The organism is Microvirga sp. CF3016 (genome assembly GCF_036314085.1).
GTDB lineage: Bacteria > Pseudomonadota > Alphaproteobacteria > Rhizobiales > Beijerinckiaceae > Microvirga.
Window position 1 is genome coordinate 1 of the sequence record NZ_JAYGGM010000003.1, and the last position, 110,851, is coordinate 110,851.

The window sequence follows — 110,851 nt, forward strand, 5'->3', positions numbered from 1 at the left end:
TGTGGTTTTAATTGTGATGGATAATAAATTATTTAGAAACCTCCCGCAGCGGGGGAGACGGATTGAATTAAGCCCGGGGGCCGCCGCCCCCCCGGGGGCGCCGCCCCCCCACGGGCCTGTTTCAGAGGCGACCGTCAGGCCGCCTTCTTCTGATAATCCTTCACGTCCGAGAACTGGATCGCCTTGTAGCGGTCCACCTCGTATTGAAGGTTGAACATGTTCGGCGCCATGAAGACCGGCGCATCGTCGAGATCCCGCGCCATGGACGACAGATGGCTGTCGATGAACTTGTCGAGCTCTTTCGGATCGTCCGCCGTGATCCAGCGGCAGATGGAAAAGCGCGTCGGTTCGTAATCGATCGGCAGGCCGTATTCGGCGCCCAGGCGTTCTTTCAGCACGTCGAGCTGCAGCGCGCCGACCACGCCCACGATGGCTCCCGAGCCGTCCTGAGGCACGAAGAGCTGCACGACGCCCTCCTCGGCCATCTGCTGCAGCGCCTCGCGCAGCTTCTTCGCCTTCATGGCGTCCTGCAGCTTGATGCGGCGCAGGATTTCCGGCGCGAAGCTCGGCACGCCGCGGAAGATGATGTCCTCGCCCTCCGTCAGCGTATCGCCGATGCGCAGGGTGCCGTGGTTCGGGATGCCGACCACGTCGCCGGCCCAGGCCTCGTCCGCGATAGCCCGGTCCTGGGCGAAGAAGAACTGCGGCGCGTTCAGGCTCATGGGCTTGCCCGTGCGCACGAGCTTCACCTTCATGCCGCGCTGGAGCTTGCCCGAGCAGATGCGCATGAAGGCGATGCGGTCGCGGTGGTTCGGGTCCATGTTGGCCTGGATCTTGAACACGAAGCCTGTCATGCGGCCCTCGCCCGCTTCCACGAGACGCTTGTCCGCCTCCTGGCCGCGCGGTGGCGGGGCATAGCTTGCGAGCGCATCGATCAGGTCGCGCACGCCGAAATTGCGTAAGGCGCTGCCGAAGAACACGGGCGTGAGATGCCCCTCGCGAAACGCCTTCAGGTCGAAGGGCTTGCAGGCTTCCTGTGCCAGCATCACCTCTTCCTGCCAGGCCTCCGCCTCTTCCGGCGGCAGCAGACTCATGAGCTTCGGATCGTCCGGGCCGGAGACCGGCATCGGCTCCTCGTCCGTGTCGATGCGGCGCACGACGTTGCGATTGAGGTCGAAGGTGCCGGCGAAGCTCCTGCCCTGGCTGATCGGCCAAGTGACGGGCGCGGTGTCGAGCGCCAGCGTCTTCTCGATCTCGTCGAGCAGGTCGAAGGGATTGCGCGCCTCGCGGTCCATCTTGTTGATGAAGGTCACGATCGGGATGTCGCGCATCCGGCAGACCTCGAAGAGCTTGCGGGTGCGCGCCTCGATGCCCTTCGCCGCGTCGATCACCATGATGGCGGAATCGACGGCCGTGAGCGTCCGGTAGGTATCTTCCGAGAAGTCCTCGTGCCCCGGCGTGTCGAGCAGGTTGAAGACGCAGCCGCCGTATTCGAAGGTCATGACCGAGGTCACGACCGAGATGCCGCGCTCCTTCTCGATGCCCATCCAGTCGGACCGGGTGGAGACGCGGTTCTTCTTGGCCTTCACCTCGCCGGCGAGCTGGATCGCGCCTCCGAACAGCAGGAGCTTTTCGGTGAGCGTGGTCTTGCCCGCGTCCGGGTGGGAGATGATCGCAAAGGTTCGGCGGCGGCCCACGGGGGCCGGAAGATCGGTCATGGCTTTTACAAAGTTCTCAGGGAACGAAGGTGGGGACAGAACGCCGCAGCGGTCGGCCCTTTTGTTGCTCTCTTCTCAACCCATATGGGGGTTTCCCGTCAACAACGAAAGGAGGTGATCCAGTGTCTCATTGTCATACCCTACGGTCCCCGGTTGCCGTGACCTGGATCTTGGCCTCTGCCGAGATTGGTGCGTAACGCACGCGCATCGTGCGGAAAAGTGGTTTCCGGTTTTCCGCACCCAACGATGCGCCTTTAAGAAGGGGCATCGAATGGATCCCAAAAGTGGGGTCCACTTTTGGGTCCGATGCCTATGGCCGGCTCTAACGGGCCGTGGAACCGACAATGGAAAGGCCGCCCCCAGGGGCGGCCTTTCTTTTTGCTTCAACTGCTCCTTTACGCCCCGAGCAGCTTGCCCGTGCGCCTCGCCTCCGTGCCGGCGACCTTGGCAAGCCGCATGCCCTGGGTCACGAAGCGCACGGCGACTCGGGCGAACATCACGCCGTCGGACGGGGCCTTGGCCGGGGTCACGGCGCCCGTCAACGGATCGATGACCTCGGCGATCGTCTCGCCCGACTGCACCTTGGTGCCGACTTGCGTCCTGAACACCAGGATGCCACTGGCCGGTGCCTGGACCGGCTCGGAAGCCGCGAGCGGGGTTGCCCGGCACAGGGGCTCGGGGACGTTGGGCGCTTCGCCTTCGATGACACCGCGCAGCATCATGTAGTCGATCATGGCCGCCGCATCGGCTCGACCCGTCTCATGGGTCACGTCCTGCTCGCCGCGGAACTCGAGCGTCGTCGAATGGCAGGCGAAGGGGATCGGATGATCCGGGAACCGGTCGGCCAGCTCGGCCCAGGGGCGGCTGCAGGCCTCGTCGAAGGGCTCGTCGCCCGAGACATCGGCGATGAGGTACGCGTGGGCGCCGAGGAGGGCCGAAAGGGGCGCGAACTCCTCCGCCGAGCGGGTATGGGTGTAGAGGTGCACCACGGCCTCGGAATCGCAGTGCAGGTCGAGCACGACATCGGCCTCCTGGGCGAGCCCCAGCAGGGCCTTCTTCATGACCTCGGCGGCGTTCGACGGCTGCCAGGCTGCGAGCTCGGCCCGCAGGGCCTCCCGGATGAGGTGGACATTCGCCTCCCCGTTCTTCGCGAGCTTGCCCTCGATCCGCTCGACCACCTTGGGGACCAGGTGAGGATAGCCCCGGTTGAAATTCACGCCATCGGCGAGATGGAAGCGGCCGATATGGTCTCCCATGACCCTCTGCGTGAGACCAATGGGATTGGCGGACGGCACCAGGACGATTTCGCCCCTGATCCTGCCCTCGGCCTCAAGCGCCGTCAGGCGTTCGCGCAGGTGATGGGCGGCGATCATGCCGGGGATCTCGTCGGCATGGAGCGAGGCTTGGATGTAGATCCGGGGGCGGGCGCCCTCCGGGCCGAAGCGCTGGACCGTCAGCGACAGGTTCGCTCCGGGCGCGAGCGGGGAAAGGGCAATCTGTTCTGTTCTCATGACTCAACAATCGGTGGCAGGCATGGGGCGATCCGGCTCCCATGGTTCAGGCGGGTCCTGTCAGGTAGCCTGCCACCCCTGCGATTGGAAGACGAAACGCTGCGGGTCCGACACGATGGCGGCTAATCCCTCCAGGGCCGGCTCCGGATTGACGATGGCATAGACCGGCACCTTCCTGGCCCAATCGTCGTGCGGCGCCTTGCGGTCGAACGCCTCGCGGAAGTCGCCGGCCTGGAGGATGTCGACCATGCGGGGCGCGATGCCGCCGGCGATGAACACGCCGCCGGAGGATTCGAAGGTCAGCGCCAGATCGCCGGCGAAACGCCCCAGGAAGCGCGCGAAATGCGTCAGCGCATCCTTGGCCAGAGCATCGCCCTCGCGGGCCGCCGCCAGGACGTCGTTGGGGATCGTGAAGGGGCAATCCACGCAGCGATGGGCGGCGAGCGCCTTGGCGATGCGGAACAGGCCGGGGCCGGAGAGCACGACCTCGCCCGAGATCCGGCCGCCGACACGCTCCAGATGCGGCCAGATGGCGGTCTCCTCGTCGTTCGTCGGACCGAATTCCATGTGGCCCGCCTCGGTCGCGAGGATCGCCAGACGATCCTCGACGGGGACGAGCGCCCCCGCCCCGAGGCCGGTCCCGGGGCCGAGCACGACGCGCGCGCCGGGTCTCGGCGGTGGGAACATGCCGATGGGAGCAAGGTCGCCCTTGGCCTCGTCGAGCACCTCCACCGATGCGGCCACAGGGGTGTAATCGTTGACGAGGGTCACGCGCTCGAGGTTCAGCGCCTGGCCGATGGCTTGCGCATCGATCACCCAATGAGCGTTGGTCAGGCGGATCGCGGGAGCATCCACCCGGGTCGCCACCGCAATGATGGCCGAGCGGGGGGCCGCCCCTTCATAGGCTTCCAGTGCAATCCTGATCGCTCCGACCGGATCGGGCGTCTGCGCCGTCAGGGCCCTCGGCAGCAGCTGTACGGCCGCTCCGGGCGCGGGCAGCACGGCGAAACGGGCGTTGGTGCCGCCGATATCCCCGAGCAGAACAGGAAATGCGAACATCGAAACCTATCGTCCTTTCTGCCTCATCCGACACCCAAGGGCCGCGATCAGAACGCTTCCTCCCAACTCCGGCTCAAGCGCACGGCGGAGTTGATGAGACCGACCATGGAATAGGTCTGGGGGAAATTCCCCCACAGTTCCCCGGTCGTGAAATCCGCATCCTCGGAGAAGAGCCCGAATGAATTGCGCAAACTCAGGATATGCTCGAAGAGTTCCTTCGCCTCGTCCTTGCGCCCGATGGCGTTCAGGGCATCCACGTACCAGAAGCCGCAGATCATGAAAGCCGTATGCATGAGGCCGAAATCGTCTTCCACATCATAACGCAGGAGAAGATCGCCACGCCGCAACTTCGCACCCACGGCCTCGACGGTGGCGATAAAGCGCGGGTCATCCGGCTTCACGAAATCGAGTTCCGCCAGGAGCAGGAGCGTCGCGTCGAGATCCTCGCCGTCGAAGGACGACACGAAGGTGCCCTTCTCGGGATTGTAGGCGCGTTCGTTGATGACCTGGTGCATGCGCGCCGCATTCTCGCGCCAGAAGGCGGCCCGATCCTCGCGGCCCATGGCCTCGGCGATCTTGATGAGCCGGTCGCATGCGGCCCAGCACATCACGCTCGGGAAGGTATGGACGGCCGCCTTGGTGCGCAGTTCCCACGGACCGGCATCGGGCTGGTCGAAGACTTCGATCGCCCGGTGCCCCAGCTTCTCCAGATGGGCGAACAGGGCCCGGTTGCCGGTGCGGATCAGGCGCTTGTCGAGGAAGGCGTGAACGGAGGCCAGGACGACGCTGCCATAGGCGTCGTTCTGGATCTGGGTATAGGCCGCGTTGCCGACCCGCACGGGGCCCATGCCGCGGTAGCCTGCGAGGGCCGTCGCCTCGCGCTCCTCCAGGTCCGGCGAACGCGTGATGCTGAAGAGCGGCGGCATGTCCTTCTGGTCGGGGATGGCCTCCATGTCGTCGACGATGTTGGTGATGTAGGTGAGGTATTCCTCCATCGTCTTGGTGGTGCCGAGCCGGTTGAGGGCCTGGATGACGAAATAGGCGTCCCGTAGCCAGCAATAGCGGTAATCCCAGTTGCGCTTCGTGTGCGGCGCTTCCGGCACCGAGGTGGTGAGCGCCGCCACGATGGCGCCCGTTTCCTCGTAATTGCACAGCTTGAGCGTGATGGCGGCGCGGATCACCGCCTCCTGCCAGTCGAAGGGAATGGAGAGGGAGCGCACCCAGTCGCGCCAGAAGTCGACCGTGCTGTCGAGGAAGGCGCGGGCGGTGGAATCCGTCTCGGACCGAAGCGGCTCGTCCTCGCCGAAGAAGAACGACAGGGGCCGGTCCACCACGAAGGGCCGCTCGTCGTGGATATAGGAGACCGAAGCGTCCGTGGTGAGCCGCAGCGAATAGGCGGGCCCGACGAAGCGCAGATGATTGCTGCCGCGGGTCAGGTTCGGCGGGCAGCTGCCCCAGTCGTAGTGGGGCCGCAGCCGCACGCGGATGCGCGGGCGGCCCTTCACCGGCTGAACCCGGCGGATCAGCATCGGCGGGCGGAAGGTGCGGTCGTAATGCTTGAAGCGCGGCGCGAAGTCCGTGACCTCGAGAATGTTGCCGAAGGAATCTGTCATGCGCGAAACGAGAACCGCCGTGTTCTCGAGATAAGACTGCTCGCAAGAGACCATACCGACCATGTCGATGGCGAAGACACCCTTCTGGTCCACATCCGTCCGACCCTCGGGGCTGTCGAGCAGGGCGGAGAAGACGGGGTCGCCGTCGAAGCGAGGAAAGCAGCTCCAGACGATCTGCGCGCGGCGATCCACCAGGGCCGAGATCGTGCAATTGCCGATAACGGCAAGATCTAGCGAACTCATGTCAGCAATCATCCCCTTTGAAAGGCAGAATCCCTTCGAACGCCCACGTGGACAGGCAATGTCGCAAATCCGCAGGCGTTCCAAGGCGAACCTTGGCAATTGTTTCTCCCGCGCCGATGCGCACGGACAAGCCGCCATGCGCATTCACGGTCTTGAATCCGTTCTCGTCGGTCAGGTCGTCGCCGACGAAGATCGGACGCCGCCCCTTATAGGGAGCCTCCTGGAGAAATCTCTCGATCACTTTCCCCTTCCCCGCCGCCGAGGGGAGGATTTCTGCCACAGCTTTTCCGTGTTGAACACGGTAATCCGCACCCAGTGCTTCGACAGCGGCGTGGGCGGTGGCGAGGGCGAATTCTTTTTCATGGGGAGCCAATCGCCAGTGAATGGCGACCGAGCAGCCCTTGTCCTCGATCAGGACGCCCTCCTTGTCTGCAACGATCCGGCTCAGGCGCTCGACGGTGTGGCGCAGGGTCGGATGCTCGTCGGGATCGCACATGGAGAGCCGCCCGGCGATGCGGTGCTCGAGCCCATGCAGGCCCGCCATATCGAATTCGTGGGGCACGAAGCGCCCGTCGAGGAATTCGACGGGACGTCCGCTGATGATCGCGAGCGCACCACCCAACCGATCCTGCAGCCTGGTGAGGACATCCGGCAGGCCCGGGTCCACGGCGACCGCATCCGGGCGCTCGACGATGTCCACGAGGGTGCCGTCGAAATCGAGAAAGAGAGCATAATCGTCGTCCACGTCGGACATCGGGCTTTGCCCTGCAGGAGCTTCACGCATTGGCCGGTGCAAGCCTCCGCCCCTTCGCGATCAGCCGTCTGATCCGCTGCTGCTTGCGCAGCCGGGCGGCGGCGAGCAGCATCTGGCCCGCCCAACGGTAGACGTTGCGCTCCTTGACCTGATCGCGCATTAGCCGCATCCGCTCCCGCTGCTCGTTCTGCGCCATGGTCAGCGCGCGGTTGATGGCCTCGCCCATGGCGTGGGCATTATAAGGATTGACGATCAGCGCCTCGGACAATTCGCGGGAAGCGCCCGCGAAAGCCGAGAGGATGAGCACGCCCTGCTCGTCGTCCCGTGCCGCCACGAATTCCTTGGCCACGAGATTCATGCCGTCGTGCAGGCTCGACACAATGCACAGATCCGCGGCGCGGAAGAGTTCGAAGACCTGGTCGGGTTCATGATGGCGAATGAGGAGCTTGATGGGTTCATAACCGTTGCCGCCGTGTTTCTGGTTGATCTCGCGCGCCAAGGTTTCGGCCTCTTCCTGCAGCTGGCGGTAATTGGACAGCTTGCTTCTGGTAGGCGCTGCCACCTGAACGAAAGCAAAATTGCCCCGCCACTCCGGATGCTCCGTCAATAACGCGTCGATGGCCTGCATGCGGTCGAGAATGCCTTTGGTGTAGTCGAACCGCTCGATGCCGACGCCGATGCGCATGTCCGGGGACAACCCCAGACGCTCGCGGACGATCCTGCGGCATTCCTCCACGGGCTTCTGGCCTTCCATGGCGGTGGGCGGCCATTCGATGGAGATCGGATAGGGGCGGATCAGGGTTTCCTCGCCGCCGAAGAACACCGAGTCCTTCTCCCTGTCGATGCGGCTTTCCACGTAGGAATCAACCGAATCCAGGAAATTGTTGCAATGCGCCTGGGTGTGGAACCCGAGGATCGAGGAGCCCAGGAGCCCGTCGATGATCTCCTCGCGCCAGGGGCAGATGCCGAAGGTTTCCGCATTCGGCCATGGAATGTGCCAGAAGGTCACGATGGTCGCCCGGGGAAGCCTGTCGCGGATCATGCGAGGCAGCAGCGCGAAATGATAATCCTGTACGAGAATGATGGGATCTTCGCGCTTGGCCTCGGCCACGATCGCTTCGGCGAATTTCTCGTTGACCGACCGGTAGAGCTGCCAATCCGCCTCCCGGAAGATCGGCCGCACGAAGGCGATGTGGCAAAGCGGCCAGAGGCCCTCGTTCGCGGCGCCGTAATAATACCCGTCCTGCTCCTCCTCCGAAAGCCAGACGCGGCGCAGGGTATAGGAGGGATGATTCGGGGGCACAGGCACCCGGTCGTTGGCATCGACGGTCTCCCGGTCCGCCGTGCCGCTGCCGTGGGCGACCCAGGTTCCGCCGCAGGCGCGCACCACTGGCTCCAGGGCGGAGACGAGACCGCTTGCTGGGATCTGCAGGGAGATCTCGCCGGTGTCGGTCCGGTTATGGATGTACGGCTCGCGGTTCGAGACCACGATGACCTCGGAGCCCGACAGCTCGTTGGACAGGGCAGCCCTTAAGGTCTCCGGGCTCCAGTCCGTATGCGCCGCATCGATGGTCCGACGCGAAGCTTCCAGTTCCTGGAGGACATCGCGGATCTCCTGACCCAGCGGGATGATGTTCTCCTCCACGGGCGGATTGGCATTGCCGGTTCGGGCGCTCTCGAGAGCCTGCCGGATCGAGGCCAGCCACCGACGCATGATGATGGCCGCGATCATGGCAGCGAGCGCCGCAGCCCCGAAGGCGACGCCGGCCAGAGCCAGGAAAAGATAGTTTCTCGCCTCTCCCCCACGCTGATCGGCATAGCTCAGGTCATGCAAGACCACGAGGTGCCCCGGACGGCCTCCCGCATTCAGGGGAAATGAGCTGACCAGCACATTGTGATCCTGGTTCCTGACGACCGAAAAGCTTTCCGCGTCGGACCGGGACGCCTCGGCGCAGGAGAAGGAGGGCGGCATGTTGCTGGTGGGGAAGCGCAACTCCTGGCCATCGCAATAGCCGATGGCGAGAACGCGCTCGTCCGAGGCGATGCGCTCGAACAGGATGCCGGCCTGCTGGGTATCGTTCCGGGCCAGAAGTCCGCTGACCTGGTCCCGGACGGAATTGAACACGAGGCGGGATCGCAACTCGACATCGCGGCGCGACCATTGTTCCACGAAGGATGTAGCAAAGGGCAGCACGGCCAGGATGACGATGGCCGCGACGAGCATTGCGATACCGCCAAAGCGGAAGATGATCCTCAAAACGCTAAGTTCCTCAAGAGATTCGACACTGCCATCGAAACCGCCGGGCTGAGCCGAAAGGCGAGCCGTCCGGTCTCGGCTTCGATGAAAGGCCGCGGGAGAGTGCAGCCTTCGCCCCTGTTATGGGCTCGCGGGCGGAACTTTCCAGGCTTGAGCGGAACAAGGCGGAGCTTTGAGGTATGCTTCAAACGCAAACCGCGGCCGGTGCTGATAGCACCGGCCGCGGTCCGTGAGCGTCTCAAGGCAGGTGCGATCAGTGCTCGCGGAAGGCGCGGGCGATCTGTTCCTGCATGGGCTTAAAGAAATATTCGAACGGGGTGCGCTGGTTCACCTCGACGAAGACTTCGGCTTGCATGCCGGCGATGAGATGGATGTTCTCGAGCTTCTTGAGCTCGTCCTGGGGCAGCTCGACCCGGATTGTGTAGAAGGTCGCGCCGGTCTGCTGATCCCGCGACACGTCTGCCGAAATGCGGCTGACGGAGCCGTGCAGATCCGGAACCATGCGTGCGTTGGCGGCATGGACCTTCACCGTCGCCTTCTGGCCGATCTTCACCTGGTCGATCTCGTTGGGCAGCACCTTGGCTTCGAGCTCGAGCTTGTCGTTCACCGGAACGATGTTCATCACCGGTTCGGCCGGCGAGATCACGCCGCCGATCGTATGAACGTTCAGCTGGTGGACGAAGCCCTCACTGGGCGCGCGGATGTCGATGCGCTTCAGCTGGTCCTCGGCGGCCACGCGGCGTTCGGTGTATTCCGCGATCTTGCCCTGGATCTCACGCAGCTCCTGCATCGCCTCGGCGCGCATCTGCTCGTCGATCTGGATGATCTGGAACTGGGTCTCGGCAATGCGGCTCTCGGCCTGGGCGACGGACGCGATCAGCTGGCCACGCTGGCCCTCGATGCTGGCGGCGTCGCGCTCGAGCGCGTTCAGGCGGGTGATCGGAACGAGGTTGCGCTCGTAGAGATCGCGGACGCCCTTCAGCTCCGCCACGATCAGCTCGGCCTCGCGGGCCTTCGCCGTCTGCTGAGCCTTCAGCCCGACGATCTCGTCCTGGGACTGGGCGATGCGCTTCTTGAGCTGGTCCTTCTGCGCATCGCGGGAGGCACCACGTGCGGTGAACAGCGTGCGCTCGGACGACATGATCTTCTGGACGGCCGGCTCGTTCAGCCGGGTGGCGAATTCCTCGGGGGTCTTGACCTCGGGCGCGCCGTCGCGCTCCGCCTCCAGGCGAGCTTGGCGGCCGAGATATTCATCGAGCTGCTTGGACACGACCTGCAGGTTGGCGCGGGTCATGGTCTCGTCCAGGCGGATCAGGAGATCGCCCTGGGCGACCCGGTCGCCCTCCTTGACCTTCAGCTCGCCGACGATGCCGCCGGTCGAGTGCTGGACCTTCTTGACGCTGGTATCGACCACGAACTGACCGCCGGCGACGACGGCGCCGGACAGGGTCGAGGTGGCCGCCCACAGGCCGATCGTCCCGCCGAAGAGGGCGATCATGGCCACGCCGCCGATGGTCGACTGGCGCAGGATCCGCTGGTGGACCGAGGGTTTCTTGGGAGCTTGAATGACCAACATTTAACCAACCTCTCGCAGGTTCGCAGCCTGGGCGGCCGGTGCCTGCTGCGGCCGCACCGGGGCCGGTGCCGGCGTCGCATTGCGTTTCATGACGGACTGCAGGACCTCGTCGCGCGGTCCCATGGCCTTGATCCGGCCCTCTTCCATGATGGCGACCTGATCGACCTGGCCGAGAGCGGCCGGCCGGTGCGTGATGACGACGACGATGCCGCCGCGCTTGCGCACCGAGAGAATGGCCTGGTTCAGGGCCTCGTCGCCGGCGCCGTCCAGGCTGGCATTCGGCTCGTCGAGCACGACCAGGAACGGGTTGCCGTAGAGGGCGCGGGCAAGAGCCACGCGCTGGCGCTGGCCGCCCGACAGGGAGGCCCCTCCCTCGCCGATCCGGGTGTCGTAGCCCTCGGGCAGGTTGAGGATGAGCTCATGCGCACCGGCCGTCTGCGCCGCCGCGATGATGTGCTCCGGCTTGGGATCCGGCTGGAAGCGGGAGATGTTCTCGGCGATGGTGCCCTCGAACAGTTCCACGTCCTGCGGCAGATAGCCGATGTGACGGCCGAGCGCGTCCGGCTCCCACTGGTCGAGAGCCGCGCCGTCGAGCCGGATCTCGCCGCGCAAGGTCGGCCACACGCCCACGAGGGCACGGGCCAGGGTCGACTTGCCCGAGGCGCTGGGGCCGATGAGGCCGAGGCCCTGGCCGGCCTGGAGCTGGAGCGAGGCAGCCTGGACGATCGGCAGGGAGGCGCCGGGCGCCCCGATATAGACCTCCTCCACCGACAGGGCGGCCTTTGGAGCCGGCAGCGGCATGCGCTGGCCCTGTGCGGGCACGAGCGTCATGATGTGCTGCAGGCGGCGATAGGCCTGGCGGGACGCGGTGAAACCCTTCCAGTGGGCGACCGCGATTTCGATGGGAGCAAGGGCTCGGGACATGAGGATCGATCCGGCGATCATCAGGCCGCCCGACATCTGGCCCTGGATCACGTAATAGGCGCCCAGGCCCAGGATGGCCGACTGGAGCACCATGCGGAAGACCTTGGCGAAGGCGCTGATGCCGGCCGAGGACTCGCTGGCGACGAGGCCGTCGTTGACGTGGCGGACATGGACCTCGTCATAGCGCTTGGCCAGGAAGCCCAGCATGCCGTTGGCCCGGATGGTCTCCGCATTGCGGCGGCTGGTCTCGGCCATGGCATGGCGCTCGGCGCCGCTCTTGGTCACTTCGTAGGATGGCGCTTTGCTCTTGGCGTCGGTGTAGATGGTCAGGAGGATGATGACCACGCCGCCGACCACCGACATGACGCCGATGCCCGGATGGATCATGAAGCAGCCGATGAGGAAGATCGGCATGAAGGGCATGTCGAACAGGGCCGTCGGGCCCAGGCTCGACAGGAAGCCGCGGATCGTATCGAGATCCCGGATCGGCTGCATGCTCTCGGCCTGCTTGGCGCCCTTGAGCGGCATCGTGGCCACGAGATCGAACACCCGGTGCGAGAGCAGTTCGTCGAAGCGGGCGCCGATGCGGGCGAGCATCCGGCCGCGCAGCATGTCGAGGCCGCCCGAGAGGGCAAAGGCCGCAAGCGTGATAAGAGAAAGACCGATCAGCGTCGGGATGCTCCGGCTCGACAGCACTCGGTCATAGACCTGGAGCATGTAGATGGAGCCCGTCAGAGCCAGGAGGTTGACCACCGCCGAGAACACGGCAACCCCGGTAAAGGAGGGAAGGCAGGACTTCAGAGCGTCTTGGACCTCTGTGCTATCTTCCCGATTTCTCGATGCCTGCTTCATGTCTTCTTTCCATAGGCCGACCAGTCACCCGGCGCCGTCGTGATTGTAGAGCCGCTGTGTAAGGTTATACCTTATCACAGTGTTTGCCACCTGACGATGGCTGCGATGTCGGGCTGTGGCCCCACAAGAGTATCTCGTTATAGTTAGGCCTGGAAGACCAGGTTTCTCGCACTCTTATGGGTATCGAGTTGCCCCTAAGGTGATCGCATTCCGTTACGCCACCTTTTGTAACCCTATTATATGTAACTATGTCAACAAAAACTTCGGACCAGAGGTTCACAATATTGCGCTCCTCTCCAAACGGAGAGGGCATGCAGCGCAAGCACTTAACTCTAAAGATAACGCTTTGGTAAACTTTCAGGGTTAATGGTCTCTGACCTGGAAATGAGGTCGGAATATGGACATCAACATACGTTCTCAGGACCGCAGCGAAGCAGCGAAACAGTCCGGCCCATCGTCCGCCGGCGGGGTCCGGATCGATCCCATGGCCAGCGCAGCCCTGGAAGAGGCGATCAAAAGCGCGAAGCTCGGCCTGAAGCCCTCCTCCTCTGAGGCAACGCCGAATGAACCCGTCACGACTGGGCGCCGTGCCGCGCCTGTCAGGTTCCTGAGCCAGGCCGCCATGGCCCTCCTCCTCGTCGGAGCCGGCTGGTCGGCTGCTTACATGGGAACCCTCGCCAACAAGGATGCCATTCTGAAGCTTGAGGCCGAAACGGCTCGCACCCAGGAGATCCTCGCCCGGCTGAGCAGCGATCTGAACACCCTCCGGGAGACGGTCGTCGCGTTCAAGGACGTCGAGCACACGGCCTCCACGTCCTCGGCGTCCGAGCAGACGAAGCTCACCGAGACAGTCGAACGTCTCGCCATCAGCCTGCAGGAACCCGGCAGGAAGCTCTCCGCTCTTGAAGGTCGGCTCGACCGGATGGAGAGCCAGATCCTGGCCACCCTGGCCGGGCTGAACACGAAGCTGGCAACGCCGGCCGCGCCTCCGGCGACCGAGGCCGCGGCGCGGGAGGAGGCTCCTGCCCTCAAACCTGTGAAAAGCGAACCTGTCGACGGATGGGTGCTGCGCGAGGTCTATAACGGCGCGGCTCTGGTCGAGAATCGCAACCGCCGCCTCTACGAGGTCTTGCCGGGCGGCGTGCTTCCCGGCGTCGGTCGCATCGAAGGGATCGAGCGTCGCGGAACCCGCTGGGTCGTCGTTACCGACAAGGGGTTCATCGGCACCTACCGCTGAACCCTGGCGCATCGGATCGCATCCCAAAGTGGATTCCACGTGTGGGTCCGTTGCTCTAGTGAGGGATGATCCCTCTCAGGCCATAGACGAGCCCCGCGAACACCGCGAGGCTCGCGATGTACATGAAAACGAACCAGAGCAGACGTTTCGAACGCCGCGCCGGTGGATGGCGGGTTTGAACCTGCATCAGTGGTATCCGTAGCCGCCGCCGGAGATCTCTTCCGCCACCTTGCCGCGGAAGACATAATAGGCATAGGCCGTGTAGGCGAAGGTAATCGGCAGCACGATCGCGAAGCCTACCAGCGCGAAGAGCTGGGAACTCACGGTGTTCGCTGTGTCCCAGATCGTGAGGTTCGGCGGCACGATATAGGGGAAGAGGCTGATGCCGAGGCCGAGATAGCCGAGCAGGAACAGGCCAATCGCCAGGAAAAACGGCCGGTAATGGCGTCCCTCCTCCAGGTCGCGCAGAAGCCTGTAGGCCACATAGGCCGTGAGCACGGGAATCGGCGCGAGAAAGGCGATGTTGGGCCAAGAGAACCAGCGCGTTTCGATCTGCCTTCCCAGGAAGGGCACCCACACCGACACGATCGCCATCGCGACGATCGTGGCGAGGAGAAAGCGAACCGCGATGCGCCGCGCCCAGATTTCCAATTCGCCCGTGGTCTTCATCACGCACCAGGTCGCGCCGAGAAGCCCGTAGCCGAAGATCAGGCTGATGCCGGTCAGCACGCTGAACGGCGTCAGGAAATCAAAGGTGCCGCCGGTGAACTGGCGTCCGTCGGTGGCAAATCCCTGCACGAAGGCACCCAACACCATGCCCTGGAAGAAGGTCGCCACCAGCGAGCCGAGAAAGAAAGCGTTATCCCAGAGGAATTTCGACCGTTCGGCCTTGAAGCGGAACTCGAAGGCCACGCCGCGAAAGATCAGCGCGATCAGCATGAGGATGATGGGCACGTAGAGCGCCGGCATGAGCACCGCATAAGCGATGTGGAAGACCGCGAAGAGCCCGCCGCCGCCGAGGATGAGCCAGGTCTCGTTGCCGTCCCAGATCGGCGCGACCGAAAACATCATGCGGTCGCGCCAGTTCTCGCTGCCCGCGGCCTTGAAGAGAATGCCGACGCCGAGGTCGAACCCGTCGACGATCACGTACATGGCGACTGCCACGGCAATCAGCCCCGACCAGATCAGCGGCAGCCAGAAGGCCAGCCCCTCATATTCCGTTCCGAACCCGAACATGCTTCGCCCTCCTAACGCGCAGGCTGCGCCCGATGGCCCGGCCGCCCCTCCAGGCCTTCATCAGGCACCGAGAACGGACGCTTCGGCTTCTTGCCGAGATCGTCCCCACGGATATCTTCGACCGGATCGGGCCCGCGCCGCAGGAGCTTGGCGAGGTAGTAGGAGCCGAAGCCGAACACGAAGGCGTAGACGACGATGAAGGTCAGGAGCGATGCGGTCACCGCTCCGGCCGCGATGGGAGACACCGCATCGGCCGTGCGCAGATGTCCGTAGACCACCCAGGGCTGACGACCGATCTCCGCCGTGAACCAGCCGAAGAGCACGGCGCCGAAGCCCGAAGGCGTCATGATCATGGCGGCGGTGAGGAACGTCCGGTTGGTGAACAAGGTGCCCTTCCAGCGCAGATACAGGCTCCACAGGCCGATGCCGAGCATCGCAAAGCCTATGCCGACCATGATGCGGAAGGAGAAGAAGACTGGCCAGACGGGCGGACGATCCTGCGGGGAAACCTCCTTCAGCCCGGGCACGACGCCGTCGAAGGCATGCGTCAGAACCCAGCTTCCGATCTTCGGAATGCCGATTTCGTAGTGGTTGGTCTCCGCCACTTCGTCGGGAATGGCGAAGAGGCGAAGCGGCATGTTCGCCATCCGGTCCCAGTTGCCCTCGATGGCGGCGAGTTTCGTCGGCTGATATTTGAGCACGCCGAGGCCATGAAGATCGCCGATGACGATCTGGACCGGCACGAAGATGGTCGCGAACCACAGCGCCATGGACATGGAGCGCCGCGAGCCGGCGAGCTTCGCCTCCGGGGCATCGTGCGGATGGCGAAGGAGCATCCAAGCCGACATGCCGGCCACCGCGAACGCCGTCGTGAGATAGCAGCCCAACACCATATGCGCGTAACGCAAGGGGAAGGACGGATTGAACACGACCCTGAACCAGTCGACCGGCACCGCCTTGCCGTTCTCGATGGCAAACCCATCGGGTGTCTGCATCCAGGAATTGGCCGAGAGAATCCAGAAGGCGGAGATCAATGTGCCCAGAGCCACCATGCAGGTGGCGAAGAAATGCAGCCGGTCGCCGACCCTTTCCCAGCCGAAGAGCATGATGCCGAGGAAGGCTGCTTCCAGGAAGAAGGCCGTGATGACCTCATAGGCGATGACGGGGCCGAGCACGTTGCCGGTGAACTCGGAGAAGCGCGACCAGTTCGTGCCGAACTGATAGCTCATCACGATGCCGGACACGACTCCGAGGCCGAAGGAGACCGCGAACACCTTCACCCAAAAGCGAAAGAGATTGCGGTAGAGCGGATTGCCGGTGCGAAGCCAGTTGAACTCGAGGGCCGCGAGCCAGCTGGCGAGCCCGATGGTGAAAGCCGGAAAGATGATGTGGAAGGCGATCGTGAACGCGAACTGGATGCGCGAGAGCATCAGGGCATCGAATTCCATTTCCGCTTCCCCTCATCGACCTACCTGCCTGCTTTTAGGGCGCAGACAGGCAGGGACCAGAGGCCGGCGGCTCAATGCGCCCGCAATCCTGGACTATATTCCGCCGAAATCGGCCGCCATCCCGTGCTCAGGCGCTGCAGGGCTTCGAATTCGATCGGGTCATGGCTGCAGAAGATCTTGACGTTGCTGCGCTCGTCGTTGGCGAGGTCCCGCAGCCGTTCCTGATTGTGGAGGCGCAACGGCCGGTCCTCCTCCATCATCCGCTGATAGGCGAGAAGCCCCGGCGTGCAGGACGGGTCTTCATCCATCTCGTGCCGGTAGAAATAGGCGTCGCCCGCATTGAGCAGCCATCCGTCCGGCGTGTCGATGGCGATCCCCGCATGTCCCATGGTGTGCCCGGGCAGGGGGATCATCAGGATCTCGGGCGGCAAGCCGTCGAGATCACGCACCGAGCCGAATCCGAACCAGCGCTCCCCGGTGGGGTCGTAGAAACGCCAGTCACGCACCTCGTCCCATTGCTTGGAGCTGTAGCGGCGGCGATGGATGAAGCCTTGCCTCACCTCGGCTTCCTCCACCTCCGCGCGCAGAACGTGAACGGTGGCTTCCGGAAAATCCTCGAGGCCGCCGGCGTGGTCGAAATCGAGATGGGTGAGCACGATGTGGCGCACGTCGCGGGGCGAAAAGCCAAGGCACTTCACCTGCTCCAGGGCCGTATAGCGATGTTCCAGCTGGATCCGGTTCGTGTGGATGAAGAGCGGGCTGATCCGCCCATAGGGATCCTCCACATCCCTGGAGCCGAAACCGGTATCGACGAGAACGAGGCCGCTGTTGTCCGTCTCGACGAGCAGGCAATGGCAGATCAATCGTCCCGTCAGCCCGCGGCTGACGCCATCCCAAAGCCTTCCTCCGACGGGACACATGCAGCCGCAATTGAGATGATGGATGCGCATGGAGGGGCCTCGCTGGAATGAAGGTCGCGAAGCCCTAACGGGTCAGGCAGGAAAATGTTCGAACGGCAGGTCCTCTCCGGCAGGAGACCGCTTGCCCGTCACTTGCGGCAGGAGAAGGGTGGAAACGTGCTCGCCATTCCGGCATTCATGGCGGCCACCACCATCATGTTGGCGAGATCGAGCTCCTCTGCCGAGCGGGGGCAGACATCGCCCTTCGCCGTGCAGCCCGACGCCAGGAAAGCCTCATGGCGAGCAATGAACTCCTGGCCTAAACCCTTCGTGCCCCGATGGGCGAGAGCATCCGACCACGCCTTCCTGTAGCGGGCGCATTTCAGCTCAGGCCAGCTTTGAGGCTCGGTTCCCTGCGCTGCGGCCGGTGCCGTTTCGCCCGCGACGAAGCATGCCAAAATGGCCGCAATGGCGGCGAATGTCGTCGGACGTCCCATCACACCCTCGTCCCGTTCCGTGCGGGTGCGATGGACCATGGGAGCAGCCTCAGGTCAAGCCGCCCGGATGCTCGGCTCCGCGTTCTGAACGCGACGGATCAAACCCGGATCTCGGGCTGAGCCTTTCCGTGTTTTCCGGCCGACGACGCACGGCGCTTCTTCGCGGGTTTTTTCTGCGCCTGTTTCTCGACCTCGCGGGAGAGGCGCTGCTCCAGCAGCGCCAGGACGGCCGCTTCCTCGGGCTTGAGACTGGCGAGATCCTCGCGCAGCTCCGCCTCGATCTCTTCCTTGATGTCCAGCAACAGGCCTCCGTCGAGATACGCGTCGAACACCTCCGGGTGCACATAGCATTTGCGGCAGATGCTGGGCGTGTTGCCGAGGCGCGCGGAGACCTTCTCGATGGCGGCCCGGACGTTCTTCTTGGCTTTGGCGTCGCTGTCGAACTCCTCGAATTCGGCCAGGGCGAGGGCCGCCAGCACGGTGCCGGCCCAGGTTCGGAAATCCTTGGCCGTGATCTCGCTTCCGGTGATCTCCTTCAGATAGGCGTTCACGTCGGCCGAGGTGATCGATTGCTGCTCGCCGTTCTCGTCGAGATATTGGAACAGATCCTGTCCCGGCAGATCCTGGCAGGCCTTCACGATTCTGGCGATGCGCCGGTCCTTGACCTGCAGGCGCCAGGTCTTGCCGCTCTTGCCCTTGAACTGGAAGCGCAGCTCGCCGCCTTCCACCTTCACGTGCGGATCGCGCAGGGTGGTGAGGCCATAGCTCTTGTTCTGCTTGACGTAATCGGAGTTGCCGACGCGGATGAGCGTGTTCTCGAGCAGATGCACCACCGTGGCCAGCACCTTCTCGCGCGGCAGGCCGCGCAGGCTCATATGCTCGTCGATGGTCTTGCGGATCGCCGGCAGGCCCCTGGCAAATTCCAGCATATGCTCGTATTTCGTGCTCTCGCGAACCTCGCGGAAGGCCGGATGGTAGCGGTACTGTTTGCGGCCCTTGGCGTCGCGGCCCGTCGCCTGGATGTGGCCGTTGGCCTTCGTGCAGATCCACACATCCGTGTAGGCCGGCGGGATCGCCAGCGACCTGATGCGCTCGAGGGTCGCCTTGTCGTCGATCTTCCTGCCGTCAGGCCCGGTATAGGTGAAGCCCGTGCCGGATTTTTTGCGTCGGATGCCGGGCTCCTCGTCGGAGACATAGCGCAGGCCTGCCGTTTCGGCGGCATCGCGCGGATCGATGACATTCTCGGTGGTGGCGTTCGGGTCTGGCATGGGAGGCTTTCTGGAAGAGCAGGACGTCAACCGGTCCGCGCCATCCCGGGTTCCCTGTGCGGCCTCGCCCCCTGCGATTTGCGCCGATCATTGCGGATCTTGAAGACCAGAATGGTGGCGCTCAGGATGAGGCTGAGCACATTGAAGACCATCATGGGCCAGCTGCCGATCAGGAATCCGTAGGCCGACCACAGCACGAAGGCCGTCACCGTGACCATGTACATGTGCTTCGAGATGGCGCCCGTGTCCCGTTCGCGCCAAGCCTTGAGCACCTGAGGAACGAAGCTCGAGGTCGAGAGGATGCCCGCGATCGTCGCCAGGACGGTCGGCAGCCAATCCGTCATGTCAGTCGTCTCCCGTGTTTCAAGATGACGGCAACGGGTCTTGATCGAGGGAGTTCCCTTTTGCCCTCCACGGAGGTTAGAAGGGCGCAGCCGTTGCAACCGGATTGTCCCTTGTCTTCCTTGTCCCTGCCTGATGTCCAAGGCCGCAAGCTCGTCTTCGTGATCACCGAGGACTGGTTCTTCGCCTCTCATTTCCTGCCCATGGCCCGGGCTGCACGCGAGCTTGGGCTCGACGTCACGGTCGTGACCCGGGTGCGCTCGCACCGGGAGGTGATCGAGGCCACGGGCGCCAAAGTGATCCCGCTCGAAGCCGAGCGGCGCAGCCTGAATCCGATTACGGCGGGCCTGAAGACCGGAGATTTGGCAGCCATTCTCAGGTCCGAGAAAGCCGACCTTGTTCATTGCATTGCGTTGCGCGGCATTCTTACCGGCGGCTTCGCGGCCAGCATGGTCGGGGTCAAGCGGCGCATCTATGCCCTGACGGGTCTCGGCTTCCTCGGCGCTCGCACGGACCGCGTCGCCCGCCTAGCCCAGAAGGCCGTCCGCCTGCTCGTGCGCGGGCTTGAGACCGGCCAGACGCGCTATGTCTTCGAGAACACGGACGATCCCAAGCTCCTCGGCCTCGATCCTGCGGGCGAACGCGTCACCATTCTCGGGGGCGCCGGAATCGATCCGGATCGTCTTCAGCCCGCCCCGCTGCCCCCGCGGCCGCCGCTCAAGGTCGCCGTGGTGGCCCGCATGCTGTGGTCAAAGGGTGTCGACGTGGCCGTGGAGGCAGTCCGTCAGGCGAGGGCCCAGGGCGCGTCTGTCGAACTGTCGCTCTACGGCGCCCCCGACCCCTCGAACCCGAAGGCCATTCCGGAGGAAACCCTGAAGGCCTGGAGCGCCGAGCCCGGCATCTCCTGGCATGGGACCACGCGGGACGTGGCCGCGGTCTGGCGCGAGCATCATGTCGCCTGCCTGCCCTCGCGCGGTGGCGAAGGCCTGCCGCGAACGCTTCTCGAAGCCGCCGCCTGCGGCCGCGCCATCGTCACCACCGATGTCCCCGGCTGCCGCACCCTGGTGCGGGACGGGGTCGAGGGACGCCTCGTTCCGGCCGACGACGCGGCGAGCTTGGCCGATGTCCTTGTCGCCTTGTCCAAACAGCCCGACGAAGTGGCTCGCATGGGGGAGGCCGCGCGCGCGCGTGTTCTCAACGGATTCACGGAGCGGGACGTCATCGAGAGCGTCAAGCAGCTCTACCGCTCCATGCTGGCCTCATGATCTCCGACCCCGTCGCCTTCATCCGCTCCGAGACCAGGCTCCGCCCCGTGCCCCATGCGCCGGAGATCTCCCTGCACGTGGCCGACGAAGCGACGGAGCTCTGGCAGAGGACCGAGGAGGAACTGGGCGAGATCGGCCTGCCGCCACCCTTCTGGGCCTTTGCCTGGGCGGGCGGACAGGCGCTGGCCCGCTACATTCTCGACTATCCGGAAACGGTCCGCGGGCGCCGCGTCCTGGATTTTGCTTCGGGCTCGGGCCTTGTTGCGATCGCAGCCATGAAGGCGGGTGCCGCGGAGGTCACCGCCTGCGACATCGATCCCTTCGCCATTGCGGCCATCGGCCTCAACGCCAAGGCCAACGGCGTCTCTGCGATCATCCCGCTCCAGGCGGATATCGTTGGGCATGATCGCGGCTGGGATACGGTGCTCGCCGGGGACATCTGCTACGAGCGCGATCTCGCCCAACGGGTCACGGACTGGCTGTTCGCCTTGAGCCGGAGAGGTGCCACGGTCCTGATCGGCGACCCGGGGCGCAGCTATCTTCCCAAGGATCGCCTGGAGAACCTGGCTATCTACGAGGTGCCCGTGACCCGGACGCTCGAGGATTCGGACATCAAGAAATCCAGCGTCTGGCGCTTTGGACAATTCTGAGGCGCGGCTGTTTGCAAATCTGCATCGGTTTTTTGCAGGCTACCGTATCCATTTTTCACTTCATTATCGTAGCGTTATAACCTATATGAATGAAGTGGATTCGCGTCGGGCAGAGACGACGCGGAGACAGTCGGGGGGCTTGAAACTTTAGCAATTTAGCCGGGAGTGATCCGATGGCCCATACATTGTCTCTTCAGCACAGACTGCCCCGCGACGGCGCTCAGGCCCACGATTCCGAAGCCTCGGACAGAGCGGAACAGGCCATTGCCCGATCGGAGGCGATCTGCCGGGCCAAAGGGGCCCGTCTGACCCCGATCCGCCGCCGCGTGCTCGAAGTGCTCCACGGCTTCGACAGGCCCCTCGGCGCCTACGACCTCGTGGATCTGCTCGGCTCGCAGGGCCGGCGGATGGCGCCGATCACCGTCTATCGCGCCCTGGACTTCCTCATCGAGCAGGATCTGGTGCATCGGCTCGCGAGCCGGAACGCCTATATCGCCAGTTCCGGCTCCTCCCCGGAACCTCTGACGACTGCCTTTCTGATCTGCGAGGGTTGCGGGGATGTGAACGAAGTCACGTCTCCCGACGTAGCCGATACCGTGCTCAAGGTCCTGCAGGAGAAGGGCTATCAGCCGCGCACCAAGGTTCTGGAGATCACGGGACGCTGCGCCCGCTGCCAGGATGTTCACTGAACGGTGTTCCAGGCCCGATTAAGCCGCGCTTGACGAAGAAGGCTTTTGGCATCAGCTAAACGGCGGCAGCCCCGGAGCTGCCGTCGTGGATTGCAGCATGTCCTTCATCTCGCCTTCTGAGACCGCACCTGCCCCCGAAAGCCCTGCCGGACCTGCCCCGCGCCACCGCACCGTGGGCGTGCGCGTCGGGTCGGTGATGGTGGGCGGCGGCGCGCCGATCGTGGTTCAGTCGATGACCAACACGGATACGGCGGATGTGGATGCGACCGTGGCCCAGGTTGCGGCGCTGGCCCGCGCGGGCTCCGAGATCGTGCGCATCACTGTCGACCGCGACGAGGCGGCCGCAGCCGTGCCGAAGATCCGCGAGCGGCTCGACCGGCTGGGGGTCGAGGTGCCGCTGGTCGGCGATTTTCACTATATCGGCCACCAGCTCCTCGCCGACCATCCGGCCTGCGCCGAGGCACTCGCCAAGTACCGCATCAATCCCGGCAATGTGGGCTTCAAGGAAAAGAAGGACCGGCAGTTCGGGGCCATTGTCGAGCAGGCGATCCGGCACGACAAGGCGGTGCGGATCGGCGCCAACTGGGGTTCGCTCGATCAGGAGCTGCTGACGCACCTGATGAACGAGAATGCCGCCTCGGCGAATCCCCGCGACATGCGCTGGGTCACCCGCGAGGCCATGATCCAATCGGCCCTTTTGTCCGCCGCCCGCGCCGAGGAGATCGGCCTCGGGCGCGACCGGATCATCCTGTCGGCCAAGGTCTCGGCCGTTCAGGACTTGATCGCCGTCTATCAGGATCTTGCCCGCCGCTCCGATTACGCCATCCATCTCGGCCTCACCGAGGCGGGCATGGGGTCGAAGGGGATCGTAGCCTCGTCTGCTGCCATCGGCATCCTGCTCCAGCAGGGCATCGGCGACACGATCCGCTTCTCCCTGACCCCGGAGCCCGGCGGCGACCGGACCCTGGAGGTCAAGACCGCCCAGGAACTGCTCCAGACCATGGGCTTTCGCACCTTCGTGCCGCTGGTCGCCGCCTGTCCCGGCTGCGGACGGACCACCTCATCCGTGTTCCAGGAGCTGGCGCGGGACATCCAGACCTGGATCTCCACCTCCATGCCCGAATGGCGCCGGACCTATCCTGGGGTCGAGAACCTGAACGTGGCCGTCATGGGCTGCATCGTGAACGGGCCCGGCGAGTCGAAGCACGCCAATATCGGCATCTCGCTGCCCGGGACGGGCGAGCAGCCGGCGGCCCCGGTCTTCATCGACGGAAAGAAGGCCATGACCCTGCGTGGCCCGACCCTTGCCCAGGACTTCCAGAAGATCGTCCTCGACTACATCGACAAGAGCTACGGCCAGCCCGGGCGCGATGCTGCCGAATGAGGCGGCAAGCGTGACCATGGAACCTCCTGCGAAATTCCGTTTTTAAGCTCAGGCGCGATGTGGTAGAGAGCCGCCGCGCCGGCAATGACGGCCGCTGCGCTCTTTAGAGAATTGGGCGGAGAAGAAGCCGCCCTTCGTCGTTTATGAGAGTGATACAACCAGGGCCGTCCGCGGGCACGTCCGCAAAGAAAAGCACACATGGCAGAACAGCACGCCGTCGCCCCAGGACATGCCGATTCCGCAGTCCCTGAGGCCACCTTACCGGACAGCCATTCCAAGGCGAGCTTCTGGACCCTCACCCTTGGCGCCATCGGCGTCGTCTATGGCGATATCGGCACGAGCCCGCTTTACGCCATGCGCGAGACGGTGATGGCCGCCACGGGCGGTCACCACGGAACTCCCGTTCCCCTGACCCGGGAGCTCGTGATCAGCATCCTGTCGCTCCTGCTCTGGGCGCTGATCCTCACGGTATCGGTCAAGTACGTGATTCTGCTGCTTCGGGCTGACAACAAGGGTGAAGGCGGCTCGCTGACCCTGGTCGCTCTGGCGCAGCGCGCGCTCGGACGAAGAAGTCTTCCGATCCTCATGATGGGCATGGCGGGAGCGGCCCTCTTCTACGGCGACGCGGCGATCACACCAGCGATGTCCGTGCTTTCGGCCCTGGAAGGCCTGAAGCTCGTGGGGCCATCGCTCGAGGCCTATATCCTGCCGGGCGCAGTGGCGATTCTGGTCGCGCTCTTCGCCGTGCAGAGCCGCGGCACCGGCAAGGTCGCAGCCTTCTTCGGCCCGCTCACGCTTCTGTGGTTCATCAGCATGGCGGGCCTCGGCCTGCTTCACATCGCTGACGACTGGGAGGTCCTGTTCGCCTTCAATCCCTATTACGGCGTGTCCTTCCTGGTCACGCATCCGGGCACCGCCTTCGCGATCCTCGGCAGCGTCTGCCTTGCCGTGACGGGCGCCGAGGCGCTTTATGCGGATCTTGGTCATTTCGGCCGCAGGCCCATCCGCATGGCCTGGAGCACGGTGGTCTTCCCGGCTCTCGCCCTGAATTATCTCGGACAGGGCGCGCTCGTGCTGTCGAACCCCGAAGCCATCGCCAACCCATTCTTCCTGCTGGCTCCGCCATGGCTGCTCCTGCCCCTCGTGATCCTCGCCACGCTCGCGACCATCGTGGCGAGCCAAGCCGTGATCACCGGCGCCTATTCCCTGACCCGGCAGGCGGTGCAGCTCGGCATCCTGCCGCGCCTGGAGGTGCGCTTCACCTCGGAGACGCACCAGGGCCAGATCTACCTGCCACGCGTGAACTGGCTGCTGCTCGCCGCCGTGGTCAGCCTCGTGCTGCTCTTCGGCTCCTCCAGCAATCTCGCCAGCGCCTACGGCATCGCGGTCTTCGGCACCATGGTGGTCACCACCCTGCTCGCCTGCGTGGTCATGAGCCGGAGCTGGGGCTGGGGTCCGGTGAAGACCGGGATCATCATGATTCCGCTGCTCCTGATCGACCTCACCTTTCTATCCTCGAACCTGGTGAAGCTCCTCGACGGCGGCTATGTCCCGCTGGTCATCGCCGGCGTGTTCTTCGTGCTCATGTGGACCTGGGTGAAGGGAACGCGCATCCTGTTCGAGAAGACCCGCAAGATCGACGTGCCCTTCCTCGAGCTCGTACAGATGCTGGAGAAGAGCCCACCCCACCGGGTGAAGGGCACGGCCGTCTTCCTGACCAGCGACCCGGACACGGCGCCGGCGGCCCTCCTGCACAATCTCAAGCACAACAAGGTGCTGCACGAGAAGAATGTGATCCTGACGGTCAACAGCGCGGACGTTCCCCGCGTGGAGGACGAAGATCGGGTCGCCATCGAGCATGTGGGCGATTCGTTCTGGCGCATCCGCCTGAGCTACGGCTACATGGAAACGCCCAACATCCCGCGCGGCCTCGCGATCCTGCGCAAGCAGGGCTTCAAGTTCGACATCATGGCCACGTCGTTCTTCCTGTCGCGCCGCTCGATCCGCCCCGCCAGCCAGTCGGGCATGCCGCTCTGGCAGGATAAGCTGTTCATCGGTCTGGCAAAATCGGCGAGCGACGCCACGGACTTCTTCCAGATCCCGACCGGGCGCGTTGTGGAGGTGGGCACGCAGGTGACTGTGTAAGACGGTTGCTCTCATGGCCGGCCGATGTCAGTTTTGCCAGTCCATGACCGACATCACCCTGATCCGCCCAAGCCTGGACTGGCTCCCCTACTATGCTGATGCCCTGGAGCGGGGCTGGTCGCCCAACACCGACCAGGATGTGAGCCGCGAGCAGCTTCTGCAGCTGCGGCGCAACCCCGAGCGCTTTCTCCACGACCTCTACAACAGTCCCATGGTCCGGCTGCCGGACGGGCGCGAGGTGGCGCGTCTTCCGGCGCACGATTTCTGGATCAGCGACGGCGAATTCTGTGGCCGCATCGGGTTTCGCTTCCAGAGGGGAACGGAAGACCTGCCGACGATCATCTACGGTCACATCGGCTACACCGTAGTGCCTTGGAAGCAGCGGCGCGGCTACGCCACGCAGGCGCTGCGCATGATCCTGCCGGTCTGCCGATCGGAAGGCTTCTCGCGGGTGCTGATCACCTGCGACGACGACAACGAGGCCTCGCGGAAAGTCATTATCGCCAATGGCGGCGTCCCGGCCGGCGCTCTCCCGCACAACCGCCGCCCCGGCCACGTCAAGCTCGCGTTCTGGGTGCCGACCGTTTGAGACGAAGGCGCATGGGGTGGTGGCGCTGAAGAAATCGACCCGTCGTATTCAAATCTGCCGCTCGACGACGAAGCGCACGGCCTCGCGTAGGATCTGCGCCCGGGGTCCGAAGCCGTCGAGGGCGCTGTCCGCCTGATCGACCAGCTGCCGGCATTCGCGGCGGGCTCGGTCCATGCCGAGCAGATCGACGAGGGTCGCCTTGCCCTTCTCCTGGTCCTTGCCGGTGCGCTTGCCGAGCGCCTCTGCCGACGCCTCCCGGTCGAGGATGTCGTCGGCGACCTGGAAGGCCGCACCAAGGGCGCGCCCATATGCGACCAGCCGCCCGCGCGCCGCGGCGTCGGCCTGCCCCAGGATCGCCCCCGCCTCGACCGAGAACGTGAGGATCGCCCCGGTCTTCATCATCTGCAGCAGCCGCACGTCGGCCTCGCCCATCTCGACGGTCCCGTAGCGCCCCTCCGCCGTCAGGTCGAGCAGCTGGCCTCCGACCATGCCGCCGAGGCCCGAGGCGCGGGCTAGGCCGAGCACCAGAGCCGAACGGATGCCAGGGTCGTGTGCCGTAGCGGCATCGGCGAGAACCTCGAAGGCTAGCGTCTGGAGCGCGTCTCCGGCGAGAATGGCCGTGGCCTCGTCATAGGCCTTGTGCACGGTGGGACGCCCTCGGCGCAGGTCGTCATCGTCCATGGAGGGCAGGTCGTCATGGACCAGGGAATAGCAATGCAGAAGCTCGATGGCACAGCCGGCCCGCAAGGGCCCCTGCCCTTCCACGCCGAAGAGGCGGGCCGTCTCGATGGCCAGGAACGGCCGCAGGCGCTTGCCGCCGCCCAGGACCGCATGACGCATGGCGGCCATGAGACGGGGTGGCCGGGCAAGCTCGCCGGGAGCGGCATTGTCTGATAGCAAGGCTTCGAGACTTGCTTCGACAACCTTCGCGGCGTCAGAGAGCCGCGTCGTGAAAGTGCTGGTGGATGGCGCCATGACGAGCCTGAATACGGATGGGGCTGCCGCTCCGTCCGAGGGGAATGCGGGTGAACGATTGAGGCCGAAATGGACGCTGCGGTCGGGACGGCCGCGGGAGCCGATTACGGCCGCCCGCTTCTTCCGCCGCCTCGTTCAGTTCGGCCTCGGTCTCATTCTCTTATGGGTCGGCGCAGTCTTTTGGCTAGGTCTTTTATATTGGGCCGTGCCGCCGGTCTCGAGCCTGATGCTCGGCCGCTGGCTCACCCTGCAGCCTGTGGAGAGGACCTTCGTCCGCCTCGACGAGATCTCGCCCAACCTGCCGCTCGCCGTCATGACCGCCGAGGACAGCCGCTTCTGCGAGCACAACGGCGTCGACTGGGATGCCCTCTGGGACGTGGTGGAGGCCGCCGACGAGGACGGGCCGTCCCGGGGAGCCTCGACGATCCCCATGCAGGCGGCGAAGAACCTCTTCCTGTGGCCGAGCCGCTCTTATGTCCGCAAGGGTCTCGAGATCCCGGTCGCCCTGTATCTGGACCTGATCTGGTCGAAGCGGAAGATGATGGAAGTCTATCTCAACGTCGCCGAATGGGGCGACGGCATCTTCGGCGCCGAGGCGGCCGCCCAGAAGTACTTCCGCAAGTCGGCCAAGAGCCTGACCCGCCAGGAGGCGGCCCTCATGGCACGAGCCCTGCCCAATCCCCTGGTCCGCAACCCCGCTCGCCCGCGACCCGGCCACCGGGCCCTGGCTGGGCAGTTGCAGGCCCGCATGGAGAGGGCCGCGCCTTTCAGCGATTGCCTGAAGCCTTGAGAGGCCGCCCTGCGGCAATGAAAAGCCCCCGGATTGCTTGGAGGGGCTAGATATTTGCCCAAAGACCTTGTATGAGGCGCAACCTCATCAAGTTTGAGATGTGAGCGTTCCCCGGTTGAGCGGGCGCTCCGCTATTTAACCGGAGACGAGAAATGGCCGTTCCAAAAAGAAAAACGTCGCCTTCGCGGCGCGGAATGCGTCGCTCCGCGGATGCCTTGAAGGCCCCGACCTACATCGAGGACAAGGATTCCGGCGAGCTGCGCCGTCCTCACCATGTTGACCTGAAGACCGGGATGTACCGCGGCCGTCAGGTTCTGAAGGTGAAGACCGACGCGTGATCCAACGCGGCATGCAACGATCCGAACCGGCGCCCTGGGCGCCGGTTTTTTTATGCCCATAATCCCCACCTTGCTGATTTTCCATCTCTTTTTACCCTTCATTAAGCCTGAGAGCCGATCCTGCATCCCTTGGTTTTCCGGGGTTTGGTCAGGCTTGCAGAAGAGGCGCCTTCAGTCATCCCCGATCTATGCGTATTTCGAGGGTGAGCGTGATGGCGACGAGGGGGCAGGGCCGGACGGGACTTTTCAAGAGCGTCTCCCGCTCGCCACGCCAGGGCAGCGCCTCGAAGCCTTCCCGCTCGCCTGGCACGGGGATCGTCTATGCCTGGGACATGGTGTCCGACACCCTCACCTGGGGACCGGGTGCCGCCGAGGCGCTCGGCCTGCCGTCGCGGGATCTGCCGAAGACGGGCCAGGCCTTCGCTCAGCTTGTCGAGCCCGGCTGCGGCCTCTCCCGTCAGGATGCCATCGGCACGCAGGAGGGCTCGGGCAGCGCTTACGAGACCCGCTATGCCCTGCGCTTCGAACCGGACCGGGCGGTGATGATCGAGGACTCAGGCCGCTGGCAGCCGGACGTCCAGGGACGACCGGCCTTCGCCCGCGGCCAGCTGCGCCTCGACCCGGTCTCCGGCGCGCAGGATCTGCTGCCCGCGATGCTGAAACAGCGCTCGGAGCTTCTGTGCGGCATCCAGAGCGGCATCAATGAAGCCCTGCGGGCCTCTCAGACCTGCACCCTGATCGTCGGTGCGCTCGACGATGACGAAGCCGGCTCCATGGCGGAGATCGCCCGGACTTTGCGCCCGATGATGCGCCGCCACGATCTCTTTACCATTCTCGGGTCCCGCCGCTTCGCCCTAACCCTGACCTGCTGCCCGGCCGCGGATGCGCCGAGCGCCATGAGGCGGCTCACCGGGCTCCTGAAGGACCATCCGGCCGCGGCCGCGCTCCATCTCGGCGCAGCCTGCGCGCCGGATCATACCTTCAAGGCCCCCAAATTGCTGCGTTTTGCCGAACAGGCCCTGACCGCGGGCCTCGATCGCGGGGAAACCTGCACGCTTTACGACGCGCGTCCGAAAGCGCCCTCACGGGCTGCCGAGCAGGCGCCGTTCGATTGGGTGGCCGTCCTCAACAGCCGCAGCCTGACTCTCGCCTGCCGACCTGTGGTGGAAGCTCACAGCCGTGCCCCGGCCCTGATGCAGGCCTGCGCCTCGCTTTCGCGCTCCGGTGGCAGCCCGATCGCGCTCGGCCCGGTGCCGAAGCTGAAGGAGGCCAATCTCGCCCTCCTCGTGGACGCCCGCATGCTGGAGCTGGCGGCCGACCATCTCCGCGACCATCCCGGGACGCGCCTGGCCCTGCCGGTCTCGGCCAGAACGCTCCTGGATGACGAGTGGCTGCCCATGCTGGCGGCCCATCTCGGCGCCCGCCCGGGCATCGAATCGCGGCTCGTCATCGAGGTTCCCGAGGCTGCCCTGGTCGAATGCCGGAAGATCTTGGGCCGCCTCCACGCCATGAAGGCCTTAGGGATCGGACTTTCCCTCGTCGGCTTCGGAACGGGCTATGTGTCGCCGGCCCAGTTGCGGATGCTGCCCGTTGATCTCCTCAAGATCGACGGCGTCTTCATCCAGCCGCTCAAGCGCTCGACCGACGACCGCCTCGTCGTCAGAACCTTGATCGACCGGGCTCAGCATCTCGGCATCCCCACGGCGGCCGAATGGGTGGACGACGAGGCCACCGCCCGTCTGCTGACGTCCTGGGGCGTGGATTTTCTGCAAGGCGCGTTGTTCGGCGAGCCCGAGGCAGTGCTGCAGCGGTCGATGCTGTATCAGGTGCTGAAGAAGGCGCGCGGCTGACGGCAAGGCTCCTTGCGAGCTATTTGCTCGCCAGCTTGTCGAGCTTGGCCTGCATGGCAGCCATCTGCTGCTTCAGACTGTCGAGGTCGTCCGTCCCCTCCCCCTTGGCAGCCGGCCTGGATTCGGGTGCGCCCGGGGGCGATTGCGGGAAAGGTGAGAACATGCGCATGGCCTCCGTGAAGAAGCCCATGTTCTTGCGCACCTGCTCCTCCATCGCCTGAAAGGCCGACGGACCGAAGGCCTGCGCCATCTGCTCCCGGAGCTTCTGCTGCTCCTGAGACAGGTTGTTCATGGAGAATTCGAGATAGCTCGGCACCAGCGCCTGCATGCTGTCGCCGTAGAAGCGGATCAGCTGGCGGAGAACCGTGACCGGCAGGAGGTTCGGCCCTTCCTTGTTCTCCTGCTCGAAGATGATCTGGGCGAGAACCGAGCGGGTGATCTCCTCGCCGGACTTCGCGTCATAGACCACGAAATCCTCGCCCTTGCGCACCATGCCCGCCAGGTCTTCCAGCGTCACGTAGGCCGAAGTACCCGTGTGATAGAGGCGGCGGTTGGCATATTTCTTGATGACAGTCGGTTGTTTGTCCGTCGCCATTTTGCCCGATACGCTCCCGGGAAATCCACCGTGCCCAGCATCCTTCATCCCGATCCGCGGGATGCCAGCCCTCAATGATTATAAGTCTTATCCCGAACGATCAAAGCGCCAAAAGTCTAAGGCGGTCAGGGCTGGGTTGCACGATCCGCTCCTTGACATCCCACCCCCTGGGGATTTGATCGAACCGGCACTACATTCGTTCTGCGATCAGACAATCAGCATGAGGAGAGAGGAATGGCCCGAGACAGCATCGTCATCGTCGGCGCGGCGCGCACCCCCGTCGGTTCGTTCAACGGCGCCTTCGCCAACACCCCGGCGCACGAGCTCGGCGCTATCGCCATCAAGGCCGCTCTGGAGCGGGCCAAGGTCGAAGGCGGAGAAGTGGACGAGGTGATCCTCGGCCAGATCCTCACTGCTGGTCAGGGGCAAAATCCGGCCCGTCAGGCCGCCATGGCGGGCGGCGTGCCACAGGAGAAGACCGCCTGGGCCCTCAACCAGCTCTGCGGCTCGGGCCTGCGCACGGTCGCCATCGGCATGCAGCAGATCGCCAACGGCGATGCCCACATCATCGTGGCGGGCGGCCAGGAATCCATGTCGCTCGCGCCCCATGCGGCCCATATGCGCGCTGGCACCAAGATGGGCGATTTCAAGCTGATCGACACCATGCTCAAGGACGGCCTGATGGATGCCTTCAACGGCTACCACATGGGCAACACCGCCGAGAACGTGGCCCAGCGCTGGCAGCTGACCCGCGAGGAGCAGGACCAGTTCGCCACCGCTTCCCAGAACAAGGCCGAGGCCGCGCAGAAGGAAGGCCGCTTCAGGGACGAGATCACGCCCGTCACCATTGCCTCGCGCAAGGGCGACATCGTGGTCGATCAGGACGAGTACATCCGCGCCGGCACCACCGTCGAGGCCCTCGGCAAGCTGCGCCCCGCCTTCTCGAAGGACGGCACGGTCACGGCCGGCAATGCCTCGGGCATCAATGACGGTGCAGCCGCCGTCGTGCTGATGACGGAGGCCGAGGCCGAGAAGCGCGGCCTGACCCCGCTCGCCCGCATCGCCTCCTGGGCCACCGCCGGCGTCGATCCGGCCATCATGGGCACGGGCCCGATCCCGTCCTCCCGCAAGGCGCTGGAAAAGGCCGGCTGGAAAGTGTCCGATCTCGAGCTCGTCGAGGCCAACGAGGCCTTCGCCGCCCAGGCGCTCGCGGTCAACAAGGACATGGGCTGGGATCCGTCCATCGTGAACGTGAACGGCGGCGCCATCGCCATCGGCCATCCCATCGGCGCGTCGGGTGCTCGCGTGCTCGTCACCCTCCTGCACGAGATGGGCCGGCGCAACGCCAAGAAGGGCCTCGCCACCCTCTGCATCGGCGGCGGCATGGGCGTCGCCATGTGCCTCGAGCGCTAGAAACCTGAAGAGGCTCGGGGAAAATTCCGGAGCCTCACCCTTCCCCGTTCTGTCAAATAGCCTAAGCTATGTTGTGAGGCGGCCCGAATCCGGCCGCCTCACGACGAAGGGATCCTCGAGAGATCCGCACGGAACGGTCTTGGGAAGGAAACAGCATGGCGCGTGTCGTATTGGTCACCGGTGGCACCCGCGGCATCGGTGCCGCGATTTCAAAAGCCTTGAAGGACGCTGGCTACAAGGTTGCCGCCAATTACGGCGGCAACGACGAAGCCGCCACCCAGTTCAAGACGGAGACCGGCATCCCGGTCTTCAAGTTCGACGTTTCCGATGCGGCATCCTGCGAGAGCGGCATCCGGGCGGTGGAAGCCGAGCTCGGCCCGGTCGACATCCTGGTCAACAACGCCGGCATCACCCGCGACGGCATGTTCCACAAGATGACCTACGATCAATGGTCCGCCGTCATCCGCACCAATCTCGATTCCATGTTCACCTGCACGCGACCGGTCATCGACGGCATGCGCTCGCGCAACTTCGGGCGCATCATTATCATCTCGTCCATCAACGGCCAGAAGGGCCAGATGGGACAGGCGAACTATTCCGCCGCGAAGGCGGGCGTGATCGGCTTCGCCAAGGCTCTGGCGCAGGAAAATGCCAACAAGGGCATCACCGTCAACGTGATCGCGCCGGGCTACATCGCCACCGAGATGGTGAAGGCCGTTCCCGAGGAGGTCCTGAAATCCAAGATCCTGCCGCTCATTCCGGTCGGTCGTCTCGGCGAGGCGGAGGAGATCGCCCGCACGGTGCTGTTCCTGGCGGCCGACGAGGCCGGCTTCGTGACCGGCTCGACCCTGTCCATCAACGGCGGGCAATACATGGCCTGACATGCACGACATCGTCCCGGATGCAGGTCTGACTGCCATCCGGGCCCGTTGTGCCGCATCCTGCCTGCAACACGGAGAATCGAGGCATGAACCGCATCGACATGGCGGGCAAAACCGTCGTGATCACCGGTGGCGCCCGCGGCATCGGCTATGCGATCGGCGAGCGCCTCGTGCAGTCGGGCGCTAGGGTCGCCATCTGGGATCTGCGCCTCGACGAGTCCGAAGCGAGCGCCGCAGCGCTCTCGAAGGATTGCATCGGCCTGAGCGTCGACGTTGCGGACAGCCTGTCGGTCGAGCATGCCGCGCAGCAGACCCGCGGCGCCTTCGGACGCATCGACGGGCTGGTGAATGGCGCCGGGATCACGGGTCCGGTCAAGCCGCTGGCCGAGTACTCCATCGACGAGTGGCGCAGCGTCGTCGAGGTCAACCTGACCGGCACCTTCAACTGCTGCCGCGCCATCGTGCCGATCATGCTGGAGAACGATTACGGCCGCATCGTCAACATTTCGTCGGTGGCCGGCAAGGAAGGCAACCCGAACCTCGCCGCCTACAGCGCCGCGAAGGCCGGCATCATCGGGCTGACCAAGTCCTTAGGCAAAGAGTTGGCCAAGACCGGCATCGCGGTGAACTGCATCACGCCCACTACCGCCAAGACGAAGATCCTCGATTCACTCACGCCGGAATTCATCGAATACATGCGCGTGCGGATTCCGCGGGACCGCTTCGCCGAGTTGCACGAGATCGCCGCCATGGTGGCCTGGATGCTCTCCGAGGAGAACTCCTTCACGACGGCCGCCACGTTCGATCTCAGCGGCGGCCGTACGACCTACTAGAATTTACCGACAGCCTGCCTCGGAGCTTCGCTTCTTCAGGGATCTCGTGCTAGGTGGCGGCTATGACGACTCGCACCGCCACCACCATTGGCCTCACGGCCATCCTGCTCTGGTCCATGCTCGCCCTGTTCACGGCGGCAACGGGCACGATCCCGCCGTTCCAGCTCAATGCCATGACCTTCCTCGTCGGCGGCCTGGTCGGCGTGGTGAGCTGGATCGTGCGGCCCCAGGGGCTCAAGGCCCTGCGCCAGAAGCCCGTCGTCTGGGCCCTGGGGATCGGCGGCCTGTTCGGGTACCATGCGCTTTATTTCGCGGCCCTGCGCTGGGCGCCGCCGGCGGAATCCGGCCTCATCAACTATCTCTGGCCGCTGCTGATCGTGCTGTTCTCCTCGCTGCTGCCGGGTGAGCATCTGCGGCGAGCCCACGTCGTGGGAGCGCTGCTCGGATTTGCCGGCGTCGTGGTGCTGATCGCCGGGCGCGGCGCCTTCGATGCGCGCGCCGAATACATGCCGGGTTATCTCTGCGCCGTCGTCGCGGCCTTCGTCTGGGCCGGCTATTCGGTTCTCTCCCGCCGCTTCGGCCAGGTGCCCACCGATGCGGTGGCGGGCTTCTGCCTGATGACGTCGCTCCTGAGCCTCGTCTGTCACCTAGCGTTCGAGACCACCGTCTGGCCTGAGACGACGACGCAGTGGCTTGCCCTTCTGGCCCTCGGCCTCGGCCCCGTGGGCGCGGCCTTCTATGTGTGGGACATCGGCATGAAGCGCGGCGACATCCGCTTCCTCGGTGTCGCCTCCTACGCGACGCCGGTGCTGTCGACCCTGCTCCTGGTGGTCGCCGGCTATGCGGAGCCGACCGTGACGCTCGCCCTGGCCTGCGGCCTCATCGTGGCCGGTGCGCTGGTCGCCACCCTCACGCCGAAGAAGACCGCCCCGGCATGACCCGGTGGGTGTAGCGATAAGCCGTCTCGAAGCCGAGCGCGCCATAAAGCGAGCGGGCGATCTCGTTCTCCTCGCGCACCTGGAGATAGGCAGTGTGCGCCCCGTGCCCGCAACCCCAGGCCATAAGGCTTGCGACCACGCGGCGGCCCAATCCGATGCCACGCAGGTCCGGCGCGACCACGATGTCGTAGAGGCCGACATAGCCGCGCTCCACCACGCCGAGCCCCCAAGCGACCGGCCTGTCATCGAGGCTGAGCGTTGCGAACGCCGTCTTCTGGCGGATGCGGGAGACGATCTTCATCAGGGTCTCGTCGTCGGCCTTGTCGCCCCCGTAGGACTCGGCCGCCGCCCGCACCCAGCGCTTGGACACCTGCGAGTCGAGATTGACTTCGGGATCGATTTCGCAGTCGCCGCTCGTGATCGGAGCCGTCAGGACATGCGTCGGCTCGATGTCCTTGAAGCCGCGCTGCTTCAGCAACTCGTCGACGCGAGGCGTCTCTACCCCGTTGAGGCGAAAGGTCGGCCGAACATTGGCCTCCACGAAGCGCGCGATCATGTAGTCGAGGAGCTCGTCGTCGAGGCTGGTCTCCGGCCGGAAGGGCGTCGCGGAATTGGCCCGTTTCGAGTAGCCGTTCGCAAAGCGGACAACCCAGCCGTCATAGAGCTGATAATCGAACGAGGGCCAGGCGTTCAGGAGACGGCTCTCAAGTCCGATGATGAGGCTGTGGTCGTTCATAGGGTCGTCCGCTCCCGCAAGGTCATGGTCCCCATCAGAACCTGTTCTTCCATTCGCGCAAGGCCTGAAACACCTCCACGGACGCCGCTCCCTCCTTTTGAACGGATTTCGCGAGTGCAGGCTCCCCGGCGCGCAGGAAAGGATTGGTCGCTTTTTCCTGCCCGATGGTCGTCGGCACGAGGAAGCGCCCCTCCGCTTTGGCCTTCTCAGCTTCCGCCGCCCGCGCCTTCAGCGCCTCGTTGTCCGGATCGGCCGCCAGCGCGAAGCGCGCGTTGGAGAGCGTGTAATCATGCCCGCAATAGACCCGCGCCTCGTCCGGCAGAGCGGCGAGGCGCTGGAGCGAGGCCCAGAACTCGGCGTAGGTTCCTTCGAACATCCGCCCGCAGCCGAGGGTGAAGAGGGTGTCGCCGGCAAACAGCGCCCGGTCCGCCGCGAACCAGTAGGAGACATGATCCAGGCAGTGGCCCGGCGTCTCCCACACATGCGCCTGAAGACCGCCGACATGCACCGTGTCGCCCTCGCGCACATAGGCATCGGCATGCGGCACCGCCTCTCGCGCCTTGACCGGCGCCACCACCCGGCAGCCGGTGCGGCGCTTCAGGGGCTCGACGGCCTGCACGTGATCGGAATGACGGTGCGTGACGAGGATGTCCGTGAGCTGCCAGCCTGTCTTGGCGAGAGCTGCCAGGATCGGCCCCTCCTCCTGCGCATCGATGGCCGCGCAGGCGCCCGTATTGGGATCGTGGATCAGAACGCCGATATTGTCCTGAAGGCAGAGAAAGGCGTGGATCTGGGCGGACATCGGGGCACCTCGTCTTGATGTGCTGTGAGCTATCATGGAACAGTCGGCGCGCGAAACCAGACCCGGATCCCCGCAATACGCTTGCCGGGACGGAGCAAGAGGCAGCTTGTTGAGGCCATGAGCATCGACATCACCGATCTGCGCGGCTTCTACGCCAGCCCGCTCGGGGCCGTGACGCGCCGCTTCGTCGGACGTGCCATCGACAGGTTCTGGGGTCCGCTCACGGGCCTGCGCGTGCTCGGTCTCGGCTATGCGCCGCCCTATCTCTCTGCCGTGAAGGGCGAAAGCGAGCGGACGCTCGCCTTCATGCCGGCGAACCAGGGCGTGGTGAACTGGCCCAGCACCGGCGCCTCGGCCTCCGCCCTCGTCGACCCACTGATGATGCCCCTGCCCGACGCCTCCATCGACCGGGTTCTCGTGGTCCATGCCCTGGAGACGGTGGAGAGCCCGAGCGAACTCCTGCACGAGATCTGGCGCATTCTCACGCCCGGCGGGCGGATCATCCTGGTGGCGCCCAACCGGCGCGGCCTGTGGGCGCGCATGGACACGACGCCCTTCGGCTATGGGCAGCCCTACAGTCGCTCGCAGCTCAAGAGCCTGATGCGCCAGACATGGTTCTCGCCGGAGGGCTGGGCGGAAACCCTTTACGTGCCGCCCCTGCGCAACCGCCTCCTGCTGCAGAGCGCCCAGGCTTGGGAGCAGGTCGGCGCCAGCTTCTCGCTTCCCTTCGCGGGCCTTCACATCGTGGAGGCGACGAAGCAGCTCTACCGGCCCGGCGCCGTCCATGCGGTGCGCCGCTCGCGGCGCTTCTCTCCGGTTTTCGCTCCGGTGCCTGCGGCCCCCGCCTCGCGGATGACGCCGTCCTCCTTGATTCCGCCGGGTTTTGCGGGACTAAGGCAGGGCTCACCTTGACTTGAGTCTTCCGAAACGCCAGTGTCCGCCCCGCTTCGGCAGGGCTATCCAGTCACGCCGGCCTTCATTTTCCATTAGAGCATCGTGCGGAAAAGTGGATCCGGTTTTCTGCCTGAACGATGCTCTCATAAAGGAGGAAGCATCGGGTTAGTCCCAAAAGTGCAAATCCACTTTTGGGCCCGATGCTGTAGAGTCTGATGCGCAGTTATCTCGATTTCGAAAAGCCCGTCGCTGAGCTTGAAGCCAAGGTCGAGGAGCTTCGGGCGCTCGGTGAGAACCGGGATGCCGTCTCTATCACCGACGACATCTCCCGCCTGGAGGTCAAGGCCGCCGACGCCCTGAAGGAGCTCTATGCCAAGCTCACGCCCTGGCAGAAGACCCTGGTCGCGCGCCACCCCCAGCGCCCGCACTTCGTCGATTACTGCGCCGGGCTGATCACCGAGTTCACTCCCCTCGCGGGCGACCGCAAGTTCGCCGAGGACGAGGCCATCGTCGGCGGCTTCGGCCGCTTTCGCGGCCAGCCCGTCTGCGTGATGGGCCAGGAGAAGGGCCACAACACCGAGACCCGTATCCGGCACAATTTCGGCATGGCCCGGCCTGAGGGCTACCGCAAGGCGGTGCGCCTAATGGAAATGGCGGACCGCTTCGGTCTTCCGGTGATCTCCTTCGTGGATACTGCAGGCGCCTATCCGGGCATCGAGGCGGAAGAGCGCGGACAGGCCGAGGCCATCGCCCGCTCCACCGAGATGCAGCTTTCCCTCGGCGTGCCGAACGTCTCCGTGGTGATCGGAGAAGGCGGCTCGGGCGGCGCCATCGCCATCGCGACCGCCAACAAGGTGCTGATGCTGGAGCACGCCATCTACAGCGTGATTTCCCCGGAAGGCGCGGCCTCGATCCTCTGGCGCGACGCCGCTCGTGCCCAGGACGCCGCCACCAACATGAAGATCACGGCCCAGGACCTCCTGCGGCTCGGCATCATCGACGGCATCGTGGTCGAGCCCGTGGGCGGCGCTCATCGAGAGCCGCAATCGGCCATCCAGGCCACCGGCAATGCCATCGAGGAAGCCCTGCACGACCTCGGCAACATGGGTCCGGCCGAGATCCGCGACCATCGGGCCGACAAGTTCCTCAATATCGGCCGCAAGCTCTGAGATCGATCTGACCGGCTTCGGACCCGCCCGCAACCGGGCGGGTTTGCGCCCCACTGGCCCTGCCTTACCTCGGAAGAGATGCGCTCTCCTCCGATGCGCGGCGCCCAAGCCCTCTGCGGGCTGATTTTTTACCTTCCTTTCAGCATAACTCCATTACGGCTCCGCTTGCAGTAAGGGCCAGTTAAGGCTAACGATTTAGGGGTTAAAGGGGAACTGACCGGCAAAACGTCGGGCAGATCAAAAATTGCGGGGTCCCCCATGATGAAGCGTTTCGCATTGGCCGCGAGCCTGGTGCTCGCGCTTGCTGCCTGCCAGGACGACCAGCTTTCCCGTGGCTCCACGCGACACCTCGTGCCGATTCCGCCAGCCACGATGGCGTTGATGTCGACCAAGGGCATGTCCAAGGAAGACCCTATCCTGGTCCGGGCCTACAAGAAGGAGTCGGAACTGGAGGTCTGGAAGCGGGGCTCCAACGGGAAATACGCGCTCCTCAAGACCTATCCCATCTGCCGCTGGTCGGGCCAACTCGGCCCCAAGACCCGCGAAGGCGACCGGCAGGTGCCTGAGGGTTTCTACACGGTCACCCCGGCGCAGATGAACCCGAACTCGGCCTTTTATCTGTCGTTCGACACCGGCTATCCGAACGCCTTCGACCGGTCGTTCGGGCGCAACGGCGGCGACATCATGGTGCATGGCGCGTGCTCCTCGCGGGGCTGCTTCGCCATGACGGACCAGAACATCGCCGAGATCTATGCCATCGCCCGCGAGGCCCTCGGCGCCGGTCAGCGCGGCTTCCAGTTCCAGTCCTATCCGTTCCGGATGACAGCCGAGAACTTGGCCAAGCATCGTCTCGACCCGAATATCGGCTTCTGGAAGAACCTGAAGGAGGGCTCTGACACCTTCGAGGTGTCGAAGGACGAGCTGCGCGTGGCGGTCGGCCGGGGACGCTACGAATTCAACGTGGATCCTGACACCGCCTCTCTCGTGGCGCAGAAGCAGCGTCAGGACGAGCAGGAGGTGGCCGATCTGGTCGCCAAGGGCGAAAAGCCGATCAAGCTCGTCTACAACGACGGCGACACGCATGAATCCTTCCGCGAAGCCCTGGCCAATGTGACGGGCGTGTCCGACACCAAGCTCGGATATGTGAGCCGCACCGAGGGCATTTCCTCCGGCCCGCGGCAGATTGCGCTCGACGACAGCGGCCGCGAGAAGATCGAGGCGCCGTCGACCGCGCTCGCTTTCGCCTCGATGCGAGAGGTTCCCGCTTCGCAGCCGGAGTCCCGCCCGGCCGAGAGCCGTGCGGCCGTGACCCAGCAGACCGCCCCCGTGGCGGTTGCGGCGGCAGGGTCCTCCTCGCAGGAGACTCCTTTCTACAAGAAGATGTTCAGTGGCGTGACCGACCTGTTCAGCACGTCCTCCGCGCAGCCGGTGGCCGAGACGGTCCAGGTCGCGCCGGCTCCGGCCGCAAAGGCCGTGCCCCAAAAGCGGGCTCAGGCTCCCGCGAAGGTCAATGTGGCCGCTGCAAACTGAGCGTCACGGCCTGATGAAGGATACAAAAGCCCGCCTAGAAGGCGGGCTTTTTATTTACGTCTATTTCCAGTTAGTACAAGCTACAGTTTGTATAAGAATTCAGAGCAAGCATGAATTCAATGACACAACCGAATGAAGACTGGTTTGACACTGACATTGCCGGGATGGATCTTGGCTATGGGGAGAAAGCGGGCTTGCAAATATATCGCAATTATACCCGATCTTTCGAAACTTTTGCTATCAAGCGCTTCATTGAAACCCTTGATCTTGAGCCCTTAGATCTGACTGACTTTCAGCGTTTAGTTGATTTAATTATGTCAGAGGAAGCACGTTATCTCCCTGTGATCGTATGCGCGTTTGCTGATGATCTCTTAAAGGAGGTGTTCAAATCAATACTTCCCGATTCTGTGCCAGGTGGGAAGAAGAATATGCTTAGCGGATATGGGCCGTTATCTGATCTCGCAAAGCGAATCCAGCTAGCCTCTGCGTTTAGCGTACTTTCGCATGATCTGATGGTCGACTTAGATTATCTTAGATCTGCACGAAATTCTATAGCTCATAGCTGGGATACAAACAGACTAGGCGACATCTTACAGCAGGGACGTCTAGCAGATATCCACTCTGTTGAAGAACTGCTAATAGAACGCCAGAAACTTGCTGATGGATTAACACCATTGGTAGCATTTCGAGTGCGTTTAATATGGATTGCTGGAAGACTCGTCTACGAGGCAGCAGCCTACAATCGTGCGAAACAGGCGAGACTTCGTCCAGAACAAGCATTATATGGAAAGCCAACGCCGAAATGGCTTTCTGAGATCGCAGGTATTGCACTCATTGCCACACAGAAGATGGCTGCACGTGACTCGAAGGCGCCAAGTTTCTGATTGGACGGTCAAGAATACAACTGCTGGGGAAACTTTTCCGCCCCTGCGTGGATTTCCGGAGCGGAGGTCCTGCCATGCTCCTGAGCCCCACCGCCATTGTCCTGCCTGGCCGTCTGCAGCGTCAGGTCGACGGTCTGGCACAAGCGCTCCTTCAACCGGACCGCAGCATCGATTTTTCCGTGCCGTCGGAAGAGCCGGCGCTGATTTCCGTCGACTCCGTCTCCTGGCGCATCTTCAAGAACCCGGTTTCCCTTCTGGTCGGCGGCATCGCGGCCGTGCTGCTCGAATTCGGAGAGCCGCGCGTTCGGGACGGGGTCTGGCAGCACAGCAGCTTCCGGGCGGACCCGTTGAAGCGCCTTCAGCGAACCGGGCTCGCCGCCATGGTGACGGTGTACGGGCCGCGCAGCAGGGCGGAGACCATGATTGCCGGCGTCGTCAGACGGCACGATCGCGTGGCGGGCCGGACCAGCGAAGGCGAGGACTACCGGGCCAATGATCCGGTCCTGCTCGACTGGGTGCAGGCGACGGCCGGGTTCGGCTTCACGGAGGCTTACCATGCTTATGTCAGGCCTCTGACCCGAACCGAGCGGGCTGCGCTCTTCGTCGAGGCCCTGCCCGCCGCAAAACTATACGGGGCAACCGGAGTGCCCGCCTCGCAGGAGGAGCTCGACGCCCTGTTCGAGAGCATGACCTCAAGGCTCGTCGCCTCACCGGTGATCTTCGAATTCCTTGCCATCATGAAGCGGGCCCCGATCCTTCCGGCGCCGGCACGACCGCTGCAGAGTTTGCTCGTCAAGGCTGCGGTCGACATTCTGCCGGGCTGGGTGCGCGAGCGTCTCGAACTCGGTGCCTCCTGGTCCCTCAACCCCGTCGAACGCGCCCTCGTCCGCACCATGACAAGTGCAAGCGATCGGTTGATGCTCCCATCCTTTCCGGCGGTCCAGGCCTGCCGGCGCCTCGGTCTGCCTGACACCTATCTCTACACGTAATGCCGGGTTGGACGACCGGCGCGGAGGTCGTGCTTCAGAAAGGGCACGGGCTTCCAGGACAGTCGAGAATTCCAATCTGGCCGACCCAAAAGGAGACATCCATGGACTGCCTTTCGCACCGGCTCTCTTGCGGCGTCGTTCTCTTGCTCTCCAGCGCAACCGGCAGTGCCGACGCTGCACCGGCCGTCTTCGAGCGCTACGCGGGCTCCTTCTCCGCAACAGGAACCATCCTGGAAGGGCCGGATGCGAGCTCCCATCAGGTCAGCTGCCAGTTCACGATCCGGCAGCAGGGGCCAACGGATCTGTCGCTCCAGGGCACGTGCCGGGCTTACCTGCTCATCGCGCGATCGGTCAGCGCCCGTCTGTCCTGGGATCCCCGCTCGGGCCAGGTCACCGGCACGTATACGGGCTCGCGGGTCGGGACCGCCCAACTCAGGGGCCGGCAGGTGGGAACGGATTTCGATCTGGTGATCGCGTGGCCGAGGCCGCTTTACGGCGACACGACGGCCCAGATGCGCGTCGCCAGCCTCGATCCGAACCGCTTTCGGATCGTCGTCACGGATCGCATCGGGGCGAATGGACCCGTCCGGGCCACCACCGATCTCACCTTGCTGCGTCAATGAAGGACGGCAAAAAGCCCGGCGCAACAACCGGGCTTTTCCAACGGTCGCGATGCGGATCGGTTCACCCGAACAGGGCGTCGATGGCGTCCTGGGAGGTGCGTGTGGGATCGCCGTCGAGGGCAGGTCCATTCAGCAGGGCTTCGTCCCCTTCGCGCTCCGGCATCTTGAAAGCGTCCACGTCGTTGAAGCTCTCCAAGCCGCCCCAGATATGCGCCATCTGGGTCACGCGCTCCTCGATGAACTTCATCGAGCCGACGACCTTGCTGATGCGTTGGCCGGTAATGTCCTGGAAGTTGCAGGCCTCGAAGATCGTGATCACCCTGTCGGAGATCCGCTGGGCCATCACGGCGTCCTCGCCGGACAGGCGCTGGACGAGCGTCCCGGTGATCTCGTCGATCTCCTCGGCCGCCGCCAGGATGCTGTTGGTGGCCGCCTCCGTTCCAGAAACGACGGCCCCCAGTTCGTCGGTGACGCTGGTGACCTGACCGCCCGGGGTGTGGGAATGCAGGGTCGCGATCTCCCGCTTCGTGCGCTGGATCGACTCCGTGATGGCGTCGAGTTCGTCCTTGAGCCGGAGCGCCTCGCGCAGATCGGTCCGGATCTGGTCCAGAAGAGCCTTCGATGCCCCACTGTTCGGCTCGAGCGCCGCATGAATGGCCGCCATGCCCCGCATGAGTTCGGCATGCCGGCGCGCGGCGATGCTCTCGCGGGACTGAGCCAGGAGGTCCAGGCTCAGAGGGTCAAAAGAGACGGGTGGCGGAAGGCGCATGGCGACTACTCACCCAGGACGGCGGCGATCTTCGAGCGCAGGGTTTCCGCGTTGAAGGGCTTCACGATGTAGTTGTTCACGCCCGCCTGCTTGGCGGCCACGACGTTCTCGGTCTTGGCCTCGGCGGTGATCATGATGAAGGGGAGCGCGGTGAGCTCCGCATCGGCGCGGACCTTCTGGAGCAGCTCGAACCCGGTCATCGGCGCCATGTTCCAGTCGGAGATCACGAGCCCGTATTTCTTCTCCTTGAGCTTGCCCAAGGCTTCCGAGCCGTCCTTGGCTTCGTCGACGTCGTTGAAGCCGATCTGCTTCAGGAGGTTGCGGATGATGCGCAGCATCGTCTGATAATCGTCGACGATGAGCACCGGAAGAGACGTATTCAATGCCATGATGTTTCGGCCCGAAAATTGAGAAAGGACATGTGAAGAAGGATCCTTTGACAGACCTTTCTTCAAAAATGGTTGTTGTGGTCCTTGCCTTATCCACGACGATGCTTGCCTCAAGCTGACGTCGCCCCGTCTGCCGGAACAGGATCCTGGCAGCAAAATGCCCGGCACGATGGCCGGGCTCTTTGGTTTTGCTTCCCAGAATCGATGGCCTAGTGGCGCAGGCCCGGCGCCTCCTGGCCGGTGCGGGCCACGTACTCGGTATAGCCGCCGCCATACTGGTGGATGCCCTCCGGCGTCAGCTCCAGAACCCGGTTGGACAGGGCCGCCAGGAAATGGCGGTCGTGGGAGACGAAGAGCATGGTGCCCTCGTATTTCGACAAGGCCTCGATCAGCATCTCCTTCGTGGCCATGTCGAGATGGTTCGTGGGCTCGTCGAGCACCAGGAAATTCGGCGGGTCGTAGAGCATCTTGGCCATCACCAGGCGCGCCTTCTCGCCGCCCGAGAGCACCCGGCACTTCTTCTCCGCGTCGTCGCCGGAGAACCCGAAGCAGCCGGCCAGCGTCCGCAGCGAGCCCTGCCCGGCCTGCGGGAACGAATCCTCCAGGAATTCGAAGACCGTGCGATCGCCCTCGAGCACCTCCATGGCATGCTGGGCGAAATAGCCCATCTTCACGCTCGCCCCGACGGTGACCGTCCCGTCATCGGGCGTCGCAGAGCCCGCCACCAGCTTCAGCAGCGTCGACTTGCCGGCGCCGTTGACGCCCATCACGCACCAGCGCTCCCTGCGGCGCACTCCGAAGTCCAGCCCCTCGTAGATGCTGCGGCTACCATAGCGCTTGTGAACGCCCTTGAGGACGACCACGTCATCGCCCGAGCGCGGCGCAGGCAGGAACTCGAACGCCAGGGCCTGCCGACGCTTGGGCGGCTCCACCCGGTCGATCTTCTCGAGCTTCTTGACCCGGCTCTGCACCTGCGCCGCATGGGAGGCGCGCGCCTTGAAGCGTTCGATGAACTTGATCTCCTTGGCGAGCATGGCCTGCTGGCGCTCGAACTGGGCCTGCTGCTGCTTCTCGTTGAGGGCGCGCTGCTGCTCGTAGAACTCGTAATCGCCGGAATAGGTGGTGAGCGAGCCGCCGTCGATCTCCATGATCTTGTTGACGATGCGGTTCATGAACGCGCGGTCGTGCGAGGTCATGAGCAGCGCGCCCTCATAGCCCTTCAGGAACTCCTCCAGCCAGATGAGGCTCTCGAGATCCAGGTGGTTGCTCGGCTCGTCGAGGAGCATGACGTCCGGGCGCATCAGGAGGATGCGGCCCAGGGCGACGCGCATCTTCCAGCCGCCGGACAGGCCCCCCACATCGCCGTCCATCATCTCCTGGCTGAAGCCGAGGCCTGCCAGAACCTCGCGCGCCCGCCCCTCGAGGGAATAGCCGTCCAGTTCCTCGTAGCGCGCCTGCACCTCGCCATAGCGCTCGATGATCCGGTCGAGATCGTCTGCCTTGTCCGGATCCACCATGGCGGCTTCCAGCGCCCGCAGTTCCGTCGCTACGGCACTAACGGGACCGGCGCCTTCCATGACCTCGGCCACGGCGCTGCGGCCCGTCATTTCGCCGACATCCTGGCTGAAATAGCCGATGGTCACGCCCCGATCGACCGAGACCTGGCCTTCGTCGGGCTGCTCCTCCTTGGTGATCATTCGGAAAAGCGTCGTCTTGCCTGCGCCGTTGGGACCCACGAGACCGACCTTTTCCCCTTTCTGGAGGGTTCCGGAGGCCTCGATGAAGAGGATCCTGTGGCTGTTCTGCTTACTGACATTCTCGACGCGAATCATGGGTCCTAAAGCCTGGAGGAGTTGCGGCGGCCTTATGGCATGGCTCGTTCCCGCCTGCGAGGGCCTGCGGTCGGGCAAAGTGTCAGGGTCCGGAATGAACCACCTCGGCCGAAGAGCCGGCTCTAACCCTCATTTCCTATGGTCCGATCCGGCGGAAGAGCACATCCTGGGACGGGGGAGAAAGGATGGTCGCCATGCAAAAGACCGTCATTGCCGCACTCTGTGTGCTGATCCCCGGCGGGATCGGGGTGCTGGCCCAGTCAAGCGATCCCATCACCCAGCGCCAGAACCTGATGAAGAACAATCAGGAGCAGGTTCGGACGCTGACCGGAATGGCCCGGGGACAGGCGCCGTTCGACGCGGCGACCGCACAGGCCGCTCTCCAGCGGATCGCGCAGAATGGGCAGCAGACACCCGCTCTCTTCCCGCCAGGCTCGCATCAGGGCAAGACCGCGGCGCTTCCCGCGATCTGGGAGCGCAAGGCGGATTTCGATGCCCGTGCGGCCAAGCTCGCACAGGATGCTACGGCAGCTCAAGCCTCGGTGACGGATCAGGCCAGCCTGCAGGCAGCGATCCAGCGGGTCGGCCAGAACTGCGCCGGCTGTCACGAAGCCTATCGCCGAAGGGAAAGCTGACGTAAGATCGGGAGATCCGAGGAGACCGAAGGTCCTCGACTGAGGGAGATCGCGATGCGGTATCCCAAGGCTCCGTGGCTGCTCCCCGCTCTCGTGGCGGGGCTCCTGACCGTCGCCCCGGCCTGGCAGCAGGCGCCCGACGAGGTCGATCTCGCCCTCGTGCTCGCGGTTGATATCTCGACTTCGATGGATCCGGACGAGCAGGAGCTGCAGCGGCAGGGTTATGTGGACGCCTTCCGCTCGCCCTCGGTGCATCAGGCCATTCAAAGCGGCTTGCTGGGACGCATCGCGGTGGCTTACGTGGAATGGGCCGGGGCGCATCCGCATGTCCAGCATGTCGTCGTGCCCTGGACCGTTCTGGACGATGCGAAGGCGAGCCTTTCCTTCGCCGAGAGGCTGGCCCGGGCTCCGATCCGCCGTGGGGCCGGGACCTCCATCGCCGAAGCCATCGACTTCAGCCTGGCCCTCTTCGCCTCAGGGCCCTTCCTGCCTGCGCGGCGCGTGATCGACATTTCGGGCGATGGCGCCAACAACCAGGGGCCTCTGGTCACGGAGGCACGCGACAGGGCGGTGGCCCGGGGCGTCACGATCAACGGCCTTCCCATCATGATCAGACGCCCCGACCGGCGGGAGGACGCGACCCTGGACGCCTATTACCGCGACTGTGTGGTCGGAGGCTTGGATGCCTTCATGATCCCCATACGGGAGCGCAGGCAGTTCCTGACCGAGACGAGAACCAAGATCATCAATGAAATCGCCGGCACGGCCGAGCGTGCCGGGTTGGTTCAGCCTGCAGGCAATTCGCCGAAGACGGATTGCGACACCAGCGAAAGCCTGTGGGACGACATCGGCCCCGCGCTGCATGTCCCCAGCACGGTCACCGGACAGGAACTTTAGAGCATGGGCCTGACTAGCGCGACGAGCCTCGTCGCACTGATGGTTCGCCCTTCACGCCCAGACGCGGGGCAGAAATCCGCGCATCAGCGCCGCGACCTCGGCGAGATTGGTCTCCAACAGCCAATGCCCGCCATCGAGCAGATGCAGTTCAGCATCGGGAAGGTCGCGCAGATAGGCCCGTGCCGAGCCCTCGGGCATGTACCCGTCCTGCGGTCCCCAGACGATCAGGGTCGGCGGCCGCTGTTCGCGCAGGTAGGCCTGATAGCGCGGGAACCAGGCGAGGTTATCCTTCAATCCGGCAATCACACCGACAATGATCTCCCGGCGCCGTTCCGTCGTCAGCGACCAGTGCAGCGTCCACAGGTCGGGCGGGATGCGCTCGGCGAGTTCCGGGCGAACGTCGTTCAGGAACTCGTCGCGAAATCCCTCCTCGGTGACGGCCTCCCCCAGCTTGGCACGCATCTGCGGCGTCGGGTTGCGGAAATACTCCTGGAGAGGAGCATATTTCGGGCCGAGCTGATCCTCGTAGATGTCTCCGTTCTGAATGATCAGGGCGGCAATCCGATCCGGGCGCATGATTGCGAGGCGCAGCCCGATCTGGGATCCGAAATCATGCAGATAGAGGGCGAAACGGTCGATTCCGAGCCGGCTCAGGAACCGGTCGAGGAACGTGGCGTAGCCGTCGAAATCGTAAGGGAAGTCTTCCGGAGTATCGCTGTATCCGCACCCCGGAAAGTCCGGCGCGAGAAGCCGCCAGCGATCCGCCAGGAGAGGCATCAGGTTGCGGAACTCGTAGGAGGAGCAGGGATAGCCGTGGGGCAGCAGGATGGCAGGCGCATCCTCCGGCCCTGCCTCGCGGTAAAAGGTGCGGATGCCGTCCACGTCGATCCAGCGATGCTTCACGATTTCTGTCGCGTCCATCTCCAACGTCCTCGTATCCTGTCGGTCAGGAACTTGAACGTCGCCATGCGGCGATTGGTTCATGGATCCGGCGATAGTCGGGGCAGCGCGTCAGCCGCTTGGGCATGAAGCGCGATGCCCCCATGCGCTTCGGGCTGTTCCGCGCTATCATGCCCGCATGACCGAGAAGCTGAAACGACGGCTCACCACCGTGCTGTGCGCGGACGTGCAGGGCTATTCGCGCCTGATGGAAGCGGACGAGCCAGGCACTCTGGCGACGCTGCGCCGCTATCGGGCTGCCATGGCGGCGCTGATCGAGCGGCATGACGGGCGGATCGTCAACACCTGGGGCGATGCCGTCATCGCCGAATTTCCCAGTGTCGTCGAGGCGGTGCAGTGTGCCGTCGAGACCCAGCGGGAGCTGTCCGCCCAGGATTCTCACCTGCCTGCATCCCAGCGCATGCGGTTCCGCATCGGGATCAATCTCGGCGACGTGATGGCGGACGGCTCCGACATCTATGGCGACGGGGTCAATATCGCGGCACGGCTCCAGGAAATGGCCGAGCCCGGCGGGATCCTGATCTCCGGCCCGGTCTACGATCAGGTGCATAACAAGTTGTCGGTCGGCTTCGATTATCTCGGTCGCCAGCAGGTGAAGAACGTCGCGGCTCCGGTGACGAGCTACCGGGTGGCCCTGGATGGCAGGATGGACGAGCGCTCGGCAGCCATCAACGAGGCTGCAGTTCCGCGCTCTTTCGAACGCTCGCCAAGATCTCAAGCCCGGTTGTCAGATCGGTTTGCAAATCTGCCGCGCCCGGTCGCCGCGGCCTTCGTCATCGGCGGATTCCTGTTTCTGATCAATGTCTTCAGCGGCCTGCACGAGATCTGGTTCCACTGGCCGGTCACGGCGATTCTGCTGATCGTCGGCTTGTGGATGGTGTTTCGGCGCAAGCCCGCTCGGGAGGCGCGGGAAAACCGCCCGGCCGATTAAGGGGCACCTCAGCAAAAAGCCCGGCGCGATGGCCGGGCTTCTGTGATCGGCATCCTCGGCTCTCACGCCACGAACTGTCCGTGGCAGTGCTTGAACTTCTTGCCCGAGCCGCAGGGGCAGGGCTCGTTCCGGCTGACCCGGCCCCAGGTGGAGGGGTCGTTCGGATCGCGGGACGAGGAAGGTTCCGTTCCCGCGGCAGCGGCGACATAGCCGAGGGCCGAACCGGCGCCGAAAGCGCTGCCCTGGGGCATGTCGAACTCGTTCTCGCCGGTGGCGGGATCGAGGTGCTGGGCGAACATGGGCGGCAGATCCTGCGGCTCCGGCTGCTGGAACACCACCTGGATGCGCATGAGTTGACCCGTCACCTGCTCGCGCAGATGGCCGATGAGGGCGTTGAATAGCTCGAAAGCCTCGGACTTGTACTCGTTCAGTGGATCGCGCTGGGCAAGGCCGCGCCAGCCGATGACCTGCCGCAGATGATCGAGGGTCACGAGGTGTTCGCGCCAGAGGTGATCCAGGCTCTGCAGCAGAACCTGCTTCTCCACGTAGTTCATGACCTCGGACGTGTTGGCCTCGACGCGCTGGGCATAAGCCTCGTCGGCCGCCTTGGTGATGCGCTCGCGGATCTCGTCGTCGGCGATGCCCTCTTCCTTCGCCCATTCCTCGATCGGCAGATCGAGGTTGAGGAAGTTGACGACGTTCTGCTTCAGGCCCTCGACATCCCATTGCTCCGCATAGGCATTCTCCGGGATGGCGCGGGAGACGATGTCCTCGATGACGCCGTGGCGCATGTCGTCGATGGTCTCGCGCACGCTCTCTTCCGCCATGAACTCCTTGCGCTGCTCGAAGACGACCTTGCGCTGGTCGTTCATGACGTTGTCGTATTTCAGGATATTCTTGCGGATGTCGAAGTTGCGCGCTTCGACTTTCGCCTGCGCGCGTTCGATGGCCTTGTTGATCCACGGGTGGATGATGGCCTCGCCTTCCTTCAGGCCGAGCTTCTGCAGCATGCCGTCCATGCGGTCGGAGCCGAAGATGCGCATCAGGTCGTCCTGAAGCGACAGGTAGAACTTGGAGCGGCCCGGATCGCCCTGGCGGCCCGAGCGGCCGCGCAGCTGGTTGTCGATGCGCCGCGATTCGTGGCGCTCGGTGCCGAGCACGTAGAGGCCGCCGGCCGCGAGCGCCTTCTCCTTGAAGGACGCCACCTCGTCCAGGATCTCCTTCTCGCGGCGGGCGCGCTCCTCGCCTTCGACGCCCATGAGCTCGCGCTCGATGCGCATCTTGGCGTTACCGCCGAGCTGAATATCGGTGCCGCGGCCGGCCATGTTGGTGGCGATCGTGATCGCGCCCGGCACGCCGGCCTGGGCGACGATGAAGGCCTCCTGCTCGTGGAAGCGGGCGTTCAGCACGGCGAAATGCTTGGTGCCTCGGCCGGCCCGCGCATCGCGGTAGAGAGGCTCCAGCGCCTGCGGGTCCTCGAAGTTGATGAGCTTGTAGCCGTCCTTGATGAGCAGCTCGGCGAGATATTCCGACTTCTCGATGGACGTGGTGCCGACCAGGATCGGCTGACCCTTGGCGGAGGATTCCTCGATATCGCGGATGACCGCCTGATAGCGCTCCTCCATGGTCCGGTAGACCTCGTCGTCGTCGTCCACGCGGGCCACGGGACGGTTGGTCGGGATCTCGACCACTTCGAGGTTGTAGATCTCCAAGAACTCGTCGGCTTCGGTGGCGGCCGTGCCGGTCATGCCGGCGAGCTTGTCGTAGAGGCGGAAATAGTTCTGGAAGGTGATGGAGGCGAGCGTCTGGTTCTCGGGCTGGACCTGGACCTTCTCCTTGGCCTCGAGTGCCTGGTGCAGGCCTTCCGAGTAGCGCCGGCCCTGCATCATGCGGCCGGTGAACTCGTCGATGATCACCACCTCGCCGTTGCGGACGATGTAGTCCTTGTCGCGCTGGAACAGGGTGTGGGCGCGCAGCGCCTGGTTCATGTGATGGACCAGGGTGGCGTTCTGGGCATCGTAGAGGTCGCCCTCCTTGAGCAGGCCGATTTCCCGCAGCAGCGCCTCGATCTTCTCGGTGCCCGCCTCGGTGAGCGCCACGGAACGCTGCTTCTCGTCGAGCTCGTAGTCGGTCTTGTCGAGGCGCGGGATCACCACGTCGATGGCGTTGTAGAGCTCGGACCGGTCGTCGAGAGGACCGGAGATGATGAGCGGGGTGCGCGCCTCGTCGACCAGGATCGAGTCCACCTCGTCCACGATGGCGAAGTTGTGGCCCCGCTGGACCATCTGCGCCATCTCGTACTTCATGTTGTCGCGAAGATAGTCGAAGCCGTACTCGTTGTTGGTCCCGTAGGTGATGTCGGCCGCATAGGCCTGGGCACGCTCGGCATCGTCCAGCCCGTGAACGATCACGCCGACGGAAAGCCCCAGGAAGCGGTAGATCTGCCCCATCCACTCGCTGTCGCGGCGAGCGAGGTAGTCGTTGACCGTCACCACATGGACGCCCTTGCCGGCCAGCGCATTGAGATAGACCGGCAGGGTCGCCACCAGGGTCTTGCCCTCGCCGGTGCGCATTTCGGCGATCGAGCCCTCGTGGAGCACCATGCCGCCGATGAGCTGCACATCGAAATGGCGCTGGCCGAGGGTGCGCTTGGCCGCCTCGCGAACGGTGGCGAAAGCCGGGACCAGGAGGTCGTCCAGGGTCTTGCCGGCGGCGAGCTGGGCCTTGAAGTCCTCGGTGCGGGCGCGGAGCTGCTCGTCGGACAGGGCCTCCAGCTCGGCCTCCATCGCGTTGATGGCCGCTACCTTCGGCCGGTAGGACTTCAGACGGCGATCATTGACCGAGCCGAAGATTTTCTTCGCGAGAGAACCGAACATCGAGAGCCTTCGAAAATTCCAGAATGCAGGAGAAAGGGGCGTTTGGGCCGCCTTATAGACCTAATTACGCCGGAGTGCATCTTAAAGACTGTGCCTTTAGTGGCGCAGCCCCAAGCCGGCCCGGAGGACCCGTTCAAGACCCCGCGAGCGGCGATGCTGTGACATAAATATGCCATCACTTGCAAACGTAAACACATTCGGCCATCTGATCGTCGCTGTCCGTGGGCGATCACGCTCACCAGAGGAAACCACATGTCTCGCTCACTCAACGTTCGGAAGAGCCTTCTGACCCTCGGCGTCGCCCTGCCGCTCATGGCCGGGGCAGCCCTCGCCCAGACCCCTCCCGCGCCTGCCACCTCCCCTGCGGCCATGCCGGCCGTCGATTCCTCCAAGGTCATCGCCCGCGTCAACGGCGTCGACATTACGGAGGGGGATCTCGCCCTGGCCGCCGAGGATCCGGCCCTGCAGATGCCGAACGTTCCGGAAGCCCAGAAGCGCGACCTGCTGACCGGCTACATGATCGACCTGAAGCTCGGCGCGAAGGCTGCCGAGGCCGCCAAGGTCGGCAGCGGCGCGGAGTTTGCCCGCAAGCTCGCCTATAACCGGGACAAGACCCTCCTCGACGAATACCTCGACCAGGAGGCCAAGAAAGCCGTCACCCCGGAGGCCGCCCGCAAGCTCTACGACGAGACGGTAAAGAGCGTGCCGGCCGAGCAGGAGGTCCGCGCTCGCCACATCCTGGTCGAGAACGAGGACGAGGCCAAGAAGATCGCCACCCGCGTGAAGGGCGGCGAGGATTTCGCCAAGGTGGCCGGCGAGGCCTCGAAGGACCCCGGCTCCAAGACCGACGGCGGCGATCTGGGCTTCTTCACCAAGGACCGCATGGTCGAGCCCTTCGCCGAGGCCGCCTTCAAGCTCGAGCCCGGCCAGATCTCCGATCCGGTGAAGAGCCAGTTCGGCTGGCACGTGATCAAGGTCGAGGAGAAGCGCACCAAGCCGGCCCCGACCTTCGAGGAAACCAAGGACCAGGTCGAAACCTACCTCGCCCGCAAGGCGCAGCAGGACCTGATCATGGGCCTGCGCAAGAATGCCAAGATCGAGCGCCTGGACGACAAGGGCAACCTCGTCGAGCAGAAGCAGCAGTAAGCTCGGTTTCTCTCATTCAAAGGGCGGCCTTCCGGGCCGCCCTTTTTCGTTTCAGGCGTCCCGACCATTATTTATTCGTCCGACCCCTCCGGTTCGGATCGACGCCGCCTTCGCGGTTGGTCTGGTTCTCCACGTCGCCCTGGAATGTCGAGCCGCCGTCGAGATCGCGCGGATCCTCGCCCGACCTGGTGGATCCCTTGGAGCGGCCGATGCCCGGATCGACGTCCAGATCGCTGCGCGGGCGGTCCTGAGGTTGGGTCTTTGGGTGTTTGCCCGTCATGAAAGCCTCCATCGCCTGCAGACCGGGTCAACGAGGACACACCAGCTGCGTTCCTTGGTCCATGCCGGTGTGCCCCTGCAGCTTTGACTTGACAAAAAGCCTTAAAAAACCGCAGGTCGCCTTTCCTAAACGGTATTCCATCCGCTCACCCTGAGACCCTTTGCATGTCCAAGTCCGTGTCTCCGCTCGCTCCGAAGTCGTATCCGACGCTTCCCGCCATCGACGGCGTCAGGATCGCAACGGCGGAGGCCGGTATCCGATACAAGAACCGGACTGACGTTCTCTATGTGACCCTGCCCAAGGACACGGCCGTGGCAGGCGTGTTCACGCGCTCCAAATGCCCTTCGGCCCCGGTCGATTGGTGCCGCAAGAACTTGAGCAAAGGCACGGCCCGGGCGCTGGTGGTGAACTCGGGCAATGCCAATGCCTTCACGGGCAAGAAGGGTGCGGAAGCGGTCAAGCTCACCGCCGACATCGCCGCCGAGGCGGCAGGCTGCCGGGCCTCGCAGGTCTTCATCGCCTCCACCGGCGTGATCGGCGAGCCGCTCGAGGCCACGAAGTTCGAGAACGTGCTCACGGCCTGCGAGAAGAAGGCCAAGCCCACCGCCTGGCTCGATGCCGCCAAGGCGATCATGACCACCGACACCTTCCCGAAGGTGGCGACCCGCACGGCTACCCTCGGCGGCGTCGAGGTGACGATCAACGGCATCGCCAAGGGGGCGGGCATGATCGCTCCCGACATGGCCACTATGCTCTCCTTCATCTTCACGGACGCGCCCATTGCCGCCCCCGTGCTGCAGACGCTTCTGAAGAAGGGTGCCGACAAGAGCTTCAACTGCGTGACGGTGGACAGCGACACGTCCACGTCCGACACGCTGCTCTTCTTCGCGACGGGAACTGCCGCCTCCAAGGGGGCACCGACGATCTCCCTGCCGAGCGACCGTCGCCTGAAGGAATTCCGCAGCGCCCTTGAGGGCCTGCTGTGCGAGCTCGCACAGCAGGTCGCCCGCGACGGCGAGGGCGCGCGCAAGTTCGTTACCGTGAAGGTGACGGGCGCCACGGGCGCCACCTCGGCCAAGCGGATCGCCATGGCGATCGCCAATTCGCCGCTGGTGAAGACGGCGGTCGCCGGCGAAGACGCCAATTGGGGCCGCGTGGTCATGGCCGTCGGCAAGGCCGGCGAGCCGGCCGAGCGCGACAAGCTCGCGATCTGGTTCGGCGACATCCGGGTCGCCGTGAAGGGCGCTCGGGATCCGGATTACGACGAGGCCAAGACCTCTGCCTACATGAAGGGCGACGAGATCACGATCCGGGTCGATCTCGGCCTGGGCCGCGGCGAGGCCACCGCGTGGACCTGCGACCTGACCAAGGCCTATGTGGAGATCAACGGCGATTACCGGAGCTGACAGGGAGTCGGTCAGGGAACGACGGTGATCTTGCGTTTGATGGTGATCCGCATCGGGCCGCCGTACTGACTCATGCCGATGAACGTGTAGGCAAACTCGTCCGGCCCCTGGTAGCCGGGCTTGGCCACATAGAAGGGTTTGAGCCCCTCGACTCCTGCCCTGCCGATCTTGGGCTTCTGTGAGATGATTGTTTCCTTAAGGGCGCCGGGAATCCCATTGATGCCAAAAGCACAACCTTTGCCGGACTTTACCGTCAGCTCGCCTTCAGTCTCGGCGATCTCACCGTTGAAGTAGACGGGAGGACCTGAGCAGTCCTGTGCTGAGGCCGTGCCTGCCCAGAGACCGCAAGCGAGCGCGGTTGCGACAGATAATGTCCGGATCATGAAAGCCCCTGAAGTGATAGCCTGCGAGTAGCAGACTTTTACGTCTCTAGGTTCTGTTTCAAAGTTACATATGTCAAGTCATATGAAAGAAGTTCGCTTCAGGGTGGAAGCAGGATATGAGAGCAACCTTGCTCGCTCCAACAAACGGCTTGATCACCCGTGTCTTCTGTAAAGCTCACCCTCGTCGTTGCCGTCGCCCTGATCGACACGGACAATCGGATCCTTCTGGCGCAGCGGCCTGAAGGGAAGCAGCTTGCCGGCCTGTGGGAATTTCCCGGCGGCAAAGTGGAGCCGGGCGAGCGGCCAGAGGAGACCCTGATCCGCGAGCTGCGCGAGGAACTCGGCATTGCCGTGAAGGAGCCGTGCCTCGCGCCGCTGACCTTCGCGAGCTATCCGTACGAGACCTTCCACCTGCTCATGCCGCTCTATGTCTGCCGCCGCTGGGAGGGCTTCGTGCAGCCGCTCGAGGGGCAGGCGCTCAAATGGGTCAGGCCGCAGGACCTGCGAAGCTATCCCATGCCGCCGGCCGACGAGCCGCTGATCCCGTTCCTCGTCGATCTCCTCGGATCCTGAAGGGCGCTATGTCCTTGCAGAATGCCGGCGGCACGGCCTCGACACCCGCGCCGACCGCAGCTTTCGTGATCTCCAACCTGCTGGTCTGCTCGTTCCTGTGGGGGAGCTCGTTCCTGCTCGTGAAGCTGAGCGGAAGCTTGAGCCCCTTCGTGCTCGCCGCCATGCGCGGCCTGATCGGCGCCACAACGCTGGCCCTTTGGTTCACCCTTCAAGGCAAGAGCATCCTGCCGCAGCGCCATGAGTGGCGCATCTGGGCCGTGCTCGGCACCCTCAACGGCTGGCTGCCGAACGTGCTCCTGGCTTATGCCCTGACGCAGATCCCCACCGCCCCTGCCGGCATGATCCAGGCCTCGTCCCCGCTGATCGTCGCCGTGCTGTCGCACCTGCTGTTCGCCGATGAGCGGCTGACGCCCCGGCGTTTCCTGGGCGTCCTCGTCGGCTTTCTCGGCATGGGCATCCTGATCGGCCCCGCCGCCCTGCCGGACAGCGGCATCAACGCGACAGGGGCGCTCCTGATGTTGGCGGTGGCCTTCAGCTATGCGACGGCGAATGTGTTCGTGCGCACGGTCAAGCAGGCCGATCCGGCCAGGATGGCACTCGGCCAGCAGATCTGCTCCGGCTCCGTCGCGACCCTTCTGGCCATCACTGTAGCCGGACCATCAGCCTTCGCCCCGGTGCCCTCGCACATCCTGCCTCTGCTCGCGCTCGGGGCCCTGTCGACGGCCCTGCCGATCCTGCTGTTCATGCATCTGATCCGCCGCACCGGCCCGACCCGCGCCTCGATGGTGGGGTATCTTGCGCCGGTCTGGACCACCATCATGGCGGTGCTGTTCTTAGGCGAGAGCATCGGTCCTCGCGAACTCACCGGCGGCGCCGTGGTGCTCGCAGGCGTGGCGCTGGTCTCTTTCAGCGGAAGGCTCGGATCAGTTCGCTGAGCACCGCGCGCGTCTCGGGCGGAATCTCCACCGGTCGCTGGGTGGTCCTGTCCACATAGACATGGACGAAATGGCCCTGGGCGGCGGCGTTCTCGACACCCGCCTTGAAGATCCCGATCCGGTAGCGCACCGAGGAGCGCCCGAGATGGGTGACAGCAATGCCGGCTTCCAACATGTCAGGGAATGCGACGCTTTCGAAATAGGTGCAGCCCGTCTCCACGACAAGGCCGATGACAGGGCTCTCGCCAATGGCGAGAAGGCCCTTTTCGATGAGCCACCCGTTCACGGCCGTGTCGAAATACGAGTAGTAGTGCACGTTGTTCACGTGCCCGTAGGCATCGTTGTCCAACCAGCGGGTCGCGATGGGACGAAACAGCCTGAAGGCGGAGCGGTCGGGCCGCGCAGGACGGTTTGGCATGGCGTCCGTCACCAGGCCGCCTCATAAATCGTGTGCGCATCCTCAAGGGCGAGCGGGCGCGGGTTGTTCACGAGCAGCCGTGTCTGCTTCATGGCATCGGCGGCCAGCATGGGCACGGCATCCTGCGGAATACCCAGATCGCGCAGGCGCGGCTGGAGCCCGACCTTGGCGCACAAGGCGGCAATCGCATCGACGAAGGCCGATGCCGTGGCACGGCCTTGGAGCTCCGGAAACGCGCAGGGCGCAAGCTCCGCGTAAGCGGCCGCGCAGGCGCCGGCGTTGAAACGCAGCACATGCGGCAGCACGAGCGCGTTGGAGAGCCCATGCGGCACGCCGAAATGCCCGCCGATCGGGTAGGCCAAGGCGTGAACGGCAGCCACCGGCGAATTGGCGAAGGCCTGACCGGCCAACATGGACCCGAGCAGCATGGCCGAACGGGCCTCAAGGTCGCTGCCCTGATGCACCGCGCGTTCGATGTTGCGTCCGAGCAGGCGGAGGGCTTCCTTCGCCAGCGCCTGCGAGACCGGATTGTTGTTGGGGCTCGTCGAGGTATAGGCCTCGATGGCGTGCACCATCGCGTCGATCCCGGTCGCCGCCGTCACAGGCGGCGGCAGGTTGACGGTCAGGTCCGGATCGAGCAGCGCGATGTCCGGGATGATCAGCGGCGAGACGACGCCCTTCTTCTCATGCGCACCGGTGGTCACGATGGAGATCGGCGTGACCTCCGAGCCCGTGCCGGCGGTGGTGGGAACGGCCAGGAGCGGCAGCCGCGGTCCTTTCGCGATGCCGACACCGTAGATTTCGGGAAGGCTCTCGTGGCTGGCCGCGAGAAGCGCCACGAGCTTCGCCACGTCGATGGACGAGCCGCCGCCGAAGCCGATCACGGCCCGCGCCTGGAAATCCTTTGCTCTGGCGACGGCGGCCAGCACCACATCCTCGGGCGGATCTGCAACGACCGCGTCGAAGACATCGACGGCAATCCCCGCTTCTTCCAGCGTGTGGAGAGCGGGCGCGATCAGCCCGGCCCTGACGAGCCCCGAATCGGTGACCAGGAGCACGCGGGGACCGAGGCGCTGGGCTGCGATCTCGCCAAGGCGCTCGATGCTGCCGGAGCCGACGATAAGGGACGGGGCAGTGTTGAAGGTGAAGGGCGACATGGGCGTTCCCAGGATGCGGGCTCTTGCGCCGGAGATTGCCCCGGTCCCGCAGGAGCAGCAACCCGCCGCCCCTTCAGCCCTTAGGAGAAGAGCCTAGTCCTGAAACTCCTCGATGGCGTCCATCTTCTCCGGATAGAAGGCTAGATGCTCCTTGATGGCGGCAACGGAGGGAGCGGGCTGCTCGTAGCTCCAGGCCGCATTCTCCCGCACGAGTCCGCCGCCGTTGACCGTGAAATACGAAGCATCGCCCTTGTATGGGCAATGAGTCCTATGATCGGTCGAGTCCAGCAGATCCATATGCACGTCCTCCCGGGGAATGTAGTGGACGGGCGGGAGGGTCGCCTCTTGCAGGGTGAGAGCGTGCGTCGTCTCGGCAACGATGAAGCCGCCGAGCATGACCCGGATGCGGTGCGGGTTCTTCGTGATGGTGATCGGATGATCCGGGCCGGGCTCTTTCATGGGTCCATTCTTTCCAGAGAGGTCTTCTCAAGAATGAAGATAGGGCAACCCGGTTGCAGCCCAAGGCAGGATGAGAATCACGTCTCGTCCAGGGGAGGTGCAGGCGGACCTTCCTTCACGCCCAGGGCATCGGCGAGCCGCGTCTTGGCGGAACCGGGACGCAGGGGCTTCTGCTGGCTTTCATGGGGTGTCCAGCCGGAGAGCCAGACGATCTCGAAGGTCGCCGGAATACGGCCGTCCGCATCGCCGAACCGCTCCGCATAGATCTCCGCCATCCGCATCAGGGTCGCACGCCGCAGCGGGGTCCTGCGCCGATCATGGAGGGCATTGGTCAGCCCCATCCGGCGCAGGTCCTGCATCAGCGCGAAGGCATTGGCATAGCGCACGCGGACCGTGTCCGAATCGGTGACCGGCAGGGCAAAGCCCGCCCGTTGCAGCAGGCCGCCGATGTCGCGCAGGTCGGCAAAGGGCGCTACGCGCGGGCTTACACCGCCCTCGATCTCGGCTTCGGCCTGCGTCAGGGACTGACGCAGCTCGGTCAGGGTGGAGCCGCCCAGGAGCGCGCCGATGAACAGGCCGTCGGCTTTCAGCGCCCGACGGATCTGGATGAGCGCGCCCGGCAGATCGTTCACGCCGTGCAGGGCCAGGAGAGACACCACGAGGTCGAAACGCTCGCCCGTGAACGGCAGGCGCTCCTCGTCGCCGAGAATGCTCCCTGGCTCAGGCACCGGGGACAGGCGGATCACGGTGTCGGCACGACCGCTCCGGCGCAGAGCCTCGGCGGCAGCGGGGGTCGGCGTCCCCACATCGAGCGCAAGAGAAAAGGTCCGCAGCACCGTGGAGAGCCGCTCCTCCAGATCCTCGACGGCGCGGACCAGGAGGAAATCGGCATAACCCCGACTCAGCGCACGCGACAGGCGGCGGCGGACGAGGGAGCGGTCGAAGACGAGGGGCGTGCTCATGAGGCGCTCGATATGGCGTGTGCCGGCTTCAGAACCAAGCATTTTTTGATTTCTGTCGAGGAGATGCCAGCCGGCGGCTCATCGGCTAAGCTTGCCCCATGAGCGCGCCCGCCGAAGCCCGGCCGATCCCGTGGAGCGCCCGCCTCCGCAACGGGGCGCGGGAGGCTTGGCGCTCGGCCCTCGGCCTCATCTATCCGCCGACCTGCATCGCCTGCCAGGCCGCCACCGGCGAGCCTCATGGTCTCTGCGCCGCCTGCTGGTCGCAGATCCGTTTCATCGAGCGGCCCTTCTGCGAGCGTCTCGGTACACCTTTTGCGGTGGATCTCGGCCAGCCGCTCGTCTCGCCCGCTGCCATGGCCGATCCGCCGGTCTTCGGGCGCGCCCGCGCCGTGGCCGAATACGACGGGACGGCGAGCCTGCTCGTGCACCGTCTCAAATACAACGACCGCCTGGAACTCGCCCGCGCCCTGGGCGGGATGATGGCCCGGGCCGGTGCCGAGCTCTTGGCTGATGCCGACGTGATCGTGCCCGTGCCGCTTCATCGCTGGCGCCTGTGGCGGCGGCGGTTCAATCAGGCCATGGCGCTGGCCAAGACCGTCTCGGCGGAGAGCGGCGTCGCTTGCGACCCGTTCCTGCTCGCCCGCGTCAAGCACACCCGCCGGCAGGTCGGGCTCACCAAGGCGCAGCGGCAGGAGAACCTCCAGGGCGCCTTCCGCGTGCCCGTTGAGGCGAAGGCCAGGCTCGCCGGCAAGCGCGTGCTTCTCATCGACGACGTGCTGACCACCGGCGCCACGGCCAATGCCGCCTCACGGGCACTCCTGCGCGGCGGCGCAGCCTCGGTGGATATTCTGGCCTTCGCCCGAGTTGTCCAGGAGTTGTGATGGGAGCCCAAAGCTTCCTATATCCCCGCCATCGAAGGAGAACTCTCTGTCATGCCGTCCATCACGATCTACACGAAGAGCTGGTGCCCCTATTGCTCGGCAGCCAAGAAGCTTCTCGGCGAGAAAGGCGTCGCCTTCACCGAGATCGATATCGAGAAGAAGCCGGAAGCCCGCGCGGAGATGATCCAGAAGGCGAACGGCCGCTCCACCGTTCCGCAGATCTTCATCGGCGAAAAACATGTCGGCGGCTGCGATGACCTGTATGCTCTTGATGACAGGGGCCAGCTTGAACCTTTATTGCAGGCCTGACGGAGACCAGACTTCATGACCTCGACCCGCTTCACCGCCGCCTGTATCCAGATGCGTTCCGGGCGCGACGTCCTCAAGAACCGCGACGATGCGGTCGCCCTCGTGCGCGAGGCCGCGGACCAGGGGGCGCATTTCGCTCAGACGCCCGAGATGACCTCCCTCGTCTGCCGGGACCGGGCGGAGCTGTTCGACAAGGTCGGGCCGGAGGCGCAGGATCCGGTGCTCGCAGCCTTGCGCGAGGTGGCGCGGGAGCGGAGCATCGTGGTCCAGATCGGCTCGATTGCGGTGAAGGAAGGCGACAAGGTCGCCAACCGCGCCTTCCTCATCGGCCGGGATGGCGAGGTCATCGCCTCCTACGACAAGATCCACCTCTACGACGTGGACCTTCCTAATGGCGAGAGCTGGCGCGAATCGGCCACCTATACGGGCGGCGCCTGGGCGGTGGCGGCCGAGACGCCCTGGGGCTATCTCGGCATGACCATCTGCTACGACGTGCGCTTTGCCGCCCTCTACAAGGCGCTGGCCGAGAACGGAGCCTCGTTCCTCTCGGCACCGGCCGCTTTCACGAAGCAGACGGGCGAAGCCCATTGGCACGTGCTGCACCGGGCGCGGGCCATCGAGACCGGCTCCTTCATGATCTCCGCCGCGCAAGGCGGCCTGCACGAGGACGGGCGCGAGACCTTCGGCCATTCCGTCATCATCGATCCCTGGGGACGGGTGCTGGCGGAAGGCGGCACGGAGCCGGGCGTGTTCCTGGCCGAGATCGACACCGCCCTCGTCGCCGAGGTCCGCGGCCGGATCCCGACCCTCAAGAATGCCCGTCCGTTCAAAGTCGAGGTCGTTCCCATCATCGAGACGGATCGGGCGGCCAGCGCCTGATCCCTTCCCTTTCCGAGCCTGGATCCTTAAGTCTTCCCAAGACATGATCAAATACGCGCTGGCCTGCGAGCAGGCCCATGAGTTCGAGAGCTGGTTTCCGTCGAGCGAAGCGTTCGAGACGCAGCGCAAGCGCGGCTTCGTGACCTGCCCGTTCTGCAATTCGGCCAAGGTCGAGAAGCAGATCATGGCTCCCTCCGTCGCGCGGACGGACAAGGCCCCGAAAACACCGGTTCCGGAGGCTCAGCCCATGGCGGTTCTCTCTGAGCGGGAGCGGGAGCTGCGCGCCGCGCTGCGGGCCCTGCGCGAGCACGTGATGAAGAACGCCGAGGATGTCGGCAAGGGCTTCGTCGAGGAAGCGCGCAAGATGCATTACGGCGAGACGGAAGAGCGCTCGATCTACGGCGAGGCGGATCTCGCCGAGGCCAAGGCGCTTTTGGAGGAAGGCATCGACGTCCTGCCGCTGCCCGTCGTGCCGGACGACCGGAACTAGGCCGATCTAATCATCCAGATCTTTCTTCAGCCGATCAAGCATCTCCACCGCTCGGCCGGCATAAACGCCGATCCAGCGGTCGTAGATGTGCTTGATCGGGAGCGGATTGAGATGATTCCACCGCTCGCGCCCCTCGCGCCTGACGATTACGAGGTCCGCTCCCTCCAGAACCTTCAGGTGCTGCATCACGGTGCAGCGGTCGAGCGCCGGGAATCGGGCACACAGCTCGCCCGTGGTCTGCGGCTTATCCTTCAACGCATCGAGAATGTCGCGCCGAGTTGCGGCCGATAAGGCTTTGAAAACCCGATCACTTTCTTCGTCGCTTGACATGTTATCTTTTTATAACATGATGCCCCGATAGGCAAGGAGACCGGTCATGGATCTGACGTTCAAAGTGTCTGCCAGGATTGCGAAGCCGGTGGCGGAGGTGTTCGAAGCCGTCGTCAACCCGACGGAGCTGTCGCGTTATTTCACGACCGGCGGCGCCAAGGGCCGACTGGAGACTGGGGCGACCGTCACCTGGGATTTTCACGACTTTCCGGGAGCCTTTCCGGTGTGGGTCGTCGAGGTGGTGCCGGACAAGCGGATCGTCCTGCAATGGGAGGCCGGCGATGAACCGTCGGGCAACGCCTCGGGCAGCTACAAGACAACAGTGACGATCACCTTGGAGCCCCTCGACAATGGACGGCGGACGCTGGTCTCGATCTCGGAGGAAGGTTGGCGCGAGACGGAAGCCGGCCTCAAATCGTCCTACGGCAATTGCCAGGGCTGGATGCAGATGCTCTGCGCACTCAAGGCCTACAAGGAATACGGCATCAACCTGCGGGAAGGCATGTTCAAGTAGGACGCCTGCCGTGATCGGAACGAGCCGCGGCCGTTCCGGCTTATGCCTCATCTGAGCAACGATGAGGATGAACGTTCCTTGGCGGTTTTCTTCACCAGCGACACCCATTTCGGCGATCCCAGAGTGCTGCGGATCGACAAGCGTCCGTTCCAGTCGATCCCCGAACACGATGCCGCCCTCATCGGCAACTGGAATGAGGTCGTCTCGCCCGAGGACGAGGTCTGGCATCTGGGGGACTTTGCCCTGCATGTGCGGCCCGAGCGTGTCGACGAACTGCTCGGGCTGCTTCATGGACGCAAGCACCTGATCATCGGCAACAACGATGGCCCGGCCACCCTTGCGGCGAAGGGCTGGGAGAGCGTTCAGGCCTATGCGGAGCTCATGCTCGACGGCCATGCGCTCGTCATGTGCCACTATGCCTTCCGCACCTGGAAGAACATGGGCCGGGGCTGGATTGATCTGCACGGCCATTCCCACGCCAAGCTGAAGCCGCAGACGCGCCAGTTCGACGTGGGTGTCGATGCGTTCGACTACCGTCCCGTGACTCTTGAGACGATTTTGGCCTCCCGGACGAGACGCCGGAAGGCCAGTGCCGAAATGGTAACTGGCTGAGAGAAGCTGTCAGAGAGCAGCTTTCACAGGTTTCAATACCGGCGATGCCTCGGCGCGGTCGAGCCGGCGGCTCCACAGGGCCAGGAAAAGACCGGAGGCCGGCAGCAGGGCCGCCACCCATGTCACCGCGCCCAGACCGAGGCCGTGATCGATTACGACACCACCGAGCCAAGCCCCGAGAGCGTTGCCGAGATTGAACGCGGCGATGTTGAGGCTCGACGCCAGGCTCTGGCCCGCCCCGTCGGCTTTTTCCAGAACCCACATCTGCAGGGGTGGGACGGTCGCGAAGGCGGCGGCGCCGAGCAGGCCCACGAACGCCACGGCCGCGACCTTGTTGTGGATGCCGAGCGTCATGGCGGCGAGCACCACGGCGAGCAGGCCGAGGGACCCGAGCAGGGTCGCCATCAGGCGGCGGTCGGCGAGCCTGCCGCCCAGGAGGTTGCCCAGCACCAGACCGCCGCCGAAGACGAGCAGGATCGGCGAGACGGCCTCTTCCGAGAAGCCGGTGATCTCGGTCAGGATCGGCGCGATATAGGTGAAGACCGCGAACACGCCGGCATAGCCGAGCACCGTGGTCAAAAGCCCGAGCAGCACCGGGCGGCGGGCGAGCACCGTCAGCTCATCGCGAAGGCTTCCGCCGTCCGTCGTTTCCTGGCGGTCCTTCGGCACGAAGAGCGCAATCACGGCGAGCGCCGCCACGCCCACGACGGTCACGGCCCAGAAGGTGGCGCGCCAGCCATAGGCCTGACCGAGCCAGGTGCCGAACGGGACGCCGAGGATGTTGGCGACGGTGAGGCCCGTGAACATGATCGCGATCGCGGAAGCCTTCTTGTCCGCGGGCACGAGGCTTGTCGCCACCACGGACCCGACGCCGAAGAAGGTGCCGTGCGCAAAGGCCGTCAGCACGCGGGCCGCCATCAGCGTCGCGTAGTCGGGCGCGACCGCGCAGGCGAGATTGCCCAGGGTGAACACGACCATGAGGGCGAGCAGCACGGTCTTGCGCGACCAGCGGCCCGTGACCGTGGTGAGCAGCGGCGCGCCGACCACGACGCCCATCGCATAGCCGGAGATGAGCAGGCCCGCGGCCGAGATCGAAACGCCGAGATCGGCGCTCACCTGCAGCAGCAGACCCATGATGACGAATTCCGTGACGCCGATGCCGAAGGCACCGGCCGTCAGCGCATAGAGAGCAAGAGGCATGAGAGACGTCCTTCAGAGAGCGGCATGGCCGCTTGATGGCCGCAAGATGGACCTCCCGCCGCTTATGAACTAGCCTGCCTCCAGGAACAGTATTTATGAACTGAAGTCACAATGGCGCGAATGGACATCAACCGGTCGGGCGAGATGGAGGTCTTCGTCCGGGCCGTGGATCTCGGGGGCTTTTCCGCCGCCGCGCGGACGCTGCGCATGACCCCGTCTGCGGTCAGCAAGCTGATCGCCCGGCTGGAGGCGCGCCTGGGCGCGCGCCTCGTCAACCGCTCGACCCGCAAGCTCCAGCTGACGCCCGAGGGCGCGGCGTTCTACGACCGAGCGGTGAGCATCCTGGCCGATCTCGACGAGGCCGAGCGCAGCGCCGCGTCCGGCGCCGCCCCTCGCGGGCGCCTGCGGGTGAACACGAACGTCCCGTTCGGGACGCATTACCTGATCCCCCTTCTGCCGGATTTCCTTGACCGACACCCCGAGATTACCGTGGAGGTCTCGCTGACGGACACTGTGATCGATCTGCTCGAGGACCGCGCCGACGTCGCGATCCGGGTCGGTCCGCTGAAGTCCTCGCAGCTCGTGGCCCGCAAGCTCGGCGAGAGCCGGATGATGCTGGTGGCCGCCCCCTCATATCTGAACCGGCACGGCATGCCGCAGCGCCCCGAGGATTTGGCCCGCCACAACCTGCTCGGCTTCAGCTTCGCCCGCCAGAGCAACGGCTGGCCGTTCAGGGACGAACATGGAAACGTGAGTGCCGTCGTGCCGACCGGCAATGCGCAGATCAGCGACGGCGAGTCGATGCGCCTTCTCGTGCTCACCGGTCTGGGCATCAGCCGCCTGTCCCAGTTCCATGTGGGGCCCGACATGGAAGCGGGACGGCTCGTCCCCGTTCTGGAAGCCTACAATCCCGGCGACACGGAAAGCATCCACGCGGTCTATGTGGGCGGCGGCCACCTGCCCGCGCGGGTGCGCGCCTTCCTCGACTATCTCGTCGAGACCGTGCGCCTGAAGTGAGCAGCGTTGCTCCTGGTTTTGTCATTGGACGCTTGCAATGCCAGGCGCTTTACCCGAACCATTCGCCTCACGCCCGGTTGGGGCCGCAGGGAGCCATCCATGGATCAGCCGAAAGCCGACCTGAAGCCTCGACGGCGTGTCTCGTTGATGCGCCGGTTCTTCGACAGCGAGGCCTCCGGCGGCATGATCCTCATGGGCGTGACCGTGGTCGCCCTCGCGGCTGCCAATTCGCCCCTGGCCGACACCTATTTCGCGGTTCTGAAAACCTATGTCTTCGGCCTGAGCGTCCTGCACTGGATCAACGACGCGCTCATGGCGGTGTTCTTCCTGCTGGTCGGGCTCGAGATCAAGCGCGAGATGCTGGACGGGCAGCTGTCCACCTGGCCGCGCCGGATCCTGCCCGGCGTTGCAGCCCTTGGCGGAATGGTGGTTCCCGCGCTCATCTATCTCGCCATTACTTGGAACGAGCCGCAGTTGCGCAATGGCTGGGCGATCCCCACGGCCACCGACATCGCCTTTGCCCTCGGCGTTCTCGCAGTCCTCGGATCAAGGGTGCCGACCACGCTCAAGATCTTCCTGACAGCGCTTGCCATCCTCGACGATCTCGGCGCGATCATCATCATCGCGGTCTTCTACACGAGCGGTCTCTCGCTCACGATGCTGGGCGCCGCCGCTCTGTGTCTCGTCGTGCTCGTCGCCTTCAACCGTTTCAATGTGACGACGCTCGTGCCTTATCTCGTCGTCGGTGCGATCCTGTGGTTCTTCGTGCTGAAATCCGGCATACACGCGACGCTCGCCGGCGTTGCGCTTGCTCTCTCCATCCCGCTTCAACCGCACCCCAAGAAGACCAAAGCCGAGGATTCGCCCCTTCACCGGCTGGAGCACGCCCTGCAGCCTTGGGTAGCCTATGCGATCATCCCCATCTTCGGTTTCGCCAATGCGGGCCTGCCGCTCTCAGGATTGTCTTTCGATTATCTGTTGGCTCCCCTCCCGCTCGGCATCGCCCTGGGGCTCTTCCTGGGCAAGCAGCTCGGCGTCTTCGTCTTCTCGGAGCTTGCAATCAGGCTCAATCTCGCCGACATGCCGGCCGGCGCGAGCCGAGCCCAATGCTACGGCGTCGCCCTGCTCTGCGGCATCGGCTTCACCATGAGCCTGTTCATCGGGGCGCTCGCCTTCCCGGATCAGGAGGATCTGATGAACGCCACCAAGATCGGCGTGCTCATGGGCTCGGCCCTCTCGGCGCTCGCAGGCTATCTGGTGCTCAGCCTCGCCCCGCGGGAACGCCCGCTCAAGCCTTCGCGGCCAGCAGCATATAATTGACGGCCGTGTCGCGGGACAAAGACCAGCTGTCCCGCAGCGGGTTGTAGGCGACGCCGGACAGATCGTGGACGGCGAAGCCGGCGGTGCGGATGGCATCGGTCAGCTCGTCGGGCGTGACGAACTTGTCCCATTCGTGGGTGCCCTTGGGCAGCCAGCCGAGGATGTACTCGGCCCCCACGATGGCGGACGCGAAGGAGCGCAAAGTCCGGTTGATCGTCGCCATGGCGAGGCACCCGCCCGGCCTCACCGCCTGAGTGCAGGCGGTCACGAAGGCATGCCGGTCGGCCACGTGCTCCACCACCTCCATGGCGAGCACCATGTCGAAGGTCTCGCCCCGGGCGACCACCGCCTCGACCGTCTCGTTGCGGTAATCGACCACGAGCCCTGCCCGCTCCGCATGGAGCCGGGCGACTGAGATATTGGTGGGCGCCGGATCGAGCCCCGTCACCTTCGCGCCCAACCGCGCGAGCGGCTCCGACAGCACGCCGCCGCCGCAGCCCACATCGAGGATCGTGATCCCCTCCAGGGATCGGGCCGAGCGCGGATCGCGCCCGAAACGGCGGCAGGCCTCGTCCCGGATATACCCTAAGCGCACCGGATTGAACTTGTGCAGGACCTTCATGGGCCCCTTCGGATCCCACCAGGTCTCGGCGATCCGTTCGAAACGGGCGACCTCGGCCGGGTCGATGGTCGTGGATGCGCCGTGGGTCATGGGATCCTGTTTCCTGAGGCAAAGAAATGCTTTCCGCGCGTTGACAGGGCGCGGCCCTACCGTCATGTATACGCGCCTTTTCGCGGCGCGAAGGGGCAAAATATCAATTTCACATCACGGCCTTCCTCGCCCATGCCCCGTCTCGTCATGAAGTTCGGCGGAACATCCGTCGCCACCGTAGAGCGCATCCGCAACGTGGCGCGGCATGTCAAACGCGAGGTCGAGGCCGGCTACGACGTCGCCGTCGTCGTCTCCGCCATGGCGGGCAAGACCAACGAACTCGTCGGCTGGGTGAAAGAAGCCAACGCCCTCTACGATTCGAAGGAATACGACGTGGTGGTCGCCTCTGGCGAGCAGGTCACGTCGGGCCTGCTCGCGATCGCCCTGCAGGAGATGGGCCTCAAGGCGCGCTCCTGGCAAGGCTGGCAGATCCCGATCATGACCTCGGACGCCCACGGCTCGGCGCGAATCGCCGCCATCGACGGCACCGGAATCCTCAAGGGCTTCACGGACAACCGGGAGGTCGCCGTCGTGTCCGGCTTCCAGGGCGTTCACCAGCCCACGGGCCGCGTCACGACCCTGGGCCGCGGCGGCTCCGACACGAGCGCCGTCGCGCTCGCGGCCGCCATCCAGGCCGAACGCTGCGACATCTACACGGACGTGGACGGCGTCTACACCACCGATCCGCGCATCGTGCCCAAGGCGCGGCGCCTGGACAAGGTTTCCTACGAGGAAATGCTGGAAATGGCCTCGCTGGGGGCCAAGGTGCTCCAGGTGCGCTCGGTCGAGCTCGCCATGATGCATCGCGTGCCGACCTATGTGCGCTCCAGCTTCGACGATCCCGCCGATCCCAAGCTCGGCACCCTCATCTGCGACGAGGAAGACATCATGGAACAGCAGGTTGTCACGGGCATCGCCTATTCGCGCGACGAAGCCCAGATCACGCTGCGGGACATTGCGGACAAGCCAGGCATCGCCGCTTCGATCTTCGTGCCCCTGGCGGACGCCAACATCAACGTGGACATGATCATCCAGGTCGTGTCCGACAACGCCGCCACCACGGACCTGACCTTCACGGTCCCCACCGCCGATTACGAGCGGGCCTGCGCGATCCTCAACGCGCACCGGGACGAGATCGCCTTCAAGGAGCTGCAGGGGGCGACCGACGTGGTGAAGGTCTCGGCCATCGGCGTGGGCATGCGCAGCCATGCGGGCGTTGCGGCCCGCGCTTTCAGGGCCCTGGCCGACAAGGGCATCAACATCCGGGCGATCACCACGTCTGAGATTAAATTCTCGGTCCTGATCGAATCCGCCTATACGGAGCTTGCAGTCCGCACGCTCCACTCGCTATACGGCCTTGATCAAGCCTGATTGACGAGGGAACTGTCGGGCTGCGACACTCGTAATAGGTAGCCGCCGGTTCGCCCTGCCGGCTCGTGAAGGACGGGAACTGATAGCTCATGCCAAGCGCTCCCGGCGGTCCGCGCCTTCTGCTGCGCCGCCTCCGCGAGATCATGGCGGAGCCGGTCGGGGCGCAGGACCGTCTCGATAGGATCGTCACCCAGATCGCAGCCAACATGGTGGCGGAGGTGTGCTCCGTCTACGTGATGCGCGGCGACGGCGTGCTCGAACTGTTCGCCACGGAAGGCCTGAACCGGGAAGCCGTCCACCTGACCATCATGCGCTCAGGGGAAGGCCTCGTCGGCCTCATCGCCTCGACTGCCGAGCCCCTCGCCCTGTCCGACGCGCAAAGCCACCCGGCCTTCTCCTACAAGCCGGAGACGGGCGAAGAGATCTACCATGCCTTCCTGGGCGTGCCGCTGCTGCGCGCCGGCAACACGCTGGGCGTCCTGGTCGTCCAGAACCGCACCTACCGGGCCTATACCGAGGAAGAGGTCGAAGCGCTTCAGACCACCGCCATGGTGGTGGCCGAGATGCTCGCGACCGGCGAGCTTCAGGCCCTGGCGCCGGTGGACACCGGCATTGCCCTGCGCCGTCCCGTCTACCAGAAGGGCGTCGCGCTCGCCGATGGCGTAGGCCTGGGCTATGTGGTGCTCCATGAGCCCCGCGTCGTGGTCAAGAACCTCATCGCCGAGAACATCGAGGCCGAGCTCCAGCGCCTGGATTCGGCCATCGCCGAGGTGCGGCTGTCCATCGACGAGCTGATCGAGCGCGGCGACGTGGCCCATCACGGCGAGCACCGGGAGGTGCTCGAGACCTTCCGCATGTTCGCCCACGACCAGGGCTGGCTCCGGCGCATGCGCGAGGCCGTGACCTCCGGCCTGACGGCGGAAGCGGCCGTGGAGCGGGTCCAGTCCGACAACCGCGCCCGCATGCTGCGCCAGACCGATCCTTACCTGCGCGAGCGCCTGCACGACCTCGACGATCTCGCCAACCGCCTGCTGCACCGCCTCGTCGGGCGCAACCTCGTGGCGGAGCGGGGCCAATTGCCGGAGAACGCCATCCTGGTGGCCCGCTCCATGGGCCCAGCGGCGCTGCTCGACTACGACCGCTCGCGCCTGCGCGGCGTCGTGCTCGAGGAAGGCGGACCAACGAGCCATATCGCCATCGTGGCCCGGGCGCTCGGCATTCCGGCCGTGGGCGAAGTGTCGAACGCGACCTCGCTGACGGAGCCGGGCGACGCGATCATCGTCGACGGCGCGGCCGGCGAGGTGCAGATCCGGCCCAATCCCGACGTGGAGGCGGCCTATGCCGAGAAGGCGCGCCTGCGGGCCCGCCGGCAGGAGCAGTACCTCAAGCTGCGCGACGTGCCCTCCATCACCAAGGACGGCGTCGAGGTCACCCTGCAGCTCAATGCCGGCCTTGTGGTCGACCTGCCGCATCTGGCCGAAACCGGGGCTGCGGGCGTCGGGCTGTTCCGCACCGAGCTGCAATTCATGATCGCCGAGCGGATGCCCTCGGCTACCGAGCAGCAGGCGCTCTACAGCACCGTCTTCGCGGAGGCCGGCGACAGGCCCGTCACCTTCCGCACCCTCGATATCGGGGGCGACAAGATCCTGCCCTACATGCAGTCCGTCGAGGAAGAGAACCCGGCCCTGGGCTGGCGCGCCATCCGCATCGGGCTCGACCGTCCGGGCCTGCTGCGCGCCCAGATCCGCGCGCTTCTCAAGGCCGCCGCCGGCCGCCCCCTCAAGATCATGTTCCCGATGGTGGCGACCTGCGACGAGTTCGAGCGCGCCAAGCAGATCGTGGAGCGGGAAAAGGCCCATCTCGCCAACCACAGCCATGCCCTGCCGTCGGACCTGAAGCTCGGCGTCATGCTGGAGGTGCCCTCGCTCCTGTTCCAACTCAAGGAAATCTGCGAGAGCGCCGATTTCATCTCGCTCGGCACCAACGACCTGATGCAGTTCTTCTTCGCCATCGATCGCGAGAACCGGCGCGTGGCGGACCGCTTCGATCCGTTGAGCGCTCCCATGCTGCGGGCTCTCAACATGGTGGCCGAGCAGGCCCGGGCGGCCGGCTGCCAGGCGACGGTCTGCGGCGAGATCGGCGGGCGTCCCCTCGAGGCCATGGCCCTGATCGGCCTCGGCTTCCGCTCGCTCTCCATGTCCCCGGCGGCCATCGGCCCGGTGAAGGCCATGCTGCTGGAAATGAACGTCGCGGAGCTCAGCGCCCTGATCCGCGAGGAACTGAAGAACGCCGGGGGCGGCGAAACGCTGCGTCCGAAGCTCGCCCATTTTGCGGAAACCCATGGTATTCCGGTCTGATGTCGATTGCGCCTCCCTCTGATCGCCTGAACGCCATTCTCGCCCGCCATGACATCATCACGGCGACGCTCAATGCAGGCCCCGATCCCGAAACCTTCGTGGCCCTCTCCCGCGAGCTCGCCGAGCTCGACGGGGTGGTGGACGCCATCCGCGCCTATCGCGCCATGGAGGACAACCTGACCGGCCTTCAGGCCATGATCGAGGATCCCTCGACCGATGCCGAGATGCGCTCGCTCGCCGAGGACGAGCTGCCCCAGGCCCGGGAGGATCTGGAACGGGCCGCGCAGGACCTGCGCATCATGCTCCTGCCCCGCGACGAGGCCGACGAGAAGAGCGCGATTCTCGAAATCCGCGCCGGCACCGGCGGCGACGAGGCGGCGCTTTTCGCCGGCGATCTCCTGCGCATGTACTCCCGCTATGCGGATCTGAAGGGCTGGAAGGTGGAGATCGTGTCCGAGAGCGAGGGCACGGCCGGCGGCTACAAGGAAGTAGTGGCCGAGATCAAGGGACGCGGCGTGTTCGCCCGGCTCAAGTTCGAAAGCGGCGTGCACCGGGTGCAGCGCGTGCCGGACACGGAAACGCAAGGGCGCATCCACACCTCCGCGGCCACCGTGGCCGTGCTGCCCGAGGCCGAGGACGTGGACGTCGTGCTCAACGACGCGGACCTGAAGATCGACACCATGCGGGCACAGGGCGCCGGCGGCCAGCACGTGAACAAGACCGAATCGGCCATCCGCATCACCCATATCCCGACCGGCACGGTGGTGTTCGTCCAGGACGAACGCTCGCAGCACAAGAACCGCGCCCGCGCCATGGCGCTCCTGCGCGCCCGTCTCTACGACGCCGAGCGTACCGCCAAGGATGCGGCGCGTGCGGCCGACCGCAAGGCGCAGGTGGGCTCCGGCGACCGCTCCGAGCGCATCCGCACCTACAACTTCCCGCAGGGGCGCGTGACCGACCACCGGATCAACCTGACCCTCTACAAGCTGGAAGAGGTGATCAGCGGCAACGCCCTGGACGAGCTGATCGACGCGCTCGTGACCGAGCATCAGGCCGCCCAGCTCGCGGCCCAGGATCAGGCGGCATGATCGGGCGGCAAGGCCCAAAGCCTTGAGGACCCGCTCCGAGGCCCTGAGGGAGCTTCGCCGGACGCTCATGGAGGCCGGGTTCGAGACCGCGGCGCTCGATGCCCGGCTCCTTCTCCTGGAGGCCACCGGCATTTCCGCGACGGACCTGATCGCCCGGCCCGAGACCCCCCTGTCGCCGAAAGAAGCCGCAACGCTCGCGTCCTTCGCCCGGCGGCGCCTCGCCCATGAGCCGGTCGCCCGGATCACCCGCACCCGGGAATTCTGGGGCCTGCCCTTCCGCCTGTCGCCCGAGACCCTGGTGCCACGGCCCGATACGGAGACGGTGGTGGAGACCGCCCTCGACCTGCTCCCGGACCGACAGGCCCCGCTCAAGGTGGTCGATTTCGGCACCGGATCGGGCTGCATCCTGGTCGCCCTGCTGCACGAGCTACCCCGGGCGACAGGCCTCGGGGTCGACCTGTCCTTCGGAGCCCTCGTGACAGCCCGGGCCAATGCCGCCGACAACGGGGTGGGCGGCCGCTCCGGTTTCGTCCTCTCGCGCTGGGCCGATGCGGTTTCGGGCTCCTTCGATCTCATTGTCTCCAACCCGCCTTACGTCGCCTCCGGGGTGATCCCGACCCTCGACGAGGAGGTGCGGGAGCACGACCCGAGGCTTGCCCTCGACGGCGGTCCCGACGGCTTGGAGCCCTATCGGATCCTGCTGGGAGAAGCGGGGCGGCTGCTGGCGCCCGGCGGCCTCCTCGCGGTTGAGATCGGCTACGATCAGGCAGAAGATTTAGTAAGCTTGGCAAGGGCTTACGGCCTTGAAATCCTGCGGATCGCCTCCGATCTGTCAGGCAACCCCCGCTGCGTCGCCATGAAGCGATCGTGATGAACAGGATGCGGCTTTTGTGTCCAAGGGCGGGATAAAATCGGAATTAGCCCTTGTTGGACCGGACGGAACCCGCTAGATTCGGATCTAGACATCGTCCTCGGTCTAAACAAATCGGTAGCCCTCGGGGCATGCCGGAAGACCAAACGATATCAATCGCGCAGGCAGGGGCTTTTGAAACAGAAACAGCCTGGCGCGATCACCTGAACCCGACACTGAAGGATGGCCAAGCCTTTGATGGGCTATGGCCGAATGTCAGACGGTTGCCACGCGAACGGTGGGCGTTGAGCCCGTTCGGTGAATATTGGCTTGCATATCGCGTGGGCATGAAGAACCAGCGAGGCTCATAGAGCGAACGATGAGACCAGGACAAAACAGGCGTATGCGCGGTCGTAACAACAACAACCGCAACAACAACAAGGGGCCCAACCCCCTCACCAAGAGCTATGAGTCCAACGGCCCGGACGTGAAGATCCGCGGCACGGCTCAGCATATCGCCGAGAAATACAGCCAGCTCGCCCGCGATGCACAGTCCAGCGGCGACCCGGTGGCGGCCGAGAACTACTTCCAGCACGCCGAGCACTATTACCGCATCATCGCGGCTGCCCAGGAGCAGCTGCGCGAGCAGTACGGCTACCAGCAGCGCTCCTTCGACGAAGAAGGCGGCGAGGACGAGTTCGGCCAGGGCGAGCGTCCGAATTTCGAGCGCGCCGGCGGCCAGGATTTCGGCAATGGCGAGGACCAGGATTTCGGCTCCCAGCCGCAGCCCTACGAGAACCGGGGCGAGCGCAACGATCGTCAGCCGCGCTTCGACCGTAACGATCGCCAGGACCGTGGCGACCGGCAGGATCGGAACGACCGCCAGGATCGGAATGATCGCGGCGACCGTCGCGAGCGCTTCCAGCAGCGCGACCGTGGCCCACGGCAGGACTTCCAGCGCCAGGACTCGCCGCGCCAGGATCCGCAACGGGACGAGCAGCCCTATGAGGCCCGCGCCGAGGGTGGCGAGCGCCAGGAGCGCAACGAGCGTCCTGCCCGCTTCGACCGCCAGGAGCGTCAGGACCGAGGCGATCGTCCCGAGCGCAACGACCGGTTCGAGCGCGGTGACCGGCCCGAGCGACGCGAGCGCTTCCAGCGCGACCGCCGCCGCGACGAGGCCGAGGCGCCCGAGCAGGCCACCCTGCCGGCCTTCCTGACGAACCCGGTCCGCACCCCGGCTCCGGCTGCCGTCGAGGAGGCGCCTTTGGCTCCCCCGGTGGTGCAGGAAGCGGCCAATGACGAGGAGGCTCCCCGTCCGCGCCGCCGCCGCCGCACCCGCCAGGAGATGATCGAGGCCGCCAACGCCGAGAACGCCGGCTTCACGCCGGACCCGGCCGAGACACCGGCGGCCGAGTAAGCCTTCGTCGCAATGGAATACCGGAAGGGAGAGCCTGGCTCTCCCTTTTTTATTGGCCGGAGAGCAGGACCGGCGATCCGTCAGAGGCCACCTTCCGTGATGGCCGGGCTGGCCCAGCCATCCGGATTTGAAGGGCGCTGGGCCTCGCCCGCACTAAGAGAGAAGATTACAGAGCCAAGGCGCCCTGCTCGGCCTCGAGGCAGTCGCCGGTCCCGAGCATTCCGTCGCTCAGCACCTCGGCATAGATGCCGCAATCGAAGTGCCCGTAGGCCTTCATGAGGCTCTTGGGGATCTCCAGGTCGCGGAGGCCGGTCGTCGGGTCCACGTTGGTGGCGGCGCAGCGCTCGATGCGCTTGGTCACCCTGAGACGCAGGCCCGATGCCGTGGTCAGCACCTGGCCGACGAGGTCGAACTCCGCCCATGGGTTCAGCCCCTCCACATGGATGTTGCCGCGAAAGCGCAGGGGATCGACCGGGGCACCGACCACATTCTCCAGTTCGCGCACGCTCGCCAGGTTGATGAGCGAGACGAAGCCGCGCCGGGAATCGGTGAAGCGGAAGCCCTCGGGCGCGGCAAGCATCTTGGGCGGGCCGCGCAGCTCCCTGGGCATGAAGCGGCGGAAGAAGGCCTCGATGGCAAGCCGCCCCTCCCGCGTGGAGAGATCGCCCCGTGCCACTTCGCGCCCGCCCTCCTCGATGAACAAGGTCGTGATCGAATCGAGATACCGGGTCTTGAGCCGCGCCAGGCTCTCATTGCGCATCAGCATCAGGAACTTGATCTTGGGCTGATGCTGCGGGCTGCCCGGGTCGAACCCGGCCGGACCGTTCTCGATGGCAAACAGCCGGTCCCCGGGAAAGTAGTCGCCCTTTGTAAGGACGACCTGGGTCAGCGTCTCGGGCGAGAGTCCCTTGACCGGATAGCGCTGGAGGGAGGCGATGCGGATGCTCATGCCCTATCGATAGAAGGCAGCTGCGATGGGAGCAAGGAATCCTCTCACGTCATCACCGGCCTTGTGCCGGTGATCCCGATCGGTGAAGTGCCGTGCTTTTCCAATCGAGTTGGCCGGGACAAGCCCGGCCATGACGTCTGAGGAACGACACCCAGCCGCCAACAAAAAGCCCCGCCGGACGGGCAGGGCTTTCTCGCAACCGAAACTCTTACGAAGCGTCGCCCGAACGGGCCACCTTGGAGCGCTTGAGCTGGGGCGTGAACCCCGCCTCGCGGCCGCTGGAGCGGTCGAACTCCACCATGTGGGGATCCTTCTGCATGCCCTCATGGGAGGTCTGGTGCTCGGGAATGTTGGTCTGGGAACCGGCCTCCTGCTTCATGCGCAGGGCCTTCTCGGCATTGGCCTTCAACTCCTCGCGGGCCTTCTCGGCTTTGTCCGCGCGGCGCCGGCTTGGGCTGATACGGGCGAAAAGATCGGATAGAGCCATTGTTGTCACTCCTTGGCGCGCGAGAGCACGCCGTCTTCTTCGTCGCTGCGATGGGTGGGAGGGGCTTTCACGTTCTTGGGGTCGACCGGGATGTCCCGGGACGTGGTGATGCTCCCGGTGGAATCGCCGATATCTCGGTCCGCCTCGGCTTGCCCGGGCGTCTGGCCGGGCAACGGGGGCACCCGACCGTTCTCGGTGGTGTCGCCGAAGGTTTCCGGCGTCACAGACGGCCCTTCCTCAAGCGGACTTTCTGGAACGGCCAAGCCAAGCTCCGCATTGCGGGCCAGGTCGGCGCGGGCTTTTTCGGCATCCGAGCGCGGATCGCGCGTCATGGGAACCTCCTCAAATCGTTGCAGGGTCAATGCCAGCGCCGCGAGCGGGTTCCCCCCCTTGTTGTGGCGAATGGGACACACCAATTAAGCTCTGGCGCGTCGTGCGGAAAAGTGGATACCGGTTTTCCGCGCCCAACGATGCGCAGGTTAAGATGAGCATCGGATGGATCTCAAAAGTGGTTCCCACTTTTGGATCCGATGCTTTACCGGATGCTCCATAGGGAGGTCCGACATCGCAGGATCGGCCCGTGCCTCGAGAAGGGCGGGCGGATCCGAGGAGGGATGAGAATGAATTTCGAGAAATACACCGAGCGTGCCCGGGGCTTCGTTCAGGCGGCGCAGAACCTTGCCGTGCGCGAAGGCCACCCGCAGCTTGCTCCCGGTCATATCCTGAAGGTTCTGCTCGACGATCCGGAAGGCCTGTGCGCCGGCCTGATCGACCGGGCCGGCGGGCGCTCCCGGGATGCGCATGCGGCCGTCGAGCAATGGCTCGCCAAGCAGCCGAAGGTTTCCGGCTCGGCCTCGCAGCCGCAGGCCACCCGCGAACTGATGCGCTTCTTCGACACGGCCGAGAAGGCCGCCGAGAAGGCGGGCGATTCCTTCGTCACCGTCGAACGCATGCTGCTGGCGCTCGCCGTCGAGAAGGACACGGAGGCCGGGAAGATCTTAGGCCAGGCCGGCGTGACGGCCCAGGGGCTCAACACCGCCATCAATGCCCTGCGTAAGGGCCGCACCGCCGACAACGCGACGGCGGAGAACGCCTATGATGCGCTCAAGAAATATGCGCGCGACCTGACCGAAGCAGCGCGTGACGGCAAGCTCGACCCGGTGATCGGCCGCGACGAGGAGATCCGCCGCACCATTCAGGTTCTCTCGCGCCGCACCAAGAACAATCCGGTGCTTATCGGCGAGCCCGGCGTCGGCAAGACCGCCATCGTCGAAGGCTTGGCGCTTCGCATCGTCAACGGCGACGTGCCGGAATCTCTCAAGGACAAGCAGCTGCTCGCCCTCGACATGGGCGCGCTGATCGCCGGCGCAAAGTATCGCGGCGAGTTCGAGGAGCGCCTGAAAAGTGTTCTGCAGGAGGTCACTGCGGCCGAGGGCGGCATCATCCTGTTCATCGACGAGATGCACACCCTGGTGGGTGCCGGCAAGGCAGACGGCGCCATGGATGCATCGAACCTCCTGAAGCCCGCGCTCGCCCGCGGCGAGCTGCACTGCGTCGGCGCGACCACGCTCGACGAGTACCGCAAGCACGTGGAGAAGGACGCGGCTCTGGCCCGTCGTTTCCAGCCGGTGTTCGTGAGCGAGCCCACGGTGGAGGACACCGTGTCGATCCTGCGCGGCCTGAAGGAGAAGTACGAGCAGCATCACGGCGTTCGCATCACCGACTCGGCGTTGGTTGCGGCAGCCACCCTCTCGAACCGCTACATCACCGACCGCTTCCTGCCGGACAAGGCCATCGACCTCGTCGACGAGGCGTCGTCGCGCCTGCGCATGCAGGTGGATTCGAAGCCGGAAGAGCTCGACAACATCGACCGCGAGATCGTGCGTCTCAAGATCGAGCAGGAAGCCCTCAAGAAGGAGACGGACACAGCCTCCAAGGACCGCCTCGAGCGCCTCACCAAGGAGCTGGCGGATCTGGAGGAGCAATCGGCCGCCATCACGGCGCGCTGGAAGGCTGAGAAGGACAAGCTCGGCACCGCGGCCGATCTCAAGAAGAAGCTCGAAGAGGCCCGCAATCAGTTGGCCGCCGCGCAGCGAAACGGTGACTGGGCCAAGGCCGGCGAGCTCTCCTATGGGGTCATTCCAGGTCTCGAGAAGCAGCTTTCGGATGTCGAGGCGAAAGCCGACGGCGGCGGCCTGATGGAAGAGGCGGTGACGCCCGATCACGTGGCAGGCGTCGTCTCGCGCTGGACCGGCGTGCCGGTCGACAAGATGCTCGAAGGCGAGCGCGAGAAGCTGCTGCACATGGAGCAGGATCTCGCAAAGCGCGTCGTCGGTCAGGCCGAGGCCGTCTCGGCAGTGTCAACCGCCGTGCGCCGTGCCCGCGCCGGCCTGCAGGATCCGAACCGGCCCATCGGCTCGTTCATGTTCCTCGGGCCCACGGGTGTGGGCAAGACCGAGCTGACGAAGGCGCTTGCGGCGTTCCTGTTCGACGACGAGACGGCGCTGATCCGCCTCGACATGTCGGAATACATGGAGAAGCACTCGGTCGCCCGGCTCATCGGCGCACCTCCCGGCTATGTAGGCTACGAGGAGGGCGGCGCGCTCACCGAAGCCGTCCGCCGCAGGCCCTACCAGGTGGTGCTGTTCGACGAGATCGAGAAGGCGCATCCGGACGTGTTCAACGTGCTGCTGCAGGTGCTCGACGACGGACGCCTCACGGACGGCCAGGGCCGCACCGTGGACTTCCGCAACACGCTCATCATCATGACCTCGAACCTGGGTGCCGAGTATCTGGTGAACCAGCCCGAGGGCCAGGACACCGATGCGGTGCGCGAGGAAGTCATGGGCGTGGTGCGCGCGCACTTCCGTCCGGAGTTCCTCAACCGTGTGGACGAGATCATCCTGTTCCACCGGCTGAAGCGTTCGGAGATGGGCGCCATCGTCGACATTCAGATGCGCCGCCTGCAGAAGCTGCTGGAGGATCGCAAGATCGTGCTGCAGCTCGACGCGGAAGCGCGCAATTGGCTCGCGGACAAGGGCTACGATCCGGCCTACGGTGCGCGTCCTTTGAAGCGCGTGATCCAGAAGCACGTGCAGGATCCGCTGGCGGAGCTGATTCTCGCCGGCGAGATCAGGGACGGCGAGACCGTGCCGGTGCATGCGGGTCCCATGGGCCTGATGATCGGCGACGTGACGGTCGGGTCGGAGCGTCCACCGGAAGGCGTGCGGCTGAACTGAGCGGCACTTTCAGCAATCTTCATGACAAAGGCCGGGCACAATGCCCGGCCTTTTTTGTCTACGTCCTTTGCAACACCCTGCGCGTCATCACCGGCCTTGTGCCGGTCATCGCGATCATGTGAGGCGCACCGCCCTCCCAATCGGGATGGCCGGGACAAGCCCGGCCATGACGTTGATCGTGTCATTCCCGGCCGGAGATAGTGAGAGCCATTGCAGGGCAGGAATCCATGCGCAGACGCGGCACTGTGGATCCCCTTCCCGCACTTCATGCGCCAGGGATGACAGGAGGTTGCGATGTCGGATTATTCAGCGGCGATGCGGTAATCGCCCTCGTCGTTCGCCGCCGGGATTGCATCTTCCCTGCGCCGTTGAGCGCGGCGCGGCGATGTGCCTTCACGCAGGAGCATGTCCTTGTCGATGCGCTCGGCCTTGTCTTCGCGCAGCTCGCGCTTCGACCGGCGGAGCTGCTTGGCGGTCTTCTGCAGGGCGGCGCGGAAGGCGGCATAGAGATCCTTGTTCTTGGCCTCGCCGCTCATCATCTTGAGCGCTCCCATCTGCATGTTCACCGTGCAGCGATAGGTGATGCCCTCTCGCGTCACGTGAACGGACGCCGCGCTCAGGTGCCCGAAATATTTTCCGGCAACCTGGAGAACGTTCGTCTTCGCATATTCGGGAAACATGTCGCCCAGATCGACTGCCGAGCTTTGCACCAGGATGTTGGGTTCGGTGCTGTCAGGTTTCATTCGCTCCTCCGTTGGTGAAGGTTCGATGGCTAACGGCGGGCTAGAGGGAAAGTTTCGGCCTCCGGAAACAAAACCCTTATGGACAAGGTTGTACCTCACTTACGGTCTGCGGCTCGGCGGCCCCTGCTCGCCCACATCGACAATACGGACCTCGATGGTTCGCGTCTGGTTGTCCCGCAGGACTTTCAGGCTGATCGTATTGCCGACGCCTGTCTGCTCGAGCCTGTCCGTCAGGTCGGGCAGATGCCGCACCGGTGCGTCCTCGACGCCGACGATGATGTCCCCGATGATGCCGGCCCGCGGATCGACGCCGCGCAGCCCGGCCTGATCTGCCGGCGAGCCCGGCACCACGCCCGCCACGATCACCCCGTTGACGCCGAGCTGGGCCGCGAGCGTCTCGTCGCTGGCCAGGATCCCGATGCCCGGCGTCGGCACGCGGCCGGTGCGGATCAGCTCCGGCACCACCCGGTTGACCACGTCGACGGGAATGGCGAAGCCGATGCCCGCATTGGTGCCGGAGGGCGAGAAGATCGCCGTGTTGACGCCGATGAGCCGCCCGGCGGAATCGAGCAGAGGCCCGCCGGAATTGCCCGGGTTGATCGCCGCGTCGGTCTGGATCACGTCGGCGACCTCCCGTCCGCCGCTGGTGGGCAGGCGTCGCTTCAAGGCACTGATGATGCCGGTGGTGAGCGACTGGTCGAGGCCGAACGGGTTGCCGATCGCATAGGCCGTCTGGCCCACCTTCAGATCGGCCGAGCGTCCCACCGGGACCGGCGCGGGCAATCCACCCCGGCGCTGGACCCGCAGCACGGCGAGATCGTAGTTCGGCGCTCGGCCGACGACTTCGGCCGGAAGCACCTCTCCGGAGGCCAGGCGCACCACGAAGGAGGAGCCGTTCTCCACCACGTGGTTGTTTGTCACCACATGGCCCGCCGCGTCCCAGATGAACCCCGTGCCGGACCCGGCCGGCTCCCCGCCCGTGCGCCCGCGTCCCTGCAAGGCCACCACCTGGACGACGGAGGGCGCCACATTCTCGAAGACGCGGATCGTCGACTGCTCGAAATCCGAGAGGTCCCCGCGCGCCGCGACAGGCCGCGGCTCCCGGGCCGAGAAGAGATAGCCGCTCACGTAGGGCTGAAGCACGACGAGCGCGAGCAGCACCGCAACGGCCAGCATGATGATTCGTGTTGTCCGCTCCTGCATCGTGCCTCCTGTCCGGGATCGCGCAGTCTCACAACGGACACGCTTGCATGAAGTTCATCGCATGCCGCGCGACCCTTGCGAGGAACCCCGCGTCCCCGATGCGCTTGTCCTGGCGATGGATGGTTGAGCTTGTCGCGGGAAAGACAAGTCCCCGGCCACGGTTTGGAGGAGATGCACCTTGCACGATTCGCCGCCGGGACATGCGACCCACACCCCTTTTCACGCGGGCATCTTCCCGACCTTCTTCCTGTCGGGCTTCGAATGCTCCACTTTTATCTGGAAGGACCAGGGCCGGCGCGACCTCGTTGCGGAGACGCAGCATCGGGAGCATGTGGAGGAGGATTATGCCTTCCTGCGCTCGCTCGGCATCGCGGTCGCCCGCCAGGGCATTCCCTGGCCCTTCGTGGACAGGGGCGGCGCTTACGACTTCTCCGGTCTCGATCCTTTCATCGCGGCCATGAACCGCCACCAGATCCTGCCGATCTGGGACCTGTGCCATTACGGCTATCCCGACGATCTCGATCCCTTCGCGCCCGAGTTCGTGGACCGGTTCGCCGCCTATGCCAGGGCTGCGGCCGAATACGTGACGCCCCGCATCCGCGGCCCGCACTTCTTCACCCCCATCAACGAGATCACCTTCTTTGCCTTCATGGGCGGCGAGTGGGGCTGGACGGCGCCCTTCGGCAAGACAGACGCGTTGCGGCAGAAGCTGCGCGTGGCCCTGTGCCGGGCCGACATCGCGGCGGTGAAAGCCATTCGCGAAATCGACCCGCAAGCCCGCATGGTGCATATCGATCCGCTCATCCTCGTCGTCGCGCCGCGGGATCGACCCGACCTGAAGGATGAGGCCGAGCACGAAACCTATACGGATACCTTCTACGCCTGGGACGTGATCGCCGGACGCCGGCACCCGGAACTCGGCGGCTCGCCGGAGGTGCTCGATATCGTGGGGGTCAATTGCTACTCGTTCGGCCAGATGGAGTATCGCGAGAATGGGCCGCACGCGTCGCTGGAGCCCCATGACGAGCGCATCCGGCCGCTCGGAGACCTCCTCACCTATGCCTGGGAGCGCTACCGCCGTCCGATGATCGTGGGCGAAACGAGCGGCCTGCGCGAAGGCCGCCCGGACTGGCTCTGCGACATCGTCGAGGAATCGCTGGCGGCAGTGCGCAAGGGCATCGATCTGCACGGCGTGTGCCTCTTTCCCGCCGTCGACATGCCCGACTGGCACACCGGCGAATGGCTGCACAACGGCTTGTGCGACCTAGTCGAGGACAATGGACGCCTGAAGCGGGTGCCGTTCCAACCCTATATCGACGAGCTGCGGCGCTGGCAGAAGCGCCTGAACCGGGTGACGGAACTCGATGAGGATCCCTTCAGCGATCCTGTCGATCTGTCCGACATCAAGCGCGCGGCCGACGAGATGCAGATGACGTCCGACAAGGATTGGTGCTGATCTCGCAAGGCTTCCGGCCGCATCGGCTCTCTGAACAAAAACCTCGCGGCAAGCGTTCGCCTCACAATTCCGATTGCAGGAGAGTTCTTCATGTCGCGCCGTCTCGTGATCGCCGGCCTCGTGGCCGCCGTCAGCCTTCCCGCCTTCGCCCAGCAGGTGCAGCAGAACCAGGCGATTCCTTATTCCACCACGCCGCAGCCCGCCGAGACACGCACCGATCCGGCGCTCGGCCAGAATGCACAGGAGCGCCAACAGCGCACCCAGCAGGGCGGCGCCCCGCAGGACACGCAGACGCCCGCTCGCCAAGGCCAAGCCAGCAGCGCACCGGCCGCCATGGGCCAGCAGCAATCGCAGGCCGACCGGCACTATGTCCAACAGGCGCTGGCGCTGAGCACGGTCTCGCTGCAGCAATCCAACTTCGCTCTCAGCAAGGCGCAGAACCCGCGCGTGAAGCAGTTCGCGGAATTCGAGATCGGCGAGCAGAACCTCCTCACCGACATTATGCACTCCTTCGCCGATCCGAACGCGACGGCCTCCACCACGCAGGGTGCGCAGCAATCCGCCGCGACCGCGCCCGAACTGCCGCAGAAGGACTCGCAGGCCATGGAGCGGCTCTCCAAGGCGCAGCCGGGAGCCGCCTTCGACAGGGACTACGTTGCCCTGCAGATCCAGGGCCATCAGGAATTGCTGAAGCTCCAGGAGAACTATCTCAAGCAGGGCTCCGGCAATCGTGAGACGACGAACATGGCGCGTCTGGCCAGCGGACAGATCAAGGAGCACCTGACGATGCTGCAGGACATCCAGAAAGAGCTTGGCAAATAAGGGAATCCGCCCCGTTTTCACGGATCCGGGGCCGGAACACCCTGCTTCGACAGGACGTTGCCTTTGCAGGTCGCAGACACGCCGTCTGCTCGAAACCCAAGAAGAGGAATAGCCCATGGCGCAAGACAAACGTGGCCGCCCCCCGGAACCACCTGTCGACGAAGTGCTGAACGAAGTCACCCAGGAAGAGACCGGCGATGATTTCGTCGCAGGCCCGACCCAGCGCAACGATGTCGGCAACACCAAGCGCGCGGCCGCGAAAGCCACCGGCATCATGGGAGCCTCGAAGAAGCTCGACCCGGATCTCGACATCGACCACGTGGACGACAATCGTCCGACGAGCGGCTCGAAGGCTGGCATCCACTCTTTCAAGGAGGTGCCGGAAGAGGAAGACGACGATGCCGGCTTCCAGATGTCGAACGAGGAGATCGCCGAGAGCGTGAACACGACCGCGGCGAAGAGCCCTGCTCCCCGCCCCGCGCGGACCGAGGGTACGACAGGTCCCGCCGGCATGAGCGGCGGCGCTACCTCACGGGCCCGGGTGCCAGCACCCGGTAATGCGGTGGACGTGCCCAAGGGCACCCTGGTGCGCGGTCATCCTACGGCCAGTCAGTCCGGCGGACGCTCGACCTCTTCCACCGGAGACGAGAAGCCGCCGAAGCGCTCCGCCCGCGCCCATAGCGGCCAGCAGCAGCGCCCGTTGTCGAAGGGCGGCAACGAAGAGCGCTGACCAGCGTTCGTCATTCCGGGTGGTTGTCGCCACCCGGAATGACACCACTGCATAGCGCGCCCTCGCCTGCTGCATGCACGTCTCGACGGAAGGTGGAGTGACAGCCGCCCTCCTCCGGCTTTATGGATTGTTCAGCCGAACCGGCAGTGACGACATAAATCGGTCGAGGAAACGTTCATGGACAGAAGAAAAGTTCTCAAGGGTGCCGGCTTGGCAGCTGCGGCAGGCGCTGTGGCCTCCCCGGCCATCGCACAAGCGCAGCCGGAGATCCGCTGGCGCATGGCCTCTGCCTATCCGAAAAGCCTCGATACGCTCTTCGGTGCGGGCGAGATGATCGCCAAGCGCGTGGCTGCGGCAACCGACAACAAGTTCCAGCTTCAGACCTTCGCCGCGGGCGAGATCGTCGGCGCACTCCAGACCCTCGATGCCACCCAGAACGGCGCTGTCGAATGCTCCTACACCCTGTCGAGCTTCTTCATCGGCAAGGACCCGACCTTCATGTTCGAGACCTCCGTCCCGTGGGGCATGAACGTGCGCCAGCACAATGCCTGGATGCATTACGGGGGCGGCCTCGACCTCGTGCGCGAGTTCATGAAGGATTACAACGTCTACCCGATCCCAGCCGGCCAGACGGGCGCCCAGATGGGCGGCTGGTTTCGCAAGGAGATCAAGTCCATCGCAGATCTGCAGGGCCTCAAGATGCGCATCGCCGGCATGGGCGGCCAGATCATGCAGAAGCTCGGCGTGGTGCCCCAGGTGCTCGCCGCGGGCGACATCTACCCGGCGCTCGAGCGCGGCACCCTCGATGCGGTCGAGTTCTCCGGCCCGCATGACGACGAGAAGCTCGGCTTCGTGAAGGTCGCCCAGTACTACTACTATCCGGGTTTCTGGGAGGGCGGCGCGCAGCCTTCGCTCTACGTGAACATGAACAAGTGGAATGAGCTTCCTTCCAACTACAAGGCGATTCTCGAAGCGGCCTGCGCGGAAGCCAATGCCATGTGCGTGGCCAAATACGATGCGCAGAACGCCGATGCGATTCGGCGCCTCGTGGGCCAGGGCGTGCAGCTGCGTCCCTTCCCGCGCGACGTGATGGAGCAGAGCTACAAGGAAGCCTACAAGCTCTACGGCGAGATCGCGGCCTCGAACGCCAAGTTCAAGAAAGTGTTCGATTCCTGGAACGCCTTCCGCGAGAAGGAGCTCACCTGGTTCCGCATCGCCGAACTGCCCTTCGACTATTTCGTCAACCAGCAGCAGGGCCAGCCGCGCTGAGCCTTCCTGAGAGTCAGAAACGGCGCCGCGAGGCGCCGTTTTTGTTTATGGCCGTGCGAAAACGGATCGAAGCTTGGCCTGATGCGTTGTCCTGTCAAATGGAAGCCCCGGCCCAAGGATGGAGACAGGCGATGACGGACCAGAAACGTGATCAGGACGGCGCGAAGGACAAGCCCGAGCGCAAGGACGACAAGGCATCCGACAGCAAGAAGAAGCATCAGGACGAGCTGCTCGATGAGGGCGTGGAAGAGACGTTCCCGGCCAGCGATCCGGTGTCCGTGAAGATCACGAAGTGATTCGAACGCAAGAAGCCCCGGAGCGCGCTCCGGGGCTTCTTGCGTTTCAGCTCCGGCTGGCTACGGCGACGCCCAGGGCGGCGAGGCCCATGCCGGCAAGCTGGATCAGGCTCAAGGTCTCGCCGAAAAGCGCGAAGGCCATCAGGGCCGCGACCGGCGGCACGAGATAGAGCAGCGTCGCCACGCCCACCACGGCGCCCTGACGGATCAGGAAGAGCAGCAGCCCGATGGCGCCGATGGACAGCCCGAGCACGGCCCAGGCCATGGCGCCCAGAAGCGGCAGGGTCAGGTCCATGTGCCCTTCCTCGGTCAGGAGCACGAGGGGCAGGGTGACGGCCGCCGCGCCGATATACTGGATCGCCGCATTGACCCGCAGATCGAGGCTGCTGCCGGTGCGCTTCTGCCAGATCGTCCCGAAGGTGATGGAGAGCATCCCGAGCATGCAGATCCCGAGCGCCAGGGGCGGCACGCCGCCGTCTCCCAGCTTGGGGGCGACCACCAGGGCTGCACCCATGAAGCCGATGCCGATCCCGGCCCAGCGCCGGGGTGAAACCCGCTCGCCCAGGAGAGGCCCGGCCAGAAGCCCGGTGGCCAACGGCTGGAGGCCGGCGACCAGGGCGGAGATCCCGGCCGGCAGCCCATGCTTCACCGACCAGAAGACGCCGCCCAGGTAGAGCCCGTGCAGGAGGACGCCCGCGATCAGGCTGTTGCGCCAGTCATGCCACGTGCGGGGCCAGGACACCCGAGCGGCAGCGACGATGCCGGCCAGGACGAGGGTCGCCAGCACATAGCGGACGAGCAGGAAGGTCAGCGGCTCCGCATAGGGAGCCACGAATCGCGCCACGATGAACCCTGTCGCCCAGATGAACACGAAGAGCGGCGGCGCAAGGCGGGCGAAGAGGGTCGGGTTCATGGCCGTGAACGAAGGATGGAGACGGGAAACGGATCAACGGCTTGTAGGCCCGAACCTCGACCTTTGTCGATCCGCACTCCCTCGTCTAAAAGTCGACCGGCAGGAGCAGAGAAAAGTGCGCACGCGATCTCAATGCCTTAAACACGGTGTCGGCCCCGTCCGCGTCGTTTCCTTGCCCTTGGCTTTCGTCGCACCATCTCCAGCCTCCTGGAGACCCGTCTTTTGAACCGCCTTCGCCTCTGGCTCGAACTCGTCGCCATCGCCTCCACCCGCTTCGTGCTGCACGATGCCTGGGCGATCGCGAGCCATATCGCCCTCTCGGTCCTGACCTCGCTGTTTCCGTTCCTGATCCTGGTCACCGCAATGGCGAGCCTGTTCGGAACCGGGACGCTTGCGGACGAGGTGGCGGATATCATCCTCGAGGCCTGGCCGCAGGAAGTCGCAGGACCGATCGCCGGCGAAGTGCACAACATCCTCTCGGTCAAGCGCAGCGACGTGGTGACCCTGGGCCTCGTGCTCGCGCTCTATTTCGCATCGAGCGGCGTGGAGAGCCTCAGGGTCGGTCTCAACCGCGCCTATGGCGTGCGCGAAACCCGCGCCTGGTGGCTCACCCGCCTCGAATCCATCGCCTTCGTGATCGCCGGTGCCATGATGCTGCTCGCCCTGGCACTGCTCGTCGTGCTCGGCCCCTTCGTCTGGCGCATCGTGCTCTCCTGGGTACCGGCCTTGAAACCCTTCGACGGATTGATCGCTTTCCTGCGGGTCGGGGTGGCGACCATCGTGATCGTGGCGGGCCTGCTTCTCGCCCACAAGCTCGTGCCTGCAGGCCGCCGCCGCTTCCGCGCCGTGCTGCCGGGCGTGGGCGTGACGCTGGCCCTGTGGCTTCTCGGCGGCTTCGCCTTCAGCTGGTATCTCGAATTCTATCCCGGCGCCTATGCGTCGACCTATGGGGGCCTCGCCACCGCCATGGTGGCCCTGATCTTCCTCTACACGCTCGGGGCCATCTTCCTCTTCGGCGGTGAGCTCAACGGCACTATCATCCTGGCCAAGCGCCGACGCCTCGGCAAGGAGCCGAAGCCGGAGACCATGAGCGATCTGATCCCGCTGCCTTGAGGGTGGATTTCTGAGCTAGCACATTGTCCGATGCGCTAGCTCAGGGGCATGAGGCCCAGCTCGTAAGCCCACAGGAGCAGGCCGATCACGACGATCACCGCAAGCCAGTTCAAAGACCGGTCGAGCAGCAGACTGAACGTCGCTTCCGTGGACAGAGCAGGCTTCTTGTTCGGGGGCAGATCCACTGGCATGCGTCATTCTCCAAAGCCCGGAAAGCTTCGAGACGCCTCATGCGCCCAAAAGGGCAGCGGCCGACTAGGGAACCACTGATCGATCAAGCATACAGGCGCGACGAGTCAATTGTAAGAGCACACAGGCTGAAAGGGGGAACGCACTAGCCGAACTGCTGCCCCGTCCGCTTCGCCATGGGCGGAAACGATCCGACAAGCTGCGCATTATGCCACAACTCCACTCTACATGACTGAGCCAGGCAACGGGCCCATTCATGGGCAAGCTCGTGATCTTCGCTGTTCAGATGATGGGTCGCCAAGTCCCCTGTCGCGCGGTTGACGACAAGAGCCTGGTAGCCGTGTGTCGACTGCAATTGCGGTTTCATGGGTCACCTCGAAATCAAGTATGCTTCGAGGGCAGGATTGCGCCTAAAAGGACAGCAGCCGATTGAACGAGCTGCTGATGCCTTCGACCTAGAACGACATTACGGCTTTTGAGAGGTCGAAGATCGAATCCGGCAATCGCTGACGGACGGCAGATATCGGGCCTAGATGATCGTTGAGCCGTCCGAACGCGTGCGGGCATCCCCGATCTGCCGGACGAGCTTGTCGGCCTCCTCATGGCTCACGTGAATCCGCACCAGGGTCCATTCCTGCTCCGATTTCCACAGGCGGAACGACAGCATGAACCCGTCATCGTCCTTCTGCGCATCGGCATGGGTTGCATCGGGCAGATTGTAAGGCCCACGGCCGTCGAAGGTCAGCTGTCCCACGATTCTCTCCTCTCACGCGTACCAGCAGCGAAACGGCCAAGGGTGCGTCAGGTTCAGAATGACCGGCTTTGCGCTGTCTTTGCGGCCGACGGGTCTGTGGCCGGGGATACAGATCAATGCCCCTATCCCAAGATTCCATAACCGATCAGGCCGAGCACTCCCAGGCCGGCCAGGAAGAGATGAAACCAGCCCGGGCAGTGAAGGGAACAATCTTCCGCGTCCAGGCGCTCGTCAAAAGCATCGTTGCTGAAACTGTTCTTCATGCGGCGCCGATAGCGTCGGATGATCTCAATCGTGTGACATTGTCGGCCCAGGAGACGAGACGCGAGGTCGCAATGTCAACGGGAATGCCTGATCTTACGCAGGCATCCTGCTGTCAGAGATTGGGCGCGATGCGCAGCTCGAGTGTCGCGGAGGCCACGGGCCGCGTCCTGGGTGCGATGCCGTAGCCGAGCCTGACATTAAGGTCCGACCGGAAGCGATCCGCAGGGGAGGTCAGCCTGATCCGGCCGACGATCTCCGACAGGAGGCCGGAGCTGATGTCTCCGCTCAGACCATCCAGATTCATGCTGGGGGATAGCCGCAGTTCCGTGCTCCAGGCCTGGAGAGAGAAGTCGAACGGAATGTCCAGGGTGCCGCTGAGTGTTTGCGAATAGCCGTTCTGCATACTGTCGAGGAAGCCTGCCGTCGACAGTCCGACTGTGACGCCGAGGCGCTCCCAATCGCGCTTCAGGAACGCCTCCCAACTCGCCTTGGACGACAGACCGCTCGCCTCGCCGCCGCTCCGGATCAGTTCGGTTCCGATCAGGAAATTATAGTCCTGGAACGGCTGCATCTTGGCCCCGACCGCGCGGTCGAAATCCGTCGGCAGGAAGGCCTGCATGTCCGTGCGGGCAATCCCGTTCGCCCAGACCTGCGTGCGGCTCAGACGCGGCGACGGACGGGGGAGCACCGAACGTTTGGCCGCCACATGATCATCCAACCAGGTCGACGTGATGTTTTCGCTCCAGATCTCGTCCTCGTTGGCAACGGCCGTCGTCGCCATCGCAATCGATAAAAGAAGAAAGGAGGCCAATCTGTAGAGAAGCACAATCATCGAAACAATCGGAACAAGACAAAGATCGAAACACAGCGGAGCCGGCATTCGAAGTGCCGCCGGTTAATGCAGGGTAAATGGCGCCTCTATCTCCCGGAAGAGTGACCTCTTAGCCTTCACATCCTCGGCAGGGCTATGGCGGCTTTCGACAACAGGATCAGCCAGATGACACGGGAAAACGCTACTTTCCCATCGCTGGCCGAAACGACGCATGGCCGGTCACATCCCCGTGATGGCCTGCATGTTCGTGGATCTGCCAAAGCAAAACGGCCGGGCTCTTGCCCGGCCGCCTCGCACCTCGCTTGCGTGAACGATCAGCTCACGATGCGGTACTTCACGAAGCCTTCCGGCGCATCGCCCATCTTCTCGACCTTGATGCCGGCCGGCTGGTAGTTGGCGGCGTTCGGACCCGTGGTAAAGGTCATGGTGACCCCAGCCGGCGCCGCGAGCGACCAGGAGCCGTCCGCCTTGGGGGCTACTTCCTTCTTCTCGATGATGTAGCGCATGATGGCGTCGCGGGTGAGATCCGGCGCTTCGAACACGATGGTGGTGCCGTCCGCCCCGGGGAAATTGCCGCCACCGCCTGCGCGGTAGTTGTTCGTCACCACGAGGAACTGCTGATCGTCCGCCACGGGCTTGCCGTTGTAGGTCAGATCCTTGATGCGGCGAGCATCGGCGTTCACGACCTTGCCGTTGTCATCGTAGCGCGATCCTTGCGTCGGATCGATCTTGTACTGCACGCCGGCGATCACGTCGAAGTTGTAGGCCGGGAACTTTTGGTTGATCAGTTCCTGCTCTCCACCCTTGGCCGGATCGATCTGGTTGTAGATGCCGGCCGAGCGTTCCAACCACTCGCGCACCTGGGCGCCCGTGATCTTCACCACGCGGATCGTGTTCGGATAGATGTAGATGTCCGCCATGTCCTTGATGGCAAGCGGGCCCGGCTTGATCTCGGTGAAGTAGTTCGGACCGCCGCGGCCGCCGGCCTTGAAGGGCGCCGCCGCCGAGAGGATCGGCAGGTCCCTGAAAGGCGAGGCCTTGAGCTGATCCGCCACGTACCAGGCCTGCGCCTCGGCCACGAGCTTCACGGAAGCGTCGTCCGACACGAGCGAATAGTACGAGTGGATCGGAACCGCCGTCGTGCCGACGGGCTCGCGCACGTATTTCAGGGTCGCGTCATGGCCCGCTTGCGCTGCCGCCATCACGGCCGCGTCGGAATCGACCTTCGCGACGATCTTGCGGTCGACGCGGTCGTAGATCGGACGCGCCTCGGTGCGGAAGTTCGCAACCTTCCAGGCATTGCCGTCCTTCGTCAGTTCGAGATCGACGAGACCGAGATGGCTGCCCCAGAACCCGGCCATGACGGCGGGCTTGCCGTGCAGGGTGCCGGCCTTCGCGTCGACGCCGGGAATGTTATTGAACTCCTTGCCGCCTGGGAACACGAAGTGCTGGTGACCGGTGAGAATCACGTCGATGCCGTCGACCTTCGCCAGATGCAGCGCCGCATTCTCCTCGCCGCCCTTGCGCTCGCCGCCGGCGATGCCGGAATGGCAGAGCGCCACGACGATGTCGGCGCCGGCCTTCTTGAGATCGGGCACATGCTTGTTCGCCGCATCGACAATGTCGATGGTGGTGGCCTTGCCGTCGAGATGGGACTTGTCCCACTGCACGATCTGCGGCGGCACGAAGCCGATCACGCCCACCTTCAGCTTCTGCTTCGCGCCGGATTCATCGGTGAACTCGCGGTCGAGCACGATCCACGGCTTCTGCAGGGTCTCGCCGTTCGCCTTGATGACATTGGCGCAGACCAGCGGGAATTTCGCGGCGCCGAGGGAGTTCTGCAGAAACTCGAGGCCATAGTTGAACTCGTGATTGCCGAGCGTGCCGCAATCGTAATTGAGCTCGTTCATGGCCGCGACCATGGGATGCATCTCGCCGGCCTTCATGCCGCGGCGATAGGCGATGAAATCACCGAGCGGCGAACCCTGGATCAGGTCGCCGTTGTCGAAGAGCAGGCTGTTCTTGGCTTCGGCTTTGGCACCCTTCACGAGCGTCGCGGTGCGCGCAAGACCCACGGTGTCGTCGGCCGCATCGCGATAATAGTCGTAAGGGAAGATGTTCACGTGAAGGTCGGTGGTCTCCAGGATGCGGAGCTTCACCACCGGACCGGCCGCGAAGGCGAACCGGGGCATTCCGGCAATGGCGGCAGCAGCCACGCCGGTCTGCAGGACGCGGCGGCGGTTCATGGGATGGGTCATGGTCTTCCCTCGACTTGTCGTTTTTGCGAAATGCATTCGCCTCTAGCCGAGAGAAGCACAGGTTTTGTGACAGGATCAAGATAGCTGGCTAAAAGCAGCCGAGGCGGCTTTGTCTCACAGCGTTCTGATGCGGCCAACGGGCTGTGGCGGGAGCAGCACCGCCAGTCCATGAACGGCTCGCTCGGCCAGAATCCGGCGCTCGTCCGGCTGAGGGCGGGCGCCTTCGACCCGATGCAGGGCCGTGATCTGCCGGTCGGCGATCAGGAGCCCATAGAAGGTTCGAAACGCCTCCGGCCCATCCGTGAAACCGATCCTGCCGTGCAGCCTTGCCTGTTCGAGCAGGCGGATGAAAAGGGGGGCCGTCCTGTTGCGGCCGGCCTCGATGAGGATGCGGCTGAGCGAGCCCGTGGGATCGCCCAAGGCCGCCCGGTTGATGGCGAGGGAAGCATCGGAGGTCAGGAGATCCAGCAGGCGGGCTCCGGCCTCCGTGAGAGCGTCGAGGGGGTCGTCTCCGTCGATGCCCTCCAGCATGCCGTTGAGGCGGGCGGATTGCTCGGCCACGAGAGTTCCGAGAATGTCGTCGCGATCCTTGAACAGAAGGTAGATCGTCTCCTTCGAGCATTTCGCCTCGCGGGCGAGCGCCGCCGTCGTCAGAGCTTGCAGACCACCGCGCTCCAGGAGCGAGAGGGCCGCTTCGAGAATTGCCTGCCGCCTGTCCGCCATCACCCGATCTCGCACCTGATCTGACAGAATTCCTCATAGCACCTTGATCAACGGAGTACCATACGGTACTGATAATGCGTACCGTACGGTACTCTACGCATTGGAGCGAAACTAATGATCACGCTCGGCCAAGAGAATGCCCCCTCAACCATCCCGGTCGTTCCCGCTTTGACGGCTCTCTCAGCCACCGTGACCCTCGGTCTCTCCGGCAGCATCGCCGGGTTCTTCTATGCCTATGCCTGTTCGGTGATGTTCGGCCTGGAAGCGATCGATCCGCGCCATGCGGTTGCCGCCATGCAAGGCATCAATGCCACGGTCCGCAACATGGCCTTTGCGCCCGCCTTCTTCGGCACACCGGTGATGGCCCTCGTGACGGCCCTGCTGTTCGCCTGTCTCGGGCGCAGGGCGGCCTCCTGGATCATGGCAGGTGCAGCGCTCGTCTATGTCGCAGGAGCCTTTTTGCCGACGCTGTTCATCAACGTTCCAATGAACGAGGCCTTGGCTCGGGTTACGGTGCCGGAGAGCCTGCCCGAAGCCGCGCGGCTCTGGGCTGAGTATGCCGGTCCCTGGACCAGGTGGAACACGCTGCGCACGGTTTTCAGCCTGCTGGCGCTTCTGCTCGTCGGGCTTGCGCTCTTCGTCGCCCGGGCCAGAGGTTAAGAGCTGCGATCTCCTGCACACGCTTCATTGCGCAGGAGATCGTCTCTTTGCCTAATCAGCTCGCAGCGCCTCATCAAGATCGCGATAGAGATCCTCAACATCCTCGATGCCGGTGGAGAGGCGCAGGAGATCCGGCGGGCACGGGGTACCGGGGCCTTCGATGGAGGCCCGGTGCTCGATCAGGCTCTCGACGCCGCCAAGGGAGGTGGCCCGCTTCCATAAGCCCACCCGTGCGGCTGTGCGGATCGCAGCGGCTTCGCCCTCCGAGACCTGGATCGAGAGCATGTAGCCGAAGCCGTTTTCCATCTGTCGGGCGGCGATGTCATGGCCTGGATGCTGCGGCAGGCCGGGATAGAGCACACGGGCCACTTTCGGGTGAGCGGAAAAGCGCTGTGCCAGATCGAGAGCACTTTTTGCCTGCGCGGAGGCCCGGACGTGGAGCGTGCGCATGCCGCGCATGAGGAGATAGGCCTCGAACGGCCCGAGGATCGCGCCCTGCATCTTGCGAATGGACGCGACCCTGGCCCAGAAAGCGTCGGCCTTGGCGCCCGCGAGGGCGCCCGCCACCACGTCGGAATGGCCGTTCAGCACCTTGGTGGCCGCATGCATGACGATGTCGGCGCCGAGCGTCAGCGGCCTTGTGTGGATCGGCGAGGCGGTGGTGGAATCGACAGCGAGCCGGGCGCCGGCCGCATGAGCGATCTCGGCGGCAGCCGCGATGTCGGTGATGGTCCAGAGCGGGTTCGAAGGCGTCTCGATCCAGACCAGCTTGGTCTGGCCCGGCTTCACGGCCTCGCGCATGGCATCGAGGTTGTCGGTCTCCACGAAGTCGACTTTGAGCCCCCAGCGCACGGCCTCCGTCATGAGCCAGTTGCGCAGGGCCCAGTACATGACCTTGGAGGCCACGATGTGATCGCCCGGATCGAGCGCCTGGAACACGGCCGTCGCCGCCGCCATGCCGGACGAGAACAGAAGCGCGCCCGCCTCGGCTTCCTCCAGCATGGCCAGAACCTCCTCCGCCTCGCGGACAGTGGCGTTGTCGGGCCGGCCGTAGACGAAGCCGGAAGAATAGGCGTTGTCCTCATCGCGGATATAGGTGGTCGTCACATGGATTGGCGGCACGATCGCCTTCGTGATCGGATCCACATGGCCCATGGCCTGAGCGGTCAGGCTGCGCTTCGACCACGGGGAACGCGATGACGACATGGGGAACCTCCGCAAGCGTGACAGGTTGCGTCACGTAGGACAATGATGCGCACCTCATAGAGGGATTTCGAGCATGCATACAGACCAAACTGCGCCGGGCAGCCATGCAATGCCGCGGCTGCCGCGCTTCCTGGTGGCCGTCGTGCCGGTGGTCGCAGTGGCCATGTCGGCAAGCCTCATCACCCAGCTGAACATCCCGACCTGGTATGCGGGCCTCCAGAAGCCGGGCTTCACGCCGCCGAATTGGGCCTTCCCGGTCGCCTGGACGCTGCTCTACGCCATGATGGCCTATGCGCTGTGGCGCATTCTCGCCCTGCCGGAGAACCGGCCCGGCCGAGCGGCGGCCATCGTGGCGTTCTTCGCGCAACTCGTCCTGAACGGCATGTGGTCCTTCGCCTTCTTCGGCGGCCAGAGCCCGCTGGCGGGCCTCGTGGTCATCGCGGCCCTGATCGTGGCGATCATTGCGACCATCCGGGCCTTTTGGCGGCTCGACCGCACGGCCGGCCTCCTGCTCGTCCCCTATCTCGCCTGGGTCGCTTATGCGACCTTGCTCAACGGGACGATCTGGCGCCTCAACGGGTGATCACGACCCCGGCTTGTCGAACAGGTCCGGGCTGTTGTCGAGATGGTCGACCACGCCCACGAAGGGCAGCTGGCGGTAGGAATGGGCCACGTCCATGCCGTAGCCGACCACGAACACGTCCGGGCAGGTGAAGCCCACGTAGTCCGGATGGATCTGCACGGCGCGCTTACCCGGCTTTTCCAGCAGCACCGCGGTCTTCACGCTCTTGGCGCCGCGGGCCATCAGCAGGTCCTTGGCAAAGGTGACCGTGCGGCCCGACTCCAGAATATCGTCCACGAGCAGCACGTCGCGGCCGCGCACGTCGCTTTCCACGTCACGCAGGATCGTCACGTTGCCGGTGGAGACCGTGCCGTCGAGATAGCTCGACAGATGCACGAACTCGACCTGCGGCGTAAGGCCGGTGCGGTGGAGGGCGCGGATTAGGTCCGCGGCGAACATGAAGCTGCCTTTGAGCACGGCGACGACGAGAAGGTTCTGCGGCTTGGCGGCCGCGATCTCCTGGGCCAGCGCCTCGTTGCGCTTGGCGATCGTGTCTTCGTCGAAGAGAACCCGGATCCGGGGGGCAGTGCTCATCGTCATCAATCCAGCAAAGAAGTCAGAGGCCTGTCAGGCTCACCTCTTCACGACCATGCTTGCGCCGGGATGTCAAACGGAGTTGGTGGTTTTTGCAGGTGATCGGCAGGGATCTGCGCCATTCCCGGCCGGAGCGCAGCGGAGGGAAATCCATAGCCATAGTGCATGTAAGTGGATCTCCTCCCCGTCATGGCCGGCCTCGTGCCGGCCATCTCGATCAGAAAGGCGCTGCCCTCAAACAATCGGGATCACCGGCTCAAGGCCGGTGATGACGTGGAGGGTCATGTTCTCCTGCGGCAATGTCCCGCGAAACGCTCGCTTTCCGTCCTGGCCCTGCAAGTTTATGGCTTGCTAACCATGCCCGGGCGATAAGAAGGCGAATCGCGGTCTTCGTCCGCCACAAGAACCGGACAACCTCCAAGGATGGCTAGAGCACGCGTGAGGGCGTTTCACCACGAGGACGACGAGAGCGCGGCTCCGACCGTGCATTTCGAGAATGTGGGCGTGCGCTACGGCATGGGGCCCGAGGTCCTGCGCGACCTGACGTTCTCCATCGAGCCCAATTCCTTCCAGTTCCTCACCGGCCCATCGGGCGCCGGCAAGACCACGCTGCTGCGCCTCATTCTCATGTCTGTGAAGCCGACCCGCGGCCTGATCTCGCTGTTCGGCGAGGACGTGTCCCGGATCTCCAAGGACGAGCTCACCGGCTTGCGCCGCCGCATGGGGGTGGTGTTCCAGGATTTCCGTCTCCTCGACCACCTGACCACCTATGAGAACGTGGCCCTGCCGCTCAAGGTGCAGGGCAAGGAGGAATCGAGCTACCGGGCGGAGGTGGTCGAGCTGCTGCGCTGGGTGGGCCTGGGCGACCGCATGCACATGCTGCCGCCCGTGCTCTCCGGCGGCGAGAAGCAGCGCGCGGCCATCGCCCGCGCCCTGATCGTGCGCCCGGACCTGCTGCTCGCCGACGAGCCCACGGGCAACGTGGACCCGTCGCTCGCCCGCCGCCTCTTACGCCTCTTCATCGAACTCAACCGTCTCGGAACTTCGGTGGTCATCGCGACCCACGACTTCAGCCTCATGGATCAGCTCGACGTGCGCCGCCTCGTGCTCGGCGACGGCCGGCTGCATATCGACGAGTGAGCCGAATGAGCGCCGCGCCCCACCCCCGCCCGAGGAAGGCCGCTGCTGCCGACGGGCAGAAGCGCTCCCTGCCCGCCTCCTTGAGCCGGAACGCCCCGCTCGTGCCGGTGGATTCGGCCGGCGGCCAGGCGCTCGCCGCCGTCATCGCCATCCTGACCTTCCTCGCAGCGCTCTGCGCCGGCGGCGCCGAACTCGTCTCTGCGAGCTCCGCCCAATGGCGCTCCGAGATTGCCCGCGAGGTCACGATCCAGATCCGACCCAATCCGCAACGCTCCATCGACCAGGACGTGGACCGCGCCGTGGCGCTGGCCCGGCAGACGCCCGGCGTGGAGCAGGCTCAGGCCTTCTCGAAGGAGGAATCCGAGCGCCTCCTCGAGCCGTGGCTCGGCACCGGCCTCGACTTCAAGGACCTGCCGGTTCCCCGCCTGATCGTGATTAAGATCGGTCAGGACGCGAAACCGGATTTCAGCAGCCTGAGGCAATCCCTGCAGCGCGATGTGCCCGGCGCGACTCTGGACGACCATGCCCTCTGGGTCTCCCGGCTCTCGACCATGGCCAACACGATCATCGGCGTCGGGGTCTTTCTCGTGGCCCTCGTGCTCGTTGCCGCGGGCCTGGCCGTGATCTTCGCCACGAGGGGCGCCATGGCCGGGAACCGGGAGGTGGTGGAGGTGCTCCATTTCGTCGGCGCGAACGACGATTTCATCGCCAGGGAGTTCCAGCGCCGCTTCTTCCGCCTGGGGTTGCGCGGCAGCGCCATCGGGGCCGCCGCCGCCCTGATCCTTACCCTGATCCTGGGCTTCGTCACCCGCTCCTGGCGAGCGAGCCCGACCGGCGACCAGCTTGAGGCGCTCTTCGGCGCCTTCACCATCAGCTGGAGCGGCTATGCGGTGGTGGTCCTCATCGCGCTCCTCGTCGCGCTCATCACCGGCATCGTCTCGCGCTTGACCGTAAGACGCTTTCTTAACGAAAATGGTTGATGCTGACAGTTAACAGGGAAAGAGCGGGTTGCCTCTCCATTGCCGCAATCTCCATTAATGTCATCCAAGATGACCTCGCGAACGCAGAGTTGGAGTGCGCCGGGCGCCATGGATTCCACGGAGGCCTTGGGCTGGGGCTGGACCATGTCGCCAACGGCTAAGCACCCCGTTCGGCGCTCCCTGCTGAGCCGCCTGCTGGCCGTCGGGTTCTGGAGCTGCATCGCGGCCCTGGTCGTCGGGTTCCTCGGATTCCTAGGCTTCGTCTATCACCTCGACCGGTTCGAGCAGCCCCCCGAGACGCGTGCCGACGGGATCGTCGCCATGACGGGCGGTGCGCAGCGGATCGGCGACGCCATCGACCTGCTCGCCAAGGGCTATGCCAAGAGGCTCCTGATCTCAGGGGTCAACGAGAACACCAGCCGGGACCAGATCGCCCGCCTCAATCCGGGGCAGCGGCGGCTGTTCGACTGCTGCGTGGACCTGGACTACCGGGCCCGCAACACCATCGGCAACGCCATCGAGACCCGACGCTGGGCCGAGGCGAACGGGTTCGATGCCATCATCGTGGTGACCTCGAACTATCACATGCCCCGCACCCTGGTGGAGCTCGACCACGCCCTACCGAACCTCCAGAAGATCCCCTACCCGGTCGCGGCCACCATCGATCCGCATGATTGGTGGCACAATCCGGCCGTGGCCCGGGTGATCTTCACCGAATACCTGAAATTCCTGGCCGTCTGGGTTCGGACCCGATTCGAGGGCGATCCGGAGCGCTCCTCGGTGGCGAACATCATCAGCGGCGGGGCGCCCATCAAGGCGCAGGTCGTCGCCGAGCCGCTCTGGCGCTAGGGCCCCGAGAAAAACCCAAGCATCGACCCCTGAAGTGCAAGGCGTTTTTGGGTTCGATGCTCAACCTGAGTCGCGCATCGGTGGACGCGGAAAACCGGGTCCACTTTTTTGTACAATGCGCTAAGGTGCCCCGCCCGCGGAGCACGATGCTCCGCTTTTCGTTTTCAAGAAGCCATGCTGATCGTCCGCTCCCTGCTGTTCAACGTCGCCTTCTATGCCAACCTGATCCTGTGGCTGATCATCCTGGTCCCAGGCCTCGTGATGCCGCGCCGCGTGTTCATGGAACTGGTCAAGGCTTGGGGCAAGACATCGCTCTGGCTTCTGCGCGTCATTGCCGGGACCAGGGTCGTAATCACTGGGCGCGAGAAGATCCCCCCGGGCGGCGCCCTGGTGGCGGCCAAGCACCAGTCGTTCCTCGAGACCTTCGCCCTCGTGACAATCCTGGACGATCCGACCTACATCCTCAAACGCGAGCTGATGTGGATCCCCTTCTTCGGCTGGCATCTGGCGAAGGCGCGCTGCGTGCCTGTCGACCGCAAGGCGGGGTCGCTGGCCCTGGTGCAGATGACTGCGCGGGCCAAGGACGAGGCCCAGCACGGGCGCCAGATCATCATCTTTCCCGAGGGTACCCGCCGCCCGCCGGGCGCTCCCCCGGCATACAAGTACGGCGTCGCCCATCTCTACCAGAATCTCGGCTTTCCCTGCATCCCGGTCGGCATGAATTCGGGCCTGTACTGGCCGCGACGCCAGTTCATCCGCCGTCCCGGCACGGTGCGGATCGAGGTCCAGGATCCCATCGCTCCGGGGCTGCCGCGCGAGGAATTCTTCAAGCTGGTGCAGGAGCGGATCGAGACGGCCTCCAACCGGCTTTTGGAAGAGGGCCGGAAAGAGCTGGGCCTGGGTTCCGCCACTGCCTCGGATGCCTCGCTGTCCAAAGTCTCGTGAAGCCTCGCCGTCGGGATTACCGGCACAAAGCCGGTATGACGGCAGGAGTGCGGAAACGCACAAAACCTCGCAAACCTAAGCGCAGCCAAGCTTTCAGCAATCTTGACGACTCACCCGCGCGTTCTTACATATAAGAACATATGGCGAACAAACGAACCATATCCTGGAATGCGGCTATGCGGGATCTCCGCAACGACCGAATGCGGAGGGCTGGCGTGCGCGAGGAAAGGCTACGGGCGACCGCAGGGCTTCGCTCCTCTTCCACCCTGAGCTCCTGGCGCGGCCGTTCGGGACGCCGCTACATCGTCGGCGTGCATCCGCTGAACGAGACGGAGCTTCTCGAGGTCACCGACGCTGTGATCCTTGCCGTGAAGCGGGACCGGGCAGGCAATGGCATCGTGATCGATGCCGCGATGGCGGCATCTGATCCGAGCGAGGAGACCCGCATGCGCTGGTTCGCCAAGGTCCGGGACCTGGGCGCCACCGAACTCCACATCCACCGTCTCGCCGCGACCGAGGACGACCGCCGTGCGATCTTCGAGGATCTGTGCGAGGACGAGACTCAGGATTCCTGATCGAGCGCGTCGACGATCCGGTGCAGCAGGGGATCGACCACGTGCATGCCGATGAGATGCTCGTAGGTGGAGCGCACGTAGTCGGGATTGCGCCCGGAGATGCCCTCGCCCTGACGCACAAGCCGGATCACCTCATCGAAGGAGAGGCGGCCCGCATATTGCCCGTGGTTTCGGTCGACCACATAGCCAAGAGCGCGAACCCGGCGCGCATCGGCGAGCCTCACGGGCAAATATCTTTCCAGATAGACCGACGTCACCTGCTCGCGCTCACGCAGGTACTGGATCGTGGCCTCGGCTTCCTCGGAGGCGACCCGGAAGGCCACCCCATGGCAGCGCCCGCCCCGGTCGAGCCCCAGGACGAGTCCCGGATGCTCCGGCGTGCCGCGATGGACATGGGAGAGGACGCAAAGCGACCGGTGATAGCCGTAGAGATGGGCATGGGCCCGTTCGACGAAGGGGAAGCCCGGCCGCCACATGAGCGAGCCGTAGCCGAAAACCCATAAATCCTCCGTGAGGTCCTTCATGTCACCCGCGCCCGAACCTTGCCTGCTTCGGGCGCTACCAGTAACCACGCATCAGCACAACAGGAGATCGCGCATGGATCAGGCCGCCCCGACGGGGAAAGTTCGCCGCAGTCGTTTCTGGCTCTACACGCCCTTCGTGCTGCTGCTCCTCCTCGCCATCGCCTGGAGCGTCGCCTGGTTCGTGATCCGCGGCCGCACGGCGGAAGCGCTCGACGGCTGGATCGCCGCGGAGGCGCGGAAGGGCCGGGAATGGACCTGCGGCGACCGCACCATCGTCGGCTACCCGTTCCGCATCGAGATCGTCTGCAACAGTCTCGATCTGAAGCGGGGCGCCGTCGTGGCCTCCTTCGGGCGCACCGAGGCCGTCGCGCAGGTCTACCAGCCCCGTCGGGTCATCGTGGAGATGGCCGGACCCTTGCGGGTGAGCGACGGCACCGTGACGGTCAACGGCCGCTGGGATCTCCTGCAGGCCAGCATCAATACCTCGCAGAGCGGGCTGCAGCGCCTGTCGCTCGCCGCCAACGCCCCGCAGGTGACGGTCACCGGCCTCGGCGGCGGCGAGATCGCCGGATCGGGCAAGCACCTGGAGCTTCACGTGCGCCCCAATCCCTCGCGGCGGGGCGAACTCGCCGGCGACGTGGCCGCCTCGGTGACGGAGGCGCGCATCCCCATTCTCGATGCCCTGGTCGGCGGCCAGGAGGCCACCAACCTGAACGCAGACATCACCGTGACCCAGGCCGACGGCTTCAAGGGCGGTACCATCGCCGAGGAGCTCGAGCTCTGGCGCAATGCCGGCGGCAAGCTCGATGTCCTGATGCTTTCGGCCACCAAGGGCGCGCGCCAGATCGAGACCAAGGGGGAGCTGCGCCTCGACGATCAGCACCGGCCCACGGGGCAGCTCACCATCGCGGCCGCCGGCCTCGACGGGCTTCTCGGCAACCTGACCGGCGGGCGTATCGGCGGCAATCTTCTCGGCATGCTGCTCGGACAGGGCCCGCGGGCCAATGCGGCTCAGCCCAATGCCAAGCCCCAGCTCGCAACCCTGCCGCCGCTGCGGCTCGAGAACGGCTTCCTGGCCGTGGGACCTTTCGTGATCCCGAACGTGAGGCTGCAGCCGCTCTATTGAGCCCGCTTATGCCTTGTCGTCCCGCCGCCGGCCGAAATCCGGCTCCGGGGTTTCCTGACCCGACGAGATGATGCCGCGGCGGATGGCCCGCGTGCGGGTGAAGAGGTCGAAGAGCTTGTCGCCCTCGCCCCAGCGGATGGCGCGGGCCAAGAGCGCGATGTCCTCGTTGAGGCGACCCAGCATCTCCAGCACGGCCTCCCGGTTGTGCAGGAAGACGTCGCGCCACATGGTCGGATCCGAGGCGGCGATGCGGGTGAAGTCGCGGAAGCCGCCGGCCGAGAACTTGATGACCTCTCCTTGGGTGACGGTCTCCAGATCCGCCGCCGTGCCGACGATGTTGTAGGCGATCAGGTGCGGCACGTGGCTGGTGATGGCGAGCACCAGGTCATGATGCTGCGCGCTCATCACCTCCACATTGGAGCCCATGGCCTCCCAGAAGGCACGCACCCGTGCGACGGCCGTCTCGTCCGTGCCCTCCGGCGGCGTGAGAATGCACCAGCGATTGTGGAAGAGGGTCGCAAAGCCGGCATCGGGCCCTGAATGCTCCGTGCCCGCCACCGGATGGGCCGGGACGAACGAGACGCCGTCCGGCAGATGCGGCTGCACCTGCGCGATCACGGAGGCCTTCACCGAGCCCACATCCGACACGATGGCGCCTGGCTTCAGGCCCGGCTTCATGGCCGCGGCCACCTGGCCGCAGACGCCGACCGGCACGCACAGGATCACGAGATCCGCATCCTGCACGCCCGCCGCCGCATCGGTGGTCGCCTCGTCGGCGATCCCGAGTTCCCGCACCCGCTCGACCACGGCCTCGCTCGCATCGATGGCCACGATGGTGCGCGCGAGGTTGAGATGCCGGCTGGCGCGGGCGATCGACGAGCCGATCAGCCCGAGACCGACGAGGGCGACGCGCCCGAAGAGCGGCTCTTCAAGGGGGGGACCGAGACGCTCAGGCATGTTTGCCGCCTAGAAAATCGCGCAGAGCCGTCACCACGAGGCCGTTCGCCTCTTCATCCCCCACGGTCAGGCGCAGGGCATGCGGCAGGCCGTAAGCCTCGATCCGGCGCAGGATCAGGCCGCGGCCGGACAGGAATGCGTCGGCGTCCTTCGCCGTCCGGCCTTTCTCCTGCGGGAAGTGGATCAGCAGGAAATTGCCGACGCTCGGCGTGACCGTCAGACCCAGGGCCTCGATCTCGCGGGTGAGCCAGGCGAGCCAGCGCTCATTGTGCTCGACCGCCTTCGCCACATAGGCCTCGTCCTGGATTGCCGCGATGCCGGCGGCCATGGCCGGGCCGCTGACGTTGAACGGTCCGCGGATGCGGTTGACCGCATCGACGATGTGGGCGGGCGCCACCATCCAGCCGAGGCGCAGGTTGGCGAGGCCATAGATCTTCGAGAAGGTGCGGGTCATCACCACGTTCTCGGACGTGGCGACAAGCTCGAGGCCCGACTCGTAGTCGTTGCGGCGGACATATTCCGCATAGGCCGCGTCGAGCACCAGCACCACGTGCGACGGCAGCCCGGCGTGCAGGCGCTTGACCTCGTCGAACGGGATATAGGTGCCCGTCGGGTTGTTGGGATTGGCCAGGAAGACGATCTTGGTCCTGTCCGTCACCCGGCTCAGGATCGCATCCACATCCGTGCGCAGGTCCTTTTCCGGCGCCACCACGGGCGTGCCGCCGGCCGCCAGGATCGCGATGCGGTACACCAGGAACCCGTGCTCGGTGAAGATGCCCTCGTCGCCCGGCCCCACATAGGCATTCGTGATCAGCGCGAGCAGCTCGTCCGAGCCCGCGCCGCAGATGATCCGGTTCGGATCGAGCCCGTATCGCGCCGCGATGGCCTCCCGCAGCCGGGTGGAGGCGCCGTCCGGGTAGAGCTCGAGATGGTCGAAAGCCCGGATCGCTTCCAGGGCCTTCGGCGAGGGGCCGAGCGGCGTCTCGTTCGAAGAGAGCTTGTGGACCTTGGAAACCCCTGCGGCCTTGCTCTTGCCGGGCACATAGGCGTCGATCTGCATCACGCCGGGACGGGGCTGGGGACGAGCGGACATCTTCACTTCCTAGCAATCGGTCTGTTGGCGGATGCTCTAGCGCAGCTTCATGTTCATTTCACGTGGAAACGTTCGGCATGGCTGCCGATCTCGGCGAGCTGGGCGAGGCTCGCGCCTGCCTTGGTGAGGGCCTGGCGCAGCTGCGCGGGCTCGACGGTGCCGGGCACGGCGATGAGCTCCGACAATCCGTTGGTGTCGGCCGCGCTCGCCACCACCTCGCCGCCGAGCCCTGCGAGCGCCTCGTTGGCGCCCTTGTGCCAGCGCTCGAACTGGGCGGCGTAGAGCACCACGTCGCGTACGGCCGCATCGGTCAGGGGCTTGGAGATCACGAAGACCGGGGTACCGGCCGGATGGTCGGGCCGCTCGATGAAGGGCAGGCGCGCGATGATCTTCGGGCGGCGCTTGTCGGCCAGCGTGCGCCACCAGGCGCCGCTCGTCGCGCCCTGGTCGAGCCGGAAGATGCCGAGGTCGCCGCGGGACGCCGCCACCGCCTCGATCACCGCCGCCGCGCTCGGATGGGTGACGTAGGGTACCGTGAAGCCGAAATGGAACCGGGCCGAGTCGCGCATGGGCGCATCGCCGCCCGAGATGTCCGCATGGACCGCGTAGTTCGACTGGACATAGGTGAAGGTGCCGATGATCACCCGCCAGATGCTCTCCACCGTGTCGAGCGGCAGCAGCCCCTGATGGCGCTCGGCCAGGGCCTTCATCATCGAGGCTTCCCGTCCGGGGCGGAAGGCGGAGCTAAGGCCCGTCTCGGAGGCCTTCTTGGAGGCGATCAGCCGGTCGATGATGGTGCCGCGCTCCATGAGCAGCCGGTGCATCGCCTCGTCGATGCGGTCGATCTCTTGGCGCAGTTCGGCAAGGGACGGAGCGGGCTTCTCGGTGGACATTCGCAGGATCCTCAGGGCTCAAGCGCCCTTCTTTGACGGCTTTGGCCGGGCTTGTCATCCCTGTTCACATGATAGGTCTGCGCACTAGGACGCCGCTTCGCGCCTCGGACGCGGAGGGCTACCGGCCGGTCCTAGCTTGTCTCGTGGGTCGAGGGAAGTGCGAGGCTTGGGACTGCTTCGCCGCTCCAGCGGAGCGCGCCAAGGGAGTTCGGGACGGGAGAACCGCCCGGACGGGGAGCACCCGCCCCCGCGCACGGCTTTCGATCCCAAGCCTTCCACACCAGCCCGTCAGGGACGAACCCTCAGAGGGCGCTACGGCGCGGCTCGGCGCGCAGTCCCAGGTGCGCCGGTGCCGCCGGCCAGGAAGTCGATGACCGCCCGAACGGCCGGAAGCTGGCCGCGCCGATGAGGCGTGAGGATCGTGGACGTGACGCTCCCGGCCGTCCAGTCCGGCAGCACCCTTGCCAGCTCCCCCGTTTCGATGAAGGAGGCTGCCATGGATCCGGGTAGGCACGCGATCCCGAGCCCAGCCGCGGCTGCCCGCAACAGCACGAGGGATTCATCGGCGACCAACCGCGCCTCCGGGGCGACGTGAACCTCGCGACCATCGCGGCTTGTCAGACGCCATGTCCGGGACGCTGGCCCGGTCAGCAGCCCATCATGGCCCGCGATATCCTCGGGGCGCTCTGGGATGTCCCGGCGGCTCAGGTAGCCGGGCGCGGCCACGAGCGTTATCCCCTCGACATTCATGCGCCGCTGCACGAGATCGGAATCGGGCAGCGGTGCGAAATGGCTTCGGATCGCAATGTCGAAGCCCTCGCGCACCAGATCGACGAAGCGATCCGTGACGTGGAGTTGCAGGTCGAGCTTGGGATATGCGCCGGCGAGAGCCGGCAAGCGATCCGCAAGCTGGAATTGTGCCACCGGCACGGAGGCGGTGATCCGGACGAGGCCCTGCGGCTCCGCCTGCCGCCGCTGGATGACACTCTCGGCCGCCTCCGCCTCGATGACGGCCGCGCGGGCGTGGTCATAGAAATCCCGCCCGGCATCGGTCAGCACGAAGCTGCGCGAGGTGCGATGGATGAGGCGAGTGCCGAGGCCAGCTTCGAGTTCGGCGACGCGCTTGCTGACTGTCGACTTGGGAAGGCCTAAGTGCCGCGCAGCCGCCGCAAAGCTTCCGTGGTCCACGGCCCTGACGAAGACATGCAGGTCGTTGAGGTTGAGTCTCATGATTCATCGTCCACATGAATGGACTTTCAGTTTCGAAAATACCCGCTACAGCCGCAAAGTCCATACAGGCATGGTGATGATGTCACGAACAAAGGAGACACACCATGGTCCAAACCCTTCTGTACGGCGTCCCGTCGGGATGCTCGTTCGGCTCCATCGTTGCGCTGGAATGGCTCGGCGAGCCTTATCGGCTCTGCCGCATTCAGATGCCCGAAATCGTCCAGGGTGCGGCCTACCGGCAGATCAACCCTGTCGGCGAGACGCCGACCCTGGTGACGGCCACGGGCGAGCGGATCAGCGAGAGCATGGCGATCCTCAATCATCTCGGTGCAAGGGGCATCGACAAAGATCTCGCCTTCGCCCAGGGCACGCCTGGGTTCGACCGGCTCAACCAGATGCTGGCGTTCCTCAACACGAGCTTCTTCGCCGCCTTCGGCCCGCTCTGGTACGCCCTCGAGCACGGTGCCGAAGGGACGGAGAAGGAGGCTCTCAGAGCCTACGGCGCGGCAAAGGTCTCCAAGGCCCACGCCGATCTGGAAGTCATGCTGGGCGACAAGGACTGGCTGCTGGGCGACCATCGCACCTTGGCGGATGCCTACTTCATCGGCATTGCCCGGTGGACGAAGTATCACGACGTAGTCGACCGACGCGACTATCCCGGCTTGCAGCGCCTGTTCGACAAGCTTGAGGCCGATCCGTCGGTCCGCTTCGCCCATGCGATCGAGCGCGGCGAACCCGCTGTCAGCACAGGCGGGTTTGAAGGGGAGGTCACCTTGGACGACCTCCTGCGCCAGCAGGCGCTCGCAGCCTGATCGCGACGAGAGGCCCGCTTCAACCCCGAGGCGGGCCTTCGCACGACAGGAGATCCCGGCGGCAATCCGTTTCCGTCATCCTCAGGCTCTCTCCCAGGGCGTTATGTTCGTTGACGCGGCAGCCGCTCCGCAGTACCGGTTGTTCGAAAGAACGAACTTTTCCGTTAAACGATGTCATTTGCGCCCCTGTCCTCCGAACCGCGAAGCCAGGTCGACGATCCGTCGAGCCTTGTGGTGCGCTTTGGCGCGGACGAACCCCTGATGATGGATTCAGGCGTTGCGCTTGCCCCCTGGCAGATCGCCTATCAGACCTACGGCACGCTGAACGCGGACAAGTCGAACGCCGTGCTGATCTGCCATGCGCTCACCGGCGACCAGCACGTGGCGAACGACAACCCGGTGACGGGCAAGCCGGGCTGGTGGCTGACCATGGTCGGCCCCGGCAAGCCGGTGGACACGAACCGTTTTTTCGTGATCTGCGCCAACGTGATCGGCGGCTGCATGGGCACCACCGGCCCTGCCTCGATCAACCCGGCGACCGGCGAGCCCTATGCGCTCGATTTTCCCGTGGTGACCATCCGGGACATGGTGCGGGCGCAGGCGGCGTTGATCGACAAGCTCGGCATCGAGAGCCTGTTCTGCGTCATCGGCGGCTCCATGGGCGGCATGCAGGTGCTGCAATGGGCCGCGAGCTATTCGACCCGAGTCTTCGCCGCCCTGCCCATCGCAACGGCGGCCCGCCACTCCGCTCAGAACATTGCCTTCCACGAGGTCGGCCGCCAGGCGGTGATGGCCGATCCGGACTGGCGCGGCGGGCGCTACCTGACGGAGGGCACACGCCCCTCCAAGGGCCTCGCCGTTGCCCGCATGGGCGCGCATATCACCTACCTGTCCGAGATGGCCCTGCATCGAAAGTTCGGGCGCAACTTTCAGGACCGCAGCGCGCCGACCTTCTCCTTCGACGCCGATTTTCAGATCGAGAGCTATCTGCGCTACCAGGGCATCGCCTTCGTCGAACGGTTCGACGCCAATTCCTACCTCTACGTCACCCGGGCGATGGATTACTTCGACATCGCGGCGGAGCACGGCGGTTCCCTGGCCAAGGCCTTCAAGGGCTCGGCCACGCGCTTCTGCGTGATCTCGTTCACCTCCGACTGGCTGTTCCCCACCTCCGACTCGCGGGCCATCGTCCATGCCCTGAATGCGGCCGCGGCCTCCGTCGGCTTCGTCGAGGTGGAGAGCGACAAGGGCCACGACGCCTTCCTGCTCGAGGAGCCCGAGATGTTTGCCGCCGCCCGCGGCTTCATCGACGCGGCGGCTCGGGTGCGGGGCATCGCATGACCTTGCCGACCACCCTCCCCCTGACCGACAGCGAGACCGGTCATCGCCTGGATTTTCTTCTCGTAGCCGACATGGTCGAGCCCGGCTCCCGCGTGCTCGATGTCGGCTGCGGCGACGGTTCGCTCTTGGCTATCCTGCGCGACCACAAGGGCGTTGACGGACGCGGCATCGAGATCTCGCGCGAGGGCGTGAATGCGTGCCTCGCCAAGGGCCTTCCGGTGATCCAGGGCGATGCCGACACGGATCTCGCCGATTACCCGGACGATGCCTTCGACTACGTGATCCTCTCGCAGACCATTCAGGCCACCCGCCAGCCCAAGGTGGTGCTGGAGCATCTCCTGCGCATCGGCCGCAGGGCCATCGTGTCTTTCCCCAATTTCGGCCATTGGCGCGTGCGCGTCGATCTCGTCCTCCGCGGCCGGATGCCGGTGACCGAGAACATGCCCTATTCCTGGTACGACACCCCCAACATCCATTTCTGCACGATCCGCGACTTCGTGGAGTTGTGCCGGGAGGTCGGAGCCCAGATGGAAAAGGCCGTGGCGCTCAATGCCGGCGGCCAGCCCATGCGCGTGACCCTGCCCTGGTGGGTGTGGAACCTGCTCGGCGATCAGGGCGTGTTTTTGTTGAAACGGCGCTAAAACCTCACGCTCGTCATGCCGGCCTTGTGCTGGCCAACTCGATTGCATGAAGCGCGACACTCTTCCGATTGGGATCACCGGCAAAAGGCCGGTGACGACGTGAGAGGGAGGTTAGCTCCCCCCTCCCTCCGCCAGCGGATGCAGGTCGCGCACCATACTCTTCAGGCGCTCGTCGAGCACGTGGGTGTAGATCTGCGTGGTCGAGATGTCGGAATGGCCGAGCAGTTCCTGCACCACGCGCAGGTCGGCCCCGTTCTGAAGCAGGTGGCTGGCGAAGGCGTGGCGGAGCACGTGGGGGCTGATCTTGTCGGCGCGCAGGCCCGCCGCCCCGGCCACCGCCTTGAGGTCGCGGGCGAAGGCCTGGCGAGTCAGGTGGCCGCTTTCGCTGTCCGCCGGGAACAGCCAGGGGCCGACGGCTTTCTTCTGCTCCGCCAGCAGGGCGAGATAGGCGCGCGCTGCGTCCCGCGCCGCATCGGTGAGCGGAACGAGCCGCTCCTTCGCTCCCTTGCCGCGCACCACGAGGAACCGGTCGCGGGTCTTGGCGGCGCTGCGCGGGAGGGCGATCAATTCCGAGACGCGCAGACCCGTGGCGTAGAGCAGTTCCAGCAGGCAGGCCATGCGCGCGGCGCGCAGGCGCTCGGCCGGGGCGGCGTCCGGCTGCTGGACGCCCTCGTAGGCCACCTGCAGCAGGCGGTCGACTTCCGCTACGGAGAGAACCTTCGGCAGCACCCTGCCCCGCTTCGGCGCCGAGACGGCAGCAGTCGGGTCGGCCGGGGCATAGCCCTCCACGTAGAGGAACTTGTGGAACTGGCGCACGGCCGAGAGCCGGCGGGCGGCCGAGGAGGCCTTCAGGCCCCGCTCCTCCAGGCTCGCCATGAAGCCCCGGATGGTGGCGGAACTCGCGGTGTCGGGCTGGCCACCGGCCTCTTTCAGATACGCAAGGTAATCGTCGAGGTCGCGTCGGTAGGCGTCGAGGGTGTTCTTGGAGGCGCCCCGCTCCGCGGCCAGCATGTCGAGAAAGAGGCTGGCATGGCGCGCGCCGCTCATGAGGACGAGGGCGTCCGGCTGGTGTGCACCGGAACGGTGATCTCGCGCGGATCGGGATCAACGAAGGTCGCAAGCGCGAACATGGCCGCAAAGCCAAGGCCCGCGAGAATGGCGACGACGAGGAGAAACCGAAAGAGCGTGGGCACCTGAGCCTCTTGAAACGTTGAACCGCTAGAACCATGCCAGGGCCGCGAAGGCAAGTCCCTCACTTCGGTTAAGTTTGTCAGGGACGGGAGGATAACGCCCTTGTGACAGGGCGCCGCGCCCGTGCTAGGACATGCACATGAACAATATCAGCCGCTTCAATTCGCTCGATGAAGTCGGCGGGCAAGACCAGGCAAGCCGGCGCGGCCATCCCATCAGCCGCCAGCTCGGCACCCGATCGCTCGTGCTCGTCGGGCTCATGGGCGCCGGAAAGAGCACCGTGGGCCGCAGGCTCGCTCAGACGCTCAAGCTGCCTTTCCGTGACGCCGACCACGAGATCGAGGCCGCGGCCGGCATGACGATCCCCGAGATTTTCGCCATCCACGGCGAGGAGCATTTCCGCGATGGCGAGCGCCGCGTGATCGCACGCCTCCTGCAGGAGGGGCCGGTCGTGCTCGCCACCGGGGGCGGCGCCTTCATGAACGAGGAGACCCGCCGGCGCATTTCCGAGCACGGCATCTCGCTCTGGCTCAAGGCCGAT

112 protein-coding genes (1 of these 112 cut by a window edge) are annotated in these 110,851 nt (G+C 65.1%); 59 read left to right on the forward strand and 53 right to left on the reverse strand.

The window, feature by feature from the left end; genetic code table 11:
* Window positions 1-134: 134 nt before the first annotated feature.
* The 8 genes from VB672_RS04500 to VB672_RS04535 all read right to left on the reverse strand — a co-directional run bounded on the left by VB672_RS04500 (window position 135) and on the right by VB672_RS04535 (window position 12,507).
* Window positions 135-1,718 carry a peptide chain release factor 3 gene (locus VB672_RS04500; RefSeq protein WP_329782983.1) on the reverse strand — a complete coding sequence of 528 codons (1,584 nt, stop codon included), beginning with the start codon at window positions 1,716-1,718 and terminating at the stop codon, window positions 135-137.
* 395 nt (window positions 1,719-2,113) lie between these two features.
* Window positions 2,114-3,229, reverse strand: a complete 1,116-nt coding sequence (locus VB672_RS04505) for a succinylglutamate desuccinylase/aspartoacylase family protein (RefSeq protein WP_329782984.1) — start codon at window positions 3,227-3,229, stop codon at window positions 2,114-2,116.
* Between the two features lie 60 nt (window positions 3,230-3,289).
* Window positions 3,290-4,231 carry a glucokinase gene (locus tag VB672_RS04510; protein WP_442931929.1) on the reverse strand — a complete coding sequence of 314 codons (942 nt, stop codon included), beginning with the start codon at window positions 4,229-4,231 and terminating at the stop codon, window positions 3,290-3,292.
* Between the two features lie 104 nt (window positions 4,232-4,335).
* The gene (locus tag VB672_RS04515; RefSeq protein ID WP_329782986.1) at window positions 4,336-6,144 is read right to left on the reverse strand and encodes a glycoside hydrolase family 15 protein; all 1,809 of its coding nucleotides are present in this window, start codon (window positions 6,142-6,144) and stop codon (window positions 4,336-4,338) included.
* A gap of 1 nt (window position 6,145) precedes the next feature.
* A complete protein-coding gene (otsB, locus tag VB672_RS04520) occupies window positions 6,146-6,898 on the reverse strand; it encodes a trehalose-phosphatase (RefSeq protein WP_329782987.1) in 753 nt (250 codons plus the stop codon).
* Window positions 6,899-6,920: 22 nt separating this feature from the next.
* Window positions 6,921-9,122 carry an alpha,alpha-trehalose-phosphate synthase (UDP-forming) gene (locus tag VB672_RS04525; protein ID WP_329783335.1) on the reverse strand — a complete coding sequence of 734 codons (2,202 nt, stop codon included), beginning with the start codon at window positions 9,120-9,122 and terminating at the stop codon, window positions 6,921-6,923.
* Between the two features lie 286 nt (window positions 9,123-9,408).
* Complete coding sequence (locus VB672_RS04530) at window positions 9,409-10,731, reverse strand: HlyD family type I secretion periplasmic adaptor subunit (RefSeq protein ID WP_329782988.1); 1,323 nt, start codon at window positions 10,729-10,731, stop codon at window positions 9,409-9,411.
* Window positions 10,732-12,507 (reverse strand): type I secretion system permease/ATPase, encoded by a 1,776-nt coding sequence (locus tag VB672_RS04535; RefSeq protein WP_329782989.1) that lies wholly within the window; start codon window positions 12,505-12,507, stop codon window positions 10,732-10,734.
* 397 nt (window positions 12,508-12,904) lie between these two features.
* Here VB672_RS04535 and VB672_RS04540 point away from each other — a divergent pair, with 397 nt between their 5' ends.
* The gene (locus VB672_RS04540; protein WP_329782990.1) at window positions 12,905-13,744 is read left to right on the forward strand and encodes a hypothetical protein; all 840 of its coding nucleotides are present in this window, start codon (window positions 12,905-12,907) and stop codon (window positions 13,742-13,744) included.
* A gap of 55 nt (window positions 13,745-13,799) precedes the next feature.
* Here VB672_RS04540 and VB672_RS04545 read toward each other — a convergent pair whose 3' ends face one another.
* The 7 genes from VB672_RS04545 to VB672_RS04575 all read right to left on the reverse strand — a co-directional run bounded on the left by VB672_RS04545 (window position 13,800) and on the right by VB672_RS04575 (window position 19,436).
* Window positions 13,800-13,931, reverse strand: a complete 132-nt coding sequence (locus VB672_RS04545; protein ID WP_329782991.1) for a hypothetical protein — start codon at window positions 13,929-13,931, stop codon at window positions 13,800-13,802.
* On the reverse strand, window positions 13,931-14,980 hold the full coding sequence (cydB, locus tag VB672_RS04550; RefSeq protein WP_329782992.1) for a cytochrome d ubiquinol oxidase subunit II: 1,050 nt from the start codon (window positions 14,978-14,980) through the stop codon (window positions 13,931-13,933). The genes VB672_RS04545 and cydB overlap by 1 nt, the downstream gene beginning before the upstream one ends.
* 11 nt (window positions 14,981-14,991) lie before the next feature.
* Window positions 14,992-16,428 carry a cytochrome ubiquinol oxidase subunit I gene (locus tag VB672_RS04555; protein WP_329782993.1) on the reverse strand — a complete coding sequence of 479 codons (1,437 nt, stop codon included), beginning with the start codon at window positions 16,426-16,428 and terminating at the stop codon, window positions 14,992-14,994.
* Between the two features lie 71 nt (window positions 16,429-16,499).
* A complete protein-coding gene (locus VB672_RS04560; RefSeq protein ID WP_329782994.1) occupies window positions 16,500-17,378 on the reverse strand; it encodes an MBL fold metallo-hydrolase in 879 nt (292 codons plus the stop codon).
* 98 nt (window positions 17,379-17,476) lie between these two features.
* Window positions 17,477-17,863 carry a hypothetical protein gene (locus tag VB672_RS04565; RefSeq protein ID WP_329782995.1) on the reverse strand — a complete coding sequence of 129 codons (387 nt, stop codon included), beginning with the start codon at window positions 17,861-17,863 and terminating at the stop codon, window positions 17,477-17,479.
* Between the two features lie 59 nt (window positions 17,864-17,922).
* The gene (locus tag VB672_RS04570) at window positions 17,923-19,092 is read right to left on the reverse strand and encodes a DNA topoisomerase IB (protein WP_329782996.1); all 1,170 of its coding nucleotides are present in this window, start codon (window positions 19,090-19,092) and stop codon (window positions 17,923-17,925) included.
* A gap of 26 nt (window positions 19,093-19,118) precedes the next feature.
* Entirely contained in the window at window positions 19,119-19,436 is a 318-nt protein-coding gene (locus VB672_RS04575; RefSeq protein WP_329782997.1) for a SemiSWEET family sugar transporter, read from the reverse strand.
* 111 nt (window positions 19,437-19,547) lie between these two features.
* Between VB672_RS04575 and VB672_RS04580 the strand changes: the two genes are divergently transcribed.
* From VB672_RS04580 to VB672_RS04605, 6 genes are all read left to right on the forward strand, one after another.
* Window positions 19,548-20,699, forward strand: a complete 1,152-nt coding sequence (locus tag VB672_RS04580) for a glycosyltransferase family 4 protein (protein ID WP_329782998.1) — start codon at window positions 19,548-19,550, stop codon at window positions 20,697-20,699.
* Window positions 20,696-21,349 carry a class I SAM-dependent methyltransferase gene (locus VB672_RS04585; RefSeq protein ID WP_329782999.1) on the forward strand — a complete coding sequence of 218 codons (654 nt, stop codon included), beginning with the start codon at window positions 20,696-20,698 and terminating at the stop codon, window positions 21,347-21,349. Before VB672_RS04580 ends, VB672_RS04585 begins: the two co-directional genes overlap by 4 nt.
* Before the next feature lie 173 nt (window positions 21,350-21,522).
* Window positions 21,523-22,038, forward strand: a complete 516-nt coding sequence (locus VB672_RS04590; protein WP_329783000.1) for a Fur family transcriptional regulator — start codon at window positions 21,523-21,525, stop codon at window positions 22,036-22,038.
* Between the two features lie 97 nt (window positions 22,039-22,135).
* The gene (ispG, locus tag VB672_RS04595) at window positions 22,136-23,422 is read left to right on the forward strand and encodes a flavodoxin-dependent (E)-4-hydroxy-3-methylbut-2-enyl-diphosphate synthase (protein WP_329783001.1); all 1,287 of its coding nucleotides are present in this window, start codon (window positions 22,136-22,138) and stop codon (window positions 23,420-23,422) included.
* Between the two features lie 198 nt (window positions 23,423-23,620).
* Window positions 23,621-25,567, forward strand: coding sequence for a potassium transporter Kup (locus VB672_RS04600; RefSeq protein ID WP_329783002.1), 1,947 nt, complete (start codon window positions 23,621-23,623; stop codon window positions 25,565-25,567).
* Window positions 25,568-25,610: 43 nt separating this feature from the next.
* Window positions 25,611-26,156, forward strand: coding sequence for a GNAT family N-acetyltransferase (locus VB672_RS04605; RefSeq protein WP_329783003.1), 546 nt, complete (start codon window positions 25,611-25,613; stop codon window positions 26,154-26,156).
* 48 nt (window positions 26,157-26,204) lie between these two features.
* Here the strand turns inward: VB672_RS04605 and VB672_RS04610 are convergent, their stop codons facing one another.
* Entirely contained in the window at window positions 26,205-27,131 is a 927-nt protein-coding gene (locus VB672_RS04610) for a polyprenyl synthetase family protein (protein ID WP_329783004.1), read from the reverse strand.
* On the opposite strand from VB672_RS04610, the gene mtgA reads away from it, so the two are divergent.
* The 3 genes from mtgA (at window position 27,130) to VB672_RS04625 (ending at window position 30,109) form a co-directional block, all read left to right on the forward strand.
* On the forward strand, window positions 27,130-27,921 hold the full coding sequence (gene mtgA / locus VB672_RS04615; protein ID WP_442931911.1) for a monofunctional biosynthetic peptidoglycan transglycosylase: 792 nt from the start codon (window positions 27,130-27,132) through the stop codon (window positions 27,919-27,921). The genes VB672_RS04610 and mtgA overlap by 2 nt on opposite strands.
* A gap of 152 nt (window positions 27,922-28,073) precedes the next feature.
* Window positions 28,074-28,259 carry a 50S ribosomal protein L32 gene (rpmF, locus tag VB672_RS04620; RefSeq protein WP_152712060.1) on the forward strand — a complete coding sequence of 62 codons (186 nt, stop codon included), beginning with the start codon at window positions 28,074-28,076 and terminating at the stop codon, window positions 28,257-28,259.
* A 212-nt stretch (window positions 28,260-28,471) separates the two neighbouring features.
* On the forward strand, window positions 28,472-30,109 hold the full coding sequence (locus tag VB672_RS04625) for an EAL domain-containing protein (RefSeq protein ID WP_329783005.1): 1,638 nt from the start codon (window positions 28,472-28,474) through the stop codon (window positions 30,107-30,109).
* A 19-nt stretch (window positions 30,110-30,128) separates the two neighbouring features.
* Here VB672_RS04625 and phaR read toward each other — a convergent pair whose 3' ends face one another.
* The gene (phaR, locus tag VB672_RS04630) at window positions 30,129-30,704 is read right to left on the reverse strand and encodes a polyhydroxyalkanoate synthesis repressor PhaR (RefSeq protein WP_329783006.1); all 576 of its coding nucleotides are present in this window, start codon (window positions 30,702-30,704) and stop codon (window positions 30,129-30,131) included.
* 234 nt (window positions 30,705-30,938) lie between these two features.
* Here phaR and VB672_RS04635 point away from each other — a divergent pair, with 234 nt between their 5' ends.
* From VB672_RS04635 to yddG, 4 genes are all read left to right on the forward strand, one after another.
* Window positions 30,939-32,117: an acetyl-CoA C-acetyltransferase gene (locus VB672_RS04635; RefSeq protein WP_329783007.1), complete on the forward strand. Its 1,179-nt coding sequence runs from the start codon at window positions 30,939-30,941 to the stop codon at window positions 32,115-32,117.
* Between the two features lie 155 nt (window positions 32,118-32,272).
* Window positions 32,273-32,998 (forward strand): acetoacetyl-CoA reductase, encoded by a 726-nt coding sequence (phbB, locus tag VB672_RS04640; protein WP_329783008.1) that lies wholly within the window; start codon window positions 32,273-32,275, stop codon window positions 32,996-32,998.
* A gap of 86 nt (window positions 32,999-33,084) precedes the next feature.
* The gene (locus VB672_RS04645; RefSeq protein ID WP_329783009.1) at window positions 33,085-33,831 is read left to right on the forward strand and encodes an SDR family NAD(P)-dependent oxidoreductase; all 747 of its coding nucleotides are present in this window, start codon (window positions 33,085-33,087) and stop codon (window positions 33,829-33,831) included.
* A gap of 62 nt (window positions 33,832-33,893) precedes the next feature.
* The gene (yddG, locus tag VB672_RS04650; protein ID WP_329783010.1) at window positions 33,894-34,769 is read left to right on the forward strand and encodes an aromatic amino acid exporter YddG; all 876 of its coding nucleotides are present in this window, start codon (window positions 33,894-33,896) and stop codon (window positions 34,767-34,769) included.
* On the opposite strand, the gene VB672_RS04655 is transcribed toward yddG, so the two are convergent.
* Window positions 34,741-35,505 carry a GNAT family N-acetyltransferase gene (locus VB672_RS04655; RefSeq protein ID WP_329783011.1) on the reverse strand — a complete coding sequence of 255 codons (765 nt, stop codon included), beginning with the start codon at window positions 35,503-35,505 and terminating at the stop codon, window positions 34,741-34,743. The genes yddG and VB672_RS04655 overlap by 29 nt on opposite strands.
* Window positions 35,506-35,539: 34 nt before the next feature.
* Entirely contained in the window at window positions 35,540-36,307 is a 768-nt protein-coding gene (gene gloB, locus VB672_RS04660) for a hydroxyacylglutathione hydrolase (protein ID WP_329783012.1), read from the reverse strand.
* Window positions 36,308-36,424: 117 nt separating this feature from the next.
* Between gloB and VB672_RS04665 the strand changes: the two genes are divergently transcribed.
* From VB672_RS04665 to VB672_RS04690, 6 genes are all read left to right on the forward strand, one after another.
* Window positions 36,425-37,219 (forward strand): class I SAM-dependent methyltransferase, encoded by a 795-nt coding sequence (locus tag VB672_RS04665; RefSeq protein WP_329783013.1) that lies wholly within the window; start codon window positions 36,425-36,427, stop codon window positions 37,217-37,219.
* A 197-nt stretch (window positions 37,220-37,416) separates the two neighbouring features.
* On the forward strand, window positions 37,417-38,370 hold the full coding sequence (locus tag VB672_RS04670; protein ID WP_329783014.1) for an acetyl-CoA carboxylase carboxyltransferase subunit alpha: 954 nt from the start codon (window positions 37,417-37,419) through the stop codon (window positions 38,368-38,370).
* Between the two features lie 258 nt (window positions 38,371-38,628).
* Window positions 38,629-39,900 (forward strand): L,D-transpeptidase family protein, encoded by a 1,272-nt coding sequence (locus VB672_RS04675; protein WP_329783015.1) that lies wholly within the window; start codon window positions 38,629-38,631, stop codon window positions 39,898-39,900.
* Between the two features lie 110 nt (window positions 39,901-40,010).
* Window positions 40,011-40,784, forward strand: coding sequence for a hypothetical protein (locus tag VB672_RS04680; protein ID WP_329783016.1), 774 nt, complete (start codon window positions 40,011-40,013; stop codon window positions 40,782-40,784).
* A 74-nt stretch (window positions 40,785-40,858) separates the two neighbouring features.
* Window positions 40,859-41,773: an oxygenase MpaB family protein gene (locus tag VB672_RS04685; protein ID WP_329783017.1), complete on the forward strand. Its 915-nt coding sequence runs from the start codon at window positions 40,859-40,861 to the stop codon at window positions 41,771-41,773.
* A gap of 101 nt (window positions 41,774-41,874) precedes the next feature.
* Window positions 41,875-42,396: a hypothetical protein gene (locus VB672_RS04690; RefSeq protein WP_329783018.1), complete on the forward strand. Its 522-nt coding sequence runs from the start codon at window positions 41,875-41,877 to the stop codon at window positions 42,394-42,396.
* 61 nt (window positions 42,397-42,457) lie between these two features.
* Here VB672_RS04690 and VB672_RS04695 read toward each other — a convergent pair whose 3' ends face one another.
* The 3 genes from VB672_RS04695 to VB672_RS04705 all read right to left on the reverse strand — a co-directional run bounded on the left by VB672_RS04695 (window position 42,458) and on the right by VB672_RS04705 (window position 45,386).
* A complete protein-coding gene (locus VB672_RS04695) occupies window positions 42,458-43,165 on the reverse strand; it encodes a protein phosphatase CheZ (RefSeq protein ID WP_329783019.1) in 708 nt (235 codons plus the stop codon).
* A gap of 5 nt (window positions 43,166-43,170) precedes the next feature.
* A complete protein-coding gene (locus tag VB672_RS04700) occupies window positions 43,171-43,554 on the reverse strand; it encodes a response regulator (protein WP_329783020.1) in 384 nt (127 codons plus the stop codon).
* Between the two features lie 209 nt (window positions 43,555-43,763).
* Complete coding sequence (locus VB672_RS04705) at window positions 43,764-45,386, reverse strand: ABC-F family ATP-binding cassette domain-containing protein (RefSeq protein WP_329783021.1); 1,623 nt, start codon at window positions 45,384-45,386, stop codon at window positions 43,764-43,766.
* 194 nt (window positions 45,387-45,580) lie between these two features.
* On the opposite strand from VB672_RS04705, the gene VB672_RS04710 reads away from it, so the two are divergent.
* Complete coding sequence (locus tag VB672_RS04710; RefSeq protein WP_329783022.1) at window positions 45,581-46,021, forward strand: c-type cytochrome; 441 nt, start codon at window positions 45,581-45,583, stop codon at window positions 46,019-46,021.
* Between the two features lie 54 nt (window positions 46,022-46,075).
* On the forward strand, window positions 46,076-46,918 hold the full coding sequence (locus VB672_RS04715) for a DUF1194 domain-containing protein (RefSeq protein ID WP_329783023.1): 843 nt from the start codon (window positions 46,076-46,078) through the stop codon (window positions 46,916-46,918).
* A gap of 51 nt (window positions 46,919-46,969) precedes the next feature.
* Here the strand turns inward: VB672_RS04715 and VB672_RS04720 are convergent, their stop codons facing one another.
* The gene (locus VB672_RS04720; RefSeq protein ID WP_329783024.1) at window positions 46,970-47,839 is read right to left on the reverse strand and encodes an alpha/beta fold hydrolase; all 870 of its coding nucleotides are present in this window, start codon (window positions 47,837-47,839) and stop codon (window positions 46,970-46,972) included.
* A gap of 157 nt (window positions 47,840-47,996) precedes the next feature.
* Between VB672_RS04720 and VB672_RS04725 the strand changes: the two genes are divergently transcribed.
* A complete protein-coding gene (locus VB672_RS04725) occupies window positions 47,997-48,809 on the forward strand; it encodes an adenylate/guanylate cyclase domain-containing protein (protein WP_329783025.1) in 813 nt (270 codons plus the stop codon).
* Window positions 48,810-48,871: 62 nt separating this feature from the next.
* On the opposite strand, the gene secA is transcribed toward VB672_RS04725, so the two are convergent.
* The gene (gene secA, locus VB672_RS04730; protein WP_329783026.1) at window positions 48,872-51,685 is read right to left on the reverse strand and encodes a preprotein translocase subunit SecA; all 2,814 of its coding nucleotides are present in this window, start codon (window positions 51,683-51,685) and stop codon (window positions 48,872-48,874) included.
* 252 nt (window positions 51,686-51,937) lie between these two features.
* Between secA and VB672_RS04735 the strand changes: the two genes are divergently transcribed.
* A complete protein-coding gene (locus VB672_RS04735; RefSeq protein ID WP_329783027.1) occupies window positions 51,938-52,831 on the forward strand; it encodes a peptidylprolyl isomerase in 894 nt (297 codons plus the stop codon).
* Window positions 52,832-52,898: 67 nt separating this feature from the next.
* Here the strand turns inward: VB672_RS04735 and VB672_RS04740 are convergent, their stop codons facing one another.
* On the reverse strand, window positions 52,899-53,111 hold the full coding sequence (locus VB672_RS04740) for a hypothetical protein (RefSeq protein WP_329783028.1): 213 nt from the start codon (window positions 53,109-53,111) through the stop codon (window positions 52,899-52,901).
* A gap of 164 nt (window positions 53,112-53,275) precedes the next feature.
* On the opposite strand from VB672_RS04740, the gene argJ reads away from it, so the two are divergent.
* Entirely contained in the window at window positions 53,276-54,517 is a 1,242-nt protein-coding gene (gene argJ, locus VB672_RS04745; RefSeq protein ID WP_329783029.1) for a bifunctional glutamate N-acetyltransferase/amino-acid acetyltransferase ArgJ, read from the forward strand.
* Window positions 54,518-54,528: 11 nt separating this feature from the next.
* Here argJ and VB672_RS04750 read toward each other — a convergent pair whose 3' ends face one another.
* Window positions 54,529-54,900, reverse strand: a complete 372-nt coding sequence (locus VB672_RS04750) for a hypothetical protein (protein WP_329783030.1) — start codon at window positions 54,898-54,900, stop codon at window positions 54,529-54,531.
* A 159-nt stretch (window positions 54,901-55,059) separates the two neighbouring features.
* Here VB672_RS04750 and VB672_RS04755 point away from each other — a divergent pair, with 159 nt between their 5' ends.
* Both VB672_RS04755 and VB672_RS04760 read left to right on the forward strand, forming a co-directional pair.
* Entirely contained in the window at window positions 55,060-55,473 is a 414-nt protein-coding gene (locus VB672_RS04755) for a (deoxy)nucleoside triphosphate pyrophosphohydrolase (protein WP_329783031.1), read from the forward strand.
* Window positions 55,474-55,481: 8 nt separating this feature from the next.
* Window positions 55,482-56,408 carry a DMT family transporter gene (locus VB672_RS04760; protein WP_329783032.1) on the forward strand — a complete coding sequence of 309 codons (927 nt, stop codon included), beginning with the start codon at window positions 55,482-55,484 and terminating at the stop codon, window positions 56,406-56,408.
* On the opposite strand, the gene VB672_RS04765 is transcribed toward VB672_RS04760, so the two are convergent.
* The 4 genes from VB672_RS04765 to VB672_RS04780 form a co-directional block, all read right to left on the reverse strand.
* Window positions 56,380-56,826 (reverse strand): acyl-CoA thioesterase, encoded by a 447-nt coding sequence (locus VB672_RS04765; protein ID WP_329783033.1) that lies wholly within the window; start codon window positions 56,824-56,826, stop codon window positions 56,380-56,382. The two genes, VB672_RS04760 and VB672_RS04765, sit on opposite strands and share 29 nt — an antisense overlap.
* An 8-nt stretch (window positions 56,827-56,834) precedes the next feature.
* Entirely contained in the window at window positions 56,835-57,983 is a 1,149-nt protein-coding gene (locus VB672_RS04770; protein ID WP_329783034.1) for an iron-containing alcohol dehydrogenase, read from the reverse strand.
* 93 nt (window positions 57,984-58,076) lie between these two features.
* Window positions 58,077-58,442, reverse strand: a complete 366-nt coding sequence (locus tag VB672_RS04775; RefSeq protein WP_329783035.1) for a DUF427 domain-containing protein — start codon at window positions 58,440-58,442, stop codon at window positions 58,077-58,079.
* Between the two features lie 77 nt (window positions 58,443-58,519).
* Window positions 58,520-59,404, reverse strand: a complete 885-nt coding sequence (locus tag VB672_RS04780) for a class I SAM-dependent methyltransferase (RefSeq protein ID WP_329783036.1) — start codon at window positions 59,402-59,404, stop codon at window positions 58,520-58,522.
* Window positions 59,405-59,502: 98 nt separating this feature from the next.
* On the opposite strand from VB672_RS04780, the gene VB672_RS04785 reads away from it, so the two are divergent.
* The 4 genes from VB672_RS04785 to VB672_RS04800 are packed head-to-tail and all read left to right on the forward strand — an operon-like array spanning window position 59,503 to window position 61,963.
* Complete coding sequence (locus VB672_RS04785) at window positions 59,503-60,285, forward strand: ComF family protein (RefSeq protein WP_329783037.1); 783 nt, start codon at window positions 59,503-59,505, stop codon at window positions 60,283-60,285.
* 51 nt (window positions 60,286-60,336) lie between these two features.
* Entirely contained in the window at window positions 60,337-60,594 is a 258-nt protein-coding gene (grxC, locus tag VB672_RS04790) for a glutaredoxin 3 (RefSeq protein ID WP_329783038.1), read from the forward strand.
* 15 nt (window positions 60,595-60,609) lie between these two features.
* Complete coding sequence (locus tag VB672_RS04795) at window positions 60,610-61,473, forward strand: carbon-nitrogen hydrolase family protein (protein WP_329783039.1); 864 nt, start codon at window positions 60,610-60,612, stop codon at window positions 61,471-61,473.
* A gap of 43 nt (window positions 61,474-61,516) precedes the next feature.
* Entirely contained in the window at window positions 61,517-61,963 is a 447-nt protein-coding gene (locus VB672_RS04800) for a DUF1178 family protein (RefSeq protein ID WP_329783040.1), read from the forward strand.
* A gap of 6 nt (window positions 61,964-61,969) precedes the next feature.
* On the opposite strand, the gene VB672_RS04805 is transcribed toward VB672_RS04800, so the two are convergent.
* Window positions 61,970-62,293 carry an ArsR/SmtB family transcription factor gene (locus tag VB672_RS04805; protein WP_329783041.1) on the reverse strand — a complete coding sequence of 108 codons (324 nt, stop codon included), beginning with the start codon at window positions 62,291-62,293 and terminating at the stop codon, window positions 61,970-61,972.
* 46 nt (window positions 62,294-62,339) lie between these two features.
* On the opposite strand from VB672_RS04805, the gene VB672_RS04810 reads away from it, so the two are divergent.
* Window positions 62,340-62,807: an SRPBCC family protein gene (locus VB672_RS04810; protein ID WP_329783042.1), complete on the forward strand. Its 468-nt coding sequence runs from the start codon at window positions 62,340-62,342 to the stop codon at window positions 62,805-62,807.
* A gap of 78 nt (window positions 62,808-62,885) precedes the next feature.
* Window positions 62,886-63,419 carry a metallophosphoesterase family protein gene (locus VB672_RS04815; RefSeq protein WP_329783043.1) on the forward strand — a complete coding sequence of 178 codons (534 nt, stop codon included), beginning with the start codon at window positions 62,886-62,888 and terminating at the stop codon, window positions 63,417-63,419.
* A 9-nt stretch (window positions 63,420-63,428) separates the two neighbouring features.
* Here VB672_RS04815 and VB672_RS04820 read toward each other — a convergent pair whose 3' ends face one another.
* Entirely contained in the window at window positions 63,429-64,619 is a 1,191-nt protein-coding gene (locus VB672_RS04820; RefSeq protein ID WP_329783044.1) for an MFS transporter, read from the reverse strand.
* A 111-nt stretch (window positions 64,620-64,730) separates the two neighbouring features.
* On the opposite strand from VB672_RS04820, the gene VB672_RS04825 reads away from it, so the two are divergent.
* The gene (locus VB672_RS04825) at window positions 64,731-65,636 is read left to right on the forward strand and encodes a LysR family transcriptional regulator (protein ID WP_329783045.1); all 906 of its coding nucleotides are present in this window, start codon (window positions 64,731-64,733) and stop codon (window positions 65,634-65,636) included.
* 99 nt (window positions 65,637-65,735) lie between these two features.
* Window positions 65,736-66,956 (forward strand): Na+/H+ antiporter NhaA, encoded by a 1,221-nt coding sequence (nhaA, locus tag VB672_RS04830; RefSeq protein ID WP_329783046.1) that lies wholly within the window; start codon window positions 65,736-65,738, stop codon window positions 66,954-66,956.
* On the opposite strand, the gene ubiG is transcribed toward nhaA, so the two are convergent.
* Window positions 66,925-67,668, reverse strand: a complete 744-nt coding sequence (gene ubiG / locus VB672_RS04835; RefSeq protein WP_329783047.1) for a bifunctional 2-polyprenyl-6-hydroxyphenol methylase/3-demethylubiquinol 3-O-methyltransferase UbiG — start codon at window positions 67,666-67,668, stop codon at window positions 66,925-66,927. The genes nhaA and ubiG overlap by 32 nt on opposite strands.
* Window positions 67,669-67,800: 132 nt before the next feature.
* On the opposite strand from ubiG, the gene VB672_RS04840 reads away from it, so the two are divergent.
* The 5 genes from VB672_RS04840 (at window position 67,801) to VB672_RS04860 (ending at window position 74,751) form a co-directional block, all read left to right on the forward strand.
* Complete coding sequence (locus VB672_RS04840) at window positions 67,801-69,039, forward strand: aspartate kinase (RefSeq protein WP_329783048.1); 1,239 nt, start codon at window positions 67,801-67,803, stop codon at window positions 69,037-69,039.
* An 89-nt stretch (window positions 69,040-69,128) separates the two neighbouring features.
* A complete protein-coding gene (ptsP, locus tag VB672_RS04845) occupies window positions 69,129-71,396 on the forward strand; it encodes a phosphoenolpyruvate--protein phosphotransferase (RefSeq protein WP_329783049.1) in 2,268 nt (755 codons plus the stop codon).
* Window positions 71,396-72,484, forward strand: coding sequence for a peptide chain release factor 1 (gene prfA / locus VB672_RS04850; protein ID WP_329783050.1), 1,089 nt, complete (start codon window positions 71,396-71,398; stop codon window positions 72,482-72,484). Before ptsP ends, prfA begins: the two co-directional genes overlap by 1 nt.
* A 22-nt stretch (window positions 72,485-72,506) precedes the next feature.
* Entirely contained in the window at window positions 72,507-73,355 is an 849-nt protein-coding gene (gene prmC / locus VB672_RS04855; RefSeq protein ID WP_329783051.1) for a peptide chain release factor N(5)-glutamine methyltransferase, read from the forward strand.
* A 382-nt stretch (window positions 73,356-73,737) separates the two neighbouring features.
* Window positions 73,738-74,751, forward strand: coding sequence for a DUF4167 domain-containing protein (locus VB672_RS04860; RefSeq protein ID WP_329783052.1), 1,014 nt, complete (start codon window positions 73,738-73,740; stop codon window positions 74,749-74,751).
* 166 nt (window positions 74,752-74,917) lie between these two features.
* On the opposite strand, the gene VB672_RS04865 is transcribed toward VB672_RS04860, so the two are convergent.
* The 3 genes from VB672_RS04865 to VB672_RS04875 all read right to left on the reverse strand — a co-directional run bounded on the left by VB672_RS04865 (window position 74,918) and on the right by VB672_RS04875 (window position 76,519).
* On the reverse strand, window positions 74,918-75,700 hold the full coding sequence (locus VB672_RS04865; protein ID WP_329783053.1) for an MOSC domain-containing protein: 783 nt from the start codon (window positions 75,698-75,700) through the stop codon (window positions 74,918-74,920).
* Window positions 75,701-75,908: 208 nt separating this feature from the next.
* On the reverse strand, window positions 75,909-76,187 hold the full coding sequence (locus tag VB672_RS04870; protein WP_329783054.1) for a hypothetical protein: 279 nt from the start codon (window positions 76,185-76,187) through the stop codon (window positions 75,909-75,911).
* A 5-nt stretch (window positions 76,188-76,192) separates the two neighbouring features.
* A complete protein-coding gene (locus VB672_RS04875; RefSeq protein WP_329783055.1) occupies window positions 76,193-76,519 on the reverse strand; it encodes a hypothetical protein in 327 nt (108 codons plus the stop codon).
* Window positions 76,520-76,807: 288 nt separating this feature from the next.
* Between VB672_RS04875 and clpB the strand changes: the two genes are divergently transcribed.
* Window positions 76,808-79,426 carry an ATP-dependent chaperone ClpB gene (gene clpB / locus VB672_RS04880; protein ID WP_329783056.1) on the forward strand — a complete coding sequence of 873 codons (2,619 nt, stop codon included), beginning with the start codon at window positions 76,808-76,810 and terminating at the stop codon, window positions 79,424-79,426.
* A 302-nt stretch (window positions 79,427-79,728) separates the two neighbouring features.
* Here clpB and hpf read toward each other — a convergent pair whose 3' ends face one another.
* Window positions 79,729-80,169: a ribosome hibernation-promoting factor, HPF/YfiA family gene (hpf, locus tag VB672_RS04885; protein ID WP_329783057.1), complete on the reverse strand. Its 441-nt coding sequence runs from the start codon at window positions 80,167-80,169 to the stop codon at window positions 79,729-79,731.
* 99 nt (window positions 80,170-80,268) lie between these two features.
* Window positions 80,269-81,372 (reverse strand): S1C family serine protease, encoded by a 1,104-nt coding sequence (locus tag VB672_RS04890; RefSeq protein ID WP_329783058.1) that lies wholly within the window; start codon window positions 81,370-81,372, stop codon window positions 80,269-80,271.
* Between the two features lie 178 nt (window positions 81,373-81,550).
* On the opposite strand from VB672_RS04890, the gene VB672_RS04895 reads away from it, so the two are divergent.
* From VB672_RS04895 to VB672_RS04915, 5 genes are all read left to right on the forward strand, one after another.
* Entirely contained in the window at window positions 81,551-82,828 is a 1,278-nt protein-coding gene (locus VB672_RS04895; RefSeq protein WP_329783059.1) for a family 1 glycosylhydrolase, read from the forward strand.
* A 90-nt stretch (window positions 82,829-82,918) separates the two neighbouring features.
* A complete protein-coding gene (locus VB672_RS04900) occupies window positions 82,919-83,650 on the forward strand; it encodes a DUF4142 domain-containing protein (protein WP_329783060.1) in 732 nt (243 codons plus the stop codon).
* 115 nt (window positions 83,651-83,765) lie between these two features.
* Window positions 83,766-84,380: a hypothetical protein gene (locus VB672_RS04905; protein ID WP_329783061.1), complete on the forward strand. Its 615-nt coding sequence runs from the start codon at window positions 83,766-83,768 to the stop codon at window positions 84,378-84,380.
* 177 nt (window positions 84,381-84,557) lie between these two features.
* Entirely contained in the window at window positions 84,558-85,649 is a 1,092-nt protein-coding gene (locus VB672_RS04910) for a TRAP transporter substrate-binding protein (protein ID WP_329783062.1), read from the forward strand.
* 131 nt (window positions 85,650-85,780) lie between these two features.
* Window positions 85,781-85,945: a hypothetical protein gene (locus tag VB672_RS04915; RefSeq protein ID WP_329783063.1), complete on the forward strand. Its 165-nt coding sequence runs from the start codon at window positions 85,781-85,783 to the stop codon at window positions 85,943-85,945.
* A 46-nt stretch (window positions 85,946-85,991) separates the two neighbouring features.
* Here the strand turns inward: VB672_RS04915 and VB672_RS04920 are convergent, their stop codons facing one another.
* Window positions 85,992-86,858 (reverse strand): DMT family transporter, encoded by an 867-nt coding sequence (locus tag VB672_RS04920; RefSeq protein ID WP_329783064.1) that lies wholly within the window; start codon window positions 86,856-86,858, stop codon window positions 85,992-85,994.
* Between the two features lie 222 nt (window positions 86,859-87,080).
* Here VB672_RS04920 and VB672_RS04925 point away from each other — a divergent pair, with 222 nt between their 5' ends.
* Window positions 87,081-87,971 carry a YihY/virulence factor BrkB family protein gene (locus VB672_RS04925; RefSeq protein WP_329783065.1) on the forward strand — a complete coding sequence of 297 codons (891 nt, stop codon included), beginning with the start codon at window positions 87,081-87,083 and terminating at the stop codon, window positions 87,969-87,971.
* 35 nt (window positions 87,972-88,006) lie between these two features.
* On the opposite strand, the gene VB672_RS04930 is transcribed toward VB672_RS04925, so the two are convergent.
* The 5 genes from VB672_RS04930 to VB672_RS04950 form a co-directional block, all read right to left on the reverse strand.
* Window positions 88,007-88,162 (reverse strand): hypothetical protein, encoded by a 156-nt coding sequence (locus VB672_RS04930; protein ID WP_329783066.1) that lies wholly within the window; start codon window positions 88,160-88,162, stop codon window positions 88,007-88,009.
* A 527-nt stretch (window positions 88,163-88,689) separates the two neighbouring features.
* On the reverse strand, window positions 88,690-88,914 hold the full coding sequence (locus VB672_RS04935; protein ID WP_329783067.1) for a hypothetical protein: 225 nt from the start codon (window positions 88,912-88,914) through the stop codon (window positions 88,690-88,692).
* A 376-nt stretch (window positions 88,915-89,290) separates the two neighbouring features.
* Window positions 89,291-90,010, reverse strand: a complete 720-nt coding sequence (locus VB672_RS04940) for a hypothetical protein (RefSeq protein ID WP_329783068.1) — start codon at window positions 90,008-90,010, stop codon at window positions 89,291-89,293.
* Window positions 90,011-90,324: 314 nt separating this feature from the next.
* Entirely contained in the window at window positions 90,325-92,268 is a 1,944-nt protein-coding gene (locus tag VB672_RS04945; protein WP_329783069.1) for a bifunctional 2',3'-cyclic-nucleotide 2'-phosphodiesterase/3'-nucleotidase, read from the reverse strand.
* A gap of 114 nt (window positions 92,269-92,382) precedes the next feature.
* A complete protein-coding gene (locus VB672_RS04950) occupies window positions 92,383-92,991 on the reverse strand; it encodes a TetR/AcrR family transcriptional regulator (protein ID WP_329783070.1) in 609 nt (202 codons plus the stop codon).
* Between the two features lie 114 nt (window positions 92,992-93,105).
* Between VB672_RS04950 and VB672_RS04955 the strand changes: the two genes are divergently transcribed.
* Entirely contained in the window at window positions 93,106-93,651 is a 546-nt protein-coding gene (locus VB672_RS04955) for an anthrone oxygenase family protein (RefSeq protein ID WP_329783071.1), read from the forward strand.
* A gap of 51 nt (window positions 93,652-93,702) precedes the next feature.
* On the opposite strand, the gene VB672_RS04960 is transcribed toward VB672_RS04955, so the two are convergent.
* Window positions 93,703-94,857 (reverse strand): trans-sulfuration enzyme family protein, encoded by a 1,155-nt coding sequence (locus VB672_RS04960; RefSeq protein ID WP_329783072.1) that lies wholly within the window; start codon window positions 94,855-94,857, stop codon window positions 93,703-93,705.
* 73 nt (window positions 94,858-94,930) lie between these two features.
* Here VB672_RS04960 and VB672_RS04965 point away from each other — a divergent pair, with 73 nt between their 5' ends.
* Complete coding sequence (locus VB672_RS04965) at window positions 94,931-95,440, forward strand: TspO/MBR family protein (RefSeq protein ID WP_329783073.1); 510 nt, start codon at window positions 94,931-94,933, stop codon at window positions 95,438-95,440.
* Here the strand turns inward: VB672_RS04965 and hpt are convergent, their stop codons facing one another.
* On the reverse strand, window positions 95,441-96,013 hold the full coding sequence (hpt, locus tag VB672_RS04970; protein WP_329783074.1) for a hypoxanthine phosphoribosyltransferase: 573 nt from the start codon (window positions 96,011-96,013) through the stop codon (window positions 95,441-95,443). It abuts the gene before it with no gap.
* Window positions 96,014-96,436: 423 nt separating this feature from the next.
* Here hpt and ftsE point away from each other — a divergent pair, with 423 nt between their 5' ends.
* From ftsE to VB672_RS04995, 5 genes are all read left to right on the forward strand, one after another.
* Window positions 96,437-97,153, forward strand: a complete 717-nt coding sequence (ftsE, locus tag VB672_RS04975; RefSeq protein ID WP_329783075.1) for a cell division ATP-binding protein FtsE — start codon at window positions 96,437-96,439, stop codon at window positions 97,151-97,153.
* Between the two features lie 5 nt (window positions 97,154-97,158).
* Window positions 97,159-98,133, forward strand: coding sequence for a cell division protein FtsX (locus VB672_RS04980; RefSeq protein ID WP_329783076.1), 975 nt, complete (start codon window positions 97,159-97,161; stop codon window positions 98,131-98,133).
* Between the two features lie 69 nt (window positions 98,134-98,202).
* Complete coding sequence (locus tag VB672_RS04985; protein ID WP_329783077.1) at window positions 98,203-98,982, forward strand: YdcF family protein; 780 nt, start codon at window positions 98,203-98,205, stop codon at window positions 98,980-98,982.
* A gap of 174 nt (window positions 98,983-99,156) precedes the next feature.
* Window positions 99,157-99,927 (forward strand): lysophospholipid acyltransferase family protein, encoded by a 771-nt coding sequence (locus tag VB672_RS04990; protein ID WP_329783078.1) that lies wholly within the window; start codon window positions 99,157-99,159, stop codon window positions 99,925-99,927.
* A gap of 215 nt (window positions 99,928-100,142) precedes the next feature.
* Window positions 100,143-100,502, forward strand: coding sequence for a hypothetical protein (locus VB672_RS04995; RefSeq protein ID WP_329783079.1), 360 nt, complete (start codon window positions 100,143-100,145; stop codon window positions 100,500-100,502).
* On the opposite strand, the gene VB672_RS05000 is transcribed toward VB672_RS04995, so the two are convergent.
* The gene (locus VB672_RS05000; protein ID WP_329783080.1) at window positions 100,490-101,026 is read right to left on the reverse strand and encodes a gamma-glutamylcyclotransferase; all 537 of its coding nucleotides are present in this window, start codon (window positions 101,024-101,026) and stop codon (window positions 100,490-100,492) included. The genes VB672_RS04995 and VB672_RS05000 overlap by 13 nt on opposite strands.
* Before the next feature lie 73 nt (window positions 101,027-101,099).
* On the opposite strand from VB672_RS05000, the gene VB672_RS05005 reads away from it, so the two are divergent.
* The gene (locus tag VB672_RS05005; protein ID WP_329783081.1) at window positions 101,100-102,152 is read left to right on the forward strand and encodes a DUF2125 domain-containing protein; all 1,053 of its coding nucleotides are present in this window, start codon (window positions 101,100-101,102) and stop codon (window positions 102,150-102,152) included.
* Between the two features lie 6 nt (window positions 102,153-102,158).
* Here VB672_RS05005 and VB672_RS05010 read toward each other — a convergent pair whose 3' ends face one another.
* The 4 genes from VB672_RS05010 to VB672_RS05025 all read right to left on the reverse strand — a co-directional run bounded on the left by VB672_RS05010 (window position 102,159) and on the right by VB672_RS05025 (window position 106,325).
* A complete protein-coding gene (locus tag VB672_RS05010; protein ID WP_329783082.1) occupies window positions 102,159-103,109 on the reverse strand; it encodes a prephenate/arogenate dehydrogenase family protein in 951 nt (316 codons plus the stop codon).
* The gene (hisC, locus tag VB672_RS05015) at window positions 103,102-104,202 is read right to left on the reverse strand and encodes a histidinol-phosphate transaminase (protein WP_329783083.1); all 1,101 of its coding nucleotides are present in this window, start codon (window positions 104,200-104,202) and stop codon (window positions 103,102-103,104) included. Before hisC ends, VB672_RS05010 begins: the two co-directional genes overlap by 8 nt.
* Before the next feature lie 53 nt (window positions 104,203-104,255).
* Window positions 104,256-105,095, reverse strand: coding sequence for a chorismate mutase (locus VB672_RS05020; RefSeq protein WP_329783084.1), 840 nt, complete (start codon window positions 105,093-105,095; stop codon window positions 104,256-104,258).
* 312 nt (window positions 105,096-105,407) lie between these two features.
* Window positions 105,408-106,325, reverse strand: a complete 918-nt coding sequence (locus tag VB672_RS05025) for a LysR substrate-binding domain-containing protein (protein ID WP_329783085.1) — start codon at window positions 106,323-106,325, stop codon at window positions 105,408-105,410.
* Window positions 106,326-106,429: 104 nt separating this feature from the next.
* Here VB672_RS05025 and VB672_RS05030 point away from each other — a divergent pair, with 104 nt between their 5' ends.
* The 3 genes from VB672_RS05030 to metW all read left to right on the forward strand — a co-directional run bounded on the left by VB672_RS05030 (window position 106,430) and on the right by metW (window position 109,119).
* Window positions 106,430-107,137 carry a glutathione S-transferase family protein gene (locus VB672_RS05030; protein ID WP_329783086.1) on the forward strand — a complete coding sequence of 236 codons (708 nt, stop codon included), beginning with the start codon at window positions 106,430-106,432 and terminating at the stop codon, window positions 107,135-107,137.
* 171 nt (window positions 107,138-107,308) lie between these two features.
* Complete coding sequence (gene metX / locus VB672_RS05035; protein ID WP_329783087.1) at window positions 107,309-108,478, forward strand: homoserine O-acetyltransferase MetX; 1,170 nt, start codon at window positions 107,309-107,311, stop codon at window positions 108,476-108,478.
* A complete protein-coding gene (metW, locus tag VB672_RS05040; RefSeq protein WP_329783088.1) occupies window positions 108,475-109,119 on the forward strand; it encodes a methionine biosynthesis protein MetW in 645 nt (214 codons plus the stop codon). Before metX ends, metW begins: the two co-directional genes overlap by 4 nt.
* Window positions 109,120-109,230: 111 nt before the next feature.
* On the opposite strand, the gene xerD is transcribed toward metW, so the two are convergent.
* Entirely contained in the window at window positions 109,231-110,166 is a 936-nt protein-coding gene (gene xerD / locus VB672_RS05045) for a site-specific tyrosine recombinase XerD (protein WP_329783089.1), read from the reverse strand.
* Window positions 110,163-110,312: a histidine kinase gene (locus tag VB672_RS05050; RefSeq protein WP_329783090.1), complete on the reverse strand. Its 150-nt coding sequence runs from the start codon at window positions 110,310-110,312 to the stop codon at window positions 110,163-110,165. Before VB672_RS05050 ends, xerD begins: the two co-directional genes overlap by 4 nt.
* Before the next feature lie 137 nt (window positions 110,313-110,449).
* On the opposite strand from VB672_RS05050, the gene VB672_RS05055 reads away from it, so the two are divergent.
* Window positions 110,450-110,851, forward strand: partial view of a shikimate kinase gene (locus tag VB672_RS05055; protein ID WP_329783091.1) — the 5' portion only. It continues 231 nt past the right edge of the window; 402 of the gene's 633 nt are visible here — the first part of the coding sequence; its start codon is at window positions 110,450-110,452; its stop codon lies beyond the right edge, outside the window.

Coding starts and splice junctions, on each gene's coding strand:
- VB672_RS04500 (WP_329782983.1), bottom strand. CDS start 1,718: ATGACCGATCTTCCGGCCCCCGTGGGCCGCCGCCGAACCTTTGCGATC.
- VB672_RS04505 (WP_329782984.1), bottom strand. CDS start 3,229: ATGAGAACAGAACAGATTGCCCTTTCCCCGCTCGCGCCCGGAGCGAAC.
- VB672_RS04515 (WP_329782986.1), bottom strand. CDS start 6,144: ATGAGTTCGCTAGATCTTGCCGTTATCGGCAATTGCACGATCTCGGCC.
- otsB (WP_329782987.1), bottom strand. CDS start 6,898: ATGTCCGACGTGGACGACGATTATGCTCTCTTTCTCGATTTCGACGGC.
- VB672_RS04525 (WP_329783335.1), bottom strand. CDS start 9,122: ATGCTCGTCGCGGCCATCGTCATCCTGGCCGTGCTGCCCTTTGCTACA.
- VB672_RS04530 (WP_329782988.1), bottom strand. CDS start 10,731: ATGTTGGTCATTCAAGCTCCCAAGAAACCCTCGGTCCACCAGCGGATC.
- VB672_RS04535 (WP_329782989.1), bottom strand. CDS start 12,507: ATGAAGCAGGCATCGAGAAATCGGGAAGATAGCACAGAGGTCCAAGAC.
- VB672_RS04540 (WP_329782990.1), top strand. CDS start 12,905: ATGGACATCAACATACGTTCTCAGGACCGCAGCGAAGCAGCGAAACAG.
- VB672_RS04545 (WP_329782991.1), bottom strand. CDS start 13,931: ATGCAGGTTCAAACCCGCCATCCACCGGCGCGGCGTTCGAAACGTCTG.
- cydB (WP_329782992.1), bottom strand. CDS start 14,980: ATGTTCGGGTTCGGAACGGAATATGAGGGGCTGGCCTTCTGGCTGCCG.
- VB672_RS04555 (WP_329782993.1), bottom strand. CDS start 16,428: ATGGAATTCGATGCCCTGATGCTCTCGCGCATCCAGTTCGCGTTCACG.
- VB672_RS04560 (WP_329782994.1), bottom strand. CDS start 17,378: ATGCGCATCCATCATCTCAATTGCGGCTGCATGTGTCCCGTCGGAGGA.
- VB672_RS04565 (WP_329782995.1), bottom strand. CDS start 17,863: ATGGTCCATCGCACCCGCACGGAACGGGACGAGGGTGTGATGGGACGT.
- VB672_RS04570 (WP_329782996.1), bottom strand. CDS start 19,092: ATGCCAGACCCGAACGCCACCACCGAGAATGTCATCGATCCGCGCGAT.
- VB672_RS04575 (WP_329782997.1), bottom strand. CDS start 19,436: ATGACGGATTGGCTGCCGACCGTCCTGGCGACGATCGCGGGCATCCTC.
- VB672_RS04585 (WP_329782999.1), top strand. CDS start 20,696: ATGATCTCCGACCCCGTCGCCTTCATCCGCTCCGAGACCAGGCTCCGC.
- VB672_RS04590 (WP_329783000.1), top strand. CDS start 21,523: ATGGCCCATACATTGTCTCTTCAGCACAGACTGCCCCGCGACGGCGCT.
- ispG (WP_329783001.1), top strand. CDS start 22,136: ATGTCCTTCATCTCGCCTTCTGAGACCGCACCTGCCCCCGAAAGCCCT.
- VB672_RS04600 (WP_329783002.1), top strand. CDS start 23,621: ATGGCAGAACAGCACGCCGTCGCCCCAGGACATGCCGATTCCGCAGTC.
- VB672_RS04605 (WP_329783003.1), top strand. CDS start 25,611: ATGACCGACATCACCCTGATCCGCCCAAGCCTGGACTGGCTCCCCTAC.
- mtgA (WP_442931911.1), top strand. CDS start 27,130: ATGACGAGCCTGAATACGGATGGGGCTGCCGCTCCGTCCGAGGGGAAT.
- VB672_RS04610 (WP_329783004.1), bottom strand. CDS start 27,131: ATGGCGCCATCCACCAGCACTTTCACGACGCGGCTCTCTGACGCCGCG.
- rpmF (WP_152712060.1), top strand. CDS start 28,074: ATGGCCGTTCCAAAAAGAAAAACGTCGCCTTCGCGGCGCGGAATGCGT.
- VB672_RS04625 (WP_329783005.1), top strand. CDS start 28,472: ATGGCGACGAGGGGGCAGGGCCGGACGGGACTTTTCAAGAGCGTCTCC.
- phaR (WP_329783006.1), bottom strand. CDS start 30,704: ATGGCGACGGACAAACAACCGACTGTCATCAAGAAATATGCCAACCGC.
- VB672_RS04635 (WP_329783007.1), top strand. CDS start 30,939: ATGGCCCGAGACAGCATCGTCATCGTCGGCGCGGCGCGCACCCCCGTC.
- phbB (WP_329783008.1), top strand. CDS start 32,273: ATGGCGCGTGTCGTATTGGTCACCGGTGGCACCCGCGGCATCGGTGCC.
- VB672_RS04645 (WP_329783009.1), top strand. CDS start 33,085: ATGAACCGCATCGACATGGCGGGCAAAACCGTCGTGATCACCGGTGGC.
- yddG (WP_329783010.1), top strand. CDS start 33,894: ATGACGACTCGCACCGCCACCACCATTGGCCTCACGGCCATCCTGCTC.
- VB672_RS04655 (WP_329783011.1), bottom strand. CDS start 35,505: ATGAACGACCACAGCCTCATCATCGGACTTGAGAGCCGTCTCCTGAAC.
- gloB (WP_329783012.1), bottom strand. CDS start 36,307: ATGTCCGCCCAGATCCACGCCTTTCTCTGCCTTCAGGACAATATCGGC.
- VB672_RS04665 (WP_329783013.1), top strand. CDS start 36,425: ATGAGCATCGACATCACCGATCTGCGCGGCTTCTACGCCAGCCCGCTC.
- VB672_RS04670 (WP_329783014.1), top strand. CDS start 37,417: ATGCGCAGTTATCTCGATTTCGAAAAGCCCGTCGCTGAGCTTGAAGCC.
- VB672_RS04675 (WP_329783015.1), top strand. CDS start 38,629: ATGATGAAGCGTTTCGCATTGGCCGCGAGCCTGGTGCTCGCGCTTGCT.
- VB672_RS04680 (WP_329783016.1), top strand. CDS start 40,011: ATGAATTCAATGACACAACCGAATGAAGACTGGTTTGACACTGACATT.
- VB672_RS04685 (WP_329783017.1), top strand. CDS start 40,859: ATGCTCCTGAGCCCCACCGCCATTGTCCTGCCTGGCCGTCTGCAGCGT.
- VB672_RS04690 (WP_329783018.1), top strand. CDS start 41,875: ATGGACTGCCTTTCGCACCGGCTCTCTTGCGGCGTCGTTCTCTTGCTC.
- VB672_RS04695 (WP_329783019.1), bottom strand. CDS start 43,165: ATGCGCCTTCCGCCACCCGTCTCTTTTGACCCTCTGAGCCTGGACCTC.
- VB672_RS04700 (WP_329783020.1), bottom strand. CDS start 43,554: ATGGCATTGAATACGTCTCTTCCGGTGCTCATCGTCGACGATTATCAG.
- VB672_RS04705 (WP_329783021.1), bottom strand. CDS start 45,386: ATGATTCGCGTCGAGAATGTCAGTAAGCAGAACAGCCACAGGATCCTC.
- VB672_RS04710 (WP_329783022.1), top strand. CDS start 45,581: ATGCAAAAGACCGTCATTGCCGCACTCTGTGTGCTGATCCCCGGCGGG.
- VB672_RS04715 (WP_329783023.1), top strand. CDS start 46,076: ATGCGGTATCCCAAGGCTCCGTGGCTGCTCCCCGCTCTCGTGGCGGGG.
- VB672_RS04720 (WP_329783024.1), bottom strand. CDS start 47,839: ATGGACGCGACAGAAATCGTGAAGCATCGCTGGATCGACGTGGACGGC.
- VB672_RS04725 (WP_329783025.1), top strand. CDS start 47,997: ATGACCGAGAAGCTGAAACGACGGCTCACCACCGTGCTGTGCGCGGAC.
- secA (WP_329783026.1), bottom strand. CDS start 51,685: ATGTTCGGTTCTCTCGCGAAGAAAATCTTCGGCTCGGTCAATGATCGC.
- VB672_RS04735 (WP_329783027.1), top strand. CDS start 51,938: ATGTCTCGCTCACTCAACGTTCGGAAGAGCCTTCTGACCCTCGGCGTC.
- VB672_RS04740 (WP_329783028.1), bottom strand. CDS start 53,111: ATGACGGGCAAACACCCAAAGACCCAACCTCAGGACCGCCCGCGCAGC.
- argJ (WP_329783029.1), top strand. CDS start 53,276: ATGTCCAAGTCCGTGTCTCCGCTCGCTCCGAAGTCGTATCCGACGCTT.
- VB672_RS04750 (WP_329783030.1), bottom strand. CDS start 54,900: ATGATCCGGACATTATCTGTCGCAACCGCGCTCGCTTGCGGTCTCTGG.
- VB672_RS04760 (WP_329783032.1), top strand. CDS start 55,482: ATGTCCTTGCAGAATGCCGGCGGCACGGCCTCGACACCCGCGCCGACC.
- VB672_RS04765 (WP_329783033.1), bottom strand. CDS start 56,826: ATGCCAAACCGTCCTGCGCGGCCCGACCGCTCCGCCTTCAGGCTGTTT.
- VB672_RS04770 (WP_329783034.1), bottom strand. CDS start 57,983: ATGTCGCCCTTCACCTTCAACACTGCCCCGTCCCTTATCGTCGGCTCC.
- VB672_RS04775 (WP_329783035.1), bottom strand. CDS start 58,442: ATGAAAGAGCCCGGCCCGGATCATCCGATCACCATCACGAAGAACCCG.
- VB672_RS04780 (WP_329783036.1), bottom strand. CDS start 59,404: ATGAGCACGCCCCTCGTCTTCGACCGCTCCCTCGTCCGCCGCCGCCTG.
- VB672_RS04785 (WP_329783037.1), top strand. CDS start 59,503: ATGAGCGCGCCCGCCGAAGCCCGGCCGATCCCGTGGAGCGCCCGCCTC.
- grxC (WP_329783038.1), top strand. CDS start 60,337: ATGCCGTCCATCACGATCTACACGAAGAGCTGGTGCCCCTATTGCTCG.
- VB672_RS04795 (WP_329783039.1), top strand. CDS start 60,610: ATGACCTCGACCCGCTTCACCGCCGCCTGTATCCAGATGCGTTCCGGG.
- VB672_RS04800 (WP_329783040.1), top strand. CDS start 61,517: ATGATCAAATACGCGCTGGCCTGCGAGCAGGCCCATGAGTTCGAGAGC.
- VB672_RS04805 (WP_329783041.1), bottom strand. CDS start 62,293: ATGTCAAGCGACGAAGAAAGTGATCGGGTTTTCAAAGCCTTATCGGCC.
- VB672_RS04810 (WP_329783042.1), top strand. CDS start 62,340: ATGGATCTGACGTTCAAAGTGTCTGCCAGGATTGCGAAGCCGGTGGCG.
- VB672_RS04820 (WP_329783044.1), bottom strand. CDS start 64,619: ATGCCTCTTGCTCTCTATGCGCTGACGGCCGGTGCCTTCGGCATCGGC.
- VB672_RS04825 (WP_329783045.1), top strand. CDS start 64,731: ATGGCGCGAATGGACATCAACCGGTCGGGCGAGATGGAGGTCTTCGTC.
- nhaA (WP_329783046.1), top strand. CDS start 65,736: ATGGATCAGCCGAAAGCCGACCTGAAGCCTCGACGGCGTGTCTCGTTG.
- ubiG (WP_329783047.1), bottom strand. CDS start 67,668: ATGACCCACGGCGCATCCACGACCATCGACCCGGCCGAGGTCGCCCGT.
- VB672_RS04840 (WP_329783048.1), top strand. CDS start 67,801: ATGCCCCGTCTCGTCATGAAGTTCGGCGGAACATCCGTCGCCACCGTA.
- ptsP (WP_329783049.1), top strand. CDS start 69,129: ATGCCAAGCGCTCCCGGCGGTCCGCGCCTTCTGCTGCGCCGCCTCCGC.
- prfA (WP_329783050.1), top strand. CDS start 71,396: ATGTCGATTGCGCCTCCCTCTGATCGCCTGAACGCCATTCTCGCCCGC.
- VB672_RS04860 (WP_329783052.1), top strand. CDS start 73,738: ATGCGCGGTCGTAACAACAACAACCGCAACAACAACAAGGGGCCCAAC.
- VB672_RS04865 (WP_329783053.1), bottom strand. CDS start 75,700: ATGAGCATCCGCATCGCCTCCCTCCAGCGCTATCCGGTCAAGGGACTC.
- VB672_RS04870 (WP_329783054.1), bottom strand. CDS start 76,187: ATGGCTCTATCCGATCTTTTCGCCCGTATCAGCCCAAGCCGGCGCCGC.
- VB672_RS04875 (WP_329783055.1), bottom strand. CDS start 76,519: ATGACGCGCGATCCGCGCTCGGATGCCGAAAAAGCCCGCGCCGACCTG.
- clpB (WP_329783056.1), top strand. CDS start 76,808: ATGAATTTCGAGAAATACACCGAGCGTGCCCGGGGCTTCGTTCAGGCG.
- hpf (WP_329783057.1), bottom strand. CDS start 80,169: ATGAAACCTGACAGCACCGAACCCAACATCCTGGTGCAAAGCTCGGCA.
- VB672_RS04890 (WP_329783058.1), bottom strand. CDS start 81,372: ATGCAGGAGCGGACAACACGAATCATCATGCTGGCCGTTGCGGTGCTG.
- VB672_RS04900 (WP_329783060.1), top strand. CDS start 82,919: ATGTCGCGCCGTCTCGTGATCGCCGGCCTCGTGGCCGCCGTCAGCCTT.
- VB672_RS04905 (WP_329783061.1), top strand. CDS start 83,766: ATGGCGCAAGACAAACGTGGCCGCCCCCCGGAACCACCTGTCGACGAA.
- VB672_RS04910 (WP_329783062.1), top strand. CDS start 84,558: ATGGACAGAAGAAAAGTTCTCAAGGGTGCCGGCTTGGCAGCTGCGGCA.
- VB672_RS04915 (WP_329783063.1), top strand. CDS start 85,781: ATGACGGACCAGAAACGTGATCAGGACGGCGCGAAGGACAAGCCCGAG.
- VB672_RS04920 (WP_329783064.1), bottom strand. CDS start 86,858: ATGAACCCGACCCTCTTCGCCCGCCTTGCGCCGCCGCTCTTCGTGTTC.
- VB672_RS04930 (WP_329783066.1), bottom strand. CDS start 88,162: ATGCCAGTGGATCTGCCCCCGAACAAGAAGCCTGCTCTGTCCACGGAA.
- VB672_RS04940 (WP_329783068.1), bottom strand. CDS start 90,010: ATGATTGTGCTTCTCTACAGATTGGCCTCCTTTCTTCTTTTATCGATT.
- VB672_RS04945 (WP_329783069.1), bottom strand. CDS start 92,268: ATGACCCATCCCATGAACCGCCGCCGCGTCCTGCAGACCGGCGTGGCT.
- VB672_RS04950 (WP_329783070.1), bottom strand. CDS start 92,991: ATGGCGGACAGGCGGCAGGCAATTCTCGAAGCGGCCCTCTCGCTCCTG.
- VB672_RS04955 (WP_329783071.1), top strand. CDS start 93,106: ATGATCACGCTCGGCCAAGAGAATGCCCCCTCAACCATCCCGGTCGTT.
- VB672_RS04960 (WP_329783072.1), bottom strand. CDS start 94,857: ATGTCGTCATCGCGTTCCCCGTGGTCGAAGCGCAGCCTGACCGCTCAG.
- VB672_RS04965 (WP_329783073.1), top strand. CDS start 94,931: ATGCATACAGACCAAACTGCGCCGGGCAGCCATGCAATGCCGCGGCTG.
- hpt (WP_329783074.1), bottom strand. CDS start 96,013: ATGAGCACTGCCCCCCGGATCCGGGTTCTCTTCGACGAAGACACGATC.
- ftsE (WP_329783075.1), top strand. CDS start 96,437: ATGGCTAGAGCACGCGTGAGGGCGTTTCACCACGAGGACGACGAGAGC.
- VB672_RS04980 (WP_329783076.1), top strand. CDS start 97,159: ATGAGCGCCGCGCCCCACCCCCGCCCGAGGAAGGCCGCTGCTGCCGAC.
- VB672_RS04985 (WP_329783077.1), top strand. CDS start 98,203: ATGACCTCGCGAACGCAGAGTTGGAGTGCGCCGGGCGCCATGGATTCC.
- VB672_RS04990 (WP_329783078.1), top strand. CDS start 99,157: ATGCTGATCGTCCGCTCCCTGCTGTTCAACGTCGCCTTCTATGCCAAC.
- VB672_RS05000 (WP_329783080.1), bottom strand. CDS start 101,026: ATGAAGGACCTCACGGAGGATTTATGGGTTTTCGGCTACGGCTCGCTC.
- VB672_RS05005 (WP_329783081.1), top strand. CDS start 101,100: ATGGATCAGGCCGCCCCGACGGGGAAAGTTCGCCGCAGTCGTTTCTGG.
- VB672_RS05010 (WP_329783082.1), bottom strand. CDS start 103,109: ATGCCTGAGCGTCTCGGTCCCCCCCTTGAAGAGCCGCTCTTCGGGCGC.
- hisC (WP_329783083.1), bottom strand. CDS start 104,202: ATGTCCGCTCGTCCCCAGCCCCGTCCCGGCGTGATGCAGATCGACGCC.
- VB672_RS05020 (WP_329783084.1), bottom strand. CDS start 105,095: ATGTCCACCGAGAAGCCCGCTCCGTCCCTTGCCGAACTGCGCCAAGAG.
- VB672_RS05025 (WP_329783085.1), bottom strand. CDS start 106,325: ATGAGACTCAACCTCAACGACCTGCATGTCTTCGTCAGGGCCGTGGAC.
- VB672_RS05030 (WP_329783086.1), top strand. CDS start 106,430: ATGGTCCAAACCCTTCTGTACGGCGTCCCGTCGGGATGCTCGTTCGGC.
- metX (WP_329783087.1), top strand. CDS start 107,309: ATGTCATTTGCGCCCCTGTCCTCCGAACCGCGAAGCCAGGTCGACGAT.
- metW (WP_329783088.1), top strand. CDS start 108,475: ATGACCTTGCCGACCACCCTCCCCCTGACCGACAGCGAGACCGGTCAT.
- xerD (WP_329783089.1), bottom strand. CDS start 110,166: ATGAGCGGCGCGCGCCATGCCAGCCTCTTTCTCGACATGCTGGCCGCG.